At 64.6% G+C, this 115,343-nt stretch carries 97 protein-coding genes, 5 tRNA genes and 2 pseudogenes (1 of these 104 cut by a window edge); 66 read left to right on the forward strand and 38 right to left on the reverse strand.

Features of this window, described 5'->3' with window-relative positions; translation table 11 throughout:
* The 3 genes from ACOYYX_RS36695 to galK form a co-directional block, all read left to right on the forward strand.
* Window positions 1-2,978, forward strand: partial view of a CusA/CzcA family heavy metal efflux RND transporter gene (locus ACOYYX_RS36695; protein WP_422927610.1) — the 3' portion only. Its footprint begins 1,672 nt before the window's first position; the window shows 2,978 of its 4,650 coding nt (coding positions 1,673-4,650); its start codon lies off the left edge, out of view; the stop codon is at window positions 2,976-2,978.
* 246 nt (window positions 2,979-3,224) lie between these two features.
* Window positions 3,225-4,364 (forward strand): methionine adenosyltransferase, encoded by a 1,140-nt coding sequence (gene metK / locus ACOYYX_RS36700; protein ID WP_422931712.1) that lies wholly within the window; start codon window positions 3,225-3,227, stop codon window positions 4,362-4,364.
* Between the two features lie 176 nt (window positions 4,365-4,540).
* A complete protein-coding gene (gene galK, locus ACOYYX_RS36705; RefSeq protein ID WP_422927611.1) occupies window positions 4,541-5,758 on the forward strand; it encodes a galactokinase in 1,218 nt (405 codons plus the stop codon).
* Window positions 5,759-5,825: 67 nt separating this feature from the next.
* Here the strand turns inward: galK and ACOYYX_RS36710 are convergent, their stop codons facing one another.
* Together ACOYYX_RS36710 and ACOYYX_RS36715 are read right to left on the reverse strand one after the other, a co-directional pair.
* The gene (locus ACOYYX_RS36710; RefSeq protein WP_422927612.1) at window positions 5,826-8,351 is read right to left on the reverse strand and encodes a protein kinase domain-containing protein; all 2,526 of its coding nucleotides are present in this window, start codon (window positions 8,349-8,351) and stop codon (window positions 5,826-5,828) included.
* Window positions 8,348-8,986, reverse strand: a complete 639-nt coding sequence (locus ACOYYX_RS36715; protein ID WP_422927613.1) for a sigma-70 family RNA polymerase sigma factor — start codon at window positions 8,984-8,986, stop codon at window positions 8,348-8,350. The genes ACOYYX_RS36710 and ACOYYX_RS36715 overlap by 4 nt, the downstream gene beginning before the upstream one ends.
* A 412-nt stretch (window positions 8,987-9,398) precedes the next feature.
* Between ACOYYX_RS36715 and ACOYYX_RS36720 the strand changes: the two genes are divergently transcribed.
* Together ACOYYX_RS36720 and ACOYYX_RS36725 are read left to right on the forward strand one after the other, a co-directional pair.
* Window positions 9,399-9,842: a DUF2784 domain-containing protein gene (locus ACOYYX_RS36720; RefSeq protein ID WP_422927614.1), complete on the forward strand. Its 444-nt coding sequence runs from the start codon at window positions 9,399-9,401 to the stop codon at window positions 9,840-9,842.
* A gap of 87 nt (window positions 9,843-9,929) precedes the next feature.
* Complete coding sequence (locus tag ACOYYX_RS36725) at window positions 9,930-11,150, forward strand: selenium-binding protein SBP56-related protein (protein WP_422927615.1); 1,221 nt, start codon at window positions 9,930-9,932, stop codon at window positions 11,148-11,150.
* 149 nt (window positions 11,151-11,299) lie between these two features.
* On the opposite strand, the gene ACOYYX_RS36730 is transcribed toward ACOYYX_RS36725, so the two are convergent.
* The 5 genes from ACOYYX_RS36730 to ACOYYX_RS36750 form a co-directional block, all read right to left on the reverse strand.
* Entirely contained in the window at window positions 11,300-11,557 is a 258-nt protein-coding gene (locus ACOYYX_RS36730; protein WP_422927616.1) for a hypothetical protein, read from the reverse strand.
* 38 nt (window positions 11,558-11,595) lie between these two features.
* Window positions 11,596-12,936, reverse strand: a complete 1,341-nt coding sequence (locus ACOYYX_RS36735) for an IS701 family transposase (protein WP_422927617.1) — start codon at window positions 12,934-12,936, stop codon at window positions 11,596-11,598.
* Between the two features lies 1 nt (window position 12,937).
* Entirely contained in the window at window positions 12,938-14,341 is a 1,404-nt protein-coding gene (locus ACOYYX_RS36740; RefSeq protein WP_422927618.1) for a hypothetical protein, read from the reverse strand.
* Window positions 14,342-14,500: 159 nt separating this feature from the next.
* Window positions 14,501-18,043 carry a protein kinase domain-containing protein gene (locus ACOYYX_RS36745; RefSeq protein WP_422927619.1) on the reverse strand — a complete coding sequence of 1,181 codons (3,543 nt, stop codon included), beginning with the start codon at window positions 18,041-18,043 and terminating at the stop codon, window positions 14,501-14,503.
* A gap of 45 nt (window positions 18,044-18,088) precedes the next feature.
* The gene (locus ACOYYX_RS36750) at window positions 18,089-18,700 is read right to left on the reverse strand and encodes an RNA polymerase sigma factor (RefSeq protein ID WP_422927620.1); all 612 of its coding nucleotides are present in this window, start codon (window positions 18,698-18,700) and stop codon (window positions 18,089-18,091) included.
* A 395-nt stretch (window positions 18,701-19,095) separates the two neighbouring features.
* On the opposite strand from ACOYYX_RS36750, the gene ACOYYX_RS36755 reads away from it, so the two are divergent.
* Genes ACOYYX_RS36755 through ACOYYX_RS36765 form a run of 3 tightly spaced genes read left to right on the forward strand, consistent with a single transcriptional unit; the run spans window position 19,096 to window position 23,642 of the window.
* The gene (locus tag ACOYYX_RS36755) at window positions 19,096-21,741 is read left to right on the forward strand and encodes a DUF1592 domain-containing protein (RefSeq protein ID WP_422927621.1); all 2,646 of its coding nucleotides are present in this window, start codon (window positions 19,096-19,098) and stop codon (window positions 21,739-21,741) included.
* Window positions 21,738-22,334 carry a heavy-metal-associated domain-containing protein gene (locus tag ACOYYX_RS36760; RefSeq protein ID WP_422927622.1) on the forward strand — a complete coding sequence of 199 codons (597 nt, stop codon included), beginning with the start codon at window positions 21,738-21,740 and terminating at the stop codon, window positions 22,332-22,334. The genes ACOYYX_RS36755 and ACOYYX_RS36760 overlap by 4 nt, the downstream gene beginning before the upstream one ends.
* A gap of 42 nt (window positions 22,335-22,376) precedes the next feature.
* Window positions 22,377-23,642: a DUF1552 domain-containing protein gene (locus tag ACOYYX_RS36765; RefSeq protein ID WP_422927623.1), complete on the forward strand. Its 1,266-nt coding sequence runs from the start codon at window positions 22,377-22,379 to the stop codon at window positions 23,640-23,642.
* Window positions 23,643-23,649: 7 nt separating this feature from the next.
* On the opposite strand, the gene ACOYYX_RS36770 is transcribed toward ACOYYX_RS36765, so the two are convergent.
* Together ACOYYX_RS36770 and ACOYYX_RS36775 are read right to left on the reverse strand one after the other, a co-directional pair.
* Window positions 23,650-25,125 (reverse strand): protein adenylyltransferase SelO, encoded by a 1,476-nt coding sequence (locus tag ACOYYX_RS36770; protein WP_422927624.1) that lies wholly within the window; start codon window positions 25,123-25,125, stop codon window positions 23,650-23,652.
* A 196-nt stretch (window positions 25,126-25,321) separates the two neighbouring features.
* Window positions 25,322-26,101 carry a DUF899 domain-containing protein gene (locus ACOYYX_RS36775; RefSeq protein WP_422927625.1) on the reverse strand — a complete coding sequence of 260 codons (780 nt, stop codon included), beginning with the start codon at window positions 26,099-26,101 and terminating at the stop codon, window positions 25,322-25,324.
* 39 nt (window positions 26,102-26,140) lie between these two features.
* Between ACOYYX_RS36775 and ACOYYX_RS36780 the strand changes: the two genes are divergently transcribed.
* A complete protein-coding gene (locus ACOYYX_RS36780; RefSeq protein ID WP_422927626.1) occupies window positions 26,141-26,416 on the forward strand; it encodes a hypothetical protein in 276 nt (91 codons plus the stop codon).
* Here the strand turns inward: ACOYYX_RS36780 and ACOYYX_RS36785 are convergent.
* The 3 genes from ACOYYX_RS36785 to ACOYYX_RS36795 all read right to left on the reverse strand — a co-directional run bounded on the left by ACOYYX_RS36785 (window position 26,413) and on the right by ACOYYX_RS36795 (window position 28,637).
* On the reverse strand, window positions 26,413-26,868 hold the full coding sequence (locus tag ACOYYX_RS36785) for an SRPBCC family protein (RefSeq protein WP_422927627.1): 456 nt from the start codon (window positions 26,866-26,868) through the stop codon (window positions 26,413-26,415). The genes ACOYYX_RS36780 and ACOYYX_RS36785 overlap by 4 nt on opposite strands.
* Window positions 26,869-26,870: 2 nt before the next feature.
* Entirely contained in the window at window positions 26,871-27,236 is a 366-nt protein-coding gene (locus tag ACOYYX_RS36790) for an ArsR/SmtB family transcription factor (RefSeq protein WP_422927628.1), read from the reverse strand.
* Between the two features lie 210 nt (window positions 27,237-27,446).
* Window positions 27,447-28,637, reverse strand: a complete 1,191-nt coding sequence (locus ACOYYX_RS36795) for a potassium channel family protein (protein ID WP_422927629.1) — start codon at window positions 28,635-28,637, stop codon at window positions 27,447-27,449.
* 460 nt (window positions 28,638-29,097) lie between these two features.
* Between ACOYYX_RS36795 and ACOYYX_RS36800 the strand changes: the two genes are divergently transcribed.
* The gene (locus ACOYYX_RS36800) at window positions 29,098-30,870 is read left to right on the forward strand and encodes an alpha-amylase family glycosyl hydrolase (RefSeq protein WP_422927630.1); all 1,773 of its coding nucleotides are present in this window, start codon (window positions 29,098-29,100) and stop codon (window positions 30,868-30,870) included.
* A 198-nt stretch (window positions 30,871-31,068) separates the two neighbouring features.
* Here ACOYYX_RS36800 and ACOYYX_RS36805 read toward each other — a convergent pair whose 3' ends face one another.
* The 4 genes from ACOYYX_RS36805 to ACOYYX_RS36820 all read right to left on the reverse strand — a co-directional run bounded on the left by ACOYYX_RS36805 (window position 31,069) and on the right by ACOYYX_RS36820 (window position 34,221).
* On the reverse strand, window positions 31,069-31,374 hold the full coding sequence (locus ACOYYX_RS36805; RefSeq protein WP_422927631.1) for a DUF883 family protein: 306 nt from the start codon (window positions 31,372-31,374) through the stop codon (window positions 31,069-31,071).
* A gap of 107 nt (window positions 31,375-31,481) precedes the next feature.
* Window positions 31,482-31,739 carry a Synuclein gene (locus ACOYYX_RS36810; RefSeq protein ID WP_422927632.1) on the reverse strand — a complete coding sequence of 86 codons (258 nt, stop codon included), beginning with the start codon at window positions 31,737-31,739 and terminating at the stop codon, window positions 31,482-31,484.
* Window positions 31,740-32,114: 375 nt separating this feature from the next.
* Window positions 32,115-32,732, reverse strand: coding sequence for a protein-tyrosine phosphatase family protein (locus tag ACOYYX_RS36815; protein WP_422927633.1), 618 nt, complete (start codon window positions 32,730-32,732; stop codon window positions 32,115-32,117).
* A 100-nt stretch (window positions 32,733-32,832) separates the two neighbouring features.
* Window positions 32,833-34,221, reverse strand: a complete 1,389-nt coding sequence (locus ACOYYX_RS36820; protein WP_422927634.1) for a glycosyltransferase 87 family protein — start codon at window positions 34,219-34,221, stop codon at window positions 32,833-32,835.
* A 497-nt stretch (window positions 34,222-34,718) separates the two neighbouring features.
* On the opposite strand from ACOYYX_RS36820, the gene ACOYYX_RS36825 reads away from it, so the two are divergent.
* From ACOYYX_RS36825 to ACOYYX_RS36835, 3 genes are all read left to right on the forward strand, one after another.
* Window positions 34,719-35,975, forward strand: a complete 1,257-nt coding sequence (locus ACOYYX_RS36825) for an SCO family protein (RefSeq protein ID WP_422927635.1) — start codon at window positions 34,719-34,721, stop codon at window positions 35,973-35,975.
* 68 nt (window positions 35,976-36,043) lie between these two features.
* Window positions 36,044-36,958 (forward strand): diacylglycerol/lipid kinase family protein, encoded by a 915-nt coding sequence (locus ACOYYX_RS36830; RefSeq protein ID WP_422931713.1) that lies wholly within the window; start codon window positions 36,044-36,046, stop codon window positions 36,956-36,958.
* Between the two features lie 3 nt (window positions 36,959-36,961).
* Window positions 36,962-37,366 (forward strand): GNAT family N-acetyltransferase, encoded by a 405-nt coding sequence (locus ACOYYX_RS36835; protein ID WP_422927636.1) that lies wholly within the window; start codon window positions 36,962-36,964, stop codon window positions 37,364-37,366.
* Window positions 37,367-37,476: 110 nt separating this feature from the next.
* Here the strand turns inward: ACOYYX_RS36835 and ACOYYX_RS36840 are convergent, their stop codons facing one another.
* Window positions 37,477-38,211, reverse strand: coding sequence for a hypothetical protein (locus ACOYYX_RS36840; RefSeq protein ID WP_422927637.1), 735 nt, complete (start codon window positions 38,209-38,211; stop codon window positions 37,477-37,479).
* Between the two features lie 527 nt (window positions 38,212-38,738).
* Here ACOYYX_RS36840 and ACOYYX_RS36845 point away from each other — a divergent pair.
* A pseudogene (locus ACOYYX_RS36845) lies at window positions 38,739-39,113 on the forward strand (RNA polymerase sigma factor); the annotation flags it as partial.
* Here ACOYYX_RS36845 and ACOYYX_RS36850 read toward each other — a convergent pair.
* Complete coding sequence (locus ACOYYX_RS36850) at window positions 39,065-39,271, reverse strand: hypothetical protein (RefSeq protein ID WP_422931723.1); 207 nt, start codon at window positions 39,269-39,271, stop codon at window positions 39,065-39,067. The pseudogene ACOYYX_RS36845 and the gene ACOYYX_RS36850 overlap by 49 nt on opposite strands.
* 97 nt (window positions 39,272-39,368) lie before the next feature.
* Between ACOYYX_RS36850 and ACOYYX_RS36855 the strand changes: the two genes are divergently transcribed.
* Window positions 39,369-41,948, forward strand: coding sequence for a carboxypeptidase regulatory-like domain-containing protein (locus ACOYYX_RS36855; protein ID WP_422931714.1), 2,580 nt, complete (start codon window positions 39,369-39,371; stop codon window positions 41,946-41,948).
* Between the two features lie 58 nt (window positions 41,949-42,006).
* On the opposite strand, the gene ACOYYX_RS36860 is transcribed toward ACOYYX_RS36855, so the two are convergent.
* Entirely contained in the window at window positions 42,007-42,933 is a 927-nt protein-coding gene (locus ACOYYX_RS36860; RefSeq protein ID WP_422927638.1) for an SDR family NAD(P)-dependent oxidoreductase, read from the reverse strand.
* A gap of 60 nt (window positions 42,934-42,993) precedes the next feature.
* Window positions 42,994-43,560, reverse strand: coding sequence for a TetR/AcrR family transcriptional regulator (locus ACOYYX_RS36865; protein ID WP_422927639.1), 567 nt, complete (start codon window positions 43,558-43,560; stop codon window positions 42,994-42,996).
* A gap of 75 nt (window positions 43,561-43,635) precedes the next feature.
* On the opposite strand from ACOYYX_RS36865, the gene ACOYYX_RS36870 reads away from it, so the two are divergent.
* On the forward strand, window positions 43,636-44,163 hold the full coding sequence (locus tag ACOYYX_RS36870) for a class IV adenylate cyclase (protein ID WP_422927640.1): 528 nt from the start codon (window positions 43,636-43,638) through the stop codon (window positions 44,161-44,163).
* Here the strand turns inward: ACOYYX_RS36870 and ACOYYX_RS36875 are convergent.
* The 6 genes from ACOYYX_RS36875 to ACOYYX_RS36900 all read right to left on the reverse strand — a co-directional run bounded on the left by ACOYYX_RS36875 (window position 44,131) and on the right by ACOYYX_RS36900 (window position 52,460).
* Window positions 44,131-44,850, reverse strand: coding sequence for a sulfite exporter TauE/SafE family protein (locus ACOYYX_RS36875; protein ID WP_422927641.1), 720 nt, complete (start codon window positions 44,848-44,850; stop codon window positions 44,131-44,133). The two genes, ACOYYX_RS36870 and ACOYYX_RS36875, sit on opposite strands and share 33 nt — an antisense overlap.
* Before the next feature lie 146 nt (window positions 44,851-44,996).
* Window positions 44,997-45,485, reverse strand: a complete 489-nt coding sequence (locus ACOYYX_RS36880; protein ID WP_422927642.1) for a cupin domain-containing protein — start codon at window positions 45,483-45,485, stop codon at window positions 44,997-44,999.
* A 22-nt stretch (window positions 45,486-45,507) separates the two neighbouring features.
* Window positions 45,508-46,008, reverse strand: coding sequence for a hypothetical protein (locus tag ACOYYX_RS36885; RefSeq protein ID WP_422927643.1), 501 nt, complete (start codon window positions 46,006-46,008; stop codon window positions 45,508-45,510).
* Between the two features lie 325 nt (window positions 46,009-46,333).
* Window positions 46,334-47,851 (reverse strand): DUF1501 domain-containing protein, encoded by a 1,518-nt coding sequence (locus ACOYYX_RS36890; protein ID WP_422927644.1) that lies wholly within the window; start codon window positions 47,849-47,851, stop codon window positions 46,334-46,336.
* 25 nt (window positions 47,852-47,876) lie between these two features.
* Window positions 47,877-50,975, reverse strand: a complete 3,099-nt coding sequence (locus ACOYYX_RS36895) for a PSD1 and planctomycete cytochrome C domain-containing protein (protein WP_422927645.1) — start codon at window positions 50,973-50,975, stop codon at window positions 47,877-47,879.
* A 210-nt stretch (window positions 50,976-51,185) separates the two neighbouring features.
* Complete coding sequence (locus tag ACOYYX_RS36900) at window positions 51,186-52,460, reverse strand: protein kinase domain-containing protein (RefSeq protein WP_422927646.1); 1,275 nt, start codon at window positions 52,458-52,460, stop codon at window positions 51,186-51,188.
* Window positions 52,461-52,735: 275 nt separating this feature from the next.
* On the opposite strand from ACOYYX_RS36900, the gene ACOYYX_RS36905 reads away from it, so the two are divergent.
* On the forward strand, window positions 52,736-53,659 hold the full coding sequence (locus ACOYYX_RS36905) for a pseudouridine-5'-phosphate glycosidase (RefSeq protein WP_422927647.1): 924 nt from the start codon (window positions 52,736-52,738) through the stop codon (window positions 53,657-53,659).
* A 30-nt stretch (window positions 53,660-53,689) separates the two neighbouring features.
* Here the strand turns inward: ACOYYX_RS36905 and ACOYYX_RS36910 are convergent, their stop codons facing one another.
* Both ACOYYX_RS36910 and ACOYYX_RS36915 read right to left on the reverse strand, forming a co-directional pair.
* Window positions 53,690-55,237 carry a hypothetical protein gene (locus ACOYYX_RS36910; protein ID WP_422927648.1) on the reverse strand — a complete coding sequence of 516 codons (1,548 nt, stop codon included), beginning with the start codon at window positions 55,235-55,237 and terminating at the stop codon, window positions 53,690-53,692.
* A 99-nt stretch (window positions 55,238-55,336) separates the two neighbouring features.
* Window positions 55,337-56,728, reverse strand: a complete 1,392-nt coding sequence (locus ACOYYX_RS36915; protein WP_422927649.1) for a hypothetical protein — start codon at window positions 56,726-56,728, stop codon at window positions 55,337-55,339.
* Between the two features lie 755 nt (window positions 56,729-57,483).
* On the opposite strand from ACOYYX_RS36915, the gene ACOYYX_RS36920 reads away from it, so the two are divergent.
* The 16 genes from ACOYYX_RS36920 to rpoC all read left to right on the forward strand — a co-directional run bounded on the left by ACOYYX_RS36920 (window position 57,484) and on the right by rpoC (window position 75,757).
* Window positions 57,484-59,157, forward strand: a complete 1,674-nt coding sequence (locus ACOYYX_RS36920; protein ID WP_422927650.1) for a sigma-70 family RNA polymerase sigma factor — start codon at window positions 57,484-57,486, stop codon at window positions 59,155-59,157.
* 482 nt (window positions 59,158-59,639) lie between these two features.
* Window positions 59,640-59,712, forward strand: a tRNA-Thr gene (locus ACOYYX_RS36925).
* Between the two features lie 97 nt (window positions 59,713-59,809).
* A tRNA-Tyr gene (locus ACOYYX_RS36930) sits at window positions 59,810-59,891 on the forward strand.
* Window positions 59,892-60,057: 166 nt separating this feature from the next.
* Window positions 60,058-60,128, forward strand: a tRNA-Gly gene (locus ACOYYX_RS36935).
* Between the two features lie 127 nt (window positions 60,129-60,255).
* Window positions 60,256-60,328, forward strand: a tRNA-Thr gene (locus ACOYYX_RS36940).
* Between the two features lie 175 nt (window positions 60,329-60,503).
* A complete protein-coding gene (gene tuf / locus ACOYYX_RS36945; RefSeq protein ID WP_422927651.1) occupies window positions 60,504-61,715 on the forward strand; it encodes an elongation factor Tu in 1,212 nt (403 codons plus the stop codon).
* Between the two features lie 156 nt (window positions 61,716-61,871).
* Complete coding sequence (rpmG, locus tag ACOYYX_RS36950) at window positions 61,872-62,024, forward strand: 50S ribosomal protein L33 (protein WP_422927652.1); 153 nt, start codon at window positions 61,872-61,874, stop codon at window positions 62,022-62,024.
* 156 nt (window positions 62,025-62,180) lie between these two features.
* A tRNA-Trp gene (locus ACOYYX_RS36955) sits at window positions 62,181-62,253 on the forward strand.
* A gap of 193 nt (window positions 62,254-62,446) precedes the next feature.
* Window positions 62,447-62,980 carry a preprotein translocase subunit SecE gene (gene secE, locus ACOYYX_RS36960; protein WP_422927653.1) on the forward strand — a complete coding sequence of 178 codons (534 nt, stop codon included), beginning with the start codon at window positions 62,447-62,449 and terminating at the stop codon, window positions 62,978-62,980.
* A 160-nt stretch (window positions 62,981-63,140) separates the two neighbouring features.
* Window positions 63,141-63,923 carry a transcription termination/antitermination protein NusG gene (gene nusG / locus ACOYYX_RS36965; RefSeq protein WP_422927654.1) on the forward strand — a complete coding sequence of 261 codons (783 nt, stop codon included), beginning with the start codon at window positions 63,141-63,143 and terminating at the stop codon, window positions 63,921-63,923.
* Window positions 63,924-64,081: 158 nt separating this feature from the next.
* A complete protein-coding gene (gene rplK / locus ACOYYX_RS36970; RefSeq protein ID WP_422927655.1) occupies window positions 64,082-64,507 on the forward strand; it encodes a 50S ribosomal protein L11 in 426 nt (141 codons plus the stop codon).
* Window positions 64,508-64,731: 224 nt separating this feature from the next.
* Window positions 64,732-65,412 carry a 50S ribosomal protein L1 gene (rplA, locus tag ACOYYX_RS36975; RefSeq protein ID WP_422927656.1) on the forward strand — a complete coding sequence of 227 codons (681 nt, stop codon included), beginning with the start codon at window positions 64,732-64,734 and terminating at the stop codon, window positions 65,410-65,412.
* A gap of 34 nt (window positions 65,413-65,446) precedes the next feature.
* Entirely contained in the window at window positions 65,447-66,004 is a 558-nt protein-coding gene (gene rplJ, locus ACOYYX_RS36980; protein WP_422927657.1) for a 50S ribosomal protein L10, read from the forward strand.
* 207 nt (window positions 66,005-66,211) lie between these two features.
* Window positions 66,212-66,619, forward strand: coding sequence for a 50S ribosomal protein L7/L12 (gene rplL, locus ACOYYX_RS36985; RefSeq protein WP_422927658.1), 408 nt, complete (start codon window positions 66,212-66,214; stop codon window positions 66,617-66,619).
* Window positions 66,620-66,935: 316 nt separating this feature from the next.
* Complete coding sequence (gene rpoB, locus ACOYYX_RS36990; RefSeq protein ID WP_422927659.1) at window positions 66,936-70,643, forward strand: DNA-directed RNA polymerase subunit beta; 3,708 nt, start codon at window positions 66,936-66,938, stop codon at window positions 70,641-70,643.
* Window positions 70,644-71,494: 851 nt separating this feature from the next.
* Complete coding sequence (gene rpoC / locus ACOYYX_RS36995; RefSeq protein ID WP_422927660.1) at window positions 71,495-75,757, forward strand: DNA-directed RNA polymerase subunit beta'; 4,263 nt, start codon at window positions 71,495-71,497, stop codon at window positions 75,755-75,757.
* A 155-nt stretch (window positions 75,758-75,912) separates the two neighbouring features.
* On the opposite strand, the gene ACOYYX_RS37000 is transcribed toward rpoC, so the two are convergent.
* Window positions 75,913-77,301 (reverse strand): WD40 repeat domain-containing protein, encoded by a 1,389-nt coding sequence (locus ACOYYX_RS37000; RefSeq protein WP_422927661.1) that lies wholly within the window; start codon window positions 77,299-77,301, stop codon window positions 75,913-75,915.
* 543 nt (window positions 77,302-77,844) lie between these two features.
* Between ACOYYX_RS37000 and ACOYYX_RS37005 the strand changes: the two genes are divergently transcribed.
* The 3 genes and pseudogenes from ACOYYX_RS37005 to ACOYYX_RS37015 all read left to right on the forward strand — a co-directional run bounded on the left by ACOYYX_RS37005 (window position 77,845) and on the right by ACOYYX_RS37015 (window position 81,377).
* On the forward strand, window positions 77,845-79,011 hold the full coding sequence (locus ACOYYX_RS37005) for a WD40 repeat domain-containing protein (RefSeq protein ID WP_422927662.1): 1,167 nt from the start codon (window positions 77,845-77,847) through the stop codon (window positions 79,009-79,011).
* A 1,158-nt stretch (window positions 79,012-80,169) separates the two neighbouring features.
* Window positions 80,170-80,733 (forward strand): annotated as a pseudogene (locus ACOYYX_RS37010) (Uma2 family endonuclease).
* Window positions 80,730-81,377 carry a uracil-DNA glycosylase family protein gene (locus ACOYYX_RS37015; RefSeq protein WP_422927663.1) on the forward strand — a complete coding sequence of 216 codons (648 nt, stop codon included), beginning with the start codon at window positions 80,730-80,732 and terminating at the stop codon, window positions 81,375-81,377. The pseudogene ACOYYX_RS37010 and the gene ACOYYX_RS37015 overlap by 4 nt, the downstream one beginning before the upstream one ends.
* An 80-nt stretch (window positions 81,378-81,457) precedes the next feature.
* Here the strand turns inward: ACOYYX_RS37015 and ACOYYX_RS37020 are convergent, their stop codons facing one another.
* The 7 genes from ACOYYX_RS37020 to ACOYYX_RS37050 form a co-directional block, all read right to left on the reverse strand.
* On the reverse strand, window positions 81,458-84,070 hold the full coding sequence (locus ACOYYX_RS37020) for an alpha-mannosidase (RefSeq protein WP_422927664.1): 2,613 nt from the start codon (window positions 84,068-84,070) through the stop codon (window positions 81,458-81,460).
* Window positions 84,071-84,138: 68 nt separating this feature from the next.
* Entirely contained in the window at window positions 84,139-86,229 is a 2,091-nt protein-coding gene (locus ACOYYX_RS37025) for a hypothetical protein (protein ID WP_422927665.1), read from the reverse strand.
* 74 nt (window positions 86,230-86,303) lie between these two features.
* Window positions 86,304-87,320 carry an alpha-ketoacid dehydrogenase subunit beta gene (locus tag ACOYYX_RS37030; protein ID WP_422927666.1) on the reverse strand — a complete coding sequence of 339 codons (1,017 nt, stop codon included), beginning with the start codon at window positions 87,318-87,320 and terminating at the stop codon, window positions 86,304-86,306.
* A 111-nt stretch (window positions 87,321-87,431) separates the two neighbouring features.
* Window positions 87,432-88,439: a thiamine pyrophosphate-dependent dehydrogenase E1 component subunit alpha gene (locus ACOYYX_RS37035; protein WP_422927667.1), complete on the reverse strand. Its 1,008-nt coding sequence runs from the start codon at window positions 88,437-88,439 to the stop codon at window positions 87,432-87,434.
* Window positions 88,440-88,490: 51 nt separating this feature from the next.
* Window positions 88,491-89,558, reverse strand: a complete 1,068-nt coding sequence (locus tag ACOYYX_RS37040) for a 2-oxo acid dehydrogenase subunit E2 (RefSeq protein ID WP_422927668.1) — start codon at window positions 89,556-89,558, stop codon at window positions 88,491-88,493.
* A complete protein-coding gene (locus ACOYYX_RS37045; protein ID WP_422927669.1) occupies window positions 89,558-90,472 on the reverse strand; it encodes a class II fructose-bisphosphate aldolase in 915 nt (304 codons plus the stop codon). Before ACOYYX_RS37045 ends, ACOYYX_RS37040 begins: the two co-directional genes overlap by 1 nt.
* Complete coding sequence (locus ACOYYX_RS37050; RefSeq protein ID WP_422927670.1) at window positions 90,462-91,268, reverse strand: DeoR/GlpR family DNA-binding transcription regulator; 807 nt, start codon at window positions 91,266-91,268, stop codon at window positions 90,462-90,464. Before ACOYYX_RS37050 ends, ACOYYX_RS37045 begins: the two co-directional genes overlap by 11 nt.
* An 844-nt stretch (window positions 91,269-92,112) precedes the next feature.
* On the opposite strand from ACOYYX_RS37050, the gene ACOYYX_RS37055 reads away from it, so the two are divergent.
* Window positions 92,113-93,861: a hypothetical protein gene (locus ACOYYX_RS37055; RefSeq protein WP_422927671.1), complete on the forward strand. Its 1,749-nt coding sequence runs from the start codon at window positions 92,113-92,115 to the stop codon at window positions 93,859-93,861.
* Window positions 93,862-94,380: 519 nt separating this feature from the next.
* Entirely contained in the window at window positions 94,381-94,743 is a 363-nt protein-coding gene (locus ACOYYX_RS37060) for an STAS domain-containing protein (RefSeq protein ID WP_422927672.1), read from the forward strand.
* Window positions 94,744-94,767: 24 nt separating this feature from the next.
* Here the strand turns inward: ACOYYX_RS37060 and ACOYYX_RS37065 are convergent, their stop codons facing one another.
* Window positions 94,768-95,886 carry a glycosyltransferase family 4 protein gene (locus tag ACOYYX_RS37065; protein WP_422927673.1) on the reverse strand — a complete coding sequence of 373 codons (1,119 nt, stop codon included), beginning with the start codon at window positions 95,884-95,886 and terminating at the stop codon, window positions 94,768-94,770.
* Between the two features lie 73 nt (window positions 95,887-95,959).
* Window positions 95,960-96,223, reverse strand: coding sequence for a zinc ribbon domain-containing protein (locus ACOYYX_RS37070; protein WP_422927674.1), 264 nt, complete (start codon window positions 96,221-96,223; stop codon window positions 95,960-95,962).
* A gap of 264 nt (window positions 96,224-96,487) precedes the next feature.
* Between ACOYYX_RS37070 and rpsL the strand changes: the two genes are divergently transcribed.
* The 28 genes from rpsL (at window position 96,488) to rpsK (ending at window position 115,119) form a co-directional block, all read left to right on the forward strand.
* On the forward strand, window positions 96,488-96,886 hold the full coding sequence (gene rpsL / locus ACOYYX_RS37075; protein ID WP_422927675.1) for a 30S ribosomal protein S12: 399 nt from the start codon (window positions 96,488-96,490) through the stop codon (window positions 96,884-96,886).
* Window positions 96,887-97,070: 184 nt separating this feature from the next.
* On the forward strand, window positions 97,071-97,544 hold the full coding sequence (rpsG, locus tag ACOYYX_RS37080; protein WP_422927676.1) for a 30S ribosomal protein S7: 474 nt from the start codon (window positions 97,071-97,073) through the stop codon (window positions 97,542-97,544).
* Between the two features lie 298 nt (window positions 97,545-97,842).
* On the forward strand, window positions 97,843-99,951 hold the full coding sequence (gene fusA, locus ACOYYX_RS37085) for an elongation factor G (RefSeq protein ID WP_422927677.1): 2,109 nt from the start codon (window positions 97,843-97,845) through the stop codon (window positions 99,949-99,951).
* 595 nt (window positions 99,952-100,546) lie between these two features.
* A complete protein-coding gene (rpsJ, locus tag ACOYYX_RS37090) occupies window positions 100,547-100,843 on the forward strand; it encodes a 30S ribosomal protein S10 (RefSeq protein ID WP_422931715.1) in 297 nt (98 codons plus the stop codon).
* A 265-nt stretch (window positions 100,844-101,108) separates the two neighbouring features.
* Window positions 101,109-101,741 carry a 50S ribosomal protein L3 gene (gene rplC, locus ACOYYX_RS37095; RefSeq protein ID WP_422927678.1) on the forward strand — a complete coding sequence of 211 codons (633 nt, stop codon included), beginning with the start codon at window positions 101,109-101,111 and terminating at the stop codon, window positions 101,739-101,741.
* 136 nt (window positions 101,742-101,877) lie between these two features.
* Window positions 101,878-102,636: a 50S ribosomal protein L4 gene (gene rplD / locus ACOYYX_RS37100; RefSeq protein ID WP_422927679.1), complete on the forward strand. Its 759-nt coding sequence runs from the start codon at window positions 101,878-101,880 to the stop codon at window positions 102,634-102,636.
* A gap of 4 nt (window positions 102,637-102,640) precedes the next feature.
* Complete coding sequence (rplW, locus tag ACOYYX_RS37105; RefSeq protein WP_422927680.1) at window positions 102,641-102,967, forward strand: 50S ribosomal protein L23; 327 nt, start codon at window positions 102,641-102,643, stop codon at window positions 102,965-102,967.
* Between the two features lie 59 nt (window positions 102,968-103,026).
* Window positions 103,027-103,887, forward strand: a complete 861-nt coding sequence (rplB, locus tag ACOYYX_RS37110; RefSeq protein WP_422927681.1) for a 50S ribosomal protein L2 — start codon at window positions 103,027-103,029, stop codon at window positions 103,885-103,887.
* A 209-nt stretch (window positions 103,888-104,096) separates the two neighbouring features.
* Window positions 104,097-104,375, forward strand: coding sequence for a 30S ribosomal protein S19 (gene rpsS / locus ACOYYX_RS37115; protein WP_422927682.1), 279 nt, complete (start codon window positions 104,097-104,099; stop codon window positions 104,373-104,375).
* Window positions 104,376-104,446: 71 nt separating this feature from the next.
* A complete protein-coding gene (gene rplV, locus ACOYYX_RS37120; protein ID WP_422927683.1) occupies window positions 104,447-104,830 on the forward strand; it encodes a 50S ribosomal protein L22 in 384 nt (127 codons plus the stop codon).
* An 18-nt stretch (window positions 104,831-104,848) separates the two neighbouring features.
* Window positions 104,849-105,553, forward strand: coding sequence for a 30S ribosomal protein S3 (gene rpsC, locus ACOYYX_RS37125; RefSeq protein WP_422927684.1), 705 nt, complete (start codon window positions 104,849-104,851; stop codon window positions 105,551-105,553).
* On the forward strand, window positions 105,492-105,911 hold the full coding sequence (gene rplP, locus ACOYYX_RS37130; RefSeq protein ID WP_422927685.1) for a 50S ribosomal protein L16: 420 nt from the start codon (window positions 105,492-105,494) through the stop codon (window positions 105,909-105,911). The genes rpsC and rplP overlap by 62 nt, the downstream gene beginning before the upstream one ends.
* Before the next feature lie 93 nt (window positions 105,912-106,004).
* Window positions 106,005-106,232, forward strand: a complete 228-nt coding sequence (gene rpmC, locus ACOYYX_RS37135; RefSeq protein WP_422927686.1) for a 50S ribosomal protein L29 — start codon at window positions 106,005-106,007, stop codon at window positions 106,230-106,232.
* 126 nt (window positions 106,233-106,358) lie between these two features.
* Window positions 106,359-106,607: a 30S ribosomal protein S17 gene (gene rpsQ / locus ACOYYX_RS37140; RefSeq protein WP_422931716.1), complete on the forward strand. Its 249-nt coding sequence runs from the start codon at window positions 106,359-106,361 to the stop codon at window positions 106,605-106,607.
* Between the two features lie 130 nt (window positions 106,608-106,737).
* Window positions 106,738-107,118 (forward strand): 50S ribosomal protein L14, encoded by a 381-nt coding sequence (rplN, locus tag ACOYYX_RS37145; RefSeq protein WP_422927687.1) that lies wholly within the window; start codon window positions 106,738-106,740, stop codon window positions 107,116-107,118.
* A gap of 52 nt (window positions 107,119-107,170) precedes the next feature.
* Complete coding sequence (gene rplX, locus ACOYYX_RS37150) at window positions 107,171-107,536, forward strand: 50S ribosomal protein L24 (RefSeq protein ID WP_422927688.1); 366 nt, start codon at window positions 107,171-107,173, stop codon at window positions 107,534-107,536.
* 147 nt (window positions 107,537-107,683) lie between these two features.
* Window positions 107,684-108,235: a 50S ribosomal protein L5 gene (gene rplE / locus ACOYYX_RS37155; protein WP_422927689.1), complete on the forward strand. Its 552-nt coding sequence runs from the start codon at window positions 107,684-107,686 to the stop codon at window positions 108,233-108,235.
* 109 nt (window positions 108,236-108,344) lie between these two features.
* Entirely contained in the window at window positions 108,345-108,530 is a 186-nt protein-coding gene (locus ACOYYX_RS37160; RefSeq protein ID WP_422927690.1) for a type Z 30S ribosomal protein S14, read from the forward strand.
* A 163-nt stretch (window positions 108,531-108,693) separates the two neighbouring features.
* On the forward strand, window positions 108,694-109,089 hold the full coding sequence (gene rpsH, locus ACOYYX_RS37165; RefSeq protein ID WP_422927691.1) for a 30S ribosomal protein S8: 396 nt from the start codon (window positions 108,694-108,696) through the stop codon (window positions 109,087-109,089).
* A gap of 197 nt (window positions 109,090-109,286) precedes the next feature.
* Window positions 109,287-109,838, forward strand: a complete 552-nt coding sequence (gene rplF / locus ACOYYX_RS37170; RefSeq protein WP_422927692.1) for a 50S ribosomal protein L6 — start codon at window positions 109,287-109,289, stop codon at window positions 109,836-109,838.
* Window positions 109,839-109,973: 135 nt separating this feature from the next.
* Window positions 109,974-110,342 carry a 50S ribosomal protein L18 gene (rplR, locus tag ACOYYX_RS37175; protein WP_422927693.1) on the forward strand — a complete coding sequence of 123 codons (369 nt, stop codon included), beginning with the start codon at window positions 109,974-109,976 and terminating at the stop codon, window positions 110,340-110,342.
* Between the two features lie 12 nt (window positions 110,343-110,354).
* The gene (rpsE, locus tag ACOYYX_RS37180; protein WP_422927694.1) at window positions 110,355-110,840 is read left to right on the forward strand and encodes a 30S ribosomal protein S5; all 486 of its coding nucleotides are present in this window, start codon (window positions 110,355-110,357) and stop codon (window positions 110,838-110,840) included.
* A complete protein-coding gene (rplO, locus tag ACOYYX_RS37185; protein ID WP_422927695.1) occupies window positions 110,840-111,292 on the forward strand; it encodes a 50S ribosomal protein L15 in 453 nt (150 codons plus the stop codon). The genes rpsE and rplO overlap by 1 nt, the downstream gene beginning before the upstream one ends.
* Before the next feature lie 114 nt (window positions 111,293-111,406).
* Entirely contained in the window at window positions 111,407-112,795 is a 1,389-nt protein-coding gene (gene secY / locus ACOYYX_RS37190) for a preprotein translocase subunit SecY (protein ID WP_422927696.1), read from the forward strand.
* A gap of 85 nt (window positions 112,796-112,880) precedes the next feature.
* Window positions 112,881-113,663, forward strand: a complete 783-nt coding sequence (gene map, locus ACOYYX_RS37195; RefSeq protein WP_422927697.1) for a type I methionyl aminopeptidase — start codon at window positions 112,881-112,883, stop codon at window positions 113,661-113,663.
* Between the two features lie 250 nt (window positions 113,664-113,913).
* Window positions 113,914-114,027, forward strand: a complete 114-nt coding sequence (gene rpmJ / locus ACOYYX_RS37200; protein WP_015244084.1) for a 50S ribosomal protein L36 — start codon at window positions 113,914-113,916, stop codon at window positions 114,025-114,027.
* 91 nt (window positions 114,028-114,118) lie between these two features.
* Entirely contained in the window at window positions 114,119-114,502 is a 384-nt protein-coding gene (rpsM, locus tag ACOYYX_RS37205; protein WP_422927698.1) for a 30S ribosomal protein S13, read from the forward strand.
* A gap of 236 nt (window positions 114,503-114,738) precedes the next feature.
* Window positions 114,739-115,119: a 30S ribosomal protein S11 gene (rpsK, locus tag ACOYYX_RS37210; RefSeq protein ID WP_015244082.1), complete on the forward strand. Its 381-nt coding sequence runs from the start codon at window positions 114,739-114,741 to the stop codon at window positions 115,117-115,119.
* The last annotated feature ends 224 nt before the right edge of the window (window positions 115,120-115,343 follow it).

The raw sequence follows: 115,343 nt of genomic DNA on the forward strand, positions 1-115,343 counted from the left end.
CCCTGGCCCTGATCCCGCAGCTCGGGGCGGAATTCATGCCCGAGCTCGAGGAGGGGAACCTCTGGATCCGGGCCCTGTTGCCCAGGACGGTGACGAGGGAAGAGGCCGCGCGGATGGCCCCGAGGCTCCGCGAGGTCATCGCGTCGGTCCCCGAGATACGGGGGGTCATGTCGCACGTCGGCCGGCCCGACGACGGCACCGACGTCATCAGCTACTTCAACCTCGAATTCAACGCGCCGCTGATCCCGATGGACCAATGGCGGGCCAGGCCCATGAAGCTGGCCGGCTACGAGCTCTGGTCGCGCAAGATCACCCGCGAGGAGATCCAGGACGAGTTGACCGAGAAGTTCAAGGACTTCCCCGGCCTCGACTTCAACTTCTCGCAGTTGATCCGCGACAACGTCGAGGAGGCCCTCTCGGGCGTCAAGGGCGCGAACTCGGTCAAGCTCTTCGGCGGCGACCTCAAGACGCTCGAGGAGGCCGGCCAGCGCGTGGTGCGGATCCTCTCGACCGTGCGGGGTGTCGAGAACGCGGGGCTCTTCCACATCCTCGGGCAGCCGAACCTCGAGATCCGCATCAACCGGCAGGAGTGCGCGCGATACGGCATCAACGTGGCCGACGTCGAGTCGGTCGTGCAGGTCGCCGTCGGCGGGCACGCGTTCACCCAGATGGTCGAGGGGGAGAAGCTCTACGACATCGTCCTCAGGCTCCCGCGCTCCCTCCGCGACGACCCCGAGATGATCGGCAAGATCCCCGTCGAGACCCCCGGGGGCGGCGACAAGCCCGCCGCGAGAATCCCGCTGAGCCAGCTCGCCGAGATCGTCCCGCACCGGACGGGGGCCACTTACATCTATCGCGAGAACAACCGTCGATTCATCCCGATCAAGTTCGGGGTGCGCGACCGCGACCTCTCCTCGACCATCGTCGAGGCCCAGCGCAAGATCAACGACCCGAAGACGGGGGCGCAGCTCCCCAAGGGGTACGAGATCGAGTGGTCGGGCGAGTTCCAGCAGATGCAGGAGGCGAATGAGCGGCTCGCCTGGATCGTGCCGGTGTCGATCGCGCTCATCATGATCCTGCTCTACACGGCGTTCAACTCGATCAAGGACGCGCTCCTGGTCATGGTGAACGTGGTCGAGGCCGCGATGGGGGGCATCTGGGCCCTCTGGCTGACCGGGACGCCGTTCAGCATCTCGGCCGCGGTGGGCTTCATCTCGGTCTTCGGCGTGGCGGTGCAGGACGGCGTGCTGCTCATCTCGTACTTCAACCAGCTCCGCGCCGAGGGCCTGCCGGTCCGCGAGGCGGTCCTGCGCGGGGCCGAGCTGCGCGTGCGCCCGGTGGTGATGACGTCGCTCACGGCGGCCCTCGGGCTCTTCCCGGCCGCCATCGCGACCTCCATCGGCTCGCAGGCCCAGCGCCCCCTGGCGATCGTCGTGGTGGGGGCCATGCTCATCACCCTGTTGTTGACCCGCTACGTGATGCCGGTGCTCTACACGTTCTTCCCCGCGCCTCGGGGGAGCGGCCAGGGGCACTCCGACTTGATCGCCGGCTCTCACTACACGGATATGTTCCTGAACCCGGCGGCACCCGCGAACCATCGCGACCACGCCGAGCCTTCAACCGATCCGAATCCGAACGGCCGGTCTCCCGGCTCGCAGAATCCTCGGGGGCCTCGCGGCATGAACTGGAAATTGTTTCTCTTCCTGTTGCTCATCTCGGGCATGGGGGCGGTCGCCCTGGTCAGCCCCCGGACCCGCAACCGCGCCGCCAGGGCATGGACCAAGATAACTTCGTCCAGGACCCTGGAGCGGCTGTCCCCCTTCGGGCAGCCGGCCCACGCCAGCCCGGTCAAGAAGCCCCCCCGCTTCGTCCCCAGGGGAGAATGGGACGGGACGGTCTCGCTCAACGAGGCCCAGCGCAAGGCGATCGGGGTCAAGACGGTCAAGGTCGAGGAGCAGACCAAGCCCACGCCGCTCAAGCTCGTCGGCATGACCGACTACGACCCGGCGACCCTCACGCTCGTCCGCACCCAGTTCGACAGCAGGGTCGAGCGTGTGATCGTCGACCTGGGCGACTCGGTCAAGATCGGTGATCCGCTCATCGAGCTCTTCAGCAACACGCTGGCCGAGGCCAAGAGCGCCTACGAGACGGCGAGCAACCAGTGGATGCACGACAAGAAGGTGCTCGACTACAAGCTCCCCCTGACGAAGGAGGGGTCGCTCCCCCGCAAGGAGATGATCGAGATCGAGCACAACGAGGCCCAGAGCCGCCTGGCCATGAAGCTCGCCAAGGACAAGCTACTCGTCTTCGGCCTCAACGAGCAGGAGATCGAGCGAGCCAAGAGCGAGGACGGCACCCAGAAGGCCAAGATGATCCTCCGGGCCCAGGGCTCCGGGATCGTCATCAAGCGCTCGGTCGTCCGGGGCAATTTCTACAGCACCCAGGACGACCTGATGGTCCTCGCCCCGCTCGACCACCTCTGGGTCCGGGGTTACGTCAACGAGATCGACGCCGACCACGCGGACGTGAACCAGACCCTCCGCGTGATCTTCCCGTATGCCAACGAGACGTATCCCGGCAAGGTCGAGCACATCGACCGGGCGATCGACCCCGACACGCGCTCGGCCCAGCTCCGCACGACCATCCAGAACACGCACGGCCGGCTCAAGTCGGGCATGTTCGTCCGCGTGATCCTCGACCTCCCTCCCGTCGCCGGGCAGACCGTCATCCCCAGGATCGCCATGGTGACGCTCGACGGCGAGAACTGCGTCTTCATCAAGAAGCCCGGCACCGAGGGCGACTTCGAACGCCGGGTCATCATCGTCGAGCACGAGAACAGCGACACCGTCATCGTCGACGAGCCGTCCAAGGACCACCAGGGGCTCCAGCCGGGCGAGGAGGTCGTCACCAACGGTAGCCTCATCCTCGAACAAGCGTACGAGGACCGGGTCATCGCCGAGACCGGCGGCCCATCCTGAGTTGCGGCAAACGGCCCGGCGCCGGCGACCGCGCATCGGTCGTGTCGATATTGACGATCGTGATGGGTGTTTTCCCTTACATTCAGAGCCAGGCTCCTGTTATACTCGCGCCACATTCAACAGGGGGACCGGAGGCCGCATTCCCAAGTCGATTGGTCAGGAAGCCATCGTGATACCCCGCCTGTGAGGAGATTTTCTGCCGTGGCGCTAAAAGACCGCTATTTATTCACGAGCGAATCCGTCTCGATGGGCCATCCCGACAAGATGGCCGATCAGATCTCGGACGGGATCCTGGACGCGATCCTGGCCCAGGATCCTTACGCTCGCGTCGCCTGTGAAAGCTTGCTCACGACGGGGCTGGTCTGCCTGGCCGGCGAGATCACGACGAAGGCTCTGATCGACTACCCGACGGTCGTCCGACAGGTCGTCCGCGATATCGGCTACACGTCGAGCGACATGGGCTTCGACGCGACGACCTGCGCGGTGATGGTGGCTCTGGGCAAGCAGTCGCCCGACATCGCCCAAGGAGTCGACGAGGACTCGGCCAAGGGCAAGGACATCGGTGCCGGCGACCAGGGCATGATGTTCGGGTACGCCTGCAACGAGACCCCCGAGCTGATGCCGCTGCCGATCGCCCTGTCGCACCGGATCATCAACCGGATCACCGAGTTGCGCCAGGACGGGACGATCCCCTGGCTGCGCCCGGACTCGAAGAGCCAGGTCACCGTCGAGTACAACGGGACCACCCCCGTCCGGATCGACACCGTGGTCCTCTCGACGCAGCACTCGCCCGAGGTCACTCAGGCCGAGATCGTCGAGCGGCTCAAGAACGAGGTGATCCTGCCGGTGCTGCCGGCCGCCCTCGTCGACGACAAGCTCAAGCTGCACATCAACCCGACCGGCAAGTTCGTGGTCGGCGGCCCGCACGGCGACTCGGGCGTGACCGGTCGTAAGATCATCGTGGATACCTACGGTGGTCGGGGCCGTCACGGCGGCGGTGCCTTCAGCGGCAAGGATCCCACGAAGGTCGACCGCTCGGCCGCCTACATGGCCCGCTACGTCGCCAAGAACATCGTGGCCTCGGGCCTGGCCGACCGCTGCGAGATCCAGCTCGCCTACGCCATCGGCGTCTCCGAGCCGGTCAGCATCCACGTCGACACCGAAGGGACCGGGCAGATCCCCGACACGGAGATCGCCAAGATCGTCCGCGAGACCTTCTCGCTGACCCCCTCCGGCATCATCAAGCACCTGGACCTCCGCCGCCCCATCTACCGCAAGACCGCCTCGGGCGGCCACTTCGGTCGTTCGGAGCCGGAGTTCACCTGGGAGCGCACGGACAAGGCCGAGGCTCTCCGCCAGGCCGCCAGCGCCTCCGCGGTCGCCTGAACCTGATCCGACGAAGCCTCGCGCCGGGCGACCTGCTCGGCGCGTGGCCTCGCTTGAACGACTGCCCGTCCCTTCTCAACGCTTCCAAGACAATCTCGAGGCCGTCTGTGTGGATCCGGCTCGCCCCTCGGGGCAAGGCGGATCGCGTTCATTTCCCCGGAACGGTCCACCGCCCCATGACCTCACTCCTGGAACGCAGCGCGAGTTCGGCATTTGCCCAGAGCTTCGGCCAGGCACCGAGCTTCCTGGCCAGTGCTCCCTCCCGCGTGGAACTGCTCGGCAACCACACCGACTACAACGGCGGCCTCGTCCTGGCCGCGGCGATCGACCGGCTCACCGTCGTCGCCGGGCGCCCCGTCGAGGGACAGGAAGGCCACGCCTGGTCCTTGAATTTCGCGCAGGCCGATCGCTTCGACCTCGCCACGCTCGCCGACAACATGGGCGAGCCGGGCTCGTGGAGCCGCTACGTCAAGGGGGTCGCCTGGGCCTTGCAGGAGTCCCTCGGCCGCTTCTCCGGCGGCTTCGAGGCGGCCATCGCGGGGGACGTGCCCCTCGGCGCGGGCCTGTCCAGCTCGGCCAGCCTGCAAGCCTCTCTCGCCCTCTTCCTGCTGACGGCGGGCCTGGCCGGCGAAGGGAAGACATGGAACCTCGACGACGCCGCGAGGATGGACCTGGCCAAGGTCCTCAAGCGCAGCGAGAACGAGTACGTGGGCGTGCAGTCCGGCCTGCTCGATCAGTTCTCGGTCCTCTTCGGCCGGGCGAAGCATGCCCTGAGCCTCGACTGCCGCAACCTCGCCTTCGAGCGGCTCCCTTTGGGCGACCCCGCGCCCGCGATCGTGGTCTGCGACTCCAAAACCTCGCGACGCCTCGCCGACGGGATGTACAACGAGCGACACTCCGAGTGCGAGCAGGTCGTCGCCTATTTCCGCAACCTGCGAGGGGCAGGGGAAGTCCGCTGGCTCCGCGACGTCTCGCTGGATGACCTGGAGTCGCACTGGGACCGCCTCGACGCGAAGCCTCGCCTGAGAGCCCGGCACGTCCTGACCGAGAACGAGCGGGTCCGCCGGGGGGCCGAGTTCCTCAAGCGGGGCGAGCTCGCAGCATTCGGTCGTCTGATGTCGGCCTCGCACGCCTCGAGCCGCGACGACTTCGAGAACAGCTCGCCGGCCCTGAATGCCCTCATCGAGTCGGCCGAGTCGGCCCCCGGATTCCTCGGCGGCAAGCTCTCGGGGGCGGGCTGGGCCGGCTGCACGGTGAACCTCGTGGCCTCCGCCGAGGCGGACAACTTCGCCGAGGCCGTCCGCCGCGAGTACGCCAATCGCACCGAGACCGTCCCGGAGATCCACATCTGCCACGCCAGCGACGGGGCCTCCGGGCATCACCTCGAAGCCTGATCTACGGCTCACGCCAATATACATCTGCAAATTCTCATAACAAATCACCAACAGAAGCGTCTCTCTCTCAGGCCGGCCCGTCGGGCGGCCTGGAAGGGCGACGCTCCCGGTCGGGAGATCCGAGCGGCGGGCGGCCCGGATTCGCGTGGATCTGCTCGGCGATGTCGGTCATCTGCTTGGCATGCGCCTCGTCGCCGATCAGCCTGAAGCTCTCGGCGAGCGACTCGTAGCGATCGGCCATCGGGGGGGCCTTGGCCATGTTCGACTCGACGGACCGGAGCCCGGCGGCGGCGGCCTCCAGGTGTTCGCGGGCCTGCTCGCGGCGATTCTCCTCGATCTCGAGCCGGGCCAGGACGCCGCAGACGTCCGCCCGGTCGATCCGAGGGCGGTCCTTCCGCGACGCCCGCTCGACGAGGGCGTCTCCCAGGGAGAGCGCCTGACGATAGGCCTTCTCCGCCTCGAGCTTCCGGCCCAGGCGCTGCTGGACGATGCCGTACTTGGCGTAAACCTGCAACTGGTTGATCCCGAGCCTCGTGTTCTCCGGCTCCTCCTCGACGAGTTGATCGACGAGCCCTTGGGCGCGATGGAGCCGCTTCTCGAGGGCCGGGAGCGTCGCCGGGGCGACCGACCAGGCATCGGCCATGTTGGCGATCTCCACGAGCTTGGCGCGATACTCGGGGGCCGTGGGGAAACGCTTGACGAGCCCCTCGAAGATCGAGACCGAGCGGTCGAGCGCCTTCGCAGCCTCGGCCTCGTGCCCCAGCCTCTCGTTGATGAGCCCGACCTTGAAGAAGGCCCAGGCCGCTTCGCCCTGGAGCTTCGGGTCGGTCTCGTTCTTCTGGGCGAAGCGATCGAAGAAGTCGAGGACGGTCTGGAGCAACTCGGTGTCGTTCGACAGGCTCGCCATGCGCGACCTGGGGCCTGCGCCCGGCGGCCTCCCCCGGAACGGGTCATCGTCGCCATCGGGCGGCATCCCGGGCCGATGGCCGGGTTCGCCGAACGGGGGCCCGCCGTCGGGGCCTTCTCCGGGAGGCGGGCCATGCCCGGGACCATCGGGGGGCGGGCCGTCGTCGAAGCCGGGGCCGGGTCCCGGGCCGAATGCGAAGCGACGACCGAGCCCCTCGCGGCCCGGGCCTCGAGCCGAAGACGGGCGATGCCCCGTGAGGCCGGCCGGCGGGGCCAGGAAGTTCTCCTCGGGCGCGAGCCGGTCGAAGAGCTCGCCGAAGACCTCGAGCGAGAGGGCGACGTTCTCGTTGGCCCGCTGCCGCTCCTGCTCGGCCTCGTGGCGGCGGTTCGACTCCCCCTGGAGGGCCTTCATGGTGATCGCGTAGCTGACCCAGCCGATGATCGCGGCCAGAAAGAGCGAGCCCGCGGCCGTCGCCGCCAATGCGGCCAGGGCCCGGTTGCGTCGGCTCCAGCGATAGAGGCGGTTCACGAACGTCGCTCGCTGGGCCCGGATCGGGCGATCTTCGAGGAAGAGTCGCAGGTCGTCGGCGAGCGCCCCGGCCGTCGCGTAGCGGTGCGAGGGGTCGCGGGCGGTCGCCTTGAGGATGATCGTCTCGAGGTCGCGCGGGATCGAGGGGTCGATGCGCCTCGGGCGGGCCGGCTCCCCCTGGCTGACCTGATGCAGCAGCTCGCTCGGGCTCACCTCGCCGAAGGGAGGCTTGAGAGTGAGCAGCTCGTAGAGGGTCAGGCCGAGGCTATAGATATCGCTCCTCGAGGTCGTCTCGCCGTGGAGGGCCTCGGGGGCGAGGTAGCGCAAGGTCCCGATCACGTCGCCGGAGGCCGTCAGGTCGTCGTGGCCGACGACCTTGGCCAGGCCGAAGTCGGTCAGCCAGACGGTCTGGCTGCCGTCGATCAGGAGGTTCGCCGGCTTGATGTCGCGGTGGAGGATCCCCTGGTCGTGGGCGTACTGGAGGGCCTCGGCCGTCTGCCGGCCGATGTGGGCGGCGACCCTGGCCCGATCCTCGCCCCGGAACGAGCCGGCCTCGCGCCAGGTCTCGAGCAGAGCGTCGAGGCCGTTGCCCTGGATGTACTGCATCGCGTAATAGGGCAGGCCTTCGTGGTCGCCCACGCCGAAGATCGGCACGATGTTGGTGTGGTGGAGCTGGGCGACCGCCTGCGCCTCGCGCTGGAACCGCTGGAGCCGCCTGGCGTCGAGATGGACGGCATGCACGACCTTGAGCGCGACGTGCCGACCGAGCGACTCCTGCACCGCCTCATAGACGACCCCCATCCCGCCCCGGCCCAGCTCGCGGAGGACGCGGAAGTCACCCAGGCGCTCGGGCAGGGGACGTTCCGCCTCCTTGCCCCGGGTCTGCAGCATCCGGCGCTTCAACTGCTCCATCATCGCCACGGTCGGGAGCAGCTTGCGGACCTTGTCGGCGTACTCGGGGAAGCGAGCGGCGTACTCGGCGACGGAGGGGGTCTCCCCCTTCCGGCAGCGCTCGGCGAATTCCTCGGCCAGCCGGTCGAAGGGGTCCGATCCGCTCTCCTCCGAGACGGCGGGCCCCGACTGGTGCAGGTCGATCGTCTCATCCTGGCGTCGCTGCGGCTCGTCCTTGCCGTTTGTCGAAGGGTTCGAGGCGTTCATGAGGCCCCCTTGTCGAAGCCGGGCGATTGCTCGAGGGCGTCCTTGAGCCGTTCGATGGCGCGGACGTAACGCTTGCTCGCCGCCGAGGTCTGGATGCCGAGCAGCGCGGCGACCTCGCGATTGCTCAGCTCCTCGAAGTGCCGCAGAGCGAGGACCTCGCGATCGACCGGGTCGAGCCGATCCAGGACCTCTCTCAACCGTGCAATGATCTCGCCGCGCTGGACGGCCTGGCTCGGCGAGGTCAGATCCCCCATCAGCTCGGCCATACGTTCGGTGCTGGCCCCGAAGGAGGCCCCTGCATTGATGGCGACCTCCCTGGCCGCGTTCCGAGCCTGGGCCTCGAGGTGCTGGCGATGGACGTCGATCAGGCGCTGGAACGTCACCGTCCGGAGCCAGATGAAGAAGGGCACGTCCGGGTCGCCCTGGAAGTGCTGCAGACGCTTGAAGGCGTCGATGTACGCTTCCTGCAGAACGTCCGACGCCGCGACCCGGCCCCGGAGCCTGGCGTCGAGCCGGAACTCGACCATCTTGCAGAGGCGGTCGCGATACAGCGAGAAGAGCGGCCCGAGCGCCTCCTGATCCCCCCCTCGGAGACGATCGATCAAAGGCTGGATGTCATCGCCCTCGTCGCTCATTGGGACTCCACGCCCGGTTAGATGGCCGTCGCGAGGCGGCGGAGACGCTCCGTCTTGAATGAGGCGCTCGACGAGGGCGCCCGGGCCCTGAAGGGCCTCCGCCATTACGGCTTTTCGCAGAAATGTCCGACACTTCGGGTACCATCTCAGTCGAGAAAGGACGTGGCCGGACGCCACCCGAAGGCTTTCGCATCGAAGCTCATACCTCCATTCATTTTATCGACGCCCCCACGCGGCAGGAAGCCGGATACGCCGGGCGTTGACCAAGCTATACAGACCCTCGAGGTCGAGGCCATCTTGACGGAATCGTCATTCTCGTGGCACATCCTGCGACCCGTTGTGCAGAGACGAGTGGCGGGAAGATATTGGGGACTTGCAGGTCCTTTGGATTCGGAAGAGAAGGAGCATCGCGATGTTGTGGGCACGCATCCTGGCGGACATCACGGTCGTGATCCATGCCGCGTTCGTCTTCTTCGTCTTGCTGGGGATGGTGGCGATCGTGGTCGGCCTGCTCCTGCGCCGGGAGTGGGCCCGGAATTTCTGGTTCCGGGTGCTGCACCTCGCCGCGATCGTCGTGGTGGCCGGGCAGGCACTTGTCGGGGTGATCTGCCCGCTGACGATCCTGGAGAACTACTTCCGCCGGATGGCCGGGCAGGAGACGTACCCGGGGGCCTTCGTGGGCTACTGGGCCCATCGGCTCATCTTCTTCCGGGCCGAGCCCTGGGTCTTCACGCTCGCCTACAGCCTCTTCGGCCTCGCCGTCCTGAGTGCATTCATCCTGGGGCCTCCGCGATTGCCCCAAAGCCTCCGCAAGTCCGCCGAGCCGGCCCCGCAGCCAAATTCGGCGCGCCCTTGATCGGCCCGACTCCTCCTCGGCATCATTGGACCCGCGAGGCAAGGTCGTCTCACCCCAACGCAGATGTCCCCCCGAGGAGGAGCCCCCATGCGGTCTTATCGCGGCGCACGGTTGTCGTTCGGGATCCTCGTCCTGCCTTTTATGCTTGGTCTCTCACAGTTCGGTGCGGCGGAAACGTGCCTCTCTCCATACGTGAAGAGGCTCGACCGCCCGGAGAAGTATTTGTACGTCTTCTGCGTCGACGCCGACGCGAAGGACAACGACTTCATCGCCGTGGTGGACGTGAACCCCGACAGCGCGACTTACGGCACGATCGCCTCGACGGTCGACCTCGGCTCCAAGGGGAACGAGACCCATCACTGGGGCTTCACCGACGACCGCACCAAGATCTGGGCGGGCGGCCTGATCTCGAGCCGCATCTGGATCCTCGACGTCGCCACCGACCCGGCCAGGCCCCGGATCGAGAAGGTCCTGGACGACGTCCCCTCGACGACGGGACTCTCCGGCCCGCACACGTACTACGCCCTGCCGGGCCGGATGCTGATCAACTTCCTGGGCGCCGCCGACGGCGGGCTCCCCGCCGGCATGGCCGAGTTCACCAACGACGGCAAGTTCATCCGTCGGATCGAGAACCCGAGCAACGCCCCTTACGGCTATGACGTCGCCGTGAAGCCCGACCTGAACCGGATGGTCACCAGCAGTTTCACGCCGCTGCGGAACTACCGCAAGCCGCTCGCCGAGATGGACCTGAAGGACTTCGGCAGCGAGCTCGTCGTCTGGGACTTCAAGGCCCGCAAGCCGCTCCAGGTGGGCAAGGCCGGCCTCGCCCCGCTCGAGGTGCGCTGGAGCGTGAAACCAGGGAATAATTACGGCTTCACCAACTGCGCCCTGGATAACTCGATCTGGCTTTTCCGCGGCCAACCCGACGGCAACTACGAGTTCAAGAAGGTCGCCGCCACCGGGGCCCTCCCGGCCGACCTCCGCCAGAGCCCCGACGATCGCTACCTCTACGTGAGCTGCTTCAACGACAACATCCTCCAGCAGTGGGACGTCGCCGACCCCGACAATCCCAAGCTTTTCAGCACCGTCTCCCCCGGCGTCCAGCCCAACATGATGCACGTCACCGGCGACGGCAAGCGGATGTACGTGACCAACTCCCTCCTCTCCACCCTCGACCACGCCGGCCGCTTCTGGATCCGCCTGATCCACGTCGGTCCCGACGGAATGAAGGTCGACCCCTTCTTCAACATCGACCTCAACAAGTTCCCCACCGGCCCCGCCCGCGGGCATGACATGCTCATCAACTGAATTTCACATTCAAACATCAGCTAGCAACAATGACGCGAGGGCAGTAAAGCACCGGGGCCAGTTGAGTTCTGATCCCGGCCGCCCAGGTGTTGCCACACCTGGGCGGTCCGCTGATCGTCAGCCCGGTGGTCGAATCGACCGCCAAGCAGTCAACCCGTGGATTGGCCAGCGTAGACAGGCATCGATCCACCGAGCCACGCGCGGAATTCCTCGAAACTCGAATAGCTCCGCAGGTCCGGCAGGCACTCCCTGAACAAGGGGGGCTCGGCGACAAACATCGCGTGCGGAGTGACAACGACGCTACGAATCGTCTTGTAGGCGGTGAAGTCATATTCGCTGCCAGAACTCGGGAACTGAGCGAAGAACGCCTCAAGCTCGGCAAACTTCTCGACAGCCTTCTCGAGCATGGTCCTTACATTCCGGATAGTACTACAGTTGTATTTAATCAAGGAGGTCGCGCCCCGCGTTTCCTGTAGTGACACTCCTTGGCGTGCTGCTGGTGTGCCCTCCGCCAGTCCGACCACGCCAGCGCACGCTCGGCCGGTTCCAGCCGGCCCCACACCACCCGGAGCAGGAGGATCCTGACCTCGGGCACCGTCAGCGGGATCAGCCGCGGGCCCCCTTTTCGCGCGGCGACGGCCGGGCCGACGACCGCGACCGGATCACCGCCAGCATCGCCAGCGCGAACATCGACAGCGTCACATGCCGATGCCAGCCGGGCCACGACCGCACCTCGTAGTCGGCCAGCCCGCAATCCCCCTTGGCCCGCTCGAAGCACTCCTCCACCGCCCACCTCGAGCCCGCGACCCGGGCCAGCTCCGCCCTCGGCGTGCCCGCCGGCCCGCGGCACAGGTAGTAGGCCCGCTCCTCCGGCCGGTCGCGGCTCCTGCGGACCAGCAGCCGGAGCTGCCAACCCCGGCCGTCGACCTCGCCGAACGGCTCGGCCGCCCAGTCGTACCACCGCGGCCCCTTCGACCCGACCCCGGCGGCTCGCCCGGCGCCACGCGCGGGCCGGCAGCCGGTCGGCGATCGCGTCGACCCGATCTCGAGTCCGGCCGTCGTAGAGCCTCAGGTCGCTCCTGACCGCCAGCACGTACGGCTGGCCGGCCGCCTCCAACGCCCGACGGAGGCGTACGTCGCCGCCGTAGACCGCGTCGCCGGTCACCCAGGCCGCCACCACCCCGGCCCGCCGCGCCCGCTCGAGCATCCGCTCGGCCAGCCGCGGCTTGGTGGCGAATCCCTCCTCGGGCGGGATGTGGGCCGCCTTGCGGCGGTCGGGGTCGTCGGCCCACTCCTTCGGCAGGTACAACTCGCGGTCGATGAGCGCCTGCCCTCGGCGGCCGGCGAAGGCCAGGAAGACCCCGATCTGGCAGTTCTCGATCCGGCCGGCGGTGCCGGAATACTGCCGCTGCACGCCCGCGGATTTCGTGCCCTTCTTGAGGAAGCCGGTCTCGTCGACGATCAGCACGCCCCGGGGGTCGGCCAGATGTTCCCGGGCGTAGGCGACCAGGTCGTCGCGGACGCGGTCGGCGTCCCAGTCGGCGCGGCCGAGGAGGTGCTGGACGCCATAGGGGGACTCGTCGCCGGCCTCCTCGGCGAGCTGCCAGCCGTTCTTGCGCCGGGCGTCGGAGAGGAGCCCCGGAGATACGCGATGGCGCGGCGACGGGGCTCGGAACGGGGAAGAAGCGGGCCAGGCGCCCGCCGATGGAGTCCATCTCGCGGGCCCAGCCGCGGATGTCCACGGCCGCAGGTTGTGCTTGCATAGCTCGGCCTCCGTGCGCAACATCCTACGGGGCCAGGCTTTCAAATACAACTGTAGTAATAGATGCGAATTCACCGCGGTCGTATTGTGTTGTGAAAATGACGCTCTTGCACGAAACGAGCAGCAGGGTGTCATCTAGGCAGCCGAACGCGTCGATCTCGCCGAATCGCTTGCCGTCCTTCTTGAAGTGATGGCCCCTAAGCCGTCTTATTGCAAGAGGTGGCGCCCAAGGCGAAGCATCGACGACGGCTTGCACCGCGTCCTCGAAGGCCTGAGCTCGAACATTGGCCGGTTCACCGTGAATGGCCGGGAATTCCAGCATGATTTGGAACCGGCGCGTCGCGTTATAGAGATCGACTCCGATCAGTTTGTCGTTGACGATGAAGGCGACAGGCCCGGGAAGCAACGGCGATGGCCTCCCCTCCATCCGCAGCAACCTGTCGCTGAACTTCTCATCAGGCGATTCCTCGGGTAGCACGCGAAGCACCGGCTCATGCTCGCGCATTTCTTCGCGGAAGTCCGCATAGAGCGCGTCGAGTTCGTCTCTCTCGACCAAGATGTAGCCCGACTGCAATAGCTGAGATCGTGCTATCAGCGATCTTCCATAGATAATCGTGGCGATGCGAAGGAGCGAGAACAGTGATGACAGCTCAACAGGCCATGGGATAAGGTTCGCAACTAGCGGATCAGTCAGGAGATCCGCGACGGCGTGAAAGAGAATCCCGGCAGGCGAATATCTCAATGCAACCGTATATTGCATCTCGATTTGCGACGGCGTCACGATCCGGGGCTCGCCCGCGACCTTGCCAACCTGAAAAAGAAACGGCTCTCCCTCGTGGGCTGTGGGGACGTAGGAATCGACAGGCACGCCGAGCTTGCTCATGACTTCGTGTCGTTCGTTGCGCCGGTCGAACTCATTGATCGCCCGCTCAAGGGCATTTTCCATTCGGCTCCGGGCAATCCGGAACGGCAGGCCGGGTATCGAGCGGTCGAATTCCAGAACGCCTCCCTTGCCGACGATCCGGAACTCCACCTGGCACTGGCAATAGCCAAGCGAGAAGCCGCAGATCCACGCCAACCGCTTGATCACCGTCCCGTCGATAGGGAAAGTGCCTTCCCCGGACGGAGCACCCAACATGTAGGCTGGGTCGGCACCACACATGGCGAGGACCTCCGCTACGCTGCGGTCATAGGACTCGGTCGATGCCAGTTGCCCCTCAAAGACCTCGTCGGGGAGCCGCCGGAGATACCAGAACCACCGGTAGCGCCCGTAACCCTTCGCTGATTGCGTGGCTGCGTGATGCTCCAGCCTGAGAAGAACCTCGGCAAGGTATTGAAACGCCACCTCCCCGCACGCCTCGGCGGCCGTCAGCCCGACGTCAGCCCGCACTTGCTCGGCAATTCTGACCGCGTCGTGCAGGCCGCCCATGTGAGCCTTCTTCCAGGCCGGTGTCCTGATGGCATTAATGAACAAGCTCCCGAAGTGGTCCATAGCAATTCCCGTTCATGCGTGGCTCAAGCCGATTCCTTTACTAAGTTGCTTCAGTGTGTTCGACCGATGCTCGCCGAGGGGAAATTAGGGGCTTCGCTAACGGGGGCGTCTGGTCGCCGCCTGGTCGGGGCGATGGGCGTTGAAGAGGAGGTATCGGCCGCCGGGGGAGGGGGTCAGGCCTCCCATGCCGTCGGGACGCTCGCCGCCTTCGATCGGGATCGCGCCCGGCCTTCCCATGTTGCTCGGTGACTTCAGGATCGACCGCACAACGCCACGGGCGCCGAGGAAGTAGCAGGCTCCGGTCGGGGGGTCGTAGAGGGGCCACCGCGCGTAGGTGTCGGGCCCGTCGCTCCGCCTCCAGAGCTGGCCCTCGACATGCGCTTGGCCTGGGCGTTGCACGTCGAGGAGGCCGATCGATTCAGGCTCGCTCCCGGCGCCGAGGCTCGCGACCAGGGTGTGCAAGCCCGCCCAGCGCGGCCAGGAGAAGATCTTCAGGCCGGGGACTTCGACCCGCGTGGTCTGCTTGGTCGAGAAGTCATGGATGTAGGTGCTGGCCGGATCCTCGAAGGTATTGATGAGGAGTTGTCGCCCGTCCTCGGAGAAGGATGGAGCCCCGATGACGTCGATGTCGAGCCGGCTCCGGCCGGTGCCGTCGGGGTTCATGACCCAGATCCCGGGGCGGTCGGTCTCGTCCTCGCGGTCGAGGGCGAAGACGATCTGCCGGTCGTCCGGCGAGAACTTCCCCCATCGGCCAGGGCCCAGGTCCAGCGTGCGAGGGTGGCCATTGAGGCTATCCAGGACCATCTGTCGTGACCGCGCCTTCATACTGGTGGAGGCATTGAAAAGGATCTTGGTGCCGTCGTGCGACCAGTCCGGGTTTGAGCACCAGTTCTGACCGGGAATGGGTTCATCGGCGACGAGTGTTGTCCTCTCCTCCGCGAGATCCCTGAGGTAGATTTGCATCCGCCACCCCGAGGACCTTCCCATTTCTGGCGAATGCTGCCGGAGGACCTCCGCCAGCCGGATGGACTCCCGCGCGGCGGCACCTGGAATGCCGCGAATGAACCAGATTTTGACCATCCCATCGGCACCCGCGGTGGCGAGGTCACGGCCGTCGGGCGAGAAGGCGATGGAGGGGCTGTTCGTGCGATGGGCCTGCAGCGTGCCGCCGAGCTCCTGGGTCGCGGCGTTCCAGAATTTCACCTGTCCGGACCTGTTGCTATTGGCCAGCAGGAGGCTCCCGGGACGAAACGCCACGCCGGCCGACTTTGGGCCACCGTCCACGACGCATCGCTCCTTGCACGAGCCGCTGTCGCACTCGTACAGGCGCAACGTGTTGTCGGCGCAGGTGGCGGCCAGGTATTTCCCGGTGGAGTCGAAGGCGACCGATTTGCACTCGGCTTTCCAGCCGACCATCGTCGCAATCCGCTCGCGCACCGGCCAGTTCCAGACCTGGACTTCGCCAGGCTGGCCGATCGGCTCGTCGGGCCTCGCCTTGGTCCAGTCGCCCATCGCCAGTGCGATCAAGTGGCCATCCGGGGAGAAGGCGATTCCATTGACCGGCTGATCCAGGATCGGGGATGTCCAGACGCGCCGGCCATCCTTCGCATCAAAGAAGGCCAGTACCCTGTCGAATCCCCCGGCCGCGACGAGGTTGCCATCGGGGCTGAAGGCCACGGACCTCACCACCTGGTCGAATCCGCCGAAATCCCAGGTCGGCTTCCTCGGCGGCAGTGGGTCGGTTTTCAGGTCCCAGAGTTTGACGTGATTGTCATGACCACCCGTGACCAGCGTGCGACCGTCCGGGCTGATGGCGACACTCTCGACGCCGCCGGGATGGGCCTCGAATGAGGTATCATACAAGCCCGCCCCGACCCCGCCGAGCTGCGATTGCCAGTCCCAGAGCCCGACGCGGCCCGCACTCGTACCGAAGGTCAGCACACGCCCGTCCGGTGAGAAGCTCAGCGAGCGGACTTCGGCATCGAAGGGCCCGAGAGCGACGGCCCGGGGGGAGGGGCCCGGCTGAGTCGGCATGCGGATCTGCCCTGCACTCGCGGGCGTGGGGGGAATGTGGGACACGGCCTCGTCGCGGGCCTTCCCCTCGGGGATAGACGCGGTCGACGGGGGAGCTTCCGCCACGTTTTCCTTGCGCACCCGCAGGACCGTCCGCCCGCCCCGGCTGATGGTCACGAGTTCCTCCCGGAGCAGCTTGCCATCCTTCAGCGCCTGGACGTTGTGCTTGCCCACCGAGAGCCGTAGTTCCTTCAACCCCGAGGTGGTGATGACCAGTTCGGAGCCGTCGAGTTTGATGCCAACGTCGGGGTCATCGGCCTCGACCACCAGGGTTCCCTCGGGGGTCGTCAGCCGCAGCACCGTGCCCATGTAACTCACGGCCTGCCCGGCTGCCTGGCGGGCCCCGGGCCAGCAGAGGATCGTCGCCAGGATGAGGGCGAACGGGAGCGATCCCCAGACGGCCATCGACCGGCGTTTGCGAGCGGGTCGCAGCTCGGCCGGCAAGGGCACGCTGCTCGGCTGCTGGACGTGGGCAAGGCATCGACAGAGGAGGTCGGCAACCTCGGCCGCCGATCCGTAGCGGCCTTCGGGATCCTTGGCATGCAGCATCTCGATGATCCGTACCAGCCAGGATGGGATCTCGGGATTGAGCTCCTGGATCGGCCTCGGCCTCTGCTCGCAGACCTTGCGTAGCGTGGCCATGCTCGAACTGCCTCGGAAAGCCGCCTGGCCCGTGCAGAGGGCATAGAGCACGCTGCCGAGGCTGAACAGGTCGGTCCGGTGGTCCACGGGCTCGCCGCCGGCCTGCTCGGGCGACATATATTGAGGCGTGCCCGCCACGACCCCCGACTGCGAGAGCGTCGCGTCATCCACCGCGCGGGCCAGGCCGAAGTCGGTGATCTTGACCCGCTCGACGCCGTTCTCCAGCAGGATGTTGGCGGGCTTGATGTCGCGGTGGATGAGCCCCTGAGCATGGGCCGCGGCCAGCGCTCTGGCCGCCTGGCTGCCGATCCGGAGGATCTCGGCGACCCCGGGGGTCTTCCCGCGATCGATCACGTCCTGGACCGACTTGCCGGCGACGTACTGCATGACCAGGTAGGGGACGCCCTGCGGCAGGGCATCCACGGCGTGGATCGTGACGACGTGCTCGTGCACCACGGCGGCCGCGGCTTTGGCCTCGCGTGCGAACCACCGCCTCGCCGCCGCGGTCGCGGCCAGCCCTGGCGTCAGGATCTTGATCGCCACCAGGCGGTCGAGGGCCCGGTCCCTGGCGAGGAAGACGAGCCCCATCCCTCCCCGGCCGATCGGGCGGATCAGATCGTACGGCCCGAGCTTGCCCAGGTGCCCCGGCTCGTCGGGAGGATCGAACAGGCCAAGGGGCAACTCATCATCGTCGGGCCACGATCTTCCGGGATCCTCATCCGCGACGTGCGTGTCGGGACACGACGCCTCGTCGCGGAGCAGCGGCAGCTCATCCCAGAGGCCGCTCCGGGCCGCCAGGCGATCGAGAATGCCCCGGCATTGCGGGCAGGCCTCCAGGTGCGCGGCGAGCTCCGCGTGCTCGGCCTCCGGCAGGCCGTCATCCAGCAGGAGAAGCAGCCGATCCTTGGTGGGGCAGTCCGACATTGAGGAATCTCCGAGAAAACGCGTCGCTCGATCTCATCGCCGCCGTCATCCGTCGCATTCATCCCCTTCGATCCGTTCGATCTCCTGCCTCAGGCGGGCCATAACCCGGCTGCGGGCGACGTAGAGGGCCCCTGGGGAGATCCCCAGCTCCGCGGCGACCGCGGCGACCTCCCGGCCCTCGACGCTCGTCTGCCAGAAGGCCTGCCAGGTGGTCTCATGGAAGGACACGTGGGCCCTCTGCGACGCGACGGCGAAGATCCGACGACGGTACTCGAGGTCGAAGAGCGTGGAGTCGGACTCGCTCGCCGGCTGGGCCTCGAGGATCTCGACCATCTCCGTCCCTCCGGCGCCGACGCAGGCACCCTGACGGCCCCGGGCGGCCAGCAGGTTCACGATCAGGTTGCGGGCGATCCGCGACAGCCACCCCCGGAATGAGCCCCGCCCTGGATCCGGATCCCACCCCTCGATCGCGGCGGCGACGGAGCGGAAGACCTCCTGCGCGAGGTCGTCCGCGTCGGCCTTCTGCACGCCCTTATCCCGGGCGAGCCGGTGGATCAGCGGCTCGTAAATCTCCACGAACTCGCCCCACGCTCGCTCATCGCGGGGCGTCTTGAGGCGGATCAGCAGGCTCGCTCGTGTCGGTGGAACGGCGGACAAGGCATCCTCCCTATAGAGGTTTCACAAGCGACCCCCGAAAATCTTACAGTTCGCCCGCGGATTTCGCCCGCGGCGTGTCCCCCCATCCACGTCGGCCCCGACGGGCATGAAGGTCGACCCCTTCTTCAACATCGACCTCAACACATTCCCACCGGCCCCGCCCAACGGCATGACATGCTCACCAATTAAGGTTTTAAGAGATATTCGTCGGCGCGACCTCGCGGAGAATGCTCCCGAAACGCATCGGTCGACCCAAACGAATGGCTCCGAGGCTGGTCCATCGACTCGATTCGTGCGAGAATCCGAGGCGATCAAGCATGCGCCGACAGATCGACGACCGGCGACCGGACCGCTCCGTCGCCCCTGGCAACACGGTCCAGCCAAGGTAGGTGCATATGCGACGCGTGAGGCACCTCGAAGTCATATCCTTGCTCTTCCTCGCTTGGCTCGGCGCTTTCCCCCGAGGATCATTGGGCGAGGAGCTTCCAGCCGCTGTCCGCGACCTCGTGCAGAACCGCTGCCTCGACTGCCATGACGCGGTGACGAAGAAGGGGAATCTCGACCTCGAGGAGTTGGCCTTCGAGCCGGCGAACCCGCAGAACTTCGCACGCTGGGCGAAGGTCTACAGCCGTGTCGAGGCAGGGGAGATGCCCCCGAAGAAAGAGGGGCGGATTCCGGAGGGTGAGGTCGGGCCGGCGATCGCGGCATTGAAGAAGGCGCTCGTGGCGGTCGATGACGCCAGGCTCGCCGGGAAGGGGCGGACGGCGTTGCGACGGCTCACGCGGGTCGAGTATGAGAACACGCTGCGCGACCTGTTCGACATGCCGGGCATCGCCCTGCAGGCCCTGCTGCCGCCCGACGGCTCCTCGCACGGCTTCGATAAGAACAGCGAGGCCCTCTTCCTCTCGCACGTGAACCTGGCGAAGTACATCGAGGCGGCGGATCACGTCCTTGATCTCGCCATCGCGGCCAGGCCCTCGGCGCCTCGGGTGCAGAAGACCCGGACCTCGCTGCTCGACCGCGGAGGTTCGGCTCCTTATCTCTCGATGCAAGGGGATTGCGTCCTCCTGCGCGGCTTCAAGCCCGACCCCGCTTATCCGCCGGCGGGGGCCCACAGGCACCAGGACCAGGGGGCCCACGAGGCGATGGGTATGTACGACACCGATAGCTCCGTGGGCATCTTCCGACGCGAGGATGAATCGGTGAACTATTACTTCCGCGGGCATACGACGATCTATCCTGGCCGCTATCGGATAAGGGCCTCGACCTGGGCGTTCGGATGGGACAAGGGGCAAGTGCTCCCCGCTCGAGGGACCGAGGCACTAAGGCTTGCGGTCGTCCAGCTCACCGGCGACGGCCGCGGCGGGCAGCATCCGAACTACACGCTCGGGTATCTCGACGCCCCCTCGCTGAAGCCGACCGAGCGAGGTATGGACGTCTGGTTGAACGAAAACGAGATCATGGGTTGCGACGTTTCCTCGCTCGCTCCGGTCGCGAACTACAACCGGAAGGGGCACGCGATGGCGTTCATCGGCCCCGGGATCGCGGTGGACTGGATCGACGTCGAAGGCCCGCTCAACGACCGCTGGCCACCGCGATCGCATCGCCTGATCTTCGGCGACCTTCCGATCGAGCCCTTCGTCGCGAAGGAAAATCCCGGCACCACACCGCCGAGGCGGGTCGACTTCGAAGGGCTCTGGCTCGGCGAAGGCAAGAACTCGCGAGACCCAGTGACTGGCGCATGGACGGTTCGTAGCAAGCAACCCCGGCAGCACGCCGAGCGCCTGCTCGCGGGCTTCCTGCCCAAAGCCTTCCGGCGCCCCGTGCCGGGCGAGGTGAGGGAACGCTACGTCGGGCTCGTCGAGGATTGCATCAAGGCCGGCGATTGCTTCGAATCCGCGATGCGTCAGGCCGTCCGCACCGCCTTGTGCTCGCCGGATTTCCTCTACCACGTCGAGCCCGCCGAGTCGCTCGACGATTTCGCGCTGGGGAACCGACTCGCTTACTTCCTCTGGAACTCGCTGCCCGACGACCGGCTCACGAAGCTGGCGACCAACGCTCAGTTACATGAGCCGACGATGCTGCGAGCGGAGGTCGAACGCCTCCTCGAGGATCCGCGTTCGCAGAGGTTCGTCGACGACTTCCTCGGCCAGTGGCTCAAGCTCCGCTCCATCGCGGCGAACGACCCGGATAAGAAGCTCTACCCGGAGTTCAGCCCTTATCTGCAAGAGTCGATGGTCCTGGAGACGCGGGCCTACTTCCGGGAATTGCTCGACCGCGACCTCGACGCCACGCATCTCGTGCGCTCCGACTTCGCGATGCTGAACGAGAAGCTCGCCGCCCACTATGGCGTCGAAGGGGTGAGTGGGCCGGGTATTCGTCGCGTGCCGCTGCCGGCCGACTGCAAACGAGGCGGGTTCCTCACGCAGGCGTCGATCCTCAAGATCACCGCGAACGGCACCACGACATCCCCCATACCCCGAGGGGCCTTCGTGATGGATCGGCTGCTCGGCCGACCGCCCGAACCGCCGCCGTCGAGCGTCCCCGCCGTGGAGCCCGACGTCCGGGGCGCCACGACGATCCGCCAGCAACTCGCCAAGCATCGCGACAATACCACCTGCGCGGGCTGCCACGCGACGATCGATCCCCCCGGATTTGCGCTCGAGAGCTTCGATGTGATCGGGGGAATGCGGGACCGATACCGTTCGCTGGAGATCGGCGACCCTGCGCCTCGGGGTTCGATCGATCCCTCCATCGGCATCGGCTTCAAGCTCGGCCCCGCGGTCGACCCCGCCGGCACGCTGGCCGATGGGCGAAGCTTCCAGGACATCCGCGAACTGCAACGGATCCTCGCCGCTGATCGCCGCGGGTTGTTGAAGAACCTCGCCCGGCAGTGGCTCGTCTACGCGACGGGCCGGGAGGTCGCCTTCCGGGACCTCGACGCGGTCGAGGCCATCGTCGTTGCGGCGGAAAAGCAGGGCGGCGGCATCCGGACCTTGCTGCACGAGGTCATCCAGAGCCGGGAGTTTTCGACCCGATGATGCGTCACCTGCTTTGCATCGCCCTTCTCATCGCGGCCCGGCCGGGCGTCGCCGGGGATGTGACGGTCAAGTACCGGCTCATGGGTCTGTTCCAGCCGGATCGCGCGGAGGACCTCCGCAAGCAGGCGGGGACGCTCGCGATCGACGAGGGCGGGGCGAAGACGCTGGTGAAGCTCGTCGACATCGACTTTGAAGCGGCCACGGCCACGTTCTCCTACGACGCCGACGCGAAGGCGTTCCAGGGCAAGTCCCCGCAGCAGGTCCATGAGTCGATCAACAATCACCTGCGCAATGCATCGCGGCACAACTTCAATGCCTTTCCCCCGGATACGTCGAAGCCTGAAAAGCTCGTGCGAGAGCGCATCGCCGTCGCCGGGCTCGACTGCAAGGGGTGCGCCTATGGAGCTTATCGGGCGGTCGCGACGATCGATGGGGTCGACCGCGCGGTGGTGAGCTTCAAGGGGGGGCACGTCACCGCATGGATCGATCCGTCGAAGACCAAACGCGAGGCACTCGTCGCCGCGTTGAAGAAGGCCGAGGTCGATGTCGTCGAGCCGGAGACGGCCAGGGGTAAGTCGGCCGATGCGCGTTAAACCTCAAAATCAAGGCTTGCTCACCTCAATGGAAACTTTGATATGACGCACATCGCCGGGTCTCCGCTGGGTCGCCGCACCTTCCTGCGGAGTGCGGGCGTCACGCTCGCCTTGCCGTTCCTCGAGGCCATGCGGCCCGCCTTCGGGTCCGCCGCGAGGGCCGAGGGCGCGGAGGCCGCCGTACCGCGTCGGATGGTCTGCATCCAGACGAACCAGGGGATCATGCCGCAGTTCTTCTTCCCCGAGGCGGTCGGCCGCGACTTCGCCCCGAGCCCCTATCTGGAGAAGCTCTCGGCGCATCGCTCGCAGATTACGGTCTTCTCGGGCGTGAGCCTGCCGGGCGTGACGGGAGGGCACCAGGCGGAAAAATGCTTCATCACAGGCACCCCGCACCCGGAGCAGAACGGCTTCCACAATGAAATATCCCTTGATCAGTATGCCGCCGAGCAGATCGGCGACCGCACGCGGCACCCGTCGCTCGTGCTGGCGATGTCGACCGAGGGGAAGACGCTGAGCTACACCCGGAACGGCTCGCCGATCCCGGCCGAGACCAGCCCGAGGCGCTTGTTTCAGAGGCTCTTCGTGCAGGGGAAGCCGGAGGAGGTCGCGGCGACCGTCGATGCGTTGCGGCAAGGGCGGAGCATGATGGACTTCCTCCGCGGCGAGGCCTCGCGGCTCGATCGATCGCTGTCGAACGACGACCGCTCGCGGCTTGATCAGTACCTCAGCTCGGTCCGCGAGTTGGAGAAGCGGATGCAGGCGGCCGAGGCCTGGGAGCAGAAGCCCAAGCCGGCCGTCTCGGCGAAGCCGCCGGAAGACATCAACGAGGGCAACCGGTTCGTCGAGAAGACCGGGCACCTGTTCGACCTGATGAAGCTCGCGCTCGAGACCGACTCGACCCGGCTCATCTCACTCTTCATCGACACGACAGTCATCCACAACATCACCCACCACGGCGGCCGTCCCGAGGTCATCGCCGAGCTGCGCGGGCACGAGGAGCGGCAGTTCGCGGTCTTTAACCGTTTCCTGACCGCCCTCGCGACGGCGAGGGAAGGGGAGGCCAACCTGCTCGAACGCACGCAGGTGCTTTACGGCACCTGCATGGGAAGCGCGAATTCGCACAGCAACGTCAACCTCCCCGTCCTGCTCGCCGGAGGAGGCTTCAAGCACGGCCAGCACCTCGCCTTCGACACGAACAACAATCACAACCTGGCCACGCTCTACGTCTCGATGCTGCAACGCCTCGGCATCGAGGCCGGTTCCTTTGCGAGCGCGAAGACCACGATGCGCGGGCTCGAGATGGCCTGAGCGGCCGCTACGTGCCGCAGAAGGTGCGGTAGTTGGATTCGTCGGCCGGCGGCTCGCGATACTCGGCCAGCTCCGGGCGATCCTCATAGGGCGAGGCCAGCACGTCGAGGAGGCGTTGCATCACCGAGAGGTCGTCACGCGACTCGGCGGCGGCGAGGGCGGCCTCGACCCGGTGGTTGCGGGGGATGAAGGCCGGGTTGACGGAACGCATGAGGGCGGCGGCACCCTGGCTATCCTCGTGGCCGAGGCGCTCGCGCCAGCGGGTGTGCCAGGCCTGGAATTCGGGGGCCTGGTAGCGATCGTCGGCGGGCAACTCGGGCGAGGAGAGGTCTCGGAAGGTGTTGGTGAAGTCGGCCCGGGTCTTCTGCATCCAGTCGAGTAGGGAGCGGATCAGGTCGGCGTCCTCGGCCTCGTCGGTGCGGAGGCCCAGCTTCTTCCGCATGCCGGCGAGCCAGTAAGCGTCGAAGCGGTTGGGGAAGTCCTCGATCACTTCCGTCGCCAGCGCAATGGCCTTCTCCGAGTCGGGGTCGAAGAGGGAGAGCAGGGTCTCGGCCAGGCGAGCCAGGTTCCACTGGGTGATGGCGGGCTGGTTGTCGTAGGCGTAGCGACCGCCGTGGTCGATCGAGCTGAAGACGGTGGCCGGGTTGTAGGCGTTCATGAAGGCGCAGGGGCCGTAGTCGATCGTCTCGCCGGAGATCGCCACGTTGTCCGTATTCATGACGCCGTGGACGAACCCCACGTGCTGCCAGCGGGCGATCAACGCGGCCTGACGGTCGGCGACGCTGCGGAAGAACTCCAGGTATTTGCCGGGGCCATCGGCCAAGTCGGGGTAGTGTCGGGCGATCGCGTAGTCGGCGAGGGCCTGCAGGGTCGCCGCGCCGCGACGGACGGCGTACTCGAATGTGCCGACGCGGATGTGGCTGTCGGCGATGCGGGTCAGGATCGCCCCTTTCAGGATCCCGTCGCGATAGATCCGCTCGCCGGTGGTGACGACCGCGAGGCTCCTCGTTGTGGGGATGCCGAAGGCGGCCATCGCCTCGCTGATGATGTACTCGCGGAGCATCGGCCCGAGGGCGGCCTTACCGTCGCCTCGCCTGGAGAAGGGGGTCAGGCCCGACCCCTTGAACTGGATGTCGAGGAGTTGGCCGGAGGGCGTCCGATGCTCGCCCAGCAGGATCGCTCGACCATCGCCGAGGATCGTGAAGCCGCCGTACTGGTGCCCCGCGTACGCCTGGGCGATCGGCTGGGAGCCCTCCGGTAAGGCCTGGCCGGCGAAGAGGGCCGCGGCGGCCTCGGGCGAGAGGGCGTCGAGGTTCAGGCCCATCTCGGTCGCGAGCCGATGGTTCAGGATCGCGACGCGAGGCTCGGGGGCCTTCGCCGGTTGGGCCGGGGCGAAGAGGTCGTCCGGCAACCGCGTGTACGTATTATCGAACCGCCATCCGACGGTGTTCTCTTCCGCGACCGTCTCGGTCGGAGTGGGCATGCGTTTTCTCCAGCTCGGCGTTCAAGGTCGCTTGAATTATAGCGAACCGGATCCACCCAAACCCACCCGACGTTTCGATCGCACCTCCGGGAAGGGTGAAATGCAGCTCAAATCCTGGAAGCTTGACTTGATGAAATGAGGAAGCCCCTCGGCATGACGGCCGAAGGGCTTCCTCGATTTCAGGACAGTGCGACTCTCACACACTGGAGATCTGGACGACCGGCGCGTACTCGTCGTGGCGACGCCACCAGACGCCCGTCTCGTTGCGACCCTTCGGGGCGAGGTCGAGCCACTGGTACATATTCCAGAGGCCGTCGAGCCCGCGGGCATAGGCCGAGTAGGTGTGGTAGATGACGCCGTCCTCGAGGACGAACGCGCTCATGCCGGGGCGGTCGCGGGAGTAGGTCGGGGCATCGGTGCCGCAGGTGGCGGCGAACTCGACGACGGGCGCCGGGGCCGGGTCCAGGTCCATCGCGTGGCCGCCGCGTCGGTAGTTGTACTCGAGGCTCCCGTCGCGCTGCTCCGACTCGGTGAACGAGACGTTGAAGTCGAAGTTGAAGCCGCTGCCCGTCGACGACGCCCAGGGGAACGTCCAGCCCATCCGCTCTTTGTACGCCTGGAGCTTCGCGAGCGGAGCCCTCGAAACGGCCATGAGCGTGACGTCGTGGTTCGCCAGATGGACGACGACGCCGTCGAACGCGTCCGCGAGCGAGGAACAAGAGGGGCAGCCCGCCGTGTAATCGGGGCCGAACATGAAGTGGTAGATCAGGAGCTGCGAGCGCCCCCGGAAGAGGTCGGCCAGCGAGACGGTGCCCCGCTCGGTCTCGAAGCGATAGTCCTTGTCCACCCGGACCCAGGGGAGCGCCTGGCGTCGCCTGGCCAGCTCGTCGCTGCGCCTCGTCAGCTCCTTCTCGTCGCGGAGCAGCTCGAGCCGGGCGTTGAGCCAATCCTCTCGACTTGCGACTTCGTGCGGCACGGTTCAAACTCCATTCTGAAGTGAGGGGACGTGGATCGCATGAATTTTAGACGTGAAATCGTCAAGAAGAGTACGAAGATCATGCAGGAGGACAGCAGCCCCCATCGGAGGTACGTCGCCGCGGAGAACGACAGGGCGAAGCCGGTCCAGAGCGTCACGTACGCCGCCAGGCACGCGGGACACTTGGGGATCAGTGCGAACAAAGCGCCCGGTACGAGCCATGCGAGGCACTCCCGGAGCCTTCGCAGCCCCGACGATTTCCTGCGGTCGCTGGCGGCATCGCAGCACGTGCTCATCGCCGCGTCTCCTGCTTAGCGGGCCTTGGCTTCCGCCCCCTTGCGGATCCGCCCGAGCCAGTAGTCCCAGCCTTCGGAGAGGCCGTCGCGATGCTCGGGCTGGATCGCCCCCATCGCGCGATGGGTGAACAGGAGGCGCGTCCCGTTCCCCTCCGCCTTGAAGCGGTATTGCAGGTGGTTGGCCGACGGGTACGACATCATCAGCGGGCCGCAGATCTCGAGCAGCGTCGGCGGCTTAATGACCTGCACGTGCCCCCAGAGGTGCCCGGCGTTGTTCCCGAGGTCGCGGAACCAGCGCCCGCCCGGCCAGGCCTCGAGCTTCATCGGGAACGGCTTACCGTCGGGCATCTGCCCCTCGGGGCCGATCTCTTCCAGCATGGCCTCGAAGGCGATCTCGATCGGCGCGGCGATCTCGACCTCCTTGGAGATGGTGAAGCACTGGATTTCCTGCTCGACATCGCTGATCGGCATCGTCATTCCTCCCCTTCGGAGTTGTCCTGCCCCTCGGATCGCTCTCTCGCCTTGCGCTCGGCCCGCTCCTTGATGCGATCGAGCTGGTGATCCCAGAAGGGCTCGAAGTTCCGGACCCAGTCGTGTATGGCCTTCAAACTCTGTGCGTTCAACGTGTAGAGCCGCTGCTGGCCCGCCCCTCGCACGTTGACCAACCCCACCTCCCTGAGGACCTTGAGGTGCTTGGAGACCAGGGGCTGCGCCAGCCCGAGCGACGCGACCATGTCGTTCACCGGCCTCTCGCCCAGGGCGAGGAGGTCGAGTATCTGTCGCCGTCGCGGCTCGGCCACCGCATTGAACGCGTCGGAAGTCGTTGATGCTCGTGCCATGCGGGGATAATATACCGTAATGGGAATATTTCAAGGGAGGCCGTCAGGAATCGGGACGTTTCCTCGAACGTGGGCGATGCGATGGCGGACCGCAAACGCGACGTTAACCTGCATCGTGCAAAGGGAAACGAGATGGGCAGCGGGTGCGTTCGAGAATCGATTCGGAGGACAGATTTTGATGGGAGCGAGCCGGCGGGAAGATCGCACGGGCTAGGGGCTGACCCCGGCCGCACTCGCCGGCGGGCTCGTCGGGAGGGGTTGAGTGGGGTCGTGCAGGACGCGACTCAGGAGGATCAACTGGTCGTCGCGTTGCAGGGGGCCGGACTCGCCGCCGATCGGGTTGAGGTGCATCTCGTCGCCGCGCTGGATGCCGATCAGGAGGCAGGCCTTGCGGTCGCCACGATGCCTGGCGAAGAGGCCGCTCAACTCGACGAAGTCCTTGCCCAGAAGGTCCTCGGGGGCCGGGAACAGGAACATCTCGTTGGCGTCTCGGCCGACGGTCAAGAGCTCGTGATAGACCCGGGTCATCCCGTGAAAGAGGGCCGAGCGGGCGAGGAGCCTCAGGCCCAGGTCCTCGGAGGAGACGATCTCATCGGCGCCGGCTTTTTTGAGATGGAGGCGGTGGGAGGCCTCGCGGCATTCGGCGGAGATGTTGGGCTGGCTCCCCCCCCGGCAGAGGTCCCGGATGGAGATGCAGCAGAGGATCGACTTGCCGTCGGCGAACTTGCCCTCTCGCTCGTCGGTCAGGACCACGACCGAGTGGGCCGTGGGGACCTTGGCCCGCCGTAGGATCAAATCATCCGTCGGGTCGCCGTGGACGATGTAGACGTCGCTGAAGGCAGGATCTTCGCCCTCGCGGGGCAGTTGGATGTCCTCGGGGTCGTCGTGGATGATGACGACGGGGCGCCTTTCCTGAATGATCCGGGAGTGGACCTGGCGGATCAGCTCCAATCCGCGGGGGGCCCAGTTGCAGACGACCAGGTGGCCCTCCATCTCGAAGTTGGACACGTCGCGTCTCCGCAGGTAGCGTTCGATCAAGAGTGACGCCAGGCTCGCCGTGAAGAGGCCAGCCAGGCCGGTGCCCAGGAGGAGCAGGACGCTCATCACCAGGCGCCCGGCGGTCGTCATCGGGGACGTGGCGAGGCCGCTGAACAGCACCACCCAGACGCCCCAGAGCGAGTCCAGCCAGGTGGCGAAGTCCGGGTTGACCCGCCGCTCGGCGTAATAGAGGGCGATCGCCCCGACCTGCCAGCTCACGAAGAACGCCACGAAAGCCTGGCGGACCTGGTTTCGGTTCCATTTCGTGACGACCGAGAGGATCGCCTGTCGCCACTCCCGCGACCTCAACGCATCAAGGATGGCCCGTCGGCGACTGGTAGGAATGCCCTGGTCTCCGTCCACGGCGGCCGGCCCCCTCCCGCAGGCGACAGGCCGAGTTCGGTCGAGCTGGTTGCGGCCTTCCATCGCTCGTCGTCGCGACGGATCCGGCGAGGGGGAATCTTAACGATAGCACGTCGAGGGCCGGGGCGGATAATTCGCAGTCGACGATTCCTCGGCCGGGCTCGAGGGGAGGTCATTCGCGTGAGGCCGCGAGGAATTGTCTGGGCCGTTCATCTCATGATACCAGGGATATGGAGGGCACGCGCCTCGCCCGCGATTGCAGGCCCACGCCGGGACGTCGGCATGACGTTTGCGACCTCCACAATCCCCCATCACGCCCGCCCTTTGAAGGATTTCTACACGCCCGGAGGCCCCGATGGCCCAGGATCGCACCGCGACGAAGCCTCGCCCGACAGCTTCAGCCACTGCTACGACTGCAGCCTCAGCCGCCGCCAAGCCGACTTCCAAGGTTCATGACGGTATGGGCGCGATCTCTCACGACGGGGGGACGGCCTTCCGCGTCTGGGCCCCCCACGCCGAGAAGGTCTTCGTCGTCGGCTCGTTCAACGACTGGAACGAGACCGCGAACGCAATGTCGGCCGAGGATGGGGGCTACTGGTACGCCGACCTCGAGAAGGCCAAGATCGGCGACGAGTATCGCTACCTGATCCACAACGGCTCGAATAAGCTCTCGAGGATCGATCCATACGCCAAGGAGGTCACGAACTCCGTCGGCAACGGCATCATCCACGACCCCGAGTTCGACTGGGCGGACGATGACTTCACCATGCCGAGCTGGAACAAGCTCGTCGTCTACGAGCTCCACATCGGCACCTTCAATGACGACCCGGGCGGGGCACCCGGGACCTTCGCCGACGCCGAGAAGAAGCTGGGGCACCTGAAGTCGCTCGGCGTGAACGCCATCGAGATCATGCCCGCCGCCGAGTTCGCCGGCGACTTCTCCTGGGGTTACAACCCGGCGCACATCTTCGCTGTGGAGAGCTCCTACGGCGGGCCGAAGGCGTTCAAGCACTTCGTGAAGCAGGCCCACAAGCTCGGGATCGCGGTGATCCTCGACGTCGTCTACAACCACTTCGGCCCCGGCGACCTCCACATCTGGCAGTTCGACGGCTGGAGCGAGAACAACCTGGGCGGCATCTACTTCTATAACGATTGGCGCTGCGAGACCCCCTGGGGGAACAGCCGGCCCGACTACGGCCGAGGCGAGGTCCGCCAGTACATCCGCGACAACGCCATCATGTGGGTCGAGGACTTCCACGTCGACGGCCTCCGCTACGACATGACCCTCTACATCCGCCAGGTCCGCGCGGACGGCGACCCCGGCTGCGACCTGCCCGACGGGTGGGGCCTCGCCCAGTGGATCAACGGCGAGATCCGCGAACGGTTCCCGAACAAGATCACCATCGCCGAGGATCTGCAGAACAATAGCTGGATCACCAAGGACGTCGGAGCCGGCGGCGCCGGGTTCGGCTCGCAGTGGGACGCGGCGTTCGTCCACCCGGTCCGGGCCACGGTGATCGCGCCCGACGACTCGCACCGCAACATGTGGACGCTCCGCAACGCGATCACCCACGGCTACAACGGCGACGCTTTCCAGCGGGTCATCTACAGCGAGTCGCACGACGAGGTCGCCAACGGCAAGGCCCGCGTGACCTCGGAGGTGGACGCCGACTCGGCCGAGAACTATTACGCCAAGAAGCGGTCGACGCTCGCGGCGGCCCTGGTCTTCACGTCGCCGGGCATCCCCATGCTCTTCCAGGGGCAGGACTTCCTCGAATCCGGCTGGTTCCAGGACACCGTCCCGCTCGACTGGCAACTGACCAAGAAGCACAAGGGGATCGTCGGCCTCTACCGCGATCTCATCAGCCTCCGGCTCAACGACGCCGGGACCACGGCCGGGCTCAGCGGTCAGCACGTCAACGTTCACCACATCAACGACCTCGACAAGATGATCGCATTCCACCGCTGGGAAGAGGGTGGGGCCGGCGACGACGTCATCGTGGTCGCGAACTTCTCCGCGAAGTCGTTCGAGAACTACCGGATCGGCCTGCCGCAGCCGGGCAAGTGGGTGCTCCGCATGAACAGCGACTGGAAGGGGTACGCCCCCGATTTCCAGGACTTCGAGAGCTTCGACATGGAAGGGCACCCCGGCGATTACGACGGCTACCCTAACTATGGCGAATTCGCGATCGCCCCGTACAGTTTCCTGATCTTCTCGCAAGATAAGGAGTGAGAGTCGGCGGAGCCGAATCGATGCCCGAGGCGCTTCACCCGCGCCCCGGGCATCTTTTATTTCGAAGCCGAACGCCCGGATCGATCGCGATGGGATCGACACGGGCGTTCGGCTTTATCTGATGTCAGGGTTCGAAATGCAGAGGGCCACCCAGTCGGTGACGGGTGGCCCTTCGATGTTTCGCAGGGTCGAGACCACTCAGGAGCGGTCGGACCGCAGGGCCAGGCCGAGGACCAGCCCGAGCGAAATGCCGAGGCCGAAAGCGAGGGCAACGGACTGCGCCGGGTTCTCGCGGACCATCCCGCTCGCCTGACGGTAGCCCTCGCGGGCGCGGTCGGCGACGTCTTCGTACTGGTGCTGAAACTGAGCACCCGCTTGCTCAGCATACTCCCTGACATTGCCGGCGATGCCGCCCACCTTGTCGGCGACCGAGTCGGTCGCCTTCTTGGCCTGGGCGGCACCTTCGTCGATCGCGTCCTTCGCCTTGTCTTTCGGATCCGCCATGGTCTCAATCCTTCTCGCGTCGGGCGTCCGGGCAGGGGGTCATCCCGTGTCCAGGGCCGGGGTTATGTCCTGTTCAAGATCCACGAATGACCACGAAACGTTGTCGTTCAGGTCCTGTCTTTGATGTCCTGGCCGACTTCCTTGATCTTCTCGCCGGCCGTGTGAGCGGCGTCTTTCGCCTTCTCGCCGGCGGTGTGGGCGGCGTCCCGGGCCTTCTCGCCCGCAGTGTGGGCCGCGTCACTGGCCTTCGCGCCGGCGGTATGGGCGGCGTCCTTGGTCTTCTCGTAGGCCGTCTCTGCGAGTTCCTTGGCCTTGTGCGCCGCGTCTTCGAGGCCTTCCTTGATCTTGTCTGTGGTGTTCGACATGCGAAGTCTCCCGATCTATCAGGCGTGGATCCATTCCCGGATTCGATTTCTCGTGGCTGCAACGGTTGTAAAAGCAGATCACATGCCCGATTCGTGAATTCGCAGGTCAATCCTCAATCTGCGCAGACCGACGGCCCCTCCGCAAGGAGATCCACCAGGTTTCCGCGAAATTCAAGGGCCGAGGCATGGGGGCCGACGGGGGTTCGGATCATCCGACGAGGTCAGGCTTCAATCGACGTGCGTCGTCGAATTCTCAGGATAGTGCCGGCGTCTTCACAACCGGCCGATCGTCTCGGCATGCGGCGAACACGAGGATATGACATGCTCGCCGGTTGATACGATTCCCGCGATCGCGGGATGGCGTCGAGCCAAGCTTCAGCGGACGGGCGAGGTGCCGGGAGTGCCGGCGAGGCGGGCGCCGTACTGCTCGGCGAAGGCATAGATCTGCTTGCGGTCGAACTTGTCCGCCTCGGGATCCGCCCAGGGGAGGGAGGAGACCTCAGCCCAGGCGCGGTCGGCCGACCAGCCCTCGTGCCGCATCCGGTAGGCGGCCAGGGCCAGGCTCGTCCGATGGTGGCCGGCCACGCAGTGGAAGAAGATCGGGCGGAGGGCCTGCTCATTGAGGAGGTCGGACGCCTTGCGCATTTGCTCGATCGAAGGGCGCGAGCCGATCACCGGGACGATCATCCAGCGCACGCCGGTCTCCTGGACGACCGGGATCTGACCTAGGAACCGGTCGTCGGTCTCGCTGTAGGCGGTCAGCGTGACGATCGTCTTGATACCCTCGCGCTTGATGATCCGCCGGAGGGCTTCCGGGCGCTGGAAGGCACCGCGGACCAACTGACCGGGGGCCACGATCCTCACGCGTTTTTCGAACCAGTCGAACCAGTGCTCGACGACCACGCTCTGGGCCAGGCCCGCGAGCATCACGCCGAAGGTGGCCACGCCGAGCCCATATTCGCGGAACCAGGAGCGCAGCCGGCGTCGGGTCATCCCAACGCGGTCGTGGGGGGCTTCGCCGCGCGCAATGCTCTCGCCAGCCGACTCCATGTCTCTCGCTCCGGTCCTTTCTGTATGTCGAGGTCGTCGTGACTCAGGCCGAGGCGGCACCCAAGCTCGGGGCGTTGCCGCCGAGCACCCGGCCGAGCGACGTGATCCGACGCATCCTCAGGCCCAGCCCGACCATCAGGATCAGGGCGGCGAAGAACAGGTTGCCATACGCCTGCGAGCCTCGCAGGAAGGGGATCGCCAGGGCGAGCAGGAAGACGCTCGTCCCCATCCAGACCGCCAAGGCCGTCCGCTCCCGCGACTTCTCGGGCGCCTCGAGCACCATCGACAGGGCGATGGTCAGCGGGCAGATCAACCAGACGTAGAAGTAGTTGAACGAGAGGGGCGAGAAGAAGACGATCATGAGCAGCAGCATGCTCCCCTCGATCGCGTCCGTGCGATCGGTCCTCTTCGCCCGAGACGGCATCGTCCCGATGTAGAAGAGGCAGAGCAATGCGGCAACGCCCAGGATGACGGCGTTGACCCCCTTGAACCCGAGGTCCGCGACGTTCACGCGCCAGGTCCGGTCGGCCTCGCCGTCGGCAAGGACCGGGCGGAAGAGGCGATTGACGAGGGCCATCATCGACTGGTTCTTGTAGCTGTACGACCGGTCGGGACGCTGGGCGATGCTCCCCTGGTCATACTTCAGGACCATGCCTCGGGTCCAGGTCGCCATGTCGTCCCAGGCCCTAGCGGGGCCTCGGAAGCCGGCGGGGAGCACCAGGAGTAGGAACGTCAGGAAACCGACCATCGCGGCCGTGGCCTTCCACTGGCGGCGATAGACGAGATACCCGATCCCCATCACCGGGAAGGCCTTCACGGCGGCGGCCACGGCGACGAGTGCACCCGCCGCGACCGGGTGACGCAGCCGCAGGCAGGCCAGGGCCCCCAGCATCAGGGCCAGCAGGAAGAGGTTCGGCTGGCCGAGCAGGTACATATCCGAGACGAACGGGATCACGCAGAGCGACGGCACCAGATAGAGCAGGGGGTGCTGCCGCCAGGCATGCCCGGTCGCGAGGTAGACCGAGAGCAGGATGCAGGTGAGCCAGGCCGCCGTGTTCAGCACGATCAGGCCGAAGACGAACGGGACTTCACCCGCGAACGTCGCCATCGCAAGCATCGCCGCGCACGAGGGGGGATACATGAACGGGAAGGGGCGGTGATCCTTGGGATAGATGTCCTTCCCCTCGACCACCTTCCGACCCGTCTCGTACCAGAGCGGGTAGTCCTTGTTCTTCTTCCCCTTCAACACGTGCGAGGCCGGCGCGATCGAGAAGATGATCGCCAGGACGCCGAAGAGGGCGAAGATCTGCAGATACGTCTTCGGTTCGTAACGCTTCGGCTCGACCGGGCTTGGGGCCTGGGAACCCTCGGGATTATCGGAGCCGGATTGGATCGACTCGTCCTGGTGGACTCGCACCGCGCGACCGCTCATCCTTGCGTTCCCGGTCCGAGAGACATGGTCGGTTGCCATCGCGATGCCTCGATCCTTCGCGGATTCGCCGAGCTCCGGGAGCGTCCCTGCCCCGGTTCAACGGCCCTCGACGTCACTCGTTGACGGCCGAAACGGCTCTGCGCCGCCCCAGCGATCTCAAATTTGGGGATTTTCCGCAAGCGGAAAGCCCGGAGAGAGTTCGCGGCCGAGGTCCTTCTCGTCGCGAAGAGTCTCAGCCCACTGTATCGGCCGGGGCACGCCGGATAATCCAGATCTCGCGCATCGATTCTCCCAAAAAGCTTTTCCTGCTTGGGTTTCCAGCCAGGACGTACCCTCGGCGCGTCTCCCCTACAACGTATTTCTTCGTCGACTTTCGAATGTTAGGTGTCTTCGGAAGATATCGATTCCCGGATACGATTGTGTGGGTGCAGTGCATTCCTCTCGCCCCCTCTCCCATCACACCGGAATCCGGTCCCAAATCCCGTTGAGGTAGAATCATGCTGCGACGCAACTTGAGTCTCGCGGTGGTCGCCGCGTTGGCCCTGGTCCGAGGTTGGTCGACGCGCGCCGACGAGCCGAAGCCCGAACCCAAGGTCGCGATCGAGATCGACACGACCGAGGTCCCCGACCTCAAGGCCTGGGGCGAAGAGGCCAAGACGCTCGGCGAGGAGTGGTATCCCAAGATCGTCAAGGACCTCAAGACCGACGGCTACACCGCCCCCTCCAAGATCAAGATCGTCTTCAAGAACATGGAGGGGGTCGCGGGCACCTCAGGCGACATGATCGAGGTCAGCGCGAAGTGGGTCCGGGAGCATCCCGACGACTTTGGTATGGTGATCCACGAGCTGACGCACGTCGCGCAGTCGTATCCCAAGTACCGCCCCTCCTGGGTCGTCGAGGGGATCGCCGACTACGTCCGCTACTACCGCTATGAGCCCAAGTCCCCCCGCCGTGACTTCGACCCCCAGCGCTCGAGCTACCGCAACGGCTATCAGCCGGCCGCCGCCTTCCTCGTCTGGCTCGACGAGACCAAGCACAAGGGGATCATCGCCGAGCTGAATCAGGCCCTCCGCGACGGCACCTGCACCGAGAAGACCATCGAGGACCTCGCCGGCAAGCCGGTGAACCAGCTCTGGAAGGAGTTCCTCGAGGCCAAGAAGACGAAGGAAGTGAAGGTGCCCGCCGCCGCCGCTCCCTCCACCTCTCTCCCGCAAGGGGGAGGGGTCGGCTCGGCCAGCCCCCTGGGGGACATCGGCCTGGCCCCGACTTTTTCGCTGACCGACTCGTCGGGCAAGCCGTTTGCATTCAAGAACCTCCGCGGCAAGACGACGCTCGTCAGCTTCGTGTTCACGACCTGCACGGGGACCTGCCCGGCGACGACGCAGAACCTCTACCGGATCCAGGAGACGCTCAAGAAGTCCAACCTCTGGGGTGACAAGGTCGAGTTCGTGTCGATCAGCCTCGACCCGACACGCGACACGCCGGAAGTCCTGGCCAACTACGCCCGGATCTTCCGCGCCGACCTCGGAGCCTGGCATTTCTTGACCGGGACCCCTGGCGAAGTGAGCGAGGTCGTGAGAGCCTGGGGTATGTGGGCCAAAACCGGCCCGGGCGGGGCCCTCGATCATCCGTCGAGGATCTTCCTGGTCGATCCCCAGGGGCACGAGCGCGAGATTTACAGCCTCGAGCACCTCAAACCCGAGATGGTCTTGCAGGACGTGAAGACCCTACTTGCGGAGGCAACCTCATCTTGATATCTCCCCCCGGCCGGCCCACCCACTGCCTCAGACTCGAGGGGGCCATACGCCGAATCTTCGTCGTCTTGAATCCGGTCGCCGGCAGCTGCACGGCGGAGGATGTCCGGCAAGCCTTGCAGCGCCAATTCACCGACTCCGAGATCACCTGGGACATTTACGAGACGGCGAAAGGGGACTCCCTGGCCGACCTCGTGCGAGAGGCCGCCGGCAAGGGCTACGACCTGATCGTGGCGGCGGGGGGCGATGGCACCGTCTCCGCCGTGGCCAATGGCCTCGTCGGCACCGAGACACCGCTCGGCATCATCCCGCTCGGCACGGCGAACGTCCTGGCCCGAGAGCTCGGGATTCCCGTCGACCTCCTCGGGGCATGCGAGCTCCTGGGCGACCCCAAGTGCGTCGCCGAGATCGACGCCATGTGCGTCGAAGGTCACTGCTACTTCACGCAGGTCGGCGTCGGCATCGACTCGATGATGATCCGGGACACGAAGCGCGAGGACAAGCGTCGATACGGCCGGATCGCCTACCTCTGGACCGCCTCCACCCGCCTCATCGGCTTCCAGCCCCGCCGCTTCGAACTGGAAGTGGACGACAAGCGCATCCGCCAGCGGGCCTCTCAGGTCGTGATCGCCAACAGCGGCATCCTCGGCCAGCCCCCGTTCCGCTGGGGCCCGGACATCCATCCCGACGACGGGCTGCTCGACGTCTGCGTCGTCCGCGCCCGGAACCTCTGGAACTACTTCACGCTCGCCCTCCTCGTCATCGTGGGCCGCCACACGATGAGCACGAACACTCGATACTTGAAGGCGCAGAGACGCATCTCGATCGCTTCGGAACAACCGCTCCCCGTCCAGGCCGATGGCGAGATCATCGGCGAGACCCCGACCGTCGTCGAGGTCAAACCCCACGCCCTCCGCGTCCTCGTGCCCGAGCCGGATGTCGAGGTGGGCGCCCTCGAAACCCAGGCGAGTCAGGGGAGCTGACCGATGGAAATCACCTACCAGCTCGAACCGGGTCTCACCCCCGAAGAGTTCGTCGACCTGCTCGTACGCTCGACCCTGGCCGAACGCCGGCCCGTCGCCGAGCCCGAGCGGATTCGCAAGATGCTCGAGCACGCCGACGTCATCGTCACCGCGAGAGCTGGCGAGACCCTGGTGGGCGTCTCTCGGGCCCTGACCGACTACAGCTTCTGCACCTATCTCTCCGACCTGGCGGTCGACGAGGCCTATCAGAAGCAGGGGATCGGCAAGATCCTGATCCGGAAGACCCATGAGGCTGCTGGGCTTGATACCAAGCTGATCCTGCTCGCCGCCCCCAAGGCCCGGGAATACTATCCGAAGATCGGCATGCTCCCGCACGACTCCTGCTGGATCATCCCCGAGACGCACTGAGCCCTGTCGGATCCGAGAGCGAATGAGAAGGCCAAGGAATCCAGGGGTGTTCGCCCCGGATGCCTTGGCCTTTTGGCTTTGTCAGGTCATTCGGGCGTGCCGCCCGTCGCTCAGTGCGGGATCGTCACGACCGCCGGGCCGTGGATCAGGCTCGCCCAGGCGAAGACCGCCTCGCGGGTGAGCCGCATGGCGTGCTCCAAGCGATCGGGATGGCCCTCCTGGACTTCCTTCGAGGGCTCCGAGGCCGGGGTCGACGCCGTTGCGTCCGTTGTTGAGGCGACCTGGGCGGCCGGGGCCTCCAGCGGCAGGGGGTCGATCGTCGGCGTCTCGACGGCCTCGGCCGTCGCCACGACCTCCGCGGGCTCGTCGTGAGGCAAGGTCGCCAGGTCGGCCTTGAAGGCTCCGACCGTCTCGTTCATGACCAGGTTGAAGGTCGCGTCCGGATCGATCACGGCGACCTTTTCTTCATTGGCAGGTTCCGCGGCCTTGGCAGGTTTCGCGGGGGGTATGACTTCGACCGGAGGCGCCGCAGGCGCCTCGACGATCCGGACGACCGAGGGTTCGGTCGTGGCGGGGGTCATCTCTTTCGCAAACGCGGTCGCCATGTCCGACATGACCGCGTTGAACTGCTCGTCGGAGGGCATCGGGGCGGGCGTCTCGGCGGGGGTCGTCTCATCCATCAGGACGACATCCGTCTCAACCGGCGGTGTCGGCTCTTCCAGCCCAAGAAATCGGGCATCGACCCAGGATGCCGCAGCACCGCACCACCCGACAACGTCGTCAGGGTTCGGCAAGCTCATCCCCATGCCCGCAACTACGCCCATCAGGATCAATCGCAGCGCCATCGATCATTACTCCGCGCTTCGGCAAAAGTCTGTAGGCCATTGGCATAACGTCTCCTACTCGCGGCTCCTCACGCGGATCCCGGTGTCATGTCTCATGGGTGCACTCGCGTTACTGTTAAACAATATCGACCAGAGAAGCCTGGGTTTTTAGCGAGTTCGAAACAATTACATAAAATCGAGAATCCTGGAAATACAAATCGATCAAGCTAAATTCAACGGCAACCCTCTCACTCCTTCGGTGACCCAAGGATTTCACCCTCGCCCTAAAGACTCAGCTCCAGGCCACTTCGGGGAAAATCCGTTCCGATATTCCGACCCGGCGCAGTACCCTGGAAACAAGTGAGGGCTCCAGGCGAGGAGAGAGCATGAGCATGCGGGGCGCACATCATGAGTCGGTTCTCCGCCAACTCGGCCAGGTCTTCGAGGGAGGCAGTGCCTCGGGCCTGCCTGACGAGGAATTGCTCGCGCGATCATGCGGCCAGAATGACGAGGCGGCCTTCGAGACCCTCGTGCGCCGTCACGGCCCGATGATCTGGAGCCTCTGTCTGCGCCTGCTCCGCGACCCCCACGACGCCGAGGACGCCTTCCAGGCCACCTTCCTGATCCTCTTGAGGAAGGCGGGCACCCTCCGCGACCCCGGCGCCCTGGGCCCCTGGCTCTACGGCGTCGCCTACCGCGTCGCCCTGCGGGCCCGCGCCAATGCCGCCCGCCGCCGCGAGCGGGAACGCCTCGGGGCGAGAGCCGAGGCCCTGGCCGTTTCCGACGAGAGCGACGAGCAGGATCGCGCCCGCCTCGTCCTCGACGAGGAGATCCGGCGCCTGCCCCGCAAGTACCTCAAGCCGCTAGTCCTCTGCTACCTCCAGGGGCTCACGTACGAGGAGGCCGCGCGTCGCCTCAACTGGTCCCCCACGACCTTCAAGGGTCGGCTCTCCCGGGCCCGCGACCGCCTGCGAATCCAACTGACCCGCAGGGGCCTGGGCTCGACCTTGGGTCTGGTCGGGGTCAACTCGCTCTGGGAGCCCGCCTCCGTCGCGATCCCCTCGGCACTGGTGACTGCCACAACCCGCCTCATCCCTCACGCCTCGGCCATCGGCCTCGCCGCCGAGGTCAAGGTCTCGACGACGATCCTGACCCTGGTCGAAGGAGCCATCCAAGCCATGCGCCTCTCCCGACTCAAGGCCGCCTCGATCTCGCTGGCGCTCATCGTCACCACGACCCTGATCACGCTCGCCTATGCCTCGGCCCAGAACAGTCGCCAAGAGCCTGCCGCCGTCGTTCCGCCCCCGGCAGTCGCGAAGCAAGACGAATTCAAGGACCAGCCCAAGCCAGGCCAGCCGGGCCAAACCCTGAAGGTACGGGTCATCGACAAGAACACGGGCAAAGCGATACCGGGCGTCCTGCTAAACCTCGGCGGTGATGCGTCGCGACACGACGAGACGACGGATCCCTCTGGAAACTATGTGATCTTGTTCGCCAAGCCTAATCCAACTTCCTTCTGGATCCGGGCCAGCAAGGCTGGGTTCGTCCCGATCCTATTTCTCTGGGGAGATATGACCGATGCGCCCGAGCGAGCCCTCCCAGAGCCGTTGGAGATATCCCTGGAGCCCGGGACGAGAATCGGAGGCTTCATCCGCGACTCCGATGGCAAGCCAATAGGACAAGTCAAAGTCTATCCTTCGATATCAAGTGATTCAATCATCAATGGCGATTTGGTGCCGCGACCTGATCTCCAAGCCTTTCCTGTCGAGACAGACGTCGAGGGGCGATGGATTTGCGATTTTGCACCGGCGAAGTTCGACAGACTGTCCATCAGGCTCACTCACCCCGACTATGCCACCGAGGAATTGCAGAGCCGCCAGGCTCCGCCAACGACGGCCCTGAGGGATCTGAGCAGCGTGATGGTCATGACTCCTGGGTTGACCATCTCGGGCAGGGTGCTAGACCGCGAGAATCGGCCGATCCCCTTTGCGACCGTCAGCCAGGGAGATTATCTAAGTCGCAATCTACCTTCGATAAGTACCGACCGTCACGGCAATTTCTCCTTCTCGCATGTCACGCGTGGCGAACTCAAACTCCATGTGAATGCTTCTGGGCACGCTCGTGAACTCCGCAAGATCAAAGTGGTGGAGGACATGCCTCCAGTCGAGTTCCACCTCGAAAAGGGCCGCGCCATTCGGGGCCGCGTGCAAGATCAAGCCGGCAAGCCAATCCAGGGCGCGGAGATAAGGACCACGGCATTCCCGAGACCAATGAATTCGGATTTCAGGTCGCGAACCAAGACCGATGCCGAGGGCAGATATCTCCTCCCGAATGAGCCGACCGAGACTTTTACACTTTCCATTTACAAGTCAGGGTATTCTTTTGTTGATCTCCAGATGACTCCGGAGAGTCTCGATACTCTCGTGACTCTACGCCCCGAATTGAGGATCAAAGGTTCCGTCCTCGACTCCGAGACGAATCGGCCGATCCCATCATTCCGAATCATCATCGGCGATAACTCGAAGGGCGAGCCGACGCGTTGGCAGCGAGACCTTACCTATCATCGCGGCAACGGCCAATATGAGATCGCCTTCCCGAACCTCGAGGCTCAGGAGGTTCGCAGGCTCCTCATCGAGGCGGATGGATATCTGCCGGCCGAATCTCGCGAGTTCCTCAGTACCGATGGAACTCAAACCTATGATTTCAAGCTGACCCGGGGGAGTGTCCCCACGGATCCGAAACTCTCGGGAATCGTGAGATTCCCGGGCGGTAACCCCGTCGAGGGGGCGACCGTGACCCTGGCCACGAAGTTGCTGCCCGTCGATATCAAGGATGGACGGGACCTGCATCCCTACCGCCACCCAACTTTGAAAACAGGGCGCGATGGTACGTTTGCCTTCCCGCATCAGGCCGGGCCGGCGATCATCCTGGTCGAGCATGAGAAAGGCTATGCACGCCTTCCCCAGGAAGAGGTCCCGGAATCTCGCGTGATCGAACTCATCCCATGGAGCAGGGTCGAGGGCTCTCTGGCGATCGGCTCCAGGCCAGGGACCTATCAGAAGGTCCGCCTCGCCCACGGCCTGTTGGGAGTGCAAAACGATCCTCGAATCCGCGAGAGCGACAGCGAGACTGAGACGGATGCCTCCGGCCACTTCACCTTCGAGCGGGTCATGTCAGGCGTGACTCGAATGACTCGAATGACGGAAATCGGGCCAGGCAGGCAGGGCATGGGCCCTTGGGTCTCGTTCGAAGCCAAGCCCGGGAAGACTGAGAGGGTCAAGGTCGGAGGAACAGGGCGGCCAGTCGTTGGCCGCATCGTCAAGGTGGCCGGCTCTGACTTCAACGCCGGGACTCAGTCGGTCCCCAACAGCATTAACTTCGGACTCAAGACTCCCAGATTTAATGGCGAGATCCCCAAGGGATTGAGCCAGGAGAAGAAGGCCGAATGGGTCAAACATTGGCGGCAAACCCCAGAAGGCTGGGCATATACTCAAGACCTGAATCGAGCTTACTGCGTCAACTATCCCGTCAAGCTCGAGGCTGATGGCACATTCAAAATTGAAGACGTCATCCCCGGCGCTTATCGATGGATGGTCTATCACCATCAAATTAAAGCAACGCGTGTTCAATTCTGGTCAATGGCTCCTGATACGGTAGTCGTGCCCGAGATGGAGGGCGGACGTAGCGATCAGCCGCTTGATCTCGGTGAGTTGGAGTTGATTGCGAAGGCTCCCCCCATGATGCAGCAAGCGAAGTGACCGGTCGGCTTCGCCTGATGAGTCTGCGGCCAAGGGAAGACCTCAACATCAAAGCATGTCAGCCCGGAGCCGTCGACAGCAGGGCGCGGGTCTCGGCGACGACGCGGGCGGCGAACTTGGGGTCATGGACGAGGGCGGAGCCGAGCGAGGGCTGGCCGCCGTCGTCGTAGTAGATGCCGGTTTGCTTCGACTCGTCGGTCAGGATCATGGCGGCGACGCGGGCGGCTCGCCTGGGGTTGCTCCAGAACTTCATGAATGGGGCGAGCAGCGGGAGGAGGGTCTTCGACAGGAGGCGGAAGCCGAGGCCAGCTTCGCGGCCCAGGCCGGTGCCGGGGTTGAAGCCCGGTTCATAAGCGTTGAAGCGCAAGCGAGGGTTCTCGCGGGCGAAGGCCAGGGCCGTGGCGATGTTGCACTGCTTCGAGGTGGCATAAGCATCCGCCCCCGGGAGAGTCGAGCCGCCGGGGAGCCACTCGCCGCGGGAGCAGGCCTCGGCCGAGATGTAACGGCCGCCGCGGAATCCTGCGGCCACGGCCGGCCCTCGGTTGGGATCCTCGGTGCCCGAGCCGACGAAGACGACGTTCGTCCTGTCCGCGAGATGCGGCACGAGGGCCTCGGTCAGCGCGAAGGGCCCGAGGTGGTTCGTCACGAACGTCATGTCCCACCCCTGTGCGTTCTTCGTGGGCCGCATCTGGACCATGCCCGCGTTGTTGAGCATCCCCGCGATCGGCAGGTCGAGGGCGATGATCTCCGCCGCGGCTCGACGCACGCTCGCGAGGTCGGAGAGGTCGCACACGACCGAGACCGCATGCCCTCCCTTGCGTTCGATGATCGCCCGCACCTCGTCGAGCTTCCTGGGGTCGCGGCCGACCAGTACGACCGTCCCGTGCTTCGCCAATTCAAACGCCGTGCGGCGGCCGATGCCGGAGGTCGGGCCGGTGATGAGGTACGCTTTGCGGGATGTCGGATGGTTCGCGGAACCAGTCATGGGAATGTCAGCCTCCTTTTTATTGCCTGTCTAGTCAGTCATTATTTCGATCAAAAAAAATCAGGACAGGACCCGCCAGAGGGCGTCGAATCCCGTCTTGCTGTGCTGCTTCGCGTTGGCCGGATCCTGGCTCATGTACTCCATCGTGGCGTCGGCCAGCGAGTTCATGAGGGCGGCGACGAAGCCGATCGGGGCGTTCTTCAAGGGGCCGTTGGCTCGGGCCTTTTGCAAGAGTTCGGCGATGCCGGCCATGATCTTGTGCCCCTCGGCGCGGGTCTCCATCGTGATCTCCTCCGAGACGCCGAGCTGCGCCAGGGCTCGACGTTTGTCGGGATTGGCGACCGCCCAGACCATCCAGTTGGACCAGGCGTGGAAGAGTTGCTCGCGAAGCTCGGCCTTCGCCGGGAGCCCGTCCAGGGCGGCAGCGGCCATCCCGGATTTCAGCTCGAGGTAGACTTGGTTGAACAGGACGGCCTTGGTCGCGAAGTAGGTGAAGAGCGTGCCGTTCGCGACGCCGGCCTCCTGCGCGATCATCGCCGTCGGGGCGCTCAGCCCTCGCGTGACGATGACGCGAGTCGCCGCCGCCATGATCGCGTTCCGCTTGTCTTCATCCTTCGGCCTGGCCATGATGGGAGGATAGCGATGAGCGAGCAGTCAGTCAACTAAAAGGGCTCGGCTTTCATTTCAGCGACATGGGATATCATGCGTAACGTCGAGATCAAGGCTCGCGTCGGGGACCTCTCCACCCTCTTCGATCGCGCCAAGGCGATCGCCGATTCGGGGCCAGTCGAGATCCTCCAGGATGACACCTTCTTCGCCTGCGAGCGAGGGCGGCTCAAACTGCGGGAGTTCCACGCCGAGGCCGGGGAGTTGATCTTCTATCGGAGGCCCGATTCCTCGGCGCCGAAGGTCTCGGAATACCTGATCGCGAAGACGCCGGAGCCCTCGAAGCTGCGCGAGGCGTTGGCCCAGGCGTATGGCGTCGTCGGGCGCGTCCGCAAGCGCCGGCAACTGTTCCTGGTGAAGAACACGCGGATCCACCTCGACGAGGTGGAAGGCCTCGGCACGTTCATGGAGCTGGAGGTCGTCCTGGGCGCCGACGACACCAGCGAGGAAGGCCAGGCGATCGCCGGCGACTTGATGAGCCATCTGGGCATTGCGCGGGACGACCTCATCGAAACGGCGTATGTCGACCTCTTAAACTCCAAAAATCAGCAGGAATGCCGATAGGATGAGGAGCACCTCGACGAACGTCGCGAACCGGCCGGCGGGCATCGAGGTCAAGATCCGTCGTCCCATCCACGACCCGAAGACGAGCGAGGCCCCGAGGATGAGGCCTCGCATCGTGTCGACTCGCGACAGCACGGCATACCGACCGTAGATCAGGGCCTTCGTCGCGTGCATCCAAACGGCGGCGACGGCCTCGGTCGCGACGTAGGCGGGGGCCGGCAGTTTGAGCCCGAGGAAGATCGCCGCCGGCAGCGGTCCGATCGTCCCGGCCACGGCAGAGAGGAACCCGACGCCCACGCCCGCCAGCGCCAGCCCTCGCTCGGAGATCCGCCCGAGCCTGGGCGACGCATGGCGCAACACCACGATCGCGAGCAGCAGGATCCCAATCAGGCGGGGGAGTCGCGACGAATCGAGCTCGACGTAGAGGCGGGAGCCGATGAGGCTGCCGGGGATCGCCCCCGCGCTGAAGATCAGGGCGGACCGCCAGCGGATGTCGCGACGGCCGAAACCGGCCCGCGACAGGTTCCCCAGCAGTTGGGCCACGGTGAGGACGGGGATCGCCGACTTCGCCCCGACCGTGAAGACGACCACGGGCATGAGCAGGATCGCCCCGCCGAACCCGGCAACCCCCGCGACCGTCCCGGCCAGGCACCCGCAGCACAGGAGGAGAATCCAGGACCAGAACATGAGCGGAGCAGCATACCTCGATAAGGCCGGATAGCTCAAATGTAGATGGCGGCGCGAACTCCGGCCCCTACATCCTACGCGGAGCCGCGCGCCCATGCGAACGAATGTTCCTGGCTATCGGCGTCAGGACAAGTCCAAGGGGCCCATCATGAGGTCTTCGGGGGGTGGAGGACGTTGGGCACGCCCTTGCCTCCGAAGAAGACGGCCAGGAAGCGGACGACCCTCTCGCCGTCATTCCGGCCGCGATGCCACTTCGTCCTGGCCTGGAGGAAACCCTGGCCCGCCTTGAAGGTCTTGCACATCCCATCGGCGAACTCGACGATCAGGGTGCCCTCGAGGACATAGACATAGCCCTGGACGGGATGAGTCATCCACTCGGTCGTCGTCCCCGGCGGGATCGTCATGATGGAGGACGAGATCTCCGGGTTGGGGGTGTCGAGATAGAGGATCGGCTCGCCCGCGTCGGTGACGGTGTCCTTCGAAACCTCCGTCATCGTCGCCTTCATCCCCTCCGCCGCCGCGAGGGGAATCTCGCCGGTCGTGCCCAGGGCCGCGAGCGCGGCCCCGAACCCGAGGAATCCACGGCGAGAGGTGGCTTCCGGATCAGCCTTGGGCTCGTCGACGCTGCGATTCATGAGTCTTCTCCCATGAGTCCGATCATGCCGCGAGGACGCCCGGTCGGGATCGTCGCGCGGCGAGCGTGCCCAGGACGAGGAACACCACCAGCGAGACGAGTTGGGCCACCATGAAGGGGGGCTCCGTCTGCTTCGGGGCCAGGGCATGTAGGACGGGCACCTTCAGGAACGACTGCACGATCAGGACAAACACGTTGAGGTAGAGAGCCAACAACGAGCCGACGACGTACACCATCCGCCAGTGTCCGGCGAGTCTGCGGCCGTAGCGGGCGTAGATCGTCGGGGCCAGGACGACCAGCGAGATGATCCCGAGGGCGATGCCGGGCGTCATGCCCCGGATCGGGAACCCGAAGCCCGTCAGGCTCGTCAACGTCGTGGTCGCCAGGAAGACGGCGACCCAACGATCAACCGGCCGGTTCATGATCATCCCGAACACGACGACGAATCCCGTTGCGATGCCCACCAGGCTGATGGCGACGTGGAAGACCGTGAAGGCGGGGATGGCGGAGGCTGGAATGAGCATGCGTCTTGGCTCCAGGGGAAGGGAGTGGAGGACGTGGACCTCATCGGAGCGGATTTTCGGCTTGGGCCGTCGAACCGTTCGGTACGCAAGGCGACACCGACCGGCCCCATGCCGGCTCGAGCGCAACGGGCCAGGGCCTTGGCACACGTACAACGCCAAGCCCTCGCTTCGGATAGGCGGGGCAGCAGGTCAGCCGTCATCGGAGATGTTCGCGTGAGGAAGGGCGCCGCGATGGGAGACTGCCCATCGCTGACGCTTCAAGGCTCGATCATTGCCGGGAATATGGCTGTGACGGACCTCGCTCTACGGATCGAGGCCGCTCGACTCAGGCCAGCAAGGCCTTATGGATCTTCGCCTTGCCCTCGACGCCGATCAGTCGCTGGTCGAGGCCCTGGTAGCTGTATGAGAGCGTCCAGGGGTCGAGGCCGAGGAGGTGGAGGATGGTCGCCTGGATGTCGCGGACGTCGACGGGGTTCTCGGTGATGTAATAGCCGATGTCGTCGGTCGCGCCGAAGGTCTGGCCCCCCTTGATGCCGCCGCCGGCCAGGAGCATGGTGAAGGCGAACGGGTGATGGTCGCGGCCGATGAACGGGAGGTTGGGCTGGTTGTTCTGCTGCATCGGGGTCCGGCCGAACTCGCCCCCCCAGACGATCAGGGTCGAGTCCAGCAGGCCGCGCTGCTTGAGGTCGAGCACCAACGCGGTCAGGGCCCGGTCGATCTGCTGGACCTTGATCGGCAGGATCGTGGGGATGTGCTCGCCGGGGCTCACGCCGTGATGGTCCCAGCCCCAGTCGTAGATCTGCACGAACCGGATGCCCGCCTCGACCATCCGTCGCGCGAGCAGGCAGTTGTTCGCGAGCGAGGCGTCGGTCCCCTTGTAGGCGACGCGGGGGTCGTCGGCCGACTCGGAGTCGGGGACGAAGCCGGGTCTGGCGCCGTAGAGGTCGAGGATCGACTTGGGCTCCTTGCTGATGTCCATCACCTCGGGCGCGGCGACCTGCATCCGGTAGGCGAGCTCATACTGCGCGATGCGGGTCAGGGTCTCCGGGTCGCCGATCGACTCGGATTCCATGGCGTTGAGCATCCGCAGGGTGTCGAGGGTCTCGCGGCGGCCATTGCGGTCCATGCCCTTTGGGTTCGCGAGGAAAAGGACGGGGTCTCCCGGCGAGCGGCACTGGACCCCCTGATACACCGAGGGCAGGTAGCCGCTCCCCCAGACGCTCTTGCCGGCGTCGGGGGTCTTGCCGCCGCTCGTGAGCACAACGAAGCCCGGAAGGTCCTGATTCTCTGAGCCGAGCCCGTAGGTTGCCCACGAACCGAGCGAGGCCCCCCCGAACTGCGACGTGCCCGTCTGGAGATAGAGTTGGGCCGGGGCGTGGTTGAACTGGTCGGTCTTGACCGACTTCACCACGGCGAACTCGTCGATCACGCTGGGCAGGTGCTTCCAGACCTCGCTCAGCGAGGCCCCCGACTGACCGTGCTGCGCGAACGAGAAGGGGGTTCCGAGCATCTTGGGCACCCCCTTGATGAACGCGAACCGCTTCCCCTTGAGGTACTCGTCCGGGCAGGGCTTGCCGTTGAACTTGCGGAGGGCCGGTTTCTCGTCGAAGAGGTCGAGCTGGCTCGGCGACCCGGCCATGTGGAGATAGATGACGCTCTTGGCCTTCGCCGGCAGCATGGGCGGGCGGGGGGCGAGCGGGCTCCTCGACGTCTCGGGCTTCGCCTCGCCACGCCCTTCCTTCGCGAGCAGTTGCGCCAGGGCGATCGCGCCGAGGCCCACGCCGCAATTGCCGAAGAAGTGCCGCCGGGTCACCGCCTTGAGGATCTCGTGCTCGAGATTCACGGGAAAGGCTCCTGCGAAGGCGGTATCAACCGCGGGTGAGGAACTCGTCGAGATTGAGGATGACGTTGCAGACCGACGTCAGCGCCGCGAGGTCGGCCGCGTCCATGCCCGGGGGCAGGGGGCCGAGCGGCTCGGCCGCCAGCGCCTTGGCCTCGTCGGCATGAGCCTGGTAGTAGGCCAGCCGCTGGCGATAGAGAGCCGCGAGAGCCTCAACCTCCCGGGGCTTCGGGGTCCGGATCAGGGCGAGCTGCAGGGCGTGGGCGATGCGGCTCGAAGGGTCGCCGCCTGCCTCGATTGTCGAGCGCCTGGCCAGGGCCTGGGCCGCCTCGATGTAGACCTCGTCGTTGAGCGTGACGAGCGCCTGGAGCGGCGTGTTCGTGCTGATCCGTCGCACCGTGCAGGACTCCCGGCTCGGCGCGTCGAAGACGAGCATCGCCGGGTAAGGGGATGTTCGCTTGATGAACGTGTAGAGGCCCCGGCGATGCCGCTCGGCTCCGGCGCTCGTCACCCAGTTGTCCTTGCTGTACGTCGACTTCCAGATCCCGTCGGGCTGATAGGGCATGACCGACGGCCCCATCATCCTCTGGCTCAGGAGGCCCGAAACCGCCAGGGCCTCGTCGCGGATCATCTCGGCCTCCATCCGGAACCGAGGCCCTCGTGAGAAGAGGCGATTCTCCGGATCCTTCGCGAGCCGGTCGGGCGTCGAGCGCGAGACCTGGCGATAGGTCGCCGAGGTCACGATCTGGCGGCAGAGCCGCTTGAACGACCAGCGTCCTTCGCGGAAGTCGACCGCCAGCCAGTCGAGCAGGTCGGGATGCGTCGGCGGGATCCCCTGCGAGCCGAAGTCCTCCTGCGACTCGACGAGGCCTCGGCCGAAGAACTGCGACCACTGGCGGTTGACCGCGACCCTCGCCGTGAGCGGGTTCTCGGGATCCATGAGCCATCTGGCCAGGCCGAGCCGGTTGTTCGGGGCGTCCTTGGGCAACGGGTGGAATCTCGCCGGGGTGGCGGCCTCGACCTTCTCCCCCGGATCGAGGAAGTTCCCCCGATTGTGCATCCGGGTGATGCGTTTACGCTCGCCGGGCAGTTCGCGGAAGATCGGGGTCCGGACCGAGTTGAGGATGGCGTCCTTGTCGGCCTTGAGCCGGGCCACGGCGTCTCGCTTGGACTTCAGTTCGGGGGCCCGGTCGGCGTAGTCGCGGAGCAGGGCGTCGCGCTGCTCGGGCGTGCGGGCTTCGGGCGCAATCGCCGCAATGGCGACGACCCCCTCGGGGTCGGAACTGCCGATCGGGTTCGCCGGATCGGCCGAGCCGGAGAGGCGGAACCGGCCGAGGCTGAAGCCGGGGTATCCGAAGGTGAACTGGTGGTCGAGGGTCACGACCAGCCGATCCCCATCCTCGACATTCACCGGCTGATCGAGCCGGAAGACGGCCTGGTGTGACTTCCCCTGCTGCGGCGAGACGGCCCAGCCGTGATGCTGCGGATCCGGATTCTTGAGGGCGTGGGCGACGGGGTAGTTGTCCTGCGAGAAGTCGGCCTCCGCCATCGCGAAGCCGAGCGGTCGATCCTTGCCATCGCGGCCTTTCAGCGTTGCGCTAATGCCGGTGAGTACGAAGTTGCCGTCGCCAGAGGCACGCCCGACCCCTCGGTTCGGCATCGACGGGTCGGTGAGGGCCTCGAGCTGGATCGAACCGATCTTGCCCAGGCCAGCCAGCGGGAGGGTCAGGCTGTACGATTCTTTCGAGGGGGCCGAAGCCTGGGCCAGGACCGAGCCGTCGGCCTGGAGATTCAAGGTCGAGCCGCTCGACGCCTCCATCCGCTCGGGCTTGAGGAACGTCCAGCGGTTCCGGGCCCGGATCGCCGAGGCCCAGGTCTCGATGGCCTCGAGTCGGGCCGAGGTCGGGGCGTGGAGGTCGGCCTCGAACCGGAGAATCTTGGCGTCGAGGTCGGCGAGCTGTTCGCGCTGGGCGAGGCTGGGGACGGGGAGAGTCGGGGAGTCGTCGTAGCGGTCTGCGTCCTCGGTCTGGTCGAAGAAGGCGAAGGCCTGGTAGTACTCCTTCTGCGAAATCGGGTCGTACTTATGGCTGTGGCACTTGGCGCAGCCGATGGTGAGGCCCATCCAGACCTGGCCGGTGGTGTCGATCCGATCCTTGACCGCGATGATGCGGAACTCCTCGTCGTCGGTCCCCCCCTCGTCATTGACGAGCGTGTTGCGGTGGAAGGCCGTCGCTAGCAGTTGATCGGGGGTCGGGTTGGGGAGGAGGTCTCCGGCGAGTTGCTCGACGGTAAAGGCGTCATACGGCTTGTCGGCGTTGAAGGCGTCGATGACCCAGTCGCGATAGCGCCAGATCGTGCGACGGAGGTCCTTCTCGTACCCCTTGGTGTCGGCGAACCGGGCGAGGTCGAGCCAGGGGCGAGCCCAGCGCTCGCCGTAAGCGGGGGAGGCGAGCAGGCGGTCGACCAGGCTCTCATAGGCCGCGGGGGACGGGTCGGCGAGGAACCTCGCGACCATCTCGGGGGTCGGGGGCAGGCCGGTGAGGTCGAGGCAGACCCGGCGGATCAGGGTCGTGCGGTCGGCCTCGGGCGAAGGGGCCAGTCCGTCGCGTTCGAGTCGGGCGAGGACGAAGTGGTCGATCGGGTTCCTGGGCCATGCCGCATCTTTGATCGCCGGGGGCGCAGGGCGGGTCGGCTTCTGGAAGGCCCAGTGCTGCTCCCAGGTCGCCCCTTGCTCGACCCAGCGCCGGAGCAGGCCGACTTGCTCGGGCGTGAGCCGCTTCTCGGCTCCGCCGGGCGGCATGCGCTCCTCGGGGTCGTCGGAGGTCACGCGGCGCAGGGCCTCGCTCTCATCCACCGAGCGGGGGACGAAGGGGCGGCCGACGTCGTGCTCGGCGAAGGCCTCGGCCTTCACGTCGAGCCGGAGCTTGCCCTTGCGTTGGCCCTCGTCCGGCCCGTGGCAGGCATAGCAGTGCCTCGCCAGGATCGGGCGGATGTCCCGGGCGAAGTCCACCGGCGCGGACGACCCGTCGGCCGCGAAGGCCCGGACCTGGGCGATCCCCATGAGGCCGATCGCGAGCGCCGGAAGGAGCAGGGCTCGACGAATCCGGCCGATGCGGGCACTGGGCATGCGAAAGGCTCCGTTGAGGCACAACCCCTCTCGATGCCGTCTCGAAGCCCGAGAGGCCTCTTGTCATGAAATCGCCATGCGCGACCGTGTCGGCAAAGGCAAAGGGGCTGGGCCAACCAGGATAACCCGCCGCCCCGAGGAACGCACGAGAGATTCGCAAGCCGAACGCATCTTCAATTCAGACTTCAAGCATATCTCTTTGGGGCAGGCTTAGCAGAACGGCCGGAGGGCCATGCGCATATCGGTGGCGGTGGGGTAGCGATCTTTCGGGTCGCGGGCGAGGCACTTCTGGAGGACGGCCGCGAGGGCGCTCGGCACGTCGGGCCGGCGCGTCTGGATCGGGACGGGGGGCTCTTCCAGCAGCATGCGGATCAGGTCACCACCATCGGCGACTTGATCGTAGATGAACTGGCTGCTCAGGAGGAAGTAGAGCGTGGCCGCAGTGGCGTAGAGGTCGCCCGACGGCAAGACCGTCTTGAAGTCGAGCATCTGCTCGGGGGGCATGAAGGGGACCGTCCCGCGCATCTCGCCCGAGAACGTCAGGCCGGAGAGTCCGAGCCCACGGAAGCTCTTGGCCAGGCCGAAGTCGGAGATCTTGGCGACGAGCTGATTCTTGTGCCGGCCGATCAGGATGTTCTCGGGCTTGATGTCGCGGTGGACGAACCCGAGGCTATGCGCCTGCTCGAGCCCCTTGAGCACCTGGCTCGCCATCCGGCAGGCCTGCTGGACCGGGTATCGGCCGGGGTCGGCATTGGCGAGTGCCTCCAGGTTCGAGCCGGCGACGTACTCCATCGCGAACCAGAACTGCCCGCGGGTCATGCCTTGCTCGAGCCATTCGACGATGTTCGGATGCTTGAGTTGACTGATGACCGACATCTCGCGCAGGAAGCGATCGACGGCCGAGCGTGCGGCGGCCGACTCGGGGACGATCAGCTTGAGCGCGACGAGCTTCCCCGTCTGGACGTGCCGGGCCTGGTAGACGACCCCCATCGCACCTCGACCGAGTTCCCGGAGCGTCGTGTAATGCGGGACCGGCTGGGGGAGCGCCGAGACCTCCGCGCGACACAACTCGCAGAGCCATTCCACCGGCTCGCCGTCATCGTCGTTGGAACCGGTCGCGACGACGTCGAGCCCCAGGGGGGCCGGGGTCCCGCAGCCCGCGCACTGGATCGGCTGGATGGTCGGCTCGACGTTGAAGGTGGCCGTCTGGCTCGCCGGCGCCGTCACGGCGGGCACGGCCACGCCCGAGAGGCTCGTGAGCGCGGACGACTCCACGCGGACGCGGAAGATGCTCTGCCCGGCGGCAATCCGGTCGCCGGAGCTGAGTCGGGCCCGCTCCACCCGGCATTCATTGACGAAGGTGCCGTTGGTGCTGCCTAGATCGCGGATCTCGCAGCGAGGGGGACTGATCTCGATGAGGAAGTGGTCGCGAGAGAGTGCCGAGTCTTCGGGCATGGGGCAATGCACGAAACGGGACCGCCCCACGATAAACGTATCGTGACGATCGAAGATGAACGATCGGCCCTGACGCGGGCCCTGGAGGACATCCAAGATAACTCGCATTGTCTCGATATGAGGCCCCACAAAGTCGAGTCCTCCTCATTATACTCTCCTACATACGCCGACCGGACTCCTTTGTGCCGAAATTCCTTGCAAAACGCGCCGGCCGTTGCGTCTTCATCAGAGATACGGCACAGGAGCGTGCATGCAGACAACCCGTATGCGAGGCCGATCCACCGGCGCGAGAGGAGTTGAACTCGATGGCAAGCTTACATGAGATCACAACTGAAGAGGTGGCGTCCCAGCTCGATCGCGGAGGTCCCGTCGTCGCCCTCGAGTCGACCCTGATCGCCCAAGGCTTGCCCTGGCCCGACAACCTGGAGACCGCCCGGGAGTCGGAGGAGGCCGTCCGTAGCGCAGGGGCCATCCCCGCGACGATCGCCGTGCTCGACGGCCGGATCCGCGTCGGCCTCTCCGCGTCGGAGCTGGAGCGCGTCGCCCGCTCGACCCACTTCCTCAAGGCGGGGCGACGCGACCTGGCGACGGCCCTGGCACGGTCCCTCGACGCGGCGACGACCGTCTCGGCCACGCTCTGGATCGCCCGCACGCGAGGGATCGGCGTGATGGCCACCGGCGGACTCGGGGGCGTACATCGCGAGGCGGCGACCACCTTCGATGTCTCCAACGACCTCGACGAGCTCGGCAGCGCCGACGGTGCCCTCGTGGTCTGCTCGGGGGTGAAGTCGATCCTCGACGTACCCGCGACCCTCGACGCGATGGAAACCCGCGGAGTCTGTGTCGTCGGCTATCGGACGGACGAGTTGCCGGGGTTCCTCACCCGTTCGAGCGGGCTCCCGCTCGAGTCTCGCGTGGAGTCGCCGGCCGAGGCCGCCGACCTCGTTCGCGCACATCGAGCCCTGGGGCTCCCGGGCGCCATCGTGTTAACTCAGCCGGTCCCCGAAGCGGTCGCGCTCGACCAGGCCGTCATGGACGCGGCACTCTTGACCGCACTCGAGGAGGCGAGGGCGGAGAGAGTGACGGGCAAGGCCGTTACCCCGTTCCTGCTGGGCCGGATCCGTCATGCGACGGCAGGGAACGCACTCGTCGCGAACCGAGCCCTGATCGTGTCGAATGCCGGGCTCGCGGGCGAGGCTGCCAGGGAACTCGCCGCGAACACGCGATGATCGCCATTTTCCGAAGGATCTCGGGCTATTCTATTTGGAGGTCGACTTGCCCATCTTGAAGGTCTTGAGCACCGCCTCGACCTGGCTGCGGAAGGGGCCGGGGGGATCCTGGACCGTCGTCGACTTCAGGATCAGGCTCTCGTCGCGGGCGAACTGGACGAGGTATTCGTCGAAGTAGACCCGGGCGTCGCGCTTGGCGCCGCTGGCCCTGAGCGCGGCGTTGATCCGGTACACCTTCATCTTGAGCGGGGCCCACTCGGCGTCCGGCAGCCAGCCCATCGGGCCGGGCAGGATATCCTGCTTGGCCTGCCGCCACGACTCGTTGAGCAGCTTGACGTGGAAGTCGGGCGTCCGGTTATTGCGGTCCGCCTCCGCGTCCCCCGTCTTGTGCTGGATCAGGAACTCCATGCGGTCGGGGGCCTTGGGCGCCCCCCGGAGCAGCTCGACCGAGTCTCCCGGGTTCGTGAGCGGGCCGAGCTGGAATTCCTGGGGATGGCGGAAGTGGAAGATCCCGTCCGGGTCGTCGTAGAGGAGCCAAGAATTCTCCTCGGTGGCCGTCGGCAGCGGCTCGGGGATCGCCAGCGGGGCATCCGTGCCGACGAACTGCCGTCCCAGGGTGAGTTGCTGCGTCGTGATCCTGCGCAGGCGGCTCGAGCCGGATAGGAGCGTCGTCGTCACCGAGGTCATGCGAAGCTCGGTGATCGCCCCGCGGGCCTGCACCAACGCGTTGCTGGTGGCCGGCTTGGTGGGCTCCCCTTGCGTGTCGGGCGGAGGAGGGGGGGCGAACTTGAAGATAACCCGGGCGTTGACCGTCGTGTCTCCCCTGGGCAAAGAGACCTTCCCATCGATGGTGATGATCGCCTCCCAGTCCGTCCCGTCGGCGACCTGCTGCACCATCTCGAGATGGCCGAGCAGGGGGGCGCCACGCCCGGGGCTCTCGTTCAGGAGGGCCCAGGTGCCCGTCCTGGAGATCGTCCACCGGTCGCCGATCCGGCTCGGCTGCGCGGGCAGGAGCGAGGCCAGGCTCGGCATGAAGATCTCCTGATCGACCGACATGTACTCGATCTCGCGCAATCCCCGCCCCTCGGTCAGGCTGAGGACCTGGGGGCTCCCTCCTATCCGAGGCTGGTAGTAGAGGGTCATCCCCTGCAGGGCGGGGACGGCACCTTTCTTGGGGAACGGGTTGGGCGTCTGCCGGTAGGTGTCGTAGTGACGCACCGTGCTCATGACGACGCCGATATCGCTGACCCGGGCGGGACGCTCGGTGAAGATCGCCTGGACGGTCCCCTCGGTTCGCGACGGGGAGGTCTGCGATCGTTCCTCGACGACCTTCATCGTCTCGCGGATGCCGATTTTATACTGCCCGATGGCCGGTTGCGCCCTGGCCGCCTCGTCGAGGCTGTAACGCTCGGAAAACTGGAACCGAGTCCCGAGGTCGGTGACCGGCTTGCCTTCCGTCGGCTCGGCCGGCGCATTCGGCTTGGCAGCCTCGGCCTTATCCTGGGCCCGGAGCGCAGCCCCCCCGAAGGCCAGGATGACCGCGAGCACTGCCCAGAAGAGTTTGCGACGCCGTCTCATTGGATGCCTCTTATCGCCCCACCGATCCCGACGAACCGACCTCATTGGATTCAACCATCAATAGACAGGAACGAGCGCCGGGGTGGAAGGAGGGAAGGGTCAATTCTTGCCGCCGTCGGCGTCCGACTTCGGCGAGGCTTCCTTCGTGGCATCCTTCCACGTGAGAGAGCCGATCATCTGGACGTCCTGGTCGCCGAAGCCCTTGCTATCCTTCTCGGCGAGCGTGAACGTGCCCAGGAGCTGGTCCCCCTCGGGGCTGGCGACGAGGTAGTAGTACCAGATAACGCCGACTTCCCCCTCGCGCCCCTTCGCCCCCACCTTGTAACGGAATCCGCCGTCGGGATCGCCGGGGATCTCCCCTTCGCCCAGCATGGCGACGAATCGAGAGCCGAGGGCCTTGCGCAGGTCGTTCCGGAATTGCTCGAGGTCGAGGTGACGCCCCTTGCCGGCGGGCGGTCCCATCATCAGATTGCACTGGGAGACCACCACGCCGCGCTCGATCTTCCGGAGGACCGTCTGCCTCGTGTCATCCCAGTAGACATGCCAGCTCCGGTCGTGCGTCAGGCTGAACTTGCTGCCCGGCGGGGTCAGCAAGACCTGCTCCTGCAAAGGGTTCGACTCGGTCGGCACGGCGGCGACCACCGCGTCATTGAGCGCCTTGGGCAGCGGGATCTGACGACGCGTCAGCGAGAGCGTGCTCTTGACATCGAGGCCCGCCTCGACCGGCCCCGGCTTCCGGACCTCGGAACGCTCCACCGTCAGCGCCGAGATCCGCTCGATCTTGCGGTCGAAGGTGAACGTGCCGTCGCAGTTGATCGTCCCCTCGCCGCCGAGCACGGAGCCTCGGATCTCGCCCGCCAGGCGGAACGCGGCCGTGTCGGCGTTGATCGACTCGAGGGTCGCCCTCAGGCCGTTGACGGACAGGGTGTCGTACCCGCTGAGGGCCCGCGCCGCGTCATCCCCCACACGCCAGTTCTCCCCCCTGGCAACCGGCTTGGGGGAGAGGAGCCTGGAGAGGAGCAGGGGATCGGCCGGCCCCTGGACCACCTCCAGCTCCGAGCGCGTCAGCGGGCCGCCCGGGCTGAAGACGTGGACCGTCCCTTCTTTCAAGTCCGCCACCAGGAGCGCGACCTCCGGGCGCAAGGCCGACGACGAGGGGCGGATCTGCCCGTTGATCGCCGTCGCCGCCTGGACAACCCTGCGCAACGACCGTCGGGCTCGGCCATCGGGATCGGCCTTCACCACGCGTTCGCCGAAATCGAGGCGAGTCTCCACGCGCAGGGCCAGGGGCTTCGTCGGCTCCGCCTTCGTGCTCCCCGGAGGCGGCCCCGGCTGATAAGTGCCTTCCGCCTTCAGGGTGATATTGACCCGCGTAGCCCCTTCGAGCGGGCCAGTCTCACGCAGCAGGACCGGCGCATCAGCCCCGAAGACCGCCCCCCCGACGACAAGGGAGAGCAGACCGAACACACCATTTCTCAACAGGTTGGCCATCCCTAGCTCCTTGGACGAGTGCCTGGCCCGTACTCTAGTGGGTCTGCGACGAGACTGTCAATTCTGCAAATCCCCCACCGGATACCCCAACGCCCCTTGTTGAAAAAGGCATCAGCGCGAACGAAAACGAGGCAGATCTTTCCCAGCCTTTCCGCATTCTCCAGGCGACCGGCCTCCTGGGTGACCTCGGTCGAGAGCGGGGTCGGGTAAAAATATGCCACCGAGGATGCATTCTTCTTACCGCCTTCCTGTCACAATCGTTCCGGTCTACCCAATCTAAATGTGAACGGCCACAGCCCATCCCCCATCTTCAACGCTCGTTTGGGGAGATTTCCACGTCTCAACCACTCGCATCGAATCGGTTTTTCACTTTTCCCGATTATGCCGCGACCTACTTCAGTCGATCCAAACACCTGTTTGAAACATCTGTTTTAAATGGATGCCGACAAAAGGAGGCCATTCATCGGAATTTCTCAAGTTCCTAGCATCCAGTAGGCATTTCTTTTGCGTAGGATTGAGGGACGCCCGAGTCAACCCCCGGGCTCCGGAAATCGTCACGTTCGTGAACGAACGAGTCCGTGCTTGCAAGCAAGAATGACTGTCCCGACCCAGCACAAGCTACGTATCAGAGCGTATTGAGAGCTAAACTTCGGTGAAACGAAAACTTTCGTCGTATTGATTCAGTCAAATACGAAGGAAGTGATGAAGCCGTCTCGACACCACATCGTCCAACGAGTCGAGGGAGAGTTTCGAGGATGGGAAGTAATTACTGCCATCCTGCCTTGAAGCAATTGAAGGAACAACAGGCCCGGTTCGCTCCGAAGGAGGAACGGCTCGAGCAGATCGAGCGCGCCGAGGCCCTGCTGGGCGAGATCCAATCGGACAAGAATTATCCGTACGAGTATCTCTGGTTCCGGATCAAAGGATATCGACCGGAAACCGCCCCCGAGCTCTTGCTGGACGGCAACGGCATCCGGCATGACCTGCGCCTCTTCATCGAGGACCTCTCGGGGACGGTAGGGCTCCCGGCCGAACAGGCGGCCGAGCCGGTCTTGACGGTCGATGCGATCAGCCGCCGCTTCAACGTCTCCACCAGGACGATCACGCGTTGGCGGCGGCAGGGGTTGGTGGCCCGGCGGTTTGTGATCGACGGGCGCACCAAGGTTGGCTTTCTCGAGTCGAGCGTGACCCGGTTCGTGGACTCCCACCGCGAGCAGGTCGACCGAGGGACCCGATTTCGGCAACTGACCGAGGCGGAACGCGACGAGATCATTCGCCGCGCCCGTCGCATGGCGCAGGTCGGCCAGGCGGGCCTGGTCGAGATTGCGCGGAGGATCGCTCGAAAGATGGAACGCTCCACGGAAACCGTCCGCACCACCCTCCGTTCCTACGACCTCGAACATCCCGACCGCGCCATTTTCCCACCCTCGGTGGGGCCGCTCGACGACGACTCCAAGACGCAGATCTACCGGCTCTATCGCCGGGGCGTCTCCGTCGAGGTCCTCGCCAGCCAGTACGACCGCACGCGATCCAGCATCTACCGCGTCATCAACGAGATGCGGGCCCTGCGGATCCTCAGCGTCAAGCTCGAGTACATGCCCCACCCGAGCTTCGACGACCCGAACGCCCGCGACTCCATCCTCGGGCCCATGCCCGAGCCCGTCGACGGCAAGGCACCCCGGAAGACGAAGGCCCCCAAGGGGCTCCCCCCCTATCTCTCGAGCCTCTACGAGGTCCCCCTCCTCGGCCGAGAGCAGGAGGCCCACCTCTTCCGCAAGATGAACTACCTCAAGTTCATGGCCAACCAGCTCCGCGATCAGGTCGACCCGGCGCGGGCCAAGACCTCGGACCTCGACGACATCGAGCGGTTCCAGGAAGAGGCCCTGGCGGTCAAGAACCAGATCATCCGCTCGAACCTCAGGCTCGTCGTCTCGATCGCCAAGCGGCACGTCGGGCCGTCGAACAACTTCTTCGAGCTCGTCAGCGACGGCAACATGTCCCTCATCCGCGCCGTGGAGAAGTTCGACTACGCCCGAGGCAACAAGTTCAGCACATATGCAAGCTGGGCAATCATGAAGAACTTCGCGCGGACGATCCCCGAGGAGAACTACCGCCGCGATCGGTTCGTCACCGGCCACGAGGAGATGTTCGAGGCCGCCGCCGACACGCGGATCGACGAGCACGAGTACGAGACCGCACAGAAGCGGAACCAGGAGGCGGTGAAGGGCATGCTCGGCCGCCTCGACGACCGCGAAAGGCGGATCATCGTCAGCCGCTATGGGATCAACGGCGTCAGCGAGCTGACCCTGGAACAGCTCGGCCGCGAACTCGGGATCACCAAGGAACGCGTCAGGCAGATCGAGTCCCGGGCCCAGGAGAAGCTCCGCAAGATCGCCATCGAGGAGAAGCTCGAATTGCCGATACTCTGACCTCGACGCAGGGCGAAGACAGACAGAATTAACGAGAGAGAGCAGGGGCCGTGCCACGGCCCCTGTCGCATTTCAGGGGCGAGTTAATCAGGGACGAGGCTGAGGTTGCGACGTAACATGGCTCCCATTCCGCAAGTTCCGAATCGTCACTTTGGGGGTGATTTTCGGAATCTGCCAGAATCCGCCGCAAAATCCCAACCTTTCCTCTTGTCGAGGCCGGTAGGAGGTCGCTAGGATATCGACCATATCGCTCCTGGAGCGTTCGCACTAAAGTTGACCGCGTCCTACCGGCGGTTTGCGAAAGAACCGCTGGCCGAACGCGGTCGTCTTTATGGACGACCTGGTGAGTGTGGCGAACCGTCCTCCGAAACGGCGTGTCTAAACCGCTATACCGAGTCGACAAGGTTTTTCTGGTATCTCCGAAAAAATCCTTGCGTTCCTCACCCGCCTCGGTATATTTGGGAGTTTCACGGATCCTGATCGCTGGCGTAGCTCAACTGGCAGAGCACCGGTTTTGTAAACCGACGGTTGTGAGTTCGACTCTCACCGCCAGCTCTGTTCTGCCGATTGGAATGCCGACCTCGAACTGGGCCTGAGATTCGACACAGCGAGCGATCGCACCGGTCCCGAGGACATACGTCCAAACCGCATCGGGTGGATACCCAAGTGGCTAAAGGGGCCAGACTGTAAATCTGGTGGCTATGCCTTCGCAGGTTCGAATCCTGCTCCACCCATCCGAAGCGATACGAAGAAACATCGAATCGATCGGCCGAACAAGACAAGAACGGGAGAGTGGTCTCCGAGGATCGAACAGGAATCAGGATCGCCAGGTTGGGCCCCGATGATCATCCTCGAGGATCCGCCGAGTCAGGGCTTGGAAAAAGTCGAAATCGGCTCCATGCGGGTGTAACTCAATGGTAGAGTACCTGCCTTCCAAGCAGGCAACGTGGGTTCGATTCCCATCACCCGCTCTCGGGTCTGGCGGAGAGGTAGAGACGAGGAGCGAAGGGAAGTCGAAGCGAGACGATTCAAGGAAACAGACCCTCATCTTTTGATGAATACAATCGGGGTGGGCTTCGCGGTCTCCCCCGGTCTAATGCTGCCGTGGCTCAGTTGGTAGAGCGCGTCCTTGGTAAGGACGAGGTCCTGGGTTCAAATCCCAGCGGCAGCTTTTGGGCCTAGCCCAAGTTCGGGTGGTGCGGTTGGACCCAGGGGTCGGCCCCAGGCCGCTGGGAGCCCCGCCCGAATGCGGACCATGGTGACGTGTGGGGCGGTTGGGCGGGCTCCCGCCGAACGAATCCAAGGATGCCGTAAGGCGTTGAGCAAAGCAAAGCAGAGCACAGCACATGGCTAAGGAAACGTTCACCAGGTCGAAACCACACGTCAACGTGGGCACGATCGGGCACATCGACCACGGCAAGACGACGCTGACGGCTGCCCTGCTCTCGGTCCTGTCCGCTCAGGGACACGCCAAGAAGAAGGATTACGCGGATATCGCCAAGGGCGGTACGGTCCGCGACGCGAACAAGACGGTCACCATCGCCGTCTCGCACGTCGAATATGAGAGCGAAAAGCGGCACTACGCCCACATCGACTGCCCGGGTCACGCCGACTATATCAAGAACATGATCACGGGTGCCGCCCAGATGGACGGGGCCATCCTCGTCGTCTCGGCCGCCGACGGCCCGATGCCGCAGACCCGCGAGCACATCCTCCTCGCCCGCCAGGTCGGCGTGCCCGCCCTCGTGGTCTTCCTCAACAAGATTGACCTCGTCGACGACGAGGAACTGCTGGAGTTGGTCGAGCTCGAACTTCGCGAGCTCTTGACCCACTACAAGTTCCCCGGCGACGAAATCCCGATCGTCCGCGGCTGCAGCCGCCCCGCCTACGAGAACCCGACCGACCCGGCCTCGGCCAAGCCGATCCTCGACCTGGTCAAGGCCATGGACGAGTACATCCCGGACCCGGTCCGCGACATCGACAAGCCGTTCCTCATGCCGATCGAAGACGTGTTCTCGATCAAGGGCCGTGGTACGGTGGGCACCGGCAAGATCGAGCGTGGCAAGGTCAAGGTCGGCGACGCCGTCGAAATCGTCGGCTTCGGCCAGAAGCTCGCCTCCACGATCACGGGTGTTGAAGCGTTCCAGAAGACGCTCGACGAAGGTCTCGCTGGCGACAACGTCGGCGTCCTCCTCCGCGGCGTTGAAAAGAACCAGCTCGAGCGTGGGCAGGTCATCTGCAAGCCCAACTCGATCACCCCGCACACGAAGTTCGAGGCTGAGGTCTACGTCCTCTCCAAGGACGAAGGTGGCCGTCATACCCCGTTCTTCAAGGGCTACCGCCCGCAGTTCTACTTCCGCACCACCGACGTGACCGGTTCGGTCCTCAACCTGCTGTCGGAAGACAACAGCGAGGCTGAAATGTGCATGCCGGGCGACAACATCAAGATGACCGTCGAGCTGCACACGCCGATCGCCATGGAGGAAAACCTCCGCTTCGCGATCCGCGAAGGTGGTAAGACCGTGGGTGCCGGCGTCGTCGTCAAGATCCTTCAGTAACACCTTCGGGACCGCTGGCCTGGCCGGTCGGTCCCGATCGCGATTTGTCTCTCTTCGGGTGCGACCCTCCTACTCAGTCCCGTTCTCGGGCAGGGGGGTCGCGCTTCGGACGTTAATGGGACCATCGCGAGCAACGAGCCGGCGTGGGAGTGGCCGATGCGTGAATATGTCTGGCTGGAATGCACCGCCTGCGGTGACCGGAACTACCGGACCCAGAAAGAAACCCGTGGTGCCGAGCGTCTCGAGCTGAAGAAGTACTGCCGGCGCGAGCGCAAGCATACGCCGCACAAAGAATCTCGCAAGAAGTGAGAGATTCGAAAAACTGAGGTTGGCTCGGGTCGTTGGCGAAATCATCGAGCCGAGCCGTCCTTTTAAGTTCAGTCGGGATGCGGCTGAACCTCTTCGAGACATGACTGGCCGAGTGATACGCAAGGGTCGCTCGATTTCAGGATCGTCTCGTCTGATACGAGCGTAGCTCAATTGGTAGAGCACCGGTCTCCAAAACCGGCGGTTGGGGGTTCGATTCCCTCCGCTCGTGCTCCTTCATCGAGGTCCTTCCGGCCAACCGGCGCAGGAAGCTCGATGGGTTGGTGGCTCTTCGCTGACTCGGTCTGGTCTCAATGAGTATCCCTCCGAGCAAGCAATCAACAAGGGCAATGTCCCGCTGAGGTCGCAGCCACCGTCGAATCACGACGCACCGTTTTCGGATGTTGCATTGCGAGAAAGAGGCCATGGGCAAAGTCAAAGATGGAGCGCCGGCGTCGAAGGCCCCGAAACCCTCGAAGGGGGGGGCGACCGGTGGTTCGAAACGCCGTAAGGATTTTGCCCTGTTTCTGGCAAATCTCTTCAGCGTTAGCCTCTACAAGCCGATGCAGGGTCGCCATGCCCGGATCTATTCGGCAGCCGGCCTCGGCCTCATCGTGGTGCTCGGCCTCTGGCGATTCTACGACGTCTTGCTCGTCTATTCGCCCGCGACCCGCTTCGGCATCCCGACGGCCATCGGCCTGGTGCTCGGCTGGTTCATTTTCCGCATCATGCAATATCCCCCTTTCGTCGAGTTCCTGATCGCTACCGAAGCGGAAATGAACAAGGTCTCGTGGACGAGCCGCGATGACCTCTATCGCGCGACCACGGTGGTCCTCACAACTGTCGTCCTGATGTCGGTCTTCCTCTTCGGCGTCGACTGGCTCTGGTCGAACCTGCTCCAACTGCTGGGTGTCCTTAAGTTCGGAGGCGGCGGGGCTTTCGGTTCATCGGCCGGATAATCGTGGCCGAACCCTCTCTCAGTCGTTAATCTGAACGTGCAGGGCGAATGAGCAAGTGGGTCGGCATTGGTCGACCTTTCGAGGGCGCCGGGATGGCGTCCTCGTCCACCGCTCGGCTTTCTACTTTTTGGGTTGGTCTCCTACCTCCGCGTGGCGTCGCATGAGTCATCCGACCGACGAGATCCCCGATCCGACATCCTCCGACGACTACGCCTCCGACTCGGTAGATCCGTCCGACCCGGACGAGGTCGAGGAGTCCTCAGCGTTCGAGGTCGAGGAGCAAACCCCCGATGGGGGACGGACCGCTGCTCCGGCCAGCCCAGCCGCTGCGCCCGTGCATGCCTCGTCCGAAACCGCCCCCAGCGCTTCCTCGTCTTCGAATCGCCCGGTCGCCGACGATGACGACCCCGCTCCCGAGCTCGTCTGGTATGTCCTCAAGGTGCAGAGCTCCCGCGAGGATACGATCCGAGACGCCCTCGAGCGGCGCGTGAAGATCCAGGGGCTCCAGCAGTACTTCGGCCGGATCGTGGTCCCCACCGAAAACTTCACCGAGATCCGCAATAACAAGCGGAAGACGGTGAAGCGGAAGACCTATCCCGGCTATATCATGGTCGAGATGGAGCTCAACGAGAAGACCTGGTTCACCGTGCGGGAGACGCCCGGCGTGGGAGACTTCGTCGGGGCCCACGGCACCCCGACCAAGATGACGCCGACCGAGGTCGAGCAGATGCTCGGCAGCGGCGAGGAGGCGGCGCCTGCGAGCAAGGTCCGCATCTATGTTGAACGAGGCGATCGGGTTAAAATCAAGGATGGCCCGTTCGAGAACTTCGAAGGGACCGTCGAAGAAGTCATCGAGGCACGAGGCCTCGTCAAGGTCATGCTGATCATCTTCAATCGGCCGACGCCGGTTGACCTCGAATACTGGCAGGTTGAACGACTGTAATTGGACGTGCGGAATCCGGACAGCGGGACCTGGAAGGGTGGGACCTCGGTGTCCTCTCCTTCCTCTTCCGCGTCTCAGAGCAACCCATCCGGACCGGTGGCGTTCCGGCCGCGTGACTTCTGCATTCCGCTTTTCGCATTCCGCATGGGAGAGAGACGATGGCCAAGGTGATGACGGCGAAGGTGAAGCTCCAGTGTCCCGGTGGTCAGGCCACGCCTGCTCCCCCCGTCGGACCGGCCCTTGGCCAGCACGGTGTGAATATCGGTCAGTTCGTGATGCAGTTCAACGAACGGACCAAGGACATGAAGGGGACGACGATCCCCGTCGAGATCACGATCTACTCGGATCGTTCGTTCGAGTTCATCACCAAGAGCCCCCCCGCCGCGGTCCTTCTGAAGCAGACGGCCGGCGTCGCCTCGGGCTCGGCCACGCCCCACAAGGTCAAGGTCGCCACGGTCACCCCCGATCAGGTCCGGAAGATCGCCGAGACCAAGTTCCAGGACCTGAACGCTCGCGACCTCGACCACGCCTGCCGCATCATCGCCGGCACGGCCCGTAGCATGGGCATCGAGATCAAGGGTTGATCGCAGTTTGATACGCGAAGATGGCCCGGGCGATGGCCGAAGGCCCCCTCACCCGGGGTGGGATGGCCCGCAACACCTGCGGGCCTTTCGTTCCACCCTCCCGGCCGTCTTCGACTGAAGGATATCCCAGGTGCGACCGCCCGCCTCGGGATCGAATCCGGCGTCTCGCCTCGCGAGGTCGTCGGATTTACATTGGCGGCAGCCTCCGGAAAGGAGCGCGACCTTTGGCGCAGCAATCGAAACGATATCGCGCCTTGCGCGAGAAGGTGACGACCGAAGAGCCAATTGCATTGGCTGACGCGGTCCGCCTGCTGAAGACATTCGGCACCACGAAGTTCAATCAGACGGTCGAGGTCTCGACGAACCTCGGGATCGACCCCCGTCAGAGCGACCAGAACGTCCGCGGCTCGGTCGCCCTGCCTCATGGCATCGGCAAAACCGTCCGTGTGGCGGTCTTCGCCCAGGGCGACAACGCCGAGAAGGCGACGGCGGCCGGTGCCGACATCGTCGGCGGCGACGACCTGGCGGCCAAGATCAAGGGGGGCTTCCTCGACTTCGACGTCGCGCTTGCCACTCCCGACATGATGGGCGTCGTCGGCCCGCTCGGCCGTTTGCTCGGCCCCCGCGGCCTGATGCCGTCTCCCCGCTCCGGGACGGTGACCACCGACATCACTGCGGGCGTCAAGGAGTTCAAGGCGGGTAAGATCGAGTTCCGCAACGATAAGGGCGGGAACGTCGCCGCGCCGGTCGGCAAGCTGAGCTTCAGCGAGTCCGAGCTCGTCGAAAACATCATCACCTTCTTGAATCATCTGCGGACGGTCAAGCCGGCCGCCGCCAAGGGGTCGTACCTCCGGTCGGTTACCATCTCGGCCACGATGAGCCCGGGCATCCGGGTCATCGCCTGAGCCCTAACCGCCCGACGAGGCACCGGATGCAATCATGAGCAAATACGTTAAAGAAATGATGATGGACCAGCTCCGGTCCGACCTGGACGGCAGCCGGTCGGTCCTGATCCTGGACCTGAAGGGGCTCGACGCGATCTCCGAGCACAAGCTGCGGAGCGATCTGCGTAAGAAGTCGATCAAGATCCGCACGCTCAAGAATACCCTGGCCCGCCGCATCTTCACCGAGATGGGGATGGACGGCCTCTCGCAGTACCTCGCCGGCCCCTCCGTGGCCGTTTGGGGTGGCGACGGGGTGGCCGAGCTCGCCAAGGAGATCTCGACTCAGGTTAAGACCCTGAAGAAGCCCGAGATCAAGGGCGGTGCGGTCGACGGCGTGGTGATCGGCCCGAGCCAGGTCGAAGACATCACCAAGCTGCCGAGCCGAGAGGCCTTGATCGCTCGCGTGGTCGCCCTGGCCCTCGCCCCCGCCCAACGCGTCGTCTCGCTGGCCAATGCGCCGGTCGGCGGCGTGATGAGCCAGCTGAAAACCCTGTCCGAGGGCGCGCCGGAAGGTGGCGCCGACGAGGCCCCGGCACCTGCCGAAGAGGCCTGATCCGTGTCGAACCCGTAGCGCCCACCCCCGTCAGGGTCCTCAACGTTGTAGGAAAAGCCCCCCGGCTATTTCAATCGCCGGGGGCGGTGGCGCGAGACCAGAAGATTTTCGTCGGAACCCAACGACCCCATACGACCGGAGCTTCGGTTTTTTCCATCGAACGCTCTGGGAGATTCACCGTATCTTTAGGAAAGGATCGGACCAGTCATGGCCACCGCCGAGACCACGAGCTTCGCCGACAACATCAAGACCCTTGGTGACTCGATCGTTCAGCTGACCGTCCTCGAGGCCAAGGCCCTGGGCGACTATCTCGAAGTCGTTCACGGCATCAAGCCGGCTGCCGCGGCCGTCGTCGCCGGTCCCGCCGCTGCCGCCACCGGCCCGGCCGAGCCCGCCGCCGTCCAGACCGAGTTCGACGTCGTCCTCGAGGCGATCGGCGCCAACAAGATCAACGTCATCAAGGTCGTCCGCGCCGCCACCGGCCTGGGCCTGAAGGAAGCCAAGGACGCCGTCGAGGCCGCCCCGAAGGCTGTCAAGACGGCCGTCTCGAAGGAAGACGCCGAGAAGCTCAAGAAAGAGCTCGAAGAAGCCGGCGCCACCGTCAAGATCAAGTAATGAACCCTCGTCCGGGCCCCGCGACGAACCCTCCCGCACCAGGATTGAAGATGCGGCGTGGATCCTCGACGCGGCCGGCCCTGACTCCAAGCGACGGCGCCTCATCTCGGCCTCCGGCCGGGGTGGGGCGTTTAGCCGCACTATTTGACCTTAGCTCGCCCCGGCGACGGTCTCCGTACCGGCTGCTGGGGTGTCTCGGCGCGCGGGCGACGGGGGTTCAGACCGCCATGGCTCTCCGACCCGGCGGGTCGGATCCGAACCTTCGACCTCGCCAGCTCCAAGCGCCCACCCATCTCCCCTTGAGGAGCGCGACCTAATGCCCACCGCGAGCACCGTTCGTCGGATCACACCGCCCAAGCAGCGGAACTTCGGCCACATTTATGACGTCTTCCCGGTCCCCGACCTGACCGAGATCCAGACCCGCAGCTACGAGCGTTTCCTCCAAGCCGACATCATTGCCGAAGAGCGAGCCGACAGCGGGCTGGAAGGCGTCTTCCGGGAAATCTTCCCGATCGAGAGCTACGACAAGACGCTCAAGCTGGAATACATCAAGTTCGACCTGGGCAAGCCGCGCTACGAACCCGACGAATGCCGTCAGCTCCGCCTGTCGTATGGCCGTCCCTTGCACGTCTGGCTCCGCCTCAACAAGGGTGAGACCGCGATCGAGGAATCGGTCTACCTCGGCGACATGCCGATCATGATCGGCGGCGGTGAGTTCATCATCAACGGTGCCGAGCGTGTCGTCGTCAGCCAGCTCCACCGTTCCCCCGGCGTCGACTTCGTCGTCGAGATCGAGGCCGGCGACCGCAAGCTCCACGCCTGCCGGATCATCCCCGAGCGTGGTAGCTGGATCGAGCTTCAGGTCACGAAGAAGGATACGCTGGGCGTCCGCATCGACCAGTCGGGCAAGTTCTCGGCGATGACGCTGCTCCGGGCCATGAGCCCGATGTTCTCGTCCGACGAGGCGATCCTCGCCGCCTTCTACGAATCCGAGTCGATCCCGTCGGGCGACCCCAAGTCCGCCGCCCTGCTCGAAGGCCGAATCGCCTGCGGCGACATCGTCGACCCGAACACCGGCGAAGTCCTCATCGACAGCGGCACGACGATCTCCAAGACCTCCGCACAGGTCCTGGCGGACGCCGAGCTCGGCGACATCACCGTCCTCAAGGACGCCAAGGATCCCTTGATCCTTCAGTCGCTCCAGGAAGACCCGACCACCGACCACGAGAGCGCCCTTCTCAGGATCTACCAGCGGCTCCGCCCGGGCAACCCGCCCCAGCTCGAGAAGGCCAAGGAACTCTTCCACGAGAAGTTCTTCGACACCAATCGCTACCGCCTGGGCAAGGTCGGCCGCTTCCGGATCAACCGCAAGTTCAACCAGACGGTCCCCGACGACCAGATGACTCTGGATCCCGAGGACTACCTCAACGCGATCCGGTACATCCTCAACCTCCGCCGCGGTAAAGGACACGTCGACGACATCGACCACCTGGGTAACCGCCGCCTCCGCACCATCGACGAGCTCGCCGCTGACGAGCTCCGTAAGGGGTTCCTCAAGCTCCGCCGGACCGTCCAGGAGCGCATGAGCTTGAAGGACGCCGAGGACATGACCCCTCGGTCCCTCATCAACCCCAAGAGCATCAGCGCGGCGATCGAGTACTTCTTCGGCCGAGGCGAACTGTCGCAGGTCGTCGACCAGACCAACCCGCTCGCCCAGCTCACCCACGAGCGACGGCTCTCGGCGCTCGGCCCTGGCGGTTTGAATCGTAAGCGTGCCGGCTTCGAAGTCCGCGACGTGCACATCTCCCACTACGGCCGCATCTGCCCGATCGAGACGCCGGAAGGGACGAACATCGGCCTCATCAGCTCGCTCGGCATCTACGGCGGCGTCGACGAGTACGGCTTCCTCGTCACCCCGTATCGCCAGATCGAGGCGGGTCAGCGCACCGAGAACGTCATCTGGATGCGTGCGGACGAGGAGAGCGAAGCTTACCTCGCCCCGGCCGACGCCCCGGCCGACGAAGGGGGCAAGCTCAAGGGCCCCGCGGTCATCGCCCGGTATCAGACCGACTTCCACTCCATCCCCGTCGATCAAGTCCAGTACATGGACATCTCGCCGAAGCAGATGGTGGGGGTCTCCGCCGGCCTGATCCCGTTCCTCGAGCACGACGACGCCAACCGCGCGTTGATGGGTTCCAACATGCAGCGGCAGGCCGTGCCGCTCCTGGTGGCCGAGCCCCCGATCGTCGCGACCGGCCTCGAGCGCTCCGTCGCCATGAACTCGGGCATGATCGTCAAGGCCCCGGTCGATTGCACCGTGACCTACGTCGACTCGTCCCGGATCGTGCTCGACAACAACATCACGTATAAGCTCCGCAAATATGTCGGGCTGAACGAGCGGACCTGCCTCAACCAGAAGCCGGTGGTCAGCCCCGGCCAGCAGGTTGTCAAGGGGCAGATCCTCGCCGACGGCGCCGCGACGTATCAAGGCGAGCTGGCCCTCGGGCGCAACGTGCTCGTCGGCTTCATGGCCTGGGACGGCTACAACTTCGAAGACGCGATCATCATCAGCGAACGCCTCGTGAAGGAAGACGTGTACACGTCGATCCATATCGAGGAGTTCGAGATCGAGATCCGCGAGACGAAGCTGGGTCGCGAGGAATTCACTCGGGACATCCCGAACGTCTCGGAGAAGGCCCTTCGCAACCTCGACGAGAACGGCATCGTCCGGATCGGGACGTATGTCAAGCCGGGCGACATCCTCGTCGGCAAGGTCGCTCCCAAGAGCAAGAGCGAGCTGACCCCCGAAGAGAAGCTCTTGCACGCCATCTTCGGCCGCGCCGGCGAGGACGTGAAGAACGACTCCTTGGAAGTGCCGTCGGGCGTCGAAGGCATTGTCATCAACACCCAGCGGTTCAGCCGCCGGATGAGCCTCAACGAGGACGAACGCAAGGCCTTCGAGAAGGAACTCAAGGACACCGAGTCCGCCGAGAACGTCAAGATCGCCGAGGAGTATCGCCTCCTCATCAAGGCGCTCGAAGAGATCGTCGGCGGCCCGGTGCTCGACCCCTCGACCGGCAAGCCCCTCGGCCGCGAGAAGGATCCCAAGATCCTCACCGAGGAATCCGAGCGGTTCAAGCTCGAGGCCCTCGACCTCCGCAGCCCCGAGCGTTCGGCCGAGGCGAGGAAGATCGTCCGGCAGTACGCCCCGAGGGTCGAAGCCCTTCGCGACGAGAAGGATCGCAAGCTGAACAGCCTGAAGCGGGGCGATGAGCTCCCCTCGGGCGTGCTCCAGATGGTCAAGATCTACATCGCGACCAAGCGAGTCATCTCGGTCGGCGACAAGATGGCAGGTCGGCACGGCAACAAGGGGGTCATCGCCAAGATCCTCCCCGAAGAAGACATGCCGTTCCTGGCCGACGGCACCCCCGTCGAGATCCTCCTGAATCCGCTGGGCGTGCCGAGCCGTATGAATGTGGGCCAGATCTTGGAGACCCACCTGGGCTGGGCCGCGGCCAAGCTCGGGTTCCAGGCGATCTGCCCGGTCTTCGACGGTGCCAGCGAGGATACGATCCGCCAGTGCCTCAAGGACGCCGGCCTGCCCGAGAACGGCAAGGCCCAACTCTACGACGGCCGGACGGGCGAGATGTTCGACCAGCGCGTGACGGTGGGCTACATCTACATGCTGAAGCTCCACCACCTGGTCGACGACAAGATCCACGCCCGGGCCACCGGCCCGTACTCCTTGATCACCCAGCAGCCGCTGGGCGGCAAGGCCCGGTTCGGCGGTCAGCGGTTCGGTGAGATGGAAGTGTGGGCGCTGGAAGCCTATGGCGCCGCCTACATCTTGCAGGAACTCCTCACCGTGAAGTCGGACGACGTCGAAGGTCGTACCAAGATCTACGAGTCGATGGTCAAGGGCGAGAACACCCTCGAGGCCGGCACTCCCGCCAGCTTCGACGTGCTCACGAACGAGATCCGCGGCCTCGGGCTCAACATGCAGCTCGAGAAGAAGCGGATCTGAGCCCCTTGCCGAAATCACCCCGGAGGCTCGAAGGAATCAACCTTCGTGCCTCCGGGGCTCATTGATCGCGGCCGGGTCGACTTATGGGACCTCGACGAGGGCCTCGAAGGTTCAACTCGCCGCGACCACGTCCCCCTGGAACCGATCGACATCCCGAAACTGGGCTCACCCTGGGCCACGCCCCCTCGATGGTCGAGGGCAGGGCATTTTGCCCTGGTGGTCGAGGTCGCGGCGGCGGCAATGAAGCCGTCCTACGCGGGCCCATCGTCGAGGGAATCGACGCGATTTGGCCCTCCGGAATCGGGGCTTACCCGACCGCCGATGCTTGAGATCGCCGGTTTCCGACCCTTGATTAACGGAGTGGTTTAGCTCCTGCCGAAGGTGGTCAGCCCCCCAACCGGGAGGCCGAAGGATGCGAGGGAAGAGTGGATCTGACCTTGCATCGGAGGCTTGTCGGCAAAAAACCAGCTTGTCAAGAAGAATTATTCTTGGAATCCATGTTCAGATCGCGTATCATCCACAGGAGCCGACTCCACCGGCGGCCGGTTTCGGCGTCGTTCGAAGCTGCGCCCCGATCTGAACTTGAGGTCATAGAGCTTGGTTTTGGGAGTCCCCACCATCCGGCGAAGGAGGAGGCCGGCTTGGCACCAACGGTCTGGGATGACCGTCTGAACCGCGGCGATCTCGTCGTCTCAACCGACGACAAGGGATCGGCCCGCGGACTTTTTTTGGTCGATGCCCGCGACTTGGGATGATTGGGAAACCGATCGCTTGACCGACCGCTCGAATTGACTTTCCCCCGAAACAACCCCGCTTCGGCACGGCCAGATGCGTGCAGAGGAGAGTGTCTCGTGAGCATGGGCGAAAGTGCCTACGATCGTATCAACGACTACGGGGCCGTCAAGATCGGGCTGGCAAGCCCGTACGACATCCGGAGCTGGTCCTTCGGCGAGGTCAAGAAGCCGGAGACCATCAACTACCGGACTTATCGTCCTGAGAAGGACGGTCTCTTCTGCGAGCGGATCTTCGGCCCCGAAAAAGACTGGGAATGCGCCTGCGGCAAGTACCGCGGGATGAAATACAAGGGGATGATCTGCGACCGTTGCGGCGTCAAGGTCACGCACTCCCGCGTGCGCCGCAAGCGGATGGGCCACATCGAGCTCGCCGCGCCGGTCGTGCACATCTGGTTCTTCAAGGCGATGCCCAGCCGCCTGGGCACCTTGCTGGACATGAAGACGACCAGCCTGGAACGCATCATCTACTTCCAGGACTACGTCGTCATCGACCCCGGTGACACGCCGCTCAAGGAACGGCAGCTCCTCACCGAGGAAGACTTCCGCAAGGCCCGCGAGACGTTCGGCGACACCTTCCAGGCGGACATGGGCGCCGACGCCATCCGCAAGCTGCTCGCCAGGCTCGACCTGGTCTCCCTCTCGAAGCAGCTCCGCAGCGAGCTCGGCGAGACCTCGAGCAAGCAGAAGACCAAGGACCTCACCAAGCGGCTGAAGGTCGTCGAGTCGCTCAGAGACTCCGACAACCGGCCCGAGTGGATGGTCCTTGAGTGCATCCCGGTCATCCCGCCGGATCTGCGCCCGCTCGTCTTGCTCGACTCGGGCAACTTCGCCACGAGCGACCTGAACGACCTCTACCGTCGTATCATCAACCGGAACAACCGACTCAAGAAGCTCGTCGACCTGAACGCGCCCGAGGTCATCATCCGCAACGAGAAGCGGATGCTGCAGCAGGCCGTCGACGCCCTCTTCGACAACAACCGCTGCAAGCGGCCGGTGCTCGGCTCCAGCAACCGCCCGCTCAAGTCCTTGACCGACATGATCAAGGGCAAGCAGGGCCGCTTCCGCGAAAACCTCCTCGGTAAGCGCGTCGATTACTCGGCCCGCTCGGTGATCGTGGTCGGCCCCGACCTGCGTCTCCACCAGTGCGGCCTGCCGAAGAAGATCGCGCTGGAGCTCTTCCAGCCGTTCATCATCCGCCGGCTCAAGGAACTCGGGCACGCCGACACGATCAAGTCGGCCAAGAAGATGCTCGAACGGAAGGTCGAGGAGGTGTGGGATATCCTCGAAGAGGTCATCCACAACCACCCGGTCCTCCTGAACCGAGCCCCGACGCTGCACCGAATGGGCATCCAGGCGTTCGAGCCGGTGCTCGTCGAAGGTAACGCTATCCGTATTCACCCGCTCGTTTGCAAGGGGTTCAACGCCGACTTCGACGGCGACCAGATGGCCGTCCACCTGCCGCTCTCGATCGAGGCACAGGTCGAAGCCATGACGCTGATGATGTCGACCAACAACATCTTCAGCCCCGCCAACGGCAACCCGATCATCAGCCCGACCCAGGACATCGTCATGGGTTCGTACTACGTCACCGTCCAGCGCCCCGGCGAGCCGGGCGAAGGGATGACGTTCTCGAGCCCGAACGAGGTCTTCCTGGCCTTCAGCCAGAAGAAGGTCGGCGTCCACGCGATGATCAACATGCGGCTCCCGGCTCACAAGAAGCTGAGGGGCGAGGGGGAGAAGGAATTCACCCCCGGCATGATCATCAAGACGACCACCGGGCGGGTGATCTTCAACGACATCCTCCTGCCGAAGATGCCCTACTACAACATGGCCCTCGGCCAGAAGCAATTGCAGGGCATCATCGCGGACTGCTACCAGATCCTCGGTCGAGCCGAGACGATCAACCTGCTCGACAACATGAAGGACCTCGGGTTCCGCGAGTCGACCCGCTCGGGCCTCTCGTTCGCCACCGACGACCTCAAGACCCCGGCCTCGAAGGATACGATCCTCAACGAGACCGAGAAGGAAGTCGCCAAGGCGGCCAAGCTCTACCAGCGCGGTATCATCACGGAGCAAGAGCGGTATAACAAGGTCCTCGACGCCTGGACGCACGCACGCGAACGCATCACCAACGAGATGATGGAGCAGCTCCGTCACGACGTCAGGAACGGGCAGGTTTACCTGAACCCGATCTTCCTGATGGCCGACTCGGGTGCCCGCGGTGGCGTCGAGCAGATTCGTCAGCTCGCCGGCATGCGAGGCCTGATGGCCAAGCCGTCGGGCAAGATCATCGAGACGCCGATCAAGGCCAACTTCCGCGAAGGCCTGTCGGTGCTCGAGTACTTCAGCTCGACGCACGGTGCCCGCAAGGGGTTGGCCGACACGGCCCTCAAGACGGCCGACTCGGGTTACCTGACCCGTAAGCTCGCCGACGTGGCCCAGAACGTCGTGATCACCATGGAGGACTGCGGTACCGCCCAGGGGATCACGAAGGGGGTCATCTACAAGGGCGAGAAGGTCGAGGTCAGCCTCGTCCAGTCGATTCGAGGCCGCGTGAGCCGGGTGAACATCGTCAACCCGATCACCGACGAGATCGTCGTTCGCGAGAACGACATGATCACCGTCGCCGCGGCCAAGAAGCTCGAGGACATGCAGATCGAGAAGATCCAGGTCCGGAGCCCGATGACCTGCGAGGCGAACCTGGGCATCTGCCGCCGCTGCTACGGCATGGACCTGGCGACCGGCCAGCTCGTCGAGCCTGGCATGGCCGTCGGGATCATCGCCGCCCAGTCGATCGGCGAGCCGGGCACGCAGCTCACCATGCGTACCTTCCACATCGGCGGCGTGGCCACCCGCGGCGTCGAGGAGAAGGACCACAAGTCGAAGCGCGACGGCAAGATCAAGTACGTCGGCATCAACCTCGTCACCAACAGCGAGGGTAAGAAGATCGCGCTTTCGCGTAACGGCGAAATCCAGATCCTCGACCCCAAGAACCGGGAACTCGAGAAATACGACGTTCCCGACGGTGCCGAGATGAAGGTCGAAGACGGGCAGATGATCACCCGCGGCACCATGATCTGCGAGTGGGACCCGCACAACATCCCGATTCTCGCCGAGGTCGGGGGTAAGGTCCGGTTCGAGGACATCGTCGAGAACGAGACGATGCGTATCGAAATCGACCTCTCGGGTCACACCCGCCGTACCATCATGGAGCACAAGGGTGACCTCCACCCGCAGATCTTGATCGAGGACGGCCAGGGGCACATCCTCGCCTACAACTACATCCCCGAAGGGGCCGGTATCGAAGTGCAGGAGGGGGCGGAGATCACCGCCGGTACCCTCCTCGCCAAGACGCCGCGAGAGGTGGGCGGTACCCAGGACATCACCGGTGGTCTGCCGCGAGTCACCGAGCTGTTCGAGGCCCGTCGTCCCAAGGAGCCGGCGGTCATCGCCGAGATCGACGGCCGCGTCGAGTTGCTGGACGAGAAGCGTCGCGGCAAGCGAACGATCATCGTCAGGAACGAGAGCGGCATCGAGCGCGAGCACCTGGTGCCGCACGGTAAATACCTCCGCGTCCACGGCGGCGACCGCGTCCGTGCCGGCGACGCCCTGGTCGAAGGGCCGCTCGTCCCGCACGACATCCTCCGGATCTCGGGCGAGGAAGCCGTTCAGCGGTATCTCCTCCGCGAGATTCAGAACGTCTACCGTTCCCAGCGCGTGGAAATCGACGACAAGCACCTCGAGATCATCGTCGCCCAGATGCTCCGCAAGGTCCGCGTCGAATCGGTCGGCGACACCGGGCTCTTGCCCGGCTCGGTCATCGACAAGTTCGAGTTCCGCGGCAAGAACCTCGAGCTGATGAGCTGCGTGAAGATCAAGGATCCGGGCGACACCGACTTCCGCCAGGGTGACATCGTCCCCCGCGACCACTTCGACCAGGAGAACCTCCGCGTCGAGTCGACCGGCGCGAAGAAGGCCGAGTGGATCCGTCCCAAGCCCGCCGCCGCGAGCACCCAGTTGCTGGGCATCACCAAGGCGGCCGTGTCGTCGGACAGCTTCATCTCCGCCGCGAGCTTCCAGGAGACGACCAAGGTGCTCACCGAGGCCGCTCTCGCGGGCAAGGTCGACTACCTCGTCGGCCTCAAGGAGAACGTCATCCTGGGCCACCTCGTGCCGGCCGGCACCGGGTTCAAGTCGCACCAGGACGCCGAGGTCCGCATCCGTCCCGAGGCCCTCGAAGCCTTGGCCGAGAAGGGCCCCGGCTACAGTCGCTACCCCCGCGAAGAAGCCGCCGCCCCCGCCGGCAAGGCCGGCGAGTAACGCGACCTGAACTGAAGCGGGCGGCCTTGGCCGCTCCGCTTCAACCTTTTCAAAACTCAAACGGCCCGCACCTCTTCTTTCCAGGGGGTGCGGGCCGTTGCCATTTCCGCCTCGTCATTTCGAGATCTGCAGGTCGTTCCCGACTAGAAGGTGACTCAGGGCGAAGTCGCGATGTTGCGGAGATCCCAGAGCATCAGAGAATAGCCCGCGGAGGCAAGGGTCTTGCCGTCTGGGGAGAGGGCTATCTTCAGCCCATCCAAGGTACTGGAGGCATCCAGATCGGCGAGCTTTCGACCCGTGCTGACTTCCAAGAGAACGACCGATGAATGAGGCTGGAGCGGCCATTCACCGGTCACCGCCAGCCATTGACTATCAGGCGAGAAGACGAGTTGGTCCGGTTCGCCGAAATCTCCCTTGCCAATGTCTCGCGTCTTCTGCGTGGCCCTATCCCAGATTCGGATCCACCCCGACGTAATTTGCTCCTCTTTAACGTCGGAATCGCAGGCGATCGCGAGGATCATCCCATCGGGACTCCAGGCCAGGCTATTGAAATCCATGCCCTGGCCCTCCGATAGTTTAATAATTTCCTCATGTTTATTGACATTATAAATATCGATCTCGGAGTAGCGTTCGTAGCTCTCCTCCATGTTGTCGTCGAACCGATTCAGACATGCCAGAGCAAGCCCCTTTCGATCGAAATCGAATTCAACCGAAGAATGGTGGAATCCAGCCTTCGCGGGAACCGCGAATCGGGCGAGTTCACGACCTGCGTCCGCGTCCCAGATCAGAATACCGCTTTTTTCATATCCGGCAGCCAGGATTCGAGCATCCGGCGAGAAGGCGAGATCCAGATTCAGAGCTCCACCCTCGGGAGCCGCGAGCGTCAACTTCTCTTCACCTTTCGCGAGGTCCCTGAGCCGAATCATCCCATTCTTATCGGAATCCGCCACGGTTCTTCCGTCGGGCGATATTAGAGTGTTGAATCTGGAATTATCCTTATCCGAGAGCAACTGGAATCGAATCTGGCCAGTCTCTGAATCCCAAGCTGTCAAGTCTCCCACACTCACGAATCCATCTTTCTCGTACGTGGTATCGTATCCGGAGGATATCACCAACTTACCATCCGAAGAGTATTGAATGTTCTCAACTTGATACTCGTGTGCATCGCGTTTTTCAGGCTGGAGGGTCCTGATCAGGCGATTCGTCTTCGCATCGACGAGGCGAATCAGCCCTCCATTCTCGTTCACGCAAGGCGTAGGGAAGATGCGGCAATAGGCTCTCCAGGGACCGTCACCGAAGGCGATGGTGAGGCCATCGGGAGAGTAAGCAACGCACGTGCCCCATGCGGCGCTATCGGACATCATCATCTCTTCGGCAATTGTATGCCTGGTGGGAGGCTCATCAGCCTTGGGCCCGCTCCTGAAGAAAACGAAACCACGGTCCTCGGGTTCGAACTCGAGCGTGATCGAGGTTGGCTTCCGGTTGGGTTGTTGTGCCACGAGGAGGCCGGGGGCAAGTCCCATGATCCCGATGAGGGTGAACATCCTCAGGAACCGAACCTGGAAGGATACGGACTCGAGACAACGCCAGCTCATGAATGATTTTGTCCTCACGTCTTTAAATATTCATCGTCAAAACATAGCGCATCATTTCAGCTAAGGGCTTGAGCGTCGCTCGCCGATTCGGCATCCGTTGAAACTTCGTGCGCAGCAGAGCACGGTCACAGACCGCTCAATGACGGTGTGAAGGCATTTTCTGATGCGGTGGCTTCCATCAGTCGGCCGGGGTTAGACGCCCTGAGCTCGTTCGGTATTCGCGAAGATTCGCCCGATCGCATCAATTTCGGGCGAGATCGGCCTGTCCTCCTGGCTGATTCGGAGAGGCCAGAATCACCCTGAACCCTCCAGGGAATGTTGAGCCTCGGGCCGAGGGACGTGTGATCTCGAATGCCTCGACGGTGCATGGGAAAACCCTGCGGCGATATCTAGGCAAGTGGTATGATTCGTGCTGCGATAGGAAGGGACCTGGTTGGCGAAACTTCATCGGGAGGCCAACCACTCCATCTCGCATCCTTGGATGTTGACATCATGGCATACTCATCAAGGCTGGCCGCTGCTTGCGTCCTCGCGTGCTGCGGGTTGGGTTTGTTTGCGGGTACGGCGAGAGGGCAGGAGGGGCTCGATCTCAAGGATCCGGTGGATGCACTGCCGGGGATCGAGCCGGCGGGGACGCTCAAGGGGCATGAGAAATTCGTCTTCAGCGTGGCCTTCTCGCCCGATGGCAAGCTCCTGGCCAGCGCGGGGGAGGATACGGCGGCCATCTGGGACGCTTCCACGGGCAAGCGGCTTTTCACCCTGAACCCTGGAGAGATGCATTCGCCTGGTGCGCATGCCGTGGCCTTCTCGCCCGATGGGAAAACCTTGGCGGTCGGAGGGTATGTCGGGGACGTCTACTTTTATGATCCCGCGACGGGTAAGCTCAAGTCGACCTTCGACGAGCCCTCGCTCGCCTCGAAGCGGGTCGTCTACACGCCGGACGGGTCGATCCTCGCGACCGGCCACGACCAGACGACGATCATGCTCTACGACGTGAAAAATGCGAAGAAGATCGATACCCTCAAGGTCTCCCAGTCGGCGACCTTGCATGGATTCGACATCTCGTCCGACGGCAAGACTCTCGTCGCCATCACGCCCGACGAGGTGTCGATCTGGGACATTACCACGCACAAGCGTCGCAAGGCCATTGGCCATGAGGATCAGGAAAGCAAGGACATCACCACGAGTTTCGACGCCGTCGCGTGCTCGCCGAAATCCCTGCTCGCGGCCATCAGCGGCGGCAAGGCCCTGAATCAAACGACCGGGTTCCTGAACCTGAAGACACTACGGCCCGCGGGCGAACTCGTCTTCGAGCAAGGGCCGGTCGAGTCCATGAGCAACGAGCCGAGCATCCAGGTGCTGAGGTTCTCCCCCGATGGGAAGTACCTCGCCTCGGGCCCGGCGAGCGGCATCCAGAACCGGACTCCCTTGAGCGTCTGGGATGTGTCCAACGGCGAGCGCGTCGCCGCCCTGATCGGCCCGACGAATGGGATCACGGAGATCGCCTACTCGAACGACGGGAGCCGGATCGCCGCTTCGGGCAACGATAACCTCGTCCACGTATGGAAACTCTCGAGCGGCGGGTCGAAGAAAGGGAGCGCCACGTCCAAGAAGGCGTGGAAGGGGAAGGCAAATACCAAGAAGAGGAAATCGAAGTGATGAGGTCCGGGCTGGCTTTACAGTTATAAAGTACCACTCGAGTATATGAACCATTCATACCGTCTCGTCTTCGCCGACTTGCCCAGGCGCGAACGCTAAACCCGTCGGCAATTTTGTGACAAGTCTTGCCTGCGAAATCGTATGTCTTTCCACGACACAACGCCGAAGGGCCGATCCCGAATCGCTCGTGAGGAGGTCGATTCGTCCGAATAGTCGGGGTGGAATCCGCCGCACTCCCTCTCGACCCAGTGCGTGAGGTACGTGTCATCGTCCGCGAGAAGCCCACGAAGCGTCTCGATATCACCGGGTTTCAATATGAGTGACTGGCGATATAACGCATAGCCGGCGTGTTCGATCGTCGGTTTCAACTTCAGCTCTTGCTTCAATAAATCCGCCTCATAGTGCTGATGCGGGAGCCCTTCGTAGACGGTGATCTTGTTGGTGTGGCGAATCGAGTCATACACCTAAGGCCAGAGAGACCAAATCATGACGACGATGCCGAAGATCGCGAGGGCGATCTTCGTACTCATATATCGTGATCGAGGCCGTCGCGATTCTTAATTCGGAGTAGTGTCGACCGTCATAGGGGGTACTGCTCGCGTGCCGCTTGTTACCCTTATGAAAATTGATTTCTTTATTCATAACGAATAAAAACGAGACTGTTAATTGTATTTATCCTCAAGAACATGGAATTCGACAGTCTCCACCACAGAGTGGATTCGGTACATACCCCGATAGTCGAAAACGTCGTCTCTGTCCTCGCGAGGGTCGGCCTGAGGTTTCGGGCACCAATTCGTCCCCGAGCGAAGGCCGGCTCTGACTCTGCATGATAGGTCCGCGCGAAACCCGATGATCGGCTTCGTTGCTCCGACGTCATGGCTTACCGTGTGCAAGGGAATTTCGCAACAGACGTATCCGTCTTTTCACAATCTAGATAAATATCAGTATTTCGCCAGGATCATTCAGAACCCTCATGTTCCAAACCGCTCTCGACTCGCGGGTACTTCCAGGCCCAAGATTGCGATTCTTGGACTGGAGTCGTGAAGCAATGATCGGCTACACTTTACCTGTACGGATGGTTCAATGCACCGCCAATGAGGGTAGCCCGTGGCGACACTCACTGCCATTCGCATCGGCCCCGCGGATCATGGTCGAGCCATGACGTTGCAGGAGTTTCTCGATGCCGAGGAGACTCCCGGATATCGTTACGAACTCGTCCGGGGAGTGCTTGAGGTGACCGAGGTCCCTGATGACCCTCACGGGCATGTGGTTGCGAATCTGTACGACGCGATTTCCTTCCATCGCAGGCAGCACCCTGGCCTGATCAATTGATACCGCGGTGCCGGGGAATTCCGCCTGTGGTTGCCAGGTATAATCTCCGGGCGCAATCCCGACGTGGCGGTTGTGCTGCAGAATGCCCCCAAGGATCATCGGGGTCGGCGCATCCCGGTCCTGTCCATCGAGGTCGTTTCACAGGGCGGAGAGAAGCGCGACTACGTGACGAAACGCGAAGAATATCTGGCCTATGGGATGCTCGAATACTGGATCGTGGACCCGCAGGCTCGCAAGGTGACTGTGCTGACGCGCCACGGGGACATCTGGTCGGAGAAGGTGCTGGAAGGGGATCAGGCGATCGAGAGCCTCATCCTGCAAGGCCTGGCGGCAAAAGCGTCGGACCTCTGGATGGATATCGAAGAGGAGTCGGTCGAAGGGGAATCATGAAAGGTCGTACGTCCGCTAATACGAAGCGGCCAAGCGTCGTCGCCCTGAACGCTCGGATTCGCTCCTGCCGACTCTGCCACGCTGCCGGGTTTCTGGATGAGGCCCTGTCGATCCCGATCGCCCGAGATCCCGAGCCTGATGCGCCCGTGCCTCGGATCCTGCTGATCGGGCAGGCTCCCAGCTTGCGAGGGCAGGCGGAAGATCGCCCGTTCGCGGGGACCGCGGGGGAGAAGTTGCGGGGTTGGTTCGAGCTCGGCGGGATCGCTCGCGACGACTTCTACCGGAAGATCAACTTCAGCGCAATCACACGTTGCTATCCAGGAAGGCTCCCCGGCGCCAGGGGGGATCGGGTCCCCGCGCCGGCGGAGCAGGCGCTCTGCCGGCCCTGGCTCGATGAGCTGTTCGGGATCATACAGCCGAAGGTGGTGATCCTGATCGGGCTCCTGGCCATCAGGACGTACCTCGGCCGGGTGCCATCGCTGACGAACGTGATCGGTTCGGCCGTGATCCGCGATGATGTTCGATACCTGCCGCTGCCGCATCCGTCGGGCGTCAGCCGATGGCTCAACGAGCCGGAGAATCAGGCGGCCGTCGTGCGGGCGATGGGGCACTTGCGGGGTTGGGTCGATGAGCTCGATCTCTGAAACGCGAAAAACCGCGGGGAAGGCCTAAGCCTACCCCGCGGGTCAGTCTCGCGATCGGACTTACATATCACACATCAGCATCACTCGCGGGCGGCGAGTTTCAGGACGATGGTCTTGATCTCGAAGGGGCGAAGGTCGAACGAGACGGTGTCGCCTTCGACCTTGACCGCGGCGCCGAGGTCTTCCATCAGGTTGGCCTCGTTGGCGGCGAGGACCTTCGTCTGGAACTTGACGCTGGCACCGGGCGAAGCCTTGCCGGTGGCCTCGTAGAGCCGCAGGACGGCCGTGCCATCCTTGCCCGGCTTGAGGGCCGAGATGACCACATTCGGATTGGCGACGGCGAGGAGGCCCCAGGTCTTGGGCAGGGAGCCGGCGTGAGGTTCTTCCTTGCGGACGACCAGCGGGTGGTTGAACTCGAGCCCCTCGCGATAGACCTTGGCCTCGCGCCAGTCGCCGGCATGGGGGACGACCGCGTAGCGCATCGTCCGCTCCTGGCCGATCTGGAAGCCTGACTCGGACGACATGCCCGGCTCATAGCCGCCGCCGAAGCCATAACCGCCCAGGTGGTGCGAGCGGAGCAAGGAGATCATCATCGTGCCGTTGTCCACGACGTGACCCGGCAGGCCGATGTTGAGGAGCGCGACGCCACGCTTGCCGTCGCCGTGATCGACCCAGTTCTGAGCGGGGAACTCGATGCCCTCGGGACGCTCGCTGGCGCCGAAGGGGATCTCCTGGATGCTCTTGCCGCCAGGGATCGTGGTCGGGAAGAGGGCCCGGTAATGTACATACTTTTCCTGGTTCACCAGCTTCGTGGTGAACTCGACCCGACGCAGGCCGGCGATCACGCGAATGTTGGTCGCGAATTGACCGTTGCTGAACGGGCGGGCGATCTGGAACTCGGAGACGACCGGGCCGACCCCGAAGGTTCCCTTGGCTCCCGGCTTCTCGTTCGAGAAGACCGCCTCGCCGGTCTTGGGGACGGGCTGCTTCGACGTCATGGCAATCCGGCTCGCGCCGTCGAGGCCGCGGTCGAGTTCCCAGAGGTCGCCGCGATCCACCTCGCGAGAGACGACGTTGGCGTGGCCGGATAGGGCCTCCCAGCCGCCTTCCTTGACATGGAGGCCGGTCAGGGCACCCGAGGCCGGGTCGACCGAGAGCTTGTAGAACTCGTTCTCGAGCAGGTTCTCGCCCGAGGCGTTCGGGCCGGTGGCCGGGGTCTTCACCTCTCGGCTCGGCGCGGCGTGATAGGTCTTGTAGCCGAGCGCCGGGATCTCGCGGGCGACGAAGGCCACGCGGGCCGTCCTCAGGCCGCCGTCGCCGTAGCGATCGGCCTTGAGGATCTGCACGGGGACGGACTTGCCCGCGTCGTCGGTGACGACCACGCCGGTGACGCCGCCATCCTCGAAGCCGAGGTCGACCTCGACGAGGTCGGAGCGGGTCCAGCCGAGGCTGTTGAAGACGACGACCGGAGCCCCGGCACCCTGGGTGTCGACCTTCGAGGCGATGGCCTGCCAGCTCGCGTCGAGCAGCTCGCCCGAGCGACGGTTCACGTATTCATAGCTTCGGATCGTGTCCTCATACACGTGATCCGTCATGACGCCCGAGGAGAGGTCGTGGGTCTCGTTGAAGAGGACCGGCTCCCAGGCCTCGAGGATCGCATTCCGATCCACCTTGGCGCCGAGCCAGCCGGCCAGGACGCCGAGCTTCTCGACATTGAGGAGTTGACGCTCCAGGCGACGCATCCACTCCTTGAGCTCGATCCGGCTCGTATACACCCCCTGGAAGAGCGGGTTTAGCTCCCCCTTGAAGGTCGGGAGGTTGCCGCGTTTGGCGATGACCGCCTCGAAGTCGGCGGGCGTTGCGACGCGGATCGAGAACGGGGCTTCACCCTTCGCGTTGAACTCATTCGCGAGCGGGACGAGGTGCTCCTGCGGCTCGCAGACGTCGGCGCCCGAGGGCCCGGCCCGGTCCACGCCGCGGGCCTGCGGATTCAGGAGGTTGTACGACGCCTTGGAGAACTCGAGGAACTTGGGATATTCAGTCGGCGCGGGATACATGATTGCATAACTATGCGCGAGCCAGAATGCGGGGATCTTGGTCCCGTCGAGCCCTTCCCAGATGAACTCGGCAGGGTGATCCATCTTGGGAACGCCCCGGAAGAACCAGAAGGTCTTGTAGCCCCCCAGGGTCATAAGCTGGGGCATCTGCTCGTGGTGGCCGAACGTGTCGATCAGCCAGCCCGTCGTGACGTCGAGGCCGAGCTTCTCGCGGCAGTACCCCTTGCCGTAGAGGATCTGGCGGACGAACGTCTCGCCCCCCGGGACGTTGACGTCGGGCATGACGTCGAGGGCCCCTGCAATCTGGAGCCGGCCCTCGGCGATGTACTTCTTGAAGTCGGCGACCATCTCGGGGTAGCGCTCGAGGAAGGGGCGGAAGTAGGCGACCTGGTCGAGCGTGAAGCGGTAGTCGGGCTGTTCCTTCAGGAGCCGCATCGCCTTGACGATGTGAGTGAGGCCCATCTCCAGGTACTCTTCGCGAGTCTTGAAGACGGCCCCCTCCCAGTGCGTGTGGGGGATGACGTAATACGTCCCCTTCTTCGCCTCCGAGGGCTCGGCGCCCTGGGCGGAGGATGGGGGGCTCGCGGAGAGGGCCGCGAGGCCGCACACGAGGAACAAGCTGCGTTGGAGGTTCATGGAACGACCTCGTCGTGGTGGGTGAGGACCGGCCATCCGGTCGGGATTCCGCCTGACAACGGCTCGAATCAACGGAAGCTCAGTTGAAGCTCGGTCGGGGCCGTGATGGTTGCGTCCAGCCAGAGGGTCCGGCCATCCCAGGCATACTTGCCTTCCTCGAGCGGACGACCGCCCAGGCTGACCTTGATCGGGCCTTTCGCCGCGCCCTCGAGCTCGAACACCGGATTGATGCAGGGCGTCGAAGGCTGGATCACGGCCGAGACCTTTGGGGCGTCGACCATGAGCCGGATCGACCGACGCTCGGGGACGTACGCTTCGTCGGCGAGCCGGGCGCCCTTCAAGGCGAGGCTCGGCGGCGTGGAATAGCTCCTGGCCCTGGCGACGAGCTGGTCGTCGGGCTCGTTCGACATGCCGACCAGCCAGACCCATCGGCGTTCGGCCAGGAGTCGCGACCGCCCGAGGGCGTCCAGGCCGACGTACTCAGAGCTGCGGAGCGGCGTCGGCCGTTCCGCGGCCCAGCTCATGACGCTGTTGTGGCAGGGGGACAGGTGGATCCGATCGTCGATGGCGTTCCCGGTCGCGTTGCCGCGGGCCAGGGGCCAGTGGCTCCCCCAGTAGCAAGGGGTGACCATCTGCCCGGCGTCGAAGAAGGGGCTGAAGATCACCGTCGGGATCGTGTCGAGCTTCGGGTTGAAGGAGATGGCCGAAAGCTCCTCCTGCTTGTTCAGTCGCAGGCGATAGACGGCGGGGAGGCCGTGCTTGACCTTCGCGTCGTCGGGGCTGGCCTTGTGGGGGAACCGGAACTCGCGCTTGGCCCCGTCGAGGAAGAGGGCGTCGACCAGGTTCTCGGGCAAAGTCGCCAGCGGGTACGCATCCTGCGGCGAGAGCACGATGAACTCGGCCAGTTCGTACTCGGCCTTCGGATCCGAGGTCAAGGTCACAACCCGGGTGCCGAAGCCGTCCGGGTAGAAGTGATAGTCCTCGACGGCCGAGTCTCCCCAGACCTGGTAATGCAAGTCCGTCGACTGGTAGCTCCATCGCACATGAACATGCGCCGGGGTCGACTCGATGATCTCGACGCGCCCATAACGAAGGTCCTTGTCCATCAACGGCTCTACGCAGTCGACCGCATCCTTGGGCCTTGAGATCATCTCGGCCCACTCGTAACAGGCCCCAGTGTTGTAACGCCCAGCCCAGAAGGGGATGTAGCTCGAGCCTCGCCAGAAGACGAACCTGGAGCCGTTGGGGAGCGAGATGACCACGTCCTTCAGGGCTGGGTTCCACCCCTGGTTGTACGGCAACGAGGAGAACTGGCCCGAGGCCGGGTCGCGGACCGAGATCGGGGCGTCGAACCTGAGTTGCGTGGCCGTGGCGCCGAACTTGGGATAGGCCGAGGCCTTCGCGACCGCCATGACGGGGATCGACTTCCGCCAGAGTTCCTTGCCGTGACCGTCCTCGATGGCGACGACCAGGGCATCGCGTTCCTGACCCGACGGAGCCGGAGGGATCGGGATCGACGCATGCGACCGCGTCCCGGCCTTCAGGCCGAGCTCGGTCGCCTTCGCCCCCTGGGCGTTCGAGGCGTACCAGGTCTTCACTCGCGCCGCCTGGAAGTCCTCGACCCGACTCAAAGCGGCGACCTCGACGGTGGCGGTCGACTTCGGCCCGAGCAGGAGCCAGTCGGCCGGGACCAGGATCGTGCCGAGGTCGACGGGGTTGATCACCGAGTCGGGATGGGCGACGGCCTCCGCGACGAACGCAGCGGGCTGGATCTTCTCGCGGGCGACCTCGACCGCCGGGCTCGATGCGTCCTTGCTGGCGGAGATGACCAGCTCATCGGCATAGGCCTTGAGGGTGACGCTCGCGGCGAACTTCGGCCCCTCGGCGAACTTCAAGTCCTGCCGGTCGACTTCCTTCCCCTGGTAGAAGGCGGTCAGTTCGTACTTCGAGAGCGGGGGTTTCGCTGTCGACTCGATGACCACGCTGATCGGGGGGCCGACGCGATCGAGCCCGAACGGGGGCCGCCAGGGATGGCCATGGTCGATCTCGACGTGGAAGTCGGACGCGGCGGGGGCGGCGGCTCCGGCTCTCGGATGGCCGAGGCCGAAGCTCATGACGGCCGCCAGCAAGAGCAGGGGGGCCTTCGGGCAGGATTTCATGACGTAAAGACATCCTTCCTGATCGAATGGAGGATGGGCCGGGCCTCGCACGAACCCGGCCGGGGTCCTCATCCTCAGTCTCGCAAGATGGCGCGGACGGCCTCGACGATCCGGTCGGCGTCGGGGCGATACGCGTTCTCGAGGATCGGGGTGAACGGCACGGGGACATCGGCCGACGCGACGCGGGCGACCGGCTGGAACAAGGCTTCGGGGAACCGCTCGGTGATCCCCGCGGCGATCTCGGCGCTCACGCCGCCGGTCTTCGGCCCCTCTTCCACGACGACCACGCGCCCTGTCTTGCGGACGGATTCGCCGATGGTCTCGTAGTCGATGGGGAGGAGGCTCCGCACGTCGACGACCTCGACGTCGATCCCTTCGGCCTTGAGGCGATCGGCAGCCCGCAGGGCCTCGTGGAGCATCAGGAGCCAGGCGAGGATCGTGACGTGCTTGCCCTCGCGACGGACTTCGGCCTTGTCGAGCGGGACGATGTAATCGTCGTCGGGCACGTCGCTGGTGGCGTCCACCGCGCCCGGTTCGGTCCTCGCCCCCTTGGAGCCGTAGAGCAGCTTGTGCTCGAAGATCAGGACGGGGTTGTCGTCCCGGACCGCCGCCTTGAGGATCCCCTTGGCGTCATACGCGTTGGAGACCGCGACGACCTTGATGCCGGGGACGCCGGTGAAGTAACGCTCCATGCTCTGGGCGTGCTGGGAGCCCCGGCCGGTGGCTCCGATCGGGGCCCGCATGACCATGGGGACCTTGATGTCGCCCCCCGACATATAGCGAAGCTTGGCCGCGTTGTTGACGATCTGGTCCATCGCCAGGAAGAGGAAGTCGCCATACTGCACGTCGACGATCGGCCTCATCCCCATGATCGCCGCGCCGACCGCGGCGCCGAAGAAGCCGAGCTCGGCGATCGGCGTGTTGAGCATCCGCTCGGGGAATTCCTGCTCGAGGCCGAGCGTGACCGTGAACGCGCCCCCCCAGCCGCCGGGGACGGCGATATCCTCGCCCAGGCAGAAGACCGCCTGATCCCGGCGCATCTCCTCGGTGATCCCATCGCGGAGCGATTCGGCAATACTGAGACGTCTCATGAGGTTTCGACTCGTCGCGTGACCCTTGAGCCGGGATAGTTTCCTGGACGCGAGATCGAATCCAGGATTAGGCACATCGTCAATTTCGGGATGTCTGCAAGGCGGGAACCGTCAGGCGAGCACGTCCGTCGTCAGCTCGTCGAGCGTCGGCAAGGCCTGCTGGCGAGCGGCCTCTACGGCCGCCTGGAACCGGGCGTCGACCTGGGCGCGGATCGCTTCGAGGTCGCTCGCCTCGGCGATGCCCCCCTCGACGAGCACTTGGGCGAAGCGGTCGATGGGGTCGCGGGCGAACCATTCGTCGCGCTCGGACTGCGGCTGGTAGTGGCAGGCGTCGCGGCGGGAGTGGCCCGTGCGGCGATAGGTCAGGAGTTCGAGCAGGAAGGGCCCCCGGCCGTCGCGGCACTCGGCGATGGCCTCCTTGGAGGCCTCGAGCACGGCGAGGACGTCGTTGCCGTCGATCGTCCGCCCCGAGATCCCGTAAGCTGCCGCGCGGTCGGAGATCTTCGGGTTCCGCATCACCTTGTCGACGCGGGTGGAGGCGCCGTAGTGGTTGTTCTCGCAGACGAAGAGGACGGGAAGGTCCCAGATCGCCGCGAGGTTGACCCCCTCGTGGAAGGCCCCCTCCGCCACCGCGCCGTCGCCGAAGAAGCAGACGACGACGTTGGGCTCCTTACGCATCTTGAACGCCAGGGCCATGCCCGACGCCAAGGGCACGCCCCCGCCGACGATGGCGATGCCGGGAACCATCCCCTTGGCCATGTTGCCGACGTGCATCGAGCCCCCTTTACCCTTGCAGCAGCCGGTCACGGCGCCAAAGAGTTCGAAGAGGAGTTCCTCGACCGACAGGCCCTTGGCCAGGGCGTGGCCGTGGCCGCGGAAGGTGGACGTGATGTAGTCCCCCTCGACCAGCGCCGCACAGACGCCCACCGCCGTCGCTTCCTGACCCTGGCACTGGTGGATCGTGCCCGGCATGGTCCCCTCGAGGAAGAGGAACTTCACCCCCTCCTCGAATTCACGGATCGTCACCATTTGCTCGTAGAGATTCAGCAAGAACGGGCGATCGTAACGGTCGAGCCCTTTCGCCGATCCCGATTCCGAGGCCGTCGACGGCTGCACCATCGGTCCCTCCCTTCGACTGGTCTGTGTATTCGAATCCGGCCGCGCCGGTTCTCAGTAAGCCTCGAGCGCCTCGACGATCCCGCCGAGGAATCCGGCCGCATACTTGCCGTTGACGACGCGATGATCGACGGAGAGCGTCAGGTTCACGCGCGTCTGCACCACCATCTGCCCGTCCAAGACCACCACCTGCGGCATGACCTTGCCGACGGCGAGGATGGCCGACTCGGGCGGGTTGACGATCGCCGCAAACGATTCGACATTCGCCGATCCCAGGTTCGAGACCGTCATCAGGGCCTTCTGCGAGACCCGAGCCTTAGGATCCCCCGATCGGAGCCGATCGACCCCGGCGCGGATCTCGGCCGAGATCGTCTCGAGCGGCTTATCGGCGGGCGAGTCGACGACCACGGTGAACAGTTCGTCGTCGAGGTCCACCGCCACGCCCACGGCGTCGACCCCTTGAGGGACGAGCCGATCGTCCTCGATGCGGAAGGCCATGCGGTCGAACCGCTTCAGGGCCCTGGCGATCGACTGGACGAAGAAGGCATCCCAGGCGAGCTTGGACCCCGAGTCCGCGATGCGAGTCCGGCAGGCCGACATCGGCCCGGCATTGGCCGACGTTTGCAGGTAGAAGTGCGGGACGTTCTGCTTGCTCTCCTTCATCCGACGGACCAGGGCCCGTCGAGGGACGCTCAGCGGCGTCCCCGAGGCAGGGGAACCATTGCCGTTGGCCTTGGCCTGCCGGTTCCTCGCGAAGAAGGAGACGCGATTTGAGGCGGCGGCTGGTGTCGTCGTGGTAGCCGGGGCCGGGGCGGTTGCCGTCGCAGGGGCGGGGCTCGCCGGGGTATGCGGGGTCGCGGCGGCAGGGCGAGAGCCGGCCGTTTCGGGGGCGTCGAAGACGGCGATCACCTGGCCGACGTCCGCCTCGCCGCCGGCAGGGACAGCGATCGACGTCAGGACACCCGTGATGACCGACTCGACCTCCATGACGGCCTTGTCCGTCTCGACCTCGACAAGGGGCTGGCCTCGTCGCACATCCTGGCCGACCTCGACGAGCCAGCGGATTACCGTGACCGCCGACGCATTCGTCGCCAGGTCGGGCAGGCGCATCGTCACTTCCATCAGCCGTCCCCCCGCTCGTCGGCCTTACCGACGCATCCGAGCCAATGGATCCGTTCCAGCACCGCGTCTCGCACGGCCCGCCGGCCGGCGACGAGCAGGTCCTGCTCGCCGCCGATGCCGAGAAGGTGGTGCGGATCGGTGTCGAGCGACTCGCTCGCGAGCCTTTCCTGGATCGCCTTGAGATAGCGTTGCTTGACGTACGTCCCGTAGTTGACCTTGGCGACCCCCAGAGCGATCGCGGCCTTCAGCGAGGCCTCGCTGATGCCCGTGCCGCCGTGGAGGACTAACGGGATCGAGACCCGTTTCTGGATCGCCTCGACCAGACCCAGGTCGAGGTCGAACTCACCCTGGAGCTGAATATGGATGTTGCCGACGCTGATCGCAAGGAGGTCGATCCCCGTCGCCTCGACGAAGGCCGCGGCCGTCTCCGGGTCGGTGGAGTCGCCGCCGTGGGGGTCTCCCCCCTCCGCGCCGCAAGGGAGCTCGCCCAGTTCGGCCTCGACGGCGATGCCGTGGCTGTGGGCGAACCTCGTCAGCTCGGAGACGCGGGGGATCCACTCCTCGGGAGTCGCCTCGGGATCGGCGGGCATGACGAGGTTGAAGCCTCCGGAGACGACGGCCTCGCGCACCCACTCGTCGCGCGGGCACTCGTTGAAGATGAATCCGCAGGGGACCGAGGCGGACTCGGCCGCCGCCTTGCCGAGCGCGGCGTACCAGGCGAGGCGTTCCTTGGCTTTGCGGGTCGGGCGGCTGAGGAAATCGCCGTTGAAGCCGATGATGATCGGCGAGCGGGTCTCCTCGGCGGCGTCGATCACCCCCTGGAGGGATTCGAGGTTCCAGCTCTCGAAGTAGCCGATGGCGTATTTCCCACGCGCCGCCCGCCCCAGGAGCGACCCGATCGGTTCAAGAGACATTCACATCCTCCGCTGACTGCGGGCGCCTCGTGGCATCGGCCACGTAGACGCTCTTGCCGGCGAGTTCCAGTTGCTTGAGGTCGGCGGGAGAGACCGACGCGTCGGTCACCACCGTGTGGATCTGCCCGAGGTCGAGGACCTTGCAGAGGGCCCTCTGGCCGAATTTCGAGTGGTCGACCAGGAGCACCAGTTCCGAGCATCGCCGGGCGACCGCCTGCTTGACCCGGATCGTGGCGATGGCCGACTCGAAGGTCCCCTCGGCCGGCACGAACCCCTTGGTCGAGACGAAGGCACGGTCGACGAAGAAGCGGTCGGCCGCCTCCTCCCCCGAGAGCCCGACGAACGAACCGCTCGCCGGGTCGTACTGGCCCCCGATGCCCAGGATCGTGTTCTGCGTCCCCCGGCCCAGCTCCAGGCAGGCCAGGGCCGAGTTCGTGACGATGGTGACCCCCTGGACGCGGCGAGCGATCAGCTTGGCCAGTTCCAGGCAGGTCGTGCTCGGATCAAGGAAAATCGTCTGCCCGGGCCGGATCAGTTCCAGGGCCTTCTCGGCGATCGCACGCTTCTCCGGGACGTGCAGGGCGAGCCGGCTGCCGAAGTCGGTCTCGTAGTCCGTCGAGCGGGACGTGGCGAACTGGGCCCCGCCGAGCGTCTTGATGACGGCACCCCGGCTCGCCAGGCGGTCGATCTCGCGACGGATCGTCATCGTCGAGACCCCGAGGGCGTCGGCGAGCTCCTGATAGCTGCACGCCCCTCGCCTCTCGAGGTTCTCCAGGATGATCTCTTGTCGGCTCATGGCCATACGCGGCACCTGGGTTTGGGTGAGGTCCGGACAGGCGCGTCGATCGGCCCGAGCCCCATGTCTGACGACGGAGCCGGGACGACCGAGAGGATTTTTCCCAGACACTTCACAGGCATCCGGGACGAGAGGGCTCGCCGAGCACGACCCCTGAGCTTCTCCGACGGCCCCCTCGATAGCCGGAAGGTTCGCACATGATAAGCGTGAAAAATTCTCAGCGACAAGAGCTCAGTGTGAAAAAATCTCAAAATCTATCCCTAATCGGCTCAATCGCGTGAAATCGGAGCGTATCGCATCAATAGGCCGAATCGGGCGGCGAATGGATGCCTGACGAAGTTTCGGAACGGAAATCGCTATAACGGTCGTGCCCCGGTCAGGCCCTTGCGGAATGCGTGCCGGATGGCCTCTCGGCCCCGTTGCTTCTCGGAAGTGGCACGGCTATGAAAGGGGAGGGGAGTCACAGGGTAAGGGCCGAACGTGGGACGCCTCTTCGATTAGGAAAGAGGCATGCCCGACCTTCGGCGATCGGGCGGACGGGCGTGCGGGATTTTCGACGAGGGGACCTCGCCAACCTTCGAGGTGGGCGGGGGGATCCCGTCGCCGTCGCGATGCGACGACGGGCGGGATCCGGTCGAACGGAACGGCCGTGTCCGAAGAATTTGAAACCCGCGTCCGCTCGCGTGAGAAACCTTGATAACGAGTCGGCAGACGTAGCCTGCCCCGGCATTTCGGATCTTATGTAGATGCGTGCCGAAACGAGCAGGCCGCCGTCCACCCGCCCGATGATCGGGCGGGAATCGTACATGACGGTCGTCCCGAACGCACTGAGGAGTTTTGTAAGATGCTGACGTCGTTCTCCGCTTGCATGCTGGCCGCGATCCTAGGCCAGATCCCGGCCGACTCGGCCTGGTTGAAAGCGATCCCGGACAATGTCGACGTGGCGATCCACAGCCGCGGCATGGAGGCGACGCAGAAGGACGTCGTCGCCATGCTCAAGGCCATGAGCCCGACGCTCGCCGACACGGCCGAGCCGGTGCTGACCAACCAACTGGCGACGCTCGAGAATCAGTTCGGCGCCATCGTGGCCAAGTCCCCCTGGGTGGGCGTCGTGAAGATCGCCCCGGGTGCCCCCGGTGGCCCGCCGCCGTTCGCCCTCCTGATCCTCAAGGACGACCATGAGGGGATCCTCAAGGGACTCTCCGGCGGCAAGGAGCTCAAGCTGAAGCACCTGGCCGACGGCGTCGACTCGTTCGATGCCCCGCAGGGGAACGGCACCTGGTTCGCCACCAAGGGGGCCGGCTTCACCGCGATCGGGCCCGACCAGCCTTTGATCACGGCGATCGCCAAACCTACGGGCAAGACGCTGGACAAGGTCCTCAACGAGGCCACGGCGAAGCCCTTCCTCGACGGCGACCTCGGCCTCTTCGTCAACGTCGCCGCCCTGGCGAGCCGCTACCAGGACCAGATCGATGGCGCCCGCAAGGGCATGATCACCGCCCTCGACCAGGCGGCCGAGCAGTCGGGCAACGCGACCTCCATGGAGTCGGTCAAGGATATCTACGGAAAGCTCTTCGACTCGATCAAGTACGCCGACATCCTGACCCTCGACCTCGACGCCGCCGCCAAGGGGCTGCACATCGTCGGGGCCCTGACCGCGAAGGCCGATAGCGACGCCGCCAAGGCCGTCGCCAAGGGCCAGGCCGGCGACGGGGGCGAGCTCGCCCAGTTCGCCGACGACAGCGCCTACTACATGTACATGAACATGAGCGCCGACACGATCGACAGCCTCATGAGCATGTCTCTCCGAATGATGAGCCCGACCGGCAAGCCCTCGCCCGAGATGGAGAAGGCCCGCGCCCTCCTCCGCGAGCAGGGCCGGATCGAGGCCCTCGGCAGCGTCGGCTTCGACAAGGGGATGACGGCCGTCACCGTCTCCCGCGTCAAGGATCCCAAGAAGTACCTCGAGGCGACCCAGGCCATCGCCCAGGCCATGAAGAACAACAAGGACGCGAAGAGCTTCGTCACCGACGTGAAGGTCGAGCCCGATGCCCAGAAGTACAAGGGCTACAGCTTCACCCACATCGGCACGACGATGGACTTCGACAAGCTGGCCGCCCAGGCGGGTGGCGCCCAGGGCGTCGCCGGCATGAAGTCGATGTACGGCGGCGACACCGTCCACAACTGGTACGGCACCGACGGCGAGCAGATCCTCCAGATCGTCGCCCCGAGCTGGGAGTCCGCCAAGAAGGAGCTCGACTCCTATCTCGACACCAAGGGCAAGATCGGCGCGACGGCCGACTACAAGGAGATCCGCTCGCAGCTCCCCGAGAAGAACAGCCTCCTGGCGATCATCAGCGCCCAGGGCCTGGCCAAGCTGTTCGCCACGCAGCTCGCCGCGGCGGCCAACAAGCCCGACCTGAAGCTCCCGACCGACATGCCCAAGGAGCCGGCCCTCTTCGGGCTCTCCCTCGCCCCGAAGGCCCCGAACGCCTATGAGTTCCACTTCATCCTGCCGAGCGACGTTGGCGCGGTGATCGAGAAGGGCTTCGTGCCCCTCTTCCAGAGCCTCCAGGCCCCCGCCGCCCCCTGAGCGCCTCGCCCTCGGCCACGACTCCGATATCCTGAAACGAACCGCCCGACCAGACTTTGGCCGGGCGGTTCCCGTTTTTGGATTCAAGAAATAGCGATGAATCGCGAATGGCCTCCGAGAAATCATGCGACGTGCGAGAACCGCGAGGCCACGGAGGGGAAACCAGGACTCCCAGCGTTGAGATTCGGACCGACATTGTTTCCTGATATCAACGCAACGTCACCGATTCAATTCATAGAGCACTTTTTTACGCCCCACCGACACAAAATGTGCCGATCGCGACGTACGCTTGGTTAGAGCGATGTGACGGTGACGGGGCTCTCCCCCCCGATAGCCCTTGATGCCGAGGGTGAATTACGTCGGGAATGAGCGGCCGGATCGGGACTCGCCAGGGCGGCGATCCCCGCCGAACGGCTGCACACGTCTCTTCTTGCTGGGCAACGTCTGCCCTACGCGAACTCAGGATGGACACGGACCGTCCTGAGCCTCACGCCCCCCACAGGCAAAGGAGTCGACCCCATGTCTTCAAGCACCACTGAGCAACTGCTGCGAGTCCGCCGCTCGGGTTTCACCATGATCGCGGGGATCACCAACCCCTACCTGCAGTCGGAGGATGAGGTCGTCAGGGTCGCCGCCGAGTTGCAGTCACTCATCGAAGGGAAGCAGTATCCCAAGCTCGTGCTCACCTTTGATGGCGTCCGATTCGTCTCCAGCTCGATGCTCGGCCACCTGGTGAAGCTGCACAGGACCATCGCCAAGGCGAAGGGCAAGTTCCGGGTCTGTTCCTTGACCCCCGCGCTCCGGGACATCGTCAAGGCGAGCCAGCTCGACAAGATACTGGACGTCTACGGGAGCGAGAACGAGGCCATCGCCGGCCTCTGATCGCGGACGTTGGCCGGCCCCGGATCAACGGTGTTTCGCCAGCGCCGCCACGAGCAGGTCGTTCGAGGCCTGCCAGCGGAAACGCCCCGCGATCTCTCGGCCCAGGGCGACCTTTCGGGCACGCTCTTCGTGCTTGTCGAGGATGTTCCAGAGGGTCGACGAGATCGCGTCTTCGTCCTCGGGGGGGAAGTACCAGCCCGCCTCGCCGCCGACCTCGGGCAAGGCCGTCGAGTCGGCCAGGGCGACTGGAATTCCCTGCGCCATGGCTTCGATGGCGGGAATGCCGAAGCTCTCGCAGAGGGAGGGGAAGACCAGGGCGGTAGCCTCGGCATAGGCGGCGCGGAGGGCTCGCCCCTGCCTGTAGCCGGGGGTCGCGAAGACGGCGCGTCGGCCGGTGGCGGTCACCGCCTCGCGGATCGCCTGCGACTCGGCCTCGCCCCCTTCGCCCAGCAGCACGATCGCCAACTCCCCGTTGGCGACCTCGGGGAGCCTTGACGCCGCGCGGATGAAGCGGACGAGGTTCTTCCTCGGCTGGAAATTGGCGACGGAGAGCAGATAGGGAATGCCGGGCGGGAGCCCCAGGTCGTTCCTGACCCCCTCTCGCTCGCGCTGGGTTGCCGGCTCGTAGAAGAGGTCGTCGGCCGCGTTGGGGACGTAGGCGACCCGATCCTTGCAGTCGGGGAAGGCCTCGAGGAGCCGCTCCGTGTTGAAGTTCGACACGGAGAGGATCAGGTTGGCGTTGCCGAAGGTCTTCGCGAGGCGTTCGCGGAACTTGGGGTGGCTCTGCAGGTTCTGGAGCACGTCGTGGCTGGTCACCGCACGTCGGGCGGTTCGGGTCGGGATCTCGTATTCGGATGGGCAGTAGACCCAGTCGACCTTGCCGGTCCACCAGTCGATCGGCGGCCAGGGCTTGATACGCCACCAGCGCAGGGCGTCCCTCGTTCGGATCGGCAACTCGCGACGGCGCAGATCATCGAGCCCCTCCCAGTAGGCGAGGCCGTCGGGATCGTGGAGGCGGCCCGAGATCAGCTGGACGTCGACGTCGGGGCGTTGCCTCAACTTCTCGAGCTGCGCCAGGGCATGCCGGGTTACGCCGGTCGGGCCCCGGCAGGCGTCGATGTCGTAAACGAGAGCCACGCGCATCCTTGCCGTTTCATCCCCCATGACCAATCCGCCTCAACGTCCTTAAGTCGTATCGTCTCGAGAGCCGGGCTCGTCAGAACCACATCGGGAAGGCCCAGTAGAGCGCCACCAGCATGCTGAGCAGGAATCCGACCGCGAACCACCAGGGGAACCGCCTCGGGGCGTCCTCCTCCGAGATGTAGCTGCCGCAACTGGGGCAGACCTCGGCCTCTTCGTAGATCTGTTCGCGGCAATAAGGGCAGGGGATCGTGTCGTCGTCTTCGTCTTCTTCATCCCACGGATCGTCGAAGTCGTCCTCGTCTTCGTCGTCGGGTTCCAGGTCGGTATAGCGACGCACGTTCCGCCTCCTTTATAGTCCAGCCGGGAGATGGTAGGGCAGCGAGACTTCCCCTGTCAATTCGGGGCCGGCGCAACGAATCCCGGGTTCGACTTGACAGCTTGAAACGATTACTTACAATACGTGCTTCGGCGATGTCCGGACAGCGGTCCGCGTTTGCGCGGCGTTCCGGACCGTTTTGCGAAGACTCGCACGCCATCCCGCGATGATAAGGATCGACCTCGGCCCCGAGGGAACGGCCGGGGGAATTGGAACTATTGACTCATGCCCACGATCAATCAGCTCGTCCGTAAACCGCGCCGCCCGGTGACTTACAAGACCAAATCGCCGGTGCTCGAGGGTTGCGCGTTCAAGCGCGGGGTTTGCCTCCAGGTCAAGACGATGACGCCGAAGAAGCCGAACTCGGCGCTTCGTAAGGTGGCGAGGGTCCGGCTCTCGAACGGCAAGGAAATCACGGCCTACATCCCGGGTGAAGGGCACAACCTTCAGGAACACTCGATCGTCCTGATCCGTGGTGGCCGCGTCCGCGACTTGCCGGGCGTCCGCTACCACATCGTCCGCGGCGTGCTCGACAGCCTCGGAGTGGCCGATCGTAAGCAGGCCCGCTCGAAGTACGGTGCCTCGGCCAAGGCCGCCGCTGCCCCGGCCAAGAAGAAGAAGTAAACCGATACGAACGAACGATTTATCGTCATCGTCCGTCAAGGTCTGCTAATGACGCCCGCCGACGCCGGCCCCTGAGCCGGCCGTCGCGTCGGCCAGCGGTCTTCCGACTTCGCCTCGAGGCGGGGGCCGATTATCGATCCAGGTCGCCAATCGAATCACGCTCAATTTCCAGGACGAACGCGAAATGTCCCGCAAGTTCACGGCCAGCAAGTCCCAGCTTCGCCCCGACCCTCGATTCGGCTCGAAGCTCGCCAGCAAGTTCATCAATTGCCTCATGTATGACGGCAAGAAGAGCGTCGCCCAGAAGGTCTTCTACGACGCCATGGAGATCATCGAGCGTCGCTTGCCGAACGACAACCCGATCGACGTCTTCACACGCGCCGTCGAGAACGTGAAGCCGGTCATCGAAGTCCGCTCCAAGCGCGTCGGCGGTGCCACTTATCAGGTGCCGATGCAGGTCAACAAGGTCCGTCAGCAGACCCTGTCGATTCGCTGGCTCCTCATGGCCGCCCGCGAGAAGAAGGGCCGCCCGATGGCCATCAAGCTCTCCGACGAGTTGATCGCCGCCTACAACCGTGACGGCGCGGCCATCACCCGCCGCGAGAACGTCCACCGCATGGCCGACGCCAACAAGGCGTTCGCCCACTTCGCCTGGTAAGAACAAGCCGATGCTTCGCGAAAGGCCCGTGTTCTCGAGAGAGAACCAACGGGCTTTTTCGCGCGCCTCGCGCAGAGTCGACTCCGCCTCGAGGGCCCTTGCGAACTTCCCTCGCGGCGAGGGCATCCACATTCCAAGGGGTGGTCCGGTCCGAGGCGTCGCGAGTTTCGGGGGGGTCGGGCATTCGCCGGCCTCGCCCGAACTCGCGCTGGGATCTCGCATCGGCCCACGCTAAGCTAGAGCGATCGAATTCATCCTGCCCCCGAATTCCACCCCGTGACCTCACGGATGGCCATCCATGGACAGCAGCGACCCAGCCTATTTGCAGTCGATCCGCAACATCGGGATCATCGCCCACATCGACGCCGGCAAGACGACGACGACGGAGCGAATCCTCTACTACACCGGCGAAATCCACCGGATGGGGGACGTGGATAAGGGGTCGACGACCACCGACTACCTCGAAGAAGAGCGCGAGCGAGGGATCACGATCGTCGCGGCGGCGATCACCTGCCAGTGGAAGGACGTGACGATCAACATCATCGACACGCCGGGGCACGTCGACTTCACCGCCGAGGTCGAGCGCTCCCTCCGCGTGCTCGACGGAGCGGTCGTCATCTTCTCGGCCGTCGAAGGGGTCGAGGCCCAGAGCGAGACCGTCTGGCGCCAGGCGACCAAGTATCACGTCCCTCGGCTCTGCTTCATCAACAAGATGGACCGCATCGGCGCCGAGTACGAACGCGTCTTCGCCGAGATCCAGGAACGGCTCGAGAGCCACCCGATCCCCGTCCAGATCCCCATCGGCGCCGGCCCCGAAGGGACGATGGGGGAGTTCAAGGGGCTGATCGACCTCATCGCCATGAAGGCCCTCTTCTTCAAGACCGAGGACCTGGGCTCGACCTTCACCATCGACGAGATCCCCGACGACCTGCTCCCCGACGCCGAACTCTGGCGTGAGCGTATGCTCAACGCGCTGTCCGAGTTCGACGAAACATTCACCGACGTGTACATGGCCCACCTCGAAGGCGGGGAGCTGGCCGAGTCCGACATCGTCGCCGCCCTGCGCCGGGCGACCCTGACCGGGCGTGCGCAGCCGGTCCTCTGCGGCTCGAGCTTCAAGTACGTCGGCGTCCAGCGCCTCCTCGACGCGGTCGCCGCCTACCTGCCCAGCCCGCTGGACAAGCCCCCGGTGGTCGGACACCACCCCAAGAAGGGGACCGAGATCACCCGGAAGCCGAGCCCCGACGAGCCCTTCTGCGGCCTCGTCTTCAAGATCACCAACGACCAGCACGGCGACCTCTCATTCGTCCGCGTCTACTCGGGCGAGCTCAAGGCCGGCAGCCGCGTCTACAACCCGGGACGCGACAAGAAAGAGATCTGCTCGAGGCTCTATCACATCAGGGCCGACGAACGCGAGAAGATCGAGGAAGTCCGCGCGGGCGACATCGTCGGCGTCGTCGGGCTCAAGGACTCCGTCACCGGCGACACGCTCTGCGACGCCTCCCACGCGATCCTGCTCGAGAAGATCGAGTTCCCCGAGACCGTCATCAGCATGTCCATCGAGCCGGTCAGCTCGGCCGACAAGGGCAAGCTCGCCGACACCCTCGCCTCGCTCGCCCGCGAAGACCCCACCTTCTTCTACAAGGTGAACGAGGAAACCGGCCAGACCCTGATCTCGGGCATGGGCGAGCTGCACCTCGAGATCCTCAAGAACCGGATGATCCGGGACTTCAAGCTCAAGGTCCACGTCGGCCGCCCTCGCGTCAGCTACCGCGAGACGATCAAGAAGGCCGTCAAGCGCGTCGAAGGGACCTGCATCCGGCAAACGGGCGGAACCGGCCTCTACGCCAAGGTCACCATCGACCTCGAGCCCGAGGTCCAGCCCAAGGGAGGGCCGGTCCTCTCGATCGTGAACAAGCTCAAGGGGGGCGTCATCCCCTCCGAGTACATCCCCGCGATCGAGGCCGGCCTCCGCGAGGAAGCCAAGTCGGGCGGACGCACCGGGTTCCCCCTCGTCGACCTCAAGATCACGCTCACCGACGGCGACTACCACGACGTCGACAGCAACGAGCTCGCCTTCCGCTTCGCCGCCTCCGAAGCCCTGCGCAAGGCGGTTCAGGAGGCCGGTGCGGTGCTCCTGGAGCCGATCATGAAGCTCGAGGTCGTCACCCCCGAGGAATACCTCGGCAACATCACCGGCGACCTCTCCAGCCGCCGCACGCTCATCGACAAGACGTACACGCGCGGCAAGCTCATGGTCATCGAGTCGCGGGCCCCGCTGGAGAAGATGTTCGGCTACTCAACGGCCGTCCGCAGCCTCTCCCAGGGCCGTGCCAGCTATTCCATGGAACCCCTCGAGTACGCCGCCGCCCCCGACAGCATGCTCGAGAGCCTGGCCGGAGGCTGAGCCCCTTCAGGGCCAGCCGGGGCAGGGCACCCGTCCCCGCCCCTTCGGACCCAAAAGAGCCCCGATCCCGGATTCGAGCGAACCGGAGTCGGGGCTATCGCATCTTCAACAATGCCGCCCGAAAGCCAGCCGAGCCCGGCCCACGCGAACAGTTATCGGCATGTGAGAGACTGGGACAGATTTGAGTGCGTTCGAGGAGGCGGAGAGGCAAGGACACCCGCCAACGCTCGCGACAATCGGCAAATTCAAAAAGTTCCGCATTTCTCGACCACCAACGCCTTGATTCGAGGGCGATGCGCGGGATACATTGAGTGGATCAGTAGGGTTGACTCTCCAGGCTCGAAGACCCGTCATCTCTCGCGGGTGCAACCGGGCCTCCTCCGAGGGTCTCATCTGAGCTGAAACCCTCGAGAACCCGCGAAAAAACCGGGGAAAACTCGATTGAGTCGAGTTGACTTCTTGAAAGTCACTCGTTACATTCTTACTTTCCCGCGGAAATGCGGGTTAGAAAGAGTAAGGAAGGCCTACGGGTCGGCGGTCGTTTGGAAGGGAAGAACGCGTGGCGGGCATCAGCAACGAGCGGATTCGCATCCGCATGGAAGCGTACGACCACACCATCCTTGACCAGTCGGCCAAGGATATTGTCGACACCGCCAAGCGGACTGAGGCGATCGTCCACGGACCGATCCCCTTGCCTACCCGCATTGAGCGCTACACCGTGCTCCGAAGCCCGCACATCGACAAGAAGTCGCGGGAGCAGTTCGAGATCCGGACGCACAAGCGGCTGATCGACATCGTGCAGCCGACGAACAAGACAATCGACGCCTTGAACAAGCTCAGCCTGCCTGCGGGCGTGGACATCAAGATCAAGGCCGGTCCCTCCGGGGGCTGATCATCGTCCTCGACGGCAGCCGCGTATGTGGCGCACGTCTGGGGCGGCCCGGGCCAACACGAGGGAAAACCCTTTTCCTCGCGTCGGCCCGATTCGTTGATAGCGAAGTCTCATTTCCAAGATGAGACGAGGCTGTCGGCGACGGGATGATGGGGATGGCTCCTCACCGTTTCGTAGCGGGTCGCGACCACACTATAGAAGCAACCAACGCCCCGGGCGGCGATGACCGACCCGGGCGGGCTGGATTGACGACGGAGTTTTTGAGATGCGCGTGGGACTGCTCGGCCGCAAAGTCGGCATGACCCAGATCTTTGAAGCCGACGGGACTGCCGTCCCGATCACGGTCCTGGAATGTGGCCCGTGCACCGTGCTCCAGGTCCGGACGGAAGAACGTGACGGCTACCACGCGCTGCAACTCGGCTACGCCGACAAGAAGCGCAAGAGTGCCACGCAAGCGGCTCGCGGCCACGCCAAGAAGGTCGATGCCGAACCGAAGCGATACATCCGCGAGATCCGCCAGGAAGGGCCGACCGAGGTCGCCGAAGGGGCGACGCTGACGGTCGAGGTCTTCAACGAGATCAAGACGGTCGACGTCATCGGCGTCAGCAAGGGCCGTGGGTTCTCGGGCGTCATGAAGCGGCACGGCTTCAAGGGCCTCCGGGCGACGCACGGCGTCAAGCGTATGCACCGTCACCCCGGTTCGTCCGGCCCGAGCGCCGACCCGGCCCACACCCGCAAGGGTATCCGCAAGCCGGGCCAGTACGGCAACGCCCGGATCACCGTCCGCAACCTGAAGATCGTCCGCATCGACGCGACCAACAACTTGATCCTGGTCAAGGGCGCGGTGCCGGGCCCGAACGGCGGCTTCCTCACCGTTCGACAGACGAACAAAGTTTGATTCACGGAACATATTCACCACAAAGGCATGAAGGACACAAAGGATTCCGAAAGGGATGAAGCCCGGGCCGAAGATCGATCCGAAGCCGCTCATTTGTCCCCTCCGTTGCCTTTGTGGTTAATCTGGATTCGATAAAATGCTGACCGTACCCGTTTTCAACTCGGCTGGCGAGAAGGTTGGGGAGGAGTCGATCGACCCGGCCGATTTCGGCGGCGAGGTCAACAAGCAGCTCCTGCATGAAGTCGTGCTGATGCACCTGGCCAACCGCCGGGTCGGCACGGTGAACACCCGCGGCCGCGCCGACGTCGCCGGCTCCGGGAAGAAGCTCTTCCGCCAGAAGGGGACCGGCAATGCCCGCGCCGGTGCCAAGCGGACCAACAAGCGGAAGGGCGGCGGCGTCGCCTTCGCCCGCCGCAACCGCGACTACAGCTACGCCCTGCCGAAGAAGGCCGTCCGGGCCGCCATCCGCATGGCGCTCCTCTCCAAGTTCCAGGACGGCCAGGCCCTGGTGATCGACGGCCTGAACCTGACGACCCCCAAGACCAAGACGGTCGTCCAGGCCCTCAAGGCCATCCGTCGGCCGGACCTCACCGAGGCTGAAGCGACCGAGACCGTCGGCGAGACCAAGGGCAAGGCCCTGGATCGCACGCTCGACCATCGGACCATCCTCTTCGGCCTGCCGGATCACGACCCGATCTTCTACCGCAGTGCCCGCAACATCGAAGGCGTCGAAATCGCCCCCGTGGCCGACTTCAACACCTACGACATCCTCAAGCAGCGTTACCTGATCCTGACTCGCGAGGCGTTGGCCACGCTCAAGGAACGCGTCAAGGTGAAGCTGGATCGCCGCCCGGCTCCATCCGCCGCAACTTCGTCGGCCGCCTCGGAGAACTGAGACAATGGTCACGCTCCGTCGTCCTCCTCAATATCAGCGCAGCGGGCCGGTCCTGGAGCCGTATCAGGTGGTCCTGCGCCCCCTGATCACCGAGAAGGCCACCCACCTCTCGGAACGGCACAACGCCTACACGTTCGAGGTCAGCCCCCTCGCCACCAAGACCGAGATCAAGAAGGCCGTCGAGGTCCTCTTCGACGTCAAGGTCGCCGACGTGCGGACGCAGAATCGCCGCGGCAAGGTCCGCCGCCACCGGCTCAAGCTGGGCCGGATGCGGAACTGGAAGAAGGCGATCGTCGCGCTGCATGAAGACTATCGAATTGATTTTTATTGATTAAACCTTGATCACAGTCGAGATCGGGCCGGCCTGGCCCTGCGAAGGACGCGACCTCGATGGGTATCCGCTACTACAAACCGACCAGCCCCGGGCGTCGAAACGCATCGGTCAGTGACTTCTCCGAGCTGACCGACAAGAATAAGAAGCCCGAGAAGAGCCTGACCGAGCCCCTCAAGAAGACCGGGGGCCGGAACAATCAAGGCTTCATCACATCCCGGCACCGCGGCGGCGGCCACAAGCGGATGTACCGGATCATCGACTTCCGCCGCAACGATCACGACGGGATCCCCGCCGAGGTCACCCACATCGAGTACGACCCGAACCGCTCGGCTCGGATCGCGCTGATCAAGTACCCCGACGGCGTCAAGCGCTACATCATCGCCCCCGAAGGGCTCAAGGCAGGGATGACCGTGAATAGCGGCCCCAACGCCGAGCCCAAGGTCGGCAACTGCCTGCCGCTCTCCAAGATCCCGACCGGCCTCTCGATCCACAACCTCGAGATGCAGCCCGGCGGCGGTGCCAAGCTCTGCCGCTCGGCCGGCGTGGGGGCGACCCTCACCGCCCGAGAAGGGACCTGGGCCCAGATCACGCTGCCGTCCGGCGAAGTCCGCCGTATCCCGGCCGCCTGCCGGGCCACGATCGGCATGGTCGGCAACGCCGATCACATGAACATCCGACTTGGCAAGGCGGGCCGCAAGCGATGGCTGGGACGTCGTCCGCACGTCCGAGGCGTCGCGATGAATCCCGTCGACCACCCGATGGGTGGTGGTGAAGGACGCACCTCGGGCGGCCGTCACCCGTGCTCGCCGACCGGCAAGCTGGCCAAGGGCGGCAAGACCCGTCGTCGTCGCAAGCCGTCGAACTCGGCGATCATCCGCCGACGCCGCAGCGTGCGTTACGGCCAGCTCAAGCTCTGATTCCTTTCGACACATTTGTGTCGAGCCTTGCCCCAACCGGGCCGGTCGTCGTACCGACATACGACGACCGGCCTCGCCGTCTGATAGGGAGTTGAGAACGGAGTCGACCGATTCCGACTCGATCAAGCCAGCTAAGCCGACGGGCCACGAACGAAGTTCGACCCGTATCTCAAGCTTACGACCCCGATGGGTCTGGGACCTGAATTCATATGGGACGATCGCTCAAGAAGGGCCCTTACGTCGTCGAGCGGCTGCTCGAGAAGGTGTACAAGGCCGACGCGACCGGGAATCGCGAACCGATCAAGACCTGGGCACGTGCTTGCACGATCGTGCCCGAGTTCATCGGCAAGAACTTCGCCATCCACAACGGGCGGAACTTCGTCAAGCTGTACGTGACGGAAGACATGGTCGGGCACAAGCTCGGCGAATTCGCCCCTACCCGGACGTTCCGGGGCCACGGCGGCAAGGCCACCAAGGGCCGCAAGTAAATCGATCCTGAGAGACGGACCGTCGGGAAGGGTCGTTCCAACTTGACGGCAGACCGCGTGGGAAACCGGTTATGAGTGCCTCGGTAGAATACATCGCCAAGCATCGCTTCGCCAAGATCTCGGTGCGCAAGCTCCGCCCGATCCTCGACCTGGTCCGTGGCAAGTACGCCGACGATGCCATGGACATCCTGAAGTACATGCCCCACCGGGGCGCGCGGATGATCGAACAGGTGCTCAAGAGCGCCATGGCCAACGCCGAAGACCGTGGGATCCGCAACGTCGGTGACCTGGTCGTGGTCGATGCCCGAGGCGACGGCGGCCCGATGTTCAAGCGGCTGATGCCCCGGGCGCGGGGTATGGCCTACATGATCCGGAGGCGCAGCGCCCACATCCAGATCGGCTTGACCGACCTGACCGCCGTTCCGACCGACTCATCTGACCAGGATCAAGATTAACCCAAAGGACGCAGACCCATGGGCCAAAAGGTTCGACCGACGGGGTTCCGCGTCGGGATCATGGAGGACTGGCGGAGCCGCTGGTACGCCTCCAAGCACGAATTCAGCGACCTCCTGGTCGAAGACTTCAAGATCCGCAAGTTCATCAAGGGTAAGTACAGCTACGCTGGCATCCCCAAGATCGAGATCGAGCGGACCCGAGATGCGGTGACCGTCTTCCTGTCGACCGCCCGCCCCGGCATCATCATCGGCCGCAAAGGTGCCGAGGTCGATCGCCTCAAGGACGAGCTCCAGGAGTTGACCGGGCGCCGGATCGAAGTCAAGATCGTCGAGGTCAACCGCCCCGAGATCGACGCTCAGCTCATCAGCGAGGACATCGCCGAGCAGCTCCAGAAGCGTTCGAGCTTCCGCCGTACCATCAAGCGTGCTCTCGAGCAGACCATGGACGGTGGCGCGAAGGGCGTCAAGATTCAGCTCTCCGGTCGCCTCGGCGGCTCGGAAATGTCGAGGACCGAGGGCGCGAACCTCGGCTCGATCCCGCTGAGCACGCTCCGAGCGAAGATCGACTATGGCTTCGCCGAAGCAAAGACGGCGCAAGGCCACATCGGAATCAAAGTGTGGGTCAACCAAGGCGATTACCTGAAGACGGAGGGCGGCACCGATGCCCATGATGCCCAAGCGGGTCAAGTACCGAAAAAGCCAAAAAGGCCGCGTAAAAGGTAATGCCACCCGCGGCAATTACGTCGCGTTCGGCGAGTTTGGCATTCAGGCCCTTGAGTCCGGCAAGATCAGCGCGGCCACGATCGAGGCGGGCCGCGTCGTCGCCAGCCAGGCGGTGAAGGGCGGCGGGAAGCTCTACATCCGGATCTTCCCCCACAAGAGCGTGACCTCGATCCCGGCCGAAACCCGGATGGGTAAAGGCAAGGGTGAAGTCGAATACTGGGCGGCCGTCGTCAAGCCGGGCACCGTCCTTTACGAAGTCGGCGGTGTCAGCGAAGAAGTGGCCCGCGCCTGCTTCGCCCGCGTCGCCCACAAGTTGCCGGTCGCCTGCCGCTTCGTCATGCGGCGGCCCACGCTGTAAGCGAACCGATCGAGTCCATCGATCGTAACTGTAAGTCTCCGTCTCCGATTGCCCGGCCGTGCCGATGCCGCCCGGACACAGAGGTTCGATTCCATGAGCAAGCCCGCCGAACTCCGAGAACAGACCGACGAGCAGTTGGATCTGCTCCTCAAGGAGACTCAGCAGAACCTGTTCCGGCTCCGGCTCCAGAGCGAGACTGAGCGGCTCGAGGCGCCGAGCGAGATCATCAAGGCCAAGCGCGAGATCGCCCGGATCAAGACCATCCTCCGGCTTCGCGAAATCGAGCACGAACGATCCGCCGCGGCGGCCTCCACCACTTAATCTTTCGACTCAAACCCAGACCGGAACCGGTAACCCGCGATGAGCCCAACGACACCCAGCCCCGCTTCCGATGCCCCGGCCCGCAGCCGGCGCAAGACGGAAATCGGGGTCGTCACGTCCGACAAGATGAACAAGACCCGCCGGGTCGAGATCGAGACTCTCGTCCCGCACCCCAAGTATGGCAAGCTCCTGAAGCGACGGACCGTCTGCCACGCGCACGACGAGACCAACCAGTCGCACCTGGGGGACCAGGTCGAGATCATGGAGACCCGCCCGCTCTCGAAGACGAAGCGTTGGCGAGTCGTTCGGATCGTGCGGCTGGGTGCTCAGCAGGCTCTCGCCGGCGAGGGTGAAGCCGCTAAGGCTTCCGTCTGAGCCTCTCTCGATCATCGTGGTCAGACTTCGCGAGGTGGGTTCGTCCCGCCTCGCGGTCTTCATACAACAACGGTGGGCGGTGCCCACCCTTTCTTGCGTTATCGCGGGCATCCGCCAGGTAGTGTGTCCCATGATCCAGATGCAGACTCGGCTCGACGTGGCCGACAACACCGGGGCCAAGGAAGTCATGTGCTTCAAGGTCCTGGGCGGCAGCGCCTCGCATTACAAGCGCCGCACGGCCGGCCTCGGCGATGTCATCATCGCGAGCGTGAAGAAGGCCTCCCCCGGGGGAGACGTCAAGGCCGGCGACGTGGTCCGTTGCGTGGTCGTCCGCGTCCGCAACTCGACGCGTCGCCCCGACGGCTCGTACGTCAAGTTCGACCGCAACGCCGTCGTCCTCATCGACAACGAGAAGAACCCCCGCGGCACCCGCATCTTCGGCGCCATCGCCCGAGAGCTCCGCGACCGTCAGTTCATGAAGATCATCAGCCTGGCCTCCGAGGTGGTCTGAGCCAGTCGGCCGGATCCGATGCGAGAGCGCGCCACTACTTAACGAGTCGACCATGCAAATTCGTAAAGACGACCAGGTCGAAGTGATCACCGGCGATGACAAAGGGACTCCCGACAACCGTCGGATCGCCAAGGTGCTCCGCGTCCTGCCCGAGAAGAACAAGATCGTCGTCGAAGGGATCAACCGGGTCTTCAAGCACCTGAAGCCCAGCGCCAAGAACCAGCAGGGCGGCCGGCTCTCCAAGGAGATGCCGATCGACGCCTCCAACGTCCTCCTCTTCTGCCCGAACTGCAAGCGGGGCGTCCGCATCGGCAGCCGCTTCGCCGAGAACGGCCAGAAGCAGCGTTACTGCAAGAAGTGCTCCACGAGCCTCGGCAACGTCGGCCCGGCCAAGACGGCCTACGCGACGAAGAAGTAAGTTCGGGACGTGAAGATATCCCGTCTCCCAGACCGTTACACCAAGGCCGGCTCCCGGCCTTTCTTTCCCTAAACGAGGCCGGCACGGCGAGTCTGGGAGTCTCTTGGATTCTCGAGTGCCTTAGTGATCGATTGAAGGACGACTGGAATGGCTCGTCTGCACGAACAGTACAACACCACCATCGCCTCCGCGATGGCCGAGAAGTACAACCTCAAGAATAAGATGGCGATCCCCAAGCTGGATAAGATCGTCATCAACATGGGCGTCGGCCGCGCCACCCAGGACAAGGCGCTCATGGAAGTGGCCGTCGACAGCCTCAGCAAGATCAGCGGGCAGAAGCCGCAGATCACCAAGGCCAAGACGTCGGTCGCCGGATTCCGCCTCCGCGAAGGCAACGAGATCGGGTGCAAGGTCACCCTCCGCGGCCACCGGATGTATGAGTTCCTCGACCGATTGATCGCGATCGCCCTTCCTCGTATCCGCGACTTCCGCGGCGTCAACCCGAACAGCTTCGACGGGCACGGCAACTACACCCTCGGCCTCGCCGAGCAGGTCGTCTTCCCCGAGATCGACGCCGACCGGTTGCAGCACACGCAGGGCATGGACATCACGATCGTCACGAAGAATGCCAACGACGATCAGGCCCGCGAGTTGCTCCGCGCCTTCGGAATGCCTTACCGCAAGCCGCAGCAGCGTTGAGTCGAGCCTCCCGTCTCGATAAACTGGTTTGTTCGAGCGTGATGTCTGAATCACGAGCAATGAGTGCGACGACTTCCCATTTTTCGGTCTAGGTCACGGTGTACTAGCGATGTCGACCAAAGCCCAGATGATCAAGTCGCAGACCTCTCGCAAGTTTGCGGTCCAGCACCGCAACCGCTGCAAGCTCTGCGGCCGGCCTCGTGCCGTCTATCGCAAGTTCGGCATCTGCCGAATCTGCTTCCGGAATCTCGCCAGCCGAGGCCTGATTCCGGGTGTCAAGAAAGCCTCTTGGTAAGTTGAAATGCCTCGTGGGCTGAATCGAGTCTTCCAGCTCCATTCGGTTCGCGTTACGTCAGAATGCTTGGAATCCCCGTTGCGCCGATGTTGCCTGTCCTGGCCGCTTCTTTCGCCGGCCCCAGGTGCGTTACCCGCGACGGTTGACGGGAACCTGCCCTGCCATGATGACCGACCCGATCGCTGACATGCTCACCCGGATTCGCAATGCCGTCCGGATCGAGCGCCCGCTGGTGGATTTGCCGACCTCGAACATCCGTCGAGGCGTCGCCCAGGTCCTGAAGGACGAAGGTTACATCTGGGACTTCGAGGAACTCGAGACCGTCCCGGCCAAGACGCTTCGCCTTCACATGAAATACGGCCCCAATGGCGAGCGGCTCATCACGCGTATTGATCGCGTTAGCAAGCCCGGATGCCGGGTCTATCGCGGTTACAAGGATCTCAAGCCGATCCTGGGTGGCATGGGGATTCAGATCCTCAGCACCCCCAAGGGCGTCATCAGCGACCGCCGAGCGCGATCCGAGAAGGTCGGCGGGGAAGTCCTCGCCTTGATCCACTAAGACGAGAAGGTGCAACGTCCGCCCTTCTGTCATAAGGCGGGTCCTGAGATTCATGCCGTGTCGATTAGACCGCGGCGGTCTCCCGTGTCGACGATGCTCCTCGAGCAAAGCCTGGCCGATAACCTCGGCCATGGCCATCCGACGCGGTGACGGCCATCAGGGCCCGTGGATACCCCAAGCGAGAGGATAATGGTTCCATGTCCCGTATCGGACGCAAGCCGGTGCCCGTGCCGGCCAACGTGAATGTGTCGGTCGCCGACTCGACAATCAAAGTCGACGGCCCCAAAGGCAAGCTGTCGTTCACCTATCGCTCGGAGATCGGCGTCGAGTTCGACTCGGCCGGCAAGCAGGTCCTCGTGACCCGGGCCGACGATGAGCGCCAGAGCCGAGCCCTGCACGGCCTGACTCGCAGCCTCATCGCCAACATGGTGGAAGGCGTGGCCAATGGCTACACCAAGAAGCTGGAGATCGTCGGCGTCGGTTACCAGGCCCAGTTGAAGAAGGCCAACACCGTGGCCCTTCAGGTCGGCTTCGCGAACCAGATCGTCCTCGAGGCTCCGGTCGGTGTGACGGTCGTGGTTCCGGACCCGACTCACATCACCATCACTGGTGCCGACAAGCAGGCCGTCGGGCAGTTCGCCGCCGTCGTCCGCAAGGTCCGCCCCCCGGAACCCTACAAGGGCAAGGGTATCCGCTATGAGGGCGAGGTCGTCCGTCGCAAGGCCGGTAAGGCCTTCGGCTCGAAGTAAACTCGGCATGTTTCGCCGATCGGGCCGCGAGCGCTCTGAGGCGAGACTGACTCCACGGAAACGGCAAGGCACACGAGAGGGCTGGGCGCCCGGTCGGCATCGGTCGCCCCGGAACCCCAGACAAAGGATCCATCGGTGAACCAGCGCAAACTTGTTCAAGTCAGGCGGCTCCGACGGCAACGTCACGTCCGCAATAAGCTCTTCGGCACCGCGGAACGCCCCCGTTTGGCGATCTTCCGCAGTTCGAAGCATATTTACGCCCAGGTGATCAACGACTCCAACGGCACGACCCTCGTCTCTGCCAGCACACTCGAGGCGGAGATCAAGGGCGAGCAGGCCTACGGCGGGAACAAGGCGGCAGCCACGATCGTGGGCCGCAAGGTGGCCGAGCGGGCCAAGCAGGCCGGTATTGACAAGATTTGTTTCGACCGTCGAAGCTACAAGTATCATGGCCGGGTTCAGGCCCTGGCCGACGCTGCCCGCGAGGCGGGTCTGCAATTCTAAAAGGAGCCCGCCATGTCGAGCGACAGTCGAGACCGTGGGGAGTGGTCGGAAAGCGTCGTGGCCATCCGTCGTTGCGCCGCCGTCGTCAAGGGTGGCCGTCGGTTCAGCTTCAACGCCCTGGTCGTCGTCGGTAACGGACGCGGTCAGGTGGCCTGGGGCTATGGCAAGGCCAACGAAGTGCCCCCCGCCGTCGAGAAGGGCGTCAAGGACGCCCACAAGCAGATGAATCGGGTGAACCTCAAGGGAGGTACCATCCCGCACCGTGTCATCGGCCGCTTCGGCGCCGCCCGCGTCGTCATGCTCCCGGCCGCCCCCGGTACCGGCGTCATCGCCGGTGGTGCCGTCCGCTCGGTCGTTCAGGCCGCCGGTGTGACCGATATCCTGACCAAGAGCTACGGCTCGACCAACAAGCTGAATCTGGTCAAGGCGGCCATCAACGCCCTGACCCAACTTCGGACCAAGGACGAGGTTGCTCGTCTCCGGGGAGTGACCCTCTAATGCAACTTCATGACGTCCACCAAGGGATCCACAAGCGCAAGAAGCGCAAGCGGGTCGGCCGGGGTATCGGCTCCGGTCACGGCAAGACCTCGAGCAAGGGCCACAAAGGCCACTCGTCTCGCCAGGGGTTCAAACAGTCCGCCCTCTTCGAAGGTGGACAGATGCCCTTGGCGCGACGCGTCCCGAAGAGGGGCTTCTTCAATGGGGCCTTCAAGAAGGATTTCGCGATCGTCAATATCTCGTCGCTCGACGCCTGCTACGAAGCGGGTGCCGTGATCGACGAGACGGCGCTCCGTGCTCGCGGCCTGGTCAAGGGGCGGCACGACGACGGCATCAAGATCCTGGGCGACGGTGAGCTGACCAAGGCTTTCACCGTCCACGCCGCGAAGTTCAGCGAATCGGCCGCCGCCAAGATCACCGGGGCGGGCGGGCGGGTCGTCGTTGTCCAATAAAGGGAGAATCCGCAGCAGGCGGGTGAACGGCCTCTTCATCCTACGTACTGAAACGCTCAGCCTGCCTGCTGCCTCGAAGCTTCTTGCCCCGTGCCGCCAAGGAGGCGACCCGACGTGAACAAGCTTTTCACGATCCTGTTCAAGGTGCCCGAGCTCCAACGCAAGATCCTGATGACGGCCATGTTCCTGGCCATCTATCGGATCGGCTTCTACGTCCCCCTGCCGATCGTCAATCAAGAGCAGCTCAAGAATTGGCAGGAGCAGTTGAGCACGAGCGCCACGGGCAAGGTCTTCGGGACCGTCGCCATGTTCGGCGGCACGTCGATCGGCATGAGCACGATCTTCGGCCTGGGCATTATGCCCTACATCTCGGCCTCCATCATCTTCCAGCTCCTCGGGAGCGTCATCCCGTCGCTCGAGGCGATGATGAAGGAGGGGGAGAGCGGCCGCAAGAAGATCAACGAATACACCAGATATGCGACCGTCATATTATGCGCGATACAAAGCGCATTTTGGGTCCAATATATGATGAGTCCACAGATGGGCGTCGTCTTACCGGAGCATCAGAACTTCTGGGACGGCCTCGTCTGCGTGAGTATTATGACAGCCGGCACCATCTTCCTGATGTGGATCGGTGAGCAGATTGACGAGTATGGCATCGGCAACGGTATCAGCCTCCTGATCATGGCGGGCATCCTGGCCCGCGTGCCCCTCGCCTTGCGGGAGCTCTGGCTCAACGCCACGCCTCGTTTGACGGCGGAGGGTGGAAAGTATCCGATCACGACGCTGGTGATTCTGGCGGGCCTGTTCGTGGCAGTCGTGGTCGGCGTCATCGCGATCACGGAAAGCCAACGGCGGATCCCGACCCAGTCGGCCAAGCACGTTCGCGGCCGTCGGGTCTTCGGCGGTACGCGTCAATATCTGCCGCTTAAGGTCAACCAGGCCGGCGTGATGCCGATCATCTTCGCGTCCAGCCTGCTCATCTTCCCCTCGTTCATCCTCAACGGCCTGGCGCGAGCCACCGCGAGTTGGCGGACGGACGCGTGGACGGTCTGGTCGGCGGTTGGCAACTTCATCCAGGAGTCGGCCGACGCCTTCCAGAAGCAGAGCTATGTCTACACGCTGTTCTACATCATCCTGATTTACTTCTTCTGCTACTTCTGGACGGCGATCACCTTCAATCCGAAGGACATGTCCGAGAACCTCAAGGACTACGGCAGCTTCATCCCGGGTTATCGCCCTGGACGTCGGACGGCCGACTACCTTGAGAAGGTCATGCTGCGGATCACGTACGTTGGTGCCGCCTTCTTGAGCCTCGTGGCCGTCATCCCGTCGATCGTGCAGAACGCCTTGCTCAGCGGCTCGTCCGCAGACTACACGATCGCCTCGTTCATGGGCGGTACGGGCCTCCTGATCGTGATCAGTGTCTGCCTCGACCTCGTCCAGAAGATCGACAGCCACCTGATCATGAGGAACTACGGTGGCCTCGTGAGCAAGCGATAAGTCACAGGAAGAAGTGGTCCCAGGGCTCGGAGCATGGTCCCTCAGCCTTGGGACCTTTCCGCCGGTAAGAAACGAGACGTCAAGCGTGCTCAAGTTGAAAAGCCCCCGCGAAATATCGCTGATGCGTGAGGCGGGGCGGATCGTGGCCAAGTCACTCGACCGTGTGAAGACGCTCGCCGTCCCCGGTGTGACTACGGCCGAGCTCGATGAAGCGGTGGTCGAGATTTTCGAGGAACACGGCGCGACCTCTTTGTTCCGGGGCTATCCCAGCTCCATGAAGGGTAAGCCGCCGTTTCCTGCGGTGATCTGTGCTAGCGTTAACGAGCAGGTCGTCCACGGCATCCCTAACCGCCGGCCTCTTCGTGAAGGGGATGTCGTCTCGATCGACACCGGCTGCAGGCTGAATGGCTGGTGCGGCGATGCTGCCGTGACCTTACCGATCGGCCAGGTGGATGAGAGGACTCAGAAGCTCCTCGACGTGACTTCGGAGACCCTGAACCTGGCCATCCGGGCCATGGAGCGCTGTACTTACTGGTCCGAGGTCGCGAGCCTCATGGAGAAGTACGTCAAGAGCCAGGGGATGTACGTCATCGAGAAATTCGTCGGGCATGGGATCGGCCAGGCGATGCACGAGGAGCCGCAGGTCCCCAACTTCGTGAGCAAGGCCCTTCGTAAGCACGACATCAGGCTTGAGCCGGGCATCGTCCTCGCGATCGAGCCGATGGTCGCCCTTGGTACGAAGGATGTGCGGACCTTGGAAGACGGCTGGACGGTCGAGACCAAGGATCGGGCCGCGAGTGCTCACTTTGAACACACGGTGGCGATGACGCCGGATGGACCTCGAGTGCTGACGAATCTGGAGGACTGAGTTTCTGACGACATTCTCCAGAATCCGAGACATCCTGGACCTGTCCGGTCCGGATCGATCGGCGAAGCGTAAGCGGTCTTTCCGAAAAGTCAAATAACCTTGACGATGGCGCCTTGCATCGTCTTAAGGTGCTGTGTACTATGGCTCAATTCGGCCCAAGACTGGTGGGTAGGTACGCCGGGGCAACCCGAAGGCTTGGGCCGCCTCGGGCTTTCGGCCTCGCGAAGCAGAGTTAAAGGTCAGGAGTCCGATGAAGATTCGATCGAGCGTCAAGCGGATTTGCGAACACTGCAAGATCGTGCGTCGGCGGGGTAAGGTCTACGTGATCTGCGAGAACCCGCGTCACAAGCAGCGGCAAGGCTAATCCTGGCTTTGCCGGTCCCCGATTCGTCGTCAATCCTCGGCAGTCTGAGAATGACCCAAAGCCACGCCATTGCCTCACGGAGATAGGACGGATGCCTCGTATTCTCGGTGTCGACATCCCGAACGACAAGCGCACGGTCATCTCCTTGCGCTACATTTACGGGATCGGCCCGTTCCTCGCCGAGCAATTGTGCGAACGGACCGGGATCAGCCCTGACAAGCGTGCCCGAGACCTCAGCGAGGACGAGTTGGCCAAGCTCGCCTCGTTGCTCGACAACGAATACGTCGTGGAAGGTCAGCTCCGCCGACAGGTTCAGCAGAGCATCGCCCGCCTTCGCGACATTGGCTGCTACCGTGGCCTCCGGCACCGCAAGGGGTTGCCGGTCCATGGTCAGAGGACGCGAACCAACGCCCGTACCCGCAAGGGGCCGCGTAAGACGGTCGCCGGCAAGAAGGGCGTGAAGGAAATGCGATAAGGCTCGCCCTCGGCGGGATCTTGCGGCCCATGCATCTCGCATGGGCCGTCGGTATTCCGCGAGGCGGTCGGCGACGGCTGGTGCTTTTGGCTCGGCCTGACTGGATCGCTTCCCTGGGTGGACCTTCGCTCGGATTCGGAAGTTGGGGCCATCCTCAATTTTTCTGGGGATGAGTCCTTTGCGATATTTGTTGTTTACATTTTTTCCCGACGGACCGACCAGGGAGCAACGGACCCGTGGCCAAGGCCAAGAAGCGTAAGACACGACGCAACGTCAGCCGGGCGGTCGTGCACATCAAAGCAACTTTCAACAACACGACCGTCACGATCACCGATCCCAACGGCGACGCGTTGTGCTGGGCTTCGTCCGGTACCGTCGGCTTCAAGGGGAGCCGTAAGAGCACCCCGTTCGCCGCGCAGCGTGCTGCCGAGACGGCCGCCGCGACGGCCACGAAGTACGGCGTCAAAGAAGTCGAAGTCAAAGTCAAGGGCCCGGGCTCTGGACGTGAAAGTGCCATCACGGCCCTTCAGGCGTCCGGCCTCTCGATCAAGGCCATCGAAGACGTCACCCCGCTGCCGCACAACGGCTGCCGCCCTCCCAAGAAGCGACGCGTCTGAGCCAGCATCCCCGAGATGGGATGCCTCGAAGACCCTCGCCTCCACGGGTCTTCGGCTCAGATCCTCTCTCCTTGCTCTGGTTTCGCACGAACGCGTCGCTCGCTGTGGATTCTCGCCGGCTCCACGGGTGAACCGGAATTCGGGTTGCCGAAGCCTGTGGCCCTCCCCGGCGTGTACTGATCGCCTTATTGCCGAAGGAACCCCATCGACCTCTCGGGATGATC

The organism is Singulisphaera chitinilytica, from assembly GCF_049331405.1.
Classification (GTDB): Bacteria; Planctomycetota; Planctomycetia; order Isosphaerales; family Isosphaeraceae; genus PoT.

Coding starts and splice junctions, on each gene's coding strand:
- rplE (WP_422927689.1), top strand. CDS start 107,684: ATGGCTCGTCTGCACGAACAGTACAACACCACCATCGCCTCCGCGATG.
- ACOYYX_RS37025 (WP_422927665.1), bottom strand. CDS start 86,229: ATGAAATCCTGCCCGAAGGCCCCCCTGCTCTTGCTGGCGGCCGTCATG.
- tuf (WP_422927651.1), top strand. CDS start 60,504: ATGGCTAAGGAAACGTTCACCAGGTCGAAACCACACGTCAACGTGGGC.
- ACOYYX_RS36755 (WP_422927621.1), top strand. CDS start 19,096: ATGCGACGCGTGAGGCACCTCGAAGTCATATCCTTGCTCTTCCTCGCT.
- galK (WP_422927611.1), top strand. CDS start 4,541: ATGACCTCACTCCTGGAACGCAGCGCGAGTTCGGCATTTGCCCAGAGC.
- ACOYYX_RS37065 (WP_422927673.1), bottom strand. CDS start 95,886: ATGCGCGTGGCTCTCGTTTACGACATCGACGCCTGCCGGGGCCCGACC.
- rpmJ (WP_015244084.1), top strand. CDS start 113,914: ATGAAGATTCGATCGAGCGTCAAGCGGATTTGCGAACACTGCAAGATC.
- rplF (WP_422927692.1), top strand. CDS start 109,287: ATGTCCCGTATCGGACGCAAGCCGGTGCCCGTGCCGGCCAACGTGAAT.
- ACOYYX_RS37040 (WP_422927668.1), bottom strand. CDS start 89,558: ATGGAAGTGACGATGCGCCTGCCCGACCTGGCGACGAATGCGTCGGCG.
- ACOYYX_RS36710 (WP_422927612.1), bottom strand. CDS start 8,351: ATGAACGCCTCGAACCCTTCGACAAACGGCAAGGACGAGCCGCAGCGA.
- rpsM (WP_422927698.1), top strand. CDS start 114,119: ATGCCTCGTATTCTCGGTGTCGACATCCCGAACGACAAGCGCACGGTC.
- ACOYYX_RS36800 (WP_422927630.1), top strand. CDS start 29,098: ATGGGCGCGATCTCTCACGACGGGGGGACGGCCTTCCGCGTCTGGGCC.
- ACOYYX_RS36825 (WP_422927635.1), top strand. CDS start 34,719: ATGCTGCGACGCAACTTGAGTCTCGCGGTGGTCGCCGCGTTGGCCCTG.
- ACOYYX_RS36920 (WP_422927650.1), top strand. CDS start 57,484: ATGGGAAGTAATTACTGCCATCCTGCCTTGAAGCAATTGAAGGAACAA.
- ACOYYX_RS36885 (WP_422927643.1), bottom strand. CDS start 46,008: ATGCTCATTCCAGCCTCCGCCATCCCCGCCTTCACGGTCTTCCACGTC.
- ACOYYX_RS36835 (WP_422927636.1), top strand. CDS start 36,962: ATGGAAATCACCTACCAGCTCGAACCGGGTCTCACCCCCGAAGAGTTC.
- ACOYYX_RS36715 (WP_422927613.1), bottom strand. CDS start 8,986: ATGAGCGACGAGGGCGATGACATCCAGCCTTTGATCGATCGTCTCCGA.
- nusG (WP_422927654.1), top strand. CDS start 63,141: ATGAGTCATCCGACCGACGAGATCCCCGATCCGACATCCTCCGACGAC.
- ACOYYX_RS37015 (WP_422927663.1), top strand. CDS start 80,730: ATGAAAGGTCGTACGTCCGCTAATACGAAGCGGCCAAGCGTCGTCGCC.
- ACOYYX_RS36915 (WP_422927649.1), bottom strand. CDS start 56,728: ATGGCCAACCTGTTGAGAAATGGTGTGTTCGGTCTGCTCTCCCTTGTC.
- rplX (WP_422927688.1), top strand. CDS start 107,171: ATGCAAATTCGTAAAGACGACCAGGTCGAAGTGATCACCGGCGATGAC.
- ACOYYX_RS37005 (WP_422927662.1), top strand. CDS start 77,845: ATGGCATACTCATCAAGGCTGGCCGCTGCTTGCGTCCTCGCGTGCTGC.
- ACOYYX_RS37160 (WP_422927690.1), top strand. CDS start 108,345: ATGTCGACCAAAGCCCAGATGATCAAGTCGCAGACCTCTCGCAAGTTT.
- rpsQ (WP_422931716.1), top strand. CDS start 106,359: ATGAACAAGACCCGCCGGGTCGAGATCGAGACTCTCGTCCCGCACCCC.
- ACOYYX_RS36880 (WP_422927642.1), bottom strand. CDS start 45,485: ATGAATCGCAGCGTCGACGAGCCCAAGGCTGATCCGGAAGCCACCTCT.
- ACOYYX_RS36725 (WP_422927615.1), top strand. CDS start 9,930: ATGCGGTCTTATCGCGGCGCACGGTTGTCGTTCGGGATCCTCGTCCTG.
- ACOYYX_RS36790 (WP_422927628.1), bottom strand. CDS start 27,236: ATGGCACGAGCATCAACGACTTCCGACGCGTTCAATGCGGTGGCCGAG.
- ACOYYX_RS36910 (WP_422927648.1), bottom strand. CDS start 55,237: ATGAGACGGCGTCGCAAACTCTTCTGGGCAGTGCTCGCGGTCATCCTG.
- ACOYYX_RS37055 (WP_422927671.1), top strand. CDS start 92,113: ATGCTGACGTCGTTCTCCGCTTGCATGCTGGCCGCGATCCTAGGCCAG.
- ACOYYX_RS37045 (WP_422927669.1), bottom strand. CDS start 90,472: ATGTCTCTTGAACCGATCGGGTCGCTCCTGGGGCGGGCGGCGCGTGGG.
- ACOYYX_RS36730 (WP_422927616.1), bottom strand. CDS start 11,557: ATGCTCGAGAAGGCTGTCGAGAAGTTTGCCGAGCTTGAGGCGTTCTTC.
- ACOYYX_RS36855 (WP_422931714.1), top strand. CDS start 39,369: ATGCGCCTCTCCCGACTCAAGGCCGCCTCGATCTCGCTGGCGCTCATC.
- metK (WP_422931712.1), top strand. CDS start 3,225: ATGGGCCATCCCGACAAGATGGCCGATCAGATCTCGGACGGGATCCTG.
- rplK (WP_422927655.1), top strand. CDS start 64,082: ATGGCCAAGGTGATGACGGCGAAGGTGAAGCTCCAGTGTCCCGGTGGT.
- rpoB (WP_422927659.1), top strand. CDS start 66,936: ATGCCCACCGCGAGCACCGTTCGTCGGATCACACCGCCCAAGCAGCGG.
- ACOYYX_RS37035 (WP_422927667.1), bottom strand. CDS start 88,439: ATGGTGCAGCCGTCGACGGCCTCGGAATCGGGATCGGCGAAAGGGCTC.
- rpmC (WP_422927686.1), top strand. CDS start 106,005: ATGAGCAAGCCCGCCGAACTCCGAGAACAGACCGACGAGCAGTTGGAT.
- ACOYYX_RS37050 (WP_422927670.1), bottom strand. CDS start 91,268: ATGAGCCGACAAGAGATCATCCTGGAGAACCTCGAGAGGCGAGGGGCG.
- ACOYYX_RS36720 (WP_422927614.1), top strand. CDS start 9,399: ATGTTGTGGGCACGCATCCTGGCGGACATCACGGTCGTGATCCATGCC.
- ACOYYX_RS36820 (WP_422927634.1), bottom strand. CDS start 34,221: ATGAGCGGTCGCGCGGTGCGAGTCCACCAGGACGAGTCGATCCAATCC.
- rpsJ (WP_422931715.1), top strand. CDS start 100,547: ATGGAAGCGTACGACCACACCATCCTTGACCAGTCGGCCAAGGATATT.
- ACOYYX_RS36805 (WP_422927631.1), bottom strand. CDS start 31,374: ATGGCGGATCCGAAAGACAAGGCGAAGGACGCGATCGACGAAGGTGCC.
- rpsG (WP_422927676.1), top strand. CDS start 97,071: ATGTCCCGCAAGTTCACGGCCAGCAAGTCCCAGCTTCGCCCCGACCCT.
- fusA (WP_422927677.1), top strand. CDS start 97,843: ATGGACAGCAGCGACCCAGCCTATTTGCAGTCGATCCGCAACATCGGG.
- rpsS (WP_422927682.1), top strand. CDS start 104,097: ATGGGACGATCGCTCAAGAAGGGCCCTTACGTCGTCGAGCGGCTGCTC.
- ACOYYX_RS36815 (WP_422927633.1), bottom strand. CDS start 32,732: ATGACCCGACGCCGGCTGCGCTCCTGGTTCCGCGAATATGGGCTCGGC.
- rplN (WP_422927687.1), top strand. CDS start 106,738: ATGATCCAGATGCAGACTCGGCTCGACGTGGCCGACAACACCGGGGCC.
- ACOYYX_RS36860 (WP_422927638.1), bottom strand. CDS start 42,933: ATGACTGGTTCCGCGAACCATCCGACATCCCGCAAAGCGTACCTCATC.
- ACOYYX_RS36870 (WP_422927640.1), top strand. CDS start 43,636: ATGCGTAACGTCGAGATCAAGGCTCGCGTCGGGGACCTCTCCACCCTC.
- rplC (WP_422927678.1), top strand. CDS start 101,109: ATGCGCGTGGGACTGCTCGGCCGCAAAGTCGGCATGACCCAGATCTTT.
- ACOYYX_RS36865 (WP_422927639.1), bottom strand. CDS start 43,560: ATGGCCAGGCCGAAGGATGAAGACAAGCGGAACGCGATCATGGCGGCG.
- ACOYYX_RS36780 (WP_422927626.1), top strand. CDS start 26,141: ATGAATTTTAGACGTGAAATCGTCAAGAAGAGTACGAAGATCATGCAG.
- ACOYYX_RS36735 (WP_422927617.1), bottom strand. CDS start 12,936: ATGTTGCGCACGGAGGCCGAGCTATGCAAGCACAACCTGCGGCCGTGG.
- ACOYYX_RS36875 (WP_422927641.1), bottom strand. CDS start 44,850: ATGTTCTGGTCCTGGATTCTCCTCCTGTGCTGCGGGTGCCTGGCCGGG.
- ACOYYX_RS36740 (WP_422927618.1), bottom strand. CDS start 14,341: ATGGGCGGCCTGCACGACGCGGTCAGAATTGCCGAGCAAGTGCGGGCT.
- rpsE (WP_422927694.1), top strand. CDS start 110,355: ATGTCGAGCGACAGTCGAGACCGTGGGGAGTGGTCGGAAAGCGTCGTG.
- ACOYYX_RS36895 (WP_422927645.1), bottom strand. CDS start 50,975: ATGCCCAGTGCCCGCATCGGCCGGATTCGTCGAGCCCTGCTCCTTCCG.
- rplP (WP_422927685.1), top strand. CDS start 105,492: ATGCCCATGATGCCCAAGCGGGTCAAGTACCGAAAAAGCCAAAAAGGC.
- rplJ (WP_422927657.1), top strand. CDS start 65,447: ATGAGCAAATACGTTAAAGAAATGATGATGGACCAGCTCCGGTCCGAC.
- rpmG (WP_422927652.1), top strand. CDS start 61,872: ATGCGTGAATATGTCTGGCTGGAATGCACCGCCTGCGGTGACCGGAAC.
- rpsH (WP_422927691.1), top strand. CDS start 108,694: ATGATGACCGACCCGATCGCTGACATGCTCACCCGGATTCGCAATGCC.
- ACOYYX_RS37000 (WP_422927661.1), bottom strand. CDS start 77,301: ATGTTCACCCTCATCGGGATCATGGGACTTGCCCCCGGCCTCCTCGTG.
- rplV (WP_422927683.1), top strand. CDS start 104,447: ATGAGTGCCTCGGTAGAATACATCGCCAAGCATCGCTTCGCCAAGATC.
- ACOYYX_RS36905 (WP_422927647.1), top strand. CDS start 52,736: ATGGCAAGCTTACATGAGATCACAACTGAAGAGGTGGCGTCCCAGCTC.
- rplO (WP_422927695.1), top strand. CDS start 110,840: ATGCAACTTCATGACGTCCACCAAGGGATCCACAAGCGCAAGAAGCGC.
- ACOYYX_RS37020 (WP_422927664.1), bottom strand. CDS start 84,070: ATGAACCTCCAACGCAGCTTGTTCCTCGTGTGCGGCCTCGCGGCCCTC.
- rpsC (WP_422927684.1), top strand. CDS start 104,849: ATGGGCCAAAAGGTTCGACCGACGGGGTTCCGCGTCGGGATCATGGAG.
- ACOYYX_RS36840 (WP_422927637.1), bottom strand. CDS start 38,211: ATGGCGCTGCGATTGATCCTGATGGGCGTAGTTGCGGGCATGGGGATG.
- ACOYYX_RS36745 (WP_422927619.1), bottom strand. CDS start 18,043: ATGTCGGACTGCCCCACCAAGGATCGGCTGCTTCTCCTGCTGGATGAC.
- ACOYYX_RS37060 (WP_422927672.1), top strand. CDS start 94,381: ATGTCTTCAAGCACCACTGAGCAACTGCTGCGAGTCCGCCGCTCGGGT.
- ACOYYX_RS36765 (WP_422927623.1), top strand. CDS start 22,377: ATGACGCACATCGCCGGGTCTCCGCTGGGTCGCCGCACCTTCCTGCGG.
- ACOYYX_RS36770 (WP_422927624.1), bottom strand. CDS start 25,125: ATGCCCACTCCGACCGAGACGGTCGCGGAAGAGAACACCGTCGGATGG.
- ACOYYX_RS36785 (WP_422927627.1), bottom strand. CDS start 26,868: ATGCCGATCAGCGATGTCGAGCAGGAAATCCAGTGCTTCACCATCTCC.
- rplL (WP_422927658.1), top strand. CDS start 66,212: ATGGCCACCGCCGAGACCACGAGCTTCGCCGACAACATCAAGACCCTT.
- rpsL (WP_422927675.1), top strand. CDS start 96,488: ATGCCCACGATCAATCAGCTCGTCCGTAAACCGCGCCGCCCGGTGACT.
- rplW (WP_422927680.1), top strand. CDS start 102,641: ATGGTCACGCTCCGTCGTCCTCCTCAATATCAGCGCAGCGGGCCGGTC.
- ACOYYX_RS37030 (WP_422927666.1), bottom strand. CDS start 87,320: ATGAGACGTCTCAGTATTGCCGAATCGCTCCGCGATGGGATCACCGAG.
- rplB (WP_422927681.1), top strand. CDS start 103,027: ATGGGTATCCGCTACTACAAACCGACCAGCCCCGGGCGTCGAAACGCA.
- ACOYYX_RS36760 (WP_422927622.1), top strand. CDS start 21,738: ATGATGCGTCACCTGCTTTGCATCGCCCTTCTCATCGCGGCCCGGCCG.
- ACOYYX_RS36810 (WP_422927632.1), bottom strand. CDS start 31,739: ATGTCGAACACCACAGACAAGATCAAGGAAGGCCTCGAAGACGCGGCG.
- secE (WP_422927653.1), top strand. CDS start 62,447: ATGGGCAAAGTCAAAGATGGAGCGCCGGCGTCGAAGGCCCCGAAACCC.
- rplD (WP_422927679.1), top strand. CDS start 101,878: ATGCTGACCGTACCCGTTTTCAACTCGGCTGGCGAGAAGGTTGGGGAG.